At 61.5% G+C, this 114,101-nt stretch carries 108 protein-coding genes and 1 tRNA gene (1 of these 109 running past the window's edge); 51 read left to right on the top strand and 58 right to left on the bottom strand.

Annotated features, from left to right (window positions below; translation table 11 throughout):
- The 6 genes from ABNT42_RS08575 to ABNT42_RS08550 form a co-directional block, all read left to right on the top strand.
- Positions 1 to 602, top strand: partial view of an HDOD domain-containing protein gene (locus ABNT42_RS08575; protein ID WP_348696256.1) — the 3' portion only. Its footprint begins 265 nt before the window's first position; 602 of the gene's 867 nt are visible here — the last part of the coding sequence; its start codon lies beyond the left edge, outside the window; its stop codon occupies positions 600 to 602.
- A 3-nt stretch (positions 603 to 605) separates the two neighbouring features.
- A complete protein-coding gene (locus tag ABNT42_RS08570; RefSeq protein ID WP_348696255.1) occupies positions 606 to 1,826 on the top strand; it encodes a DUF2863 family protein in 1,221 nt (406 codons plus the stop codon).
- A 122-nt stretch (positions 1,827 to 1,948) separates the two neighbouring features.
- The gene (locus ABNT42_RS08565) at positions 1,949 to 3,136 is read left to right on the top strand and encodes a tetratricopeptide repeat protein (RefSeq protein ID WP_348696254.1); all 1,188 of its coding nucleotides are present in this window, start codon (positions 1,949 to 1,951) and stop codon (positions 3,134 to 3,136) included.
- A gap of 124 nt (positions 3,137 to 3,260) precedes the next feature.
- A complete protein-coding gene (locus tag ABNT42_RS08560) occupies positions 3,261 to 5,858 on the top strand; it encodes a quinoprotein amine dehydrogenase (RefSeq protein WP_348696253.1) in 2,598 nt (865 codons plus the stop codon).
- Positions 5,859 to 5,862: 4 nt separating this feature from the next.
- Entirely contained in the window at positions 5,863 to 6,555 is a 693-nt protein-coding gene (locus ABNT42_RS08555; protein ID WP_348696252.1) for a GNAT family N-acetyltransferase, read from the top strand.
- A 393-nt stretch (positions 6,556 to 6,948) separates the two neighbouring features.
- Complete coding sequence (locus tag ABNT42_RS08550; protein WP_348696251.1) at positions 6,949 to 7,248, top strand: addiction module antidote protein; 300 nt, start codon at positions 6,949 to 6,951, stop codon at positions 7,246 to 7,248.
- A 33-nt stretch (positions 7,249 to 7,281) separates the two neighbouring features.
- Here ABNT42_RS08550 and ABNT42_RS08545 read toward each other — a convergent pair whose 3' ends face one another.
- Positions 7,282 to 7,824: a DNA-deoxyinosine glycosylase gene (locus ABNT42_RS08545; protein ID WP_348696250.1), complete on the bottom strand. Its 543-nt coding sequence runs from the start codon at positions 7,822 to 7,824 to the stop codon at positions 7,282 to 7,284.
- A 99-nt stretch (positions 7,825 to 7,923) separates the two neighbouring features.
- On the opposite strand from ABNT42_RS08545, the gene ABNT42_RS08540 reads away from it, so the two are divergent.
- Positions 7,924 to 8,361: an Mpo1-like protein gene (locus tag ABNT42_RS08540; protein ID WP_348696493.1), complete on the top strand. Its 438-nt coding sequence runs from the start codon at positions 7,924 to 7,926 to the stop codon at positions 8,359 to 8,361.
- Here ABNT42_RS08540 and ABNT42_RS08535 read toward each other — a convergent pair.
- Entirely contained in the window at positions 8,358 to 8,495 is a 138-nt protein-coding gene (locus ABNT42_RS08535; protein WP_348696249.1) for a hypothetical protein, read from the bottom strand. The genes ABNT42_RS08540 and ABNT42_RS08535 overlap by 4 nt on opposite strands.
- 167 nt (positions 8,496 to 8,662) lie before the next feature.
- Between ABNT42_RS08535 and ABNT42_RS08530 the strand changes: the two genes are divergently transcribed.
- Both ABNT42_RS08530 and ABNT42_RS08525 read left to right on the top strand, forming a co-directional pair.
- Positions 8,663 to 9,577, top strand: a complete 915-nt coding sequence (locus tag ABNT42_RS08530; RefSeq protein WP_348696248.1) for an EamA family transporter — start codon at positions 8,663 to 8,665, stop codon at positions 9,575 to 9,577.
- Between the two features lie 3 nt (positions 9,578 to 9,580).
- A complete protein-coding gene (locus ABNT42_RS08525) occupies positions 9,581 to 10,072 on the top strand; it encodes a GNAT family N-acetyltransferase (protein ID WP_348696247.1) in 492 nt (163 codons plus the stop codon).
- Positions 10,073 to 10,087: 15 nt separating this feature from the next.
- On the opposite strand, the gene ABNT42_RS08520 is transcribed toward ABNT42_RS08525, so the two are convergent.
- The 8 genes from ABNT42_RS08520 to ABNT42_RS08485 form a co-directional block, all read right to left on the bottom strand.
- Positions 10,088 to 12,757, bottom strand: coding sequence for a zinc-dependent metalloprotease (locus tag ABNT42_RS08520; protein WP_348696246.1), 2,670 nt, complete (start codon positions 12,755 to 12,757; stop codon positions 10,088 to 10,090).
- Between the two features lie 83 nt (positions 12,758 to 12,840).
- Complete coding sequence (hutI, locus tag ABNT42_RS08515) at positions 12,841 to 14,064, bottom strand: imidazolonepropionase (protein ID WP_348696245.1); 1,224 nt, start codon at positions 14,062 to 14,064, stop codon at positions 12,841 to 12,843.
- Positions 14,065 to 14,076: 12 nt separating this feature from the next.
- Complete coding sequence (locus tag ABNT42_RS08510) at positions 14,077 to 14,652, bottom strand: HutD family protein (protein WP_348696244.1); 576 nt, start codon at positions 14,650 to 14,652, stop codon at positions 14,077 to 14,079.
- On the bottom strand, positions 14,649 to 16,034 hold the full coding sequence (locus tag ABNT42_RS08505; RefSeq protein WP_348696243.1) for a formimidoylglutamate deiminase: 1,386 nt from the start codon (positions 16,032 to 16,034) through the stop codon (positions 14,649 to 14,651). Before ABNT42_RS08505 ends, ABNT42_RS08510 begins: the two co-directional genes overlap by 4 nt.
- Before the next feature lie 11 nt (positions 16,035 to 16,045).
- Complete coding sequence (gene hutG / locus ABNT42_RS08500) at positions 16,046 to 16,834, bottom strand: N-formylglutamate deformylase (protein ID WP_348696242.1); 789 nt, start codon at positions 16,832 to 16,834, stop codon at positions 16,046 to 16,048.
- Between the two features lie 13 nt (positions 16,835 to 16,847).
- On the bottom strand, positions 16,848 to 18,401 hold the full coding sequence (gene hutH / locus ABNT42_RS08495) for a histidine ammonia-lyase (protein ID WP_348696241.1): 1,554 nt from the start codon (positions 18,399 to 18,401) through the stop codon (positions 16,848 to 16,850).
- A gap of 20 nt (positions 18,402 to 18,421) precedes the next feature.
- Positions 18,422 to 20,125: a urocanate hydratase gene (gene hutU / locus ABNT42_RS08490; RefSeq protein ID WP_348696240.1), complete on the bottom strand. Its 1,704-nt coding sequence runs from the start codon at positions 20,123 to 20,125 to the stop codon at positions 18,422 to 18,424.
- Between the two features lie 170 nt (positions 20,126 to 20,295).
- Positions 20,296 to 22,017 carry an amidohydrolase family protein gene (locus tag ABNT42_RS08485; protein ID WP_348696239.1) on the bottom strand — a complete coding sequence of 574 codons (1,722 nt, stop codon included), beginning with the start codon at positions 22,015 to 22,017 and terminating at the stop codon, positions 20,296 to 20,298.
- Positions 22,018 to 22,124: 107 nt separating this feature from the next.
- Between ABNT42_RS08485 and msbA the strand changes: the two genes are divergently transcribed.
- Positions 22,125 to 23,951, top strand: coding sequence for a lipid A export permease/ATP-binding protein MsbA (gene msbA, locus ABNT42_RS08480; protein ID WP_348696238.1), 1,827 nt, complete (start codon positions 22,125 to 22,127; stop codon positions 23,949 to 23,951).
- Here the strand turns inward: msbA and ABNT42_RS08475 are convergent.
- Positions 23,936 to 24,829: a 2OG-Fe(II) oxygenase gene (locus tag ABNT42_RS08475; protein WP_348696237.1), complete on the bottom strand. Its 894-nt coding sequence runs from the start codon at positions 24,827 to 24,829 to the stop codon at positions 23,936 to 23,938. The two genes, msbA and ABNT42_RS08475, sit on opposite strands and share 16 nt — an antisense overlap.
- Positions 24,826 to 25,905 carry a bifunctional DNA-binding transcriptional regulator/O6-methylguanine-DNA methyltransferase Ada gene (ada, locus tag ABNT42_RS08470; protein ID WP_348696236.1) on the bottom strand — a complete coding sequence of 360 codons (1,080 nt, stop codon included), beginning with the start codon at positions 25,903 to 25,905 and terminating at the stop codon, positions 24,826 to 24,828. Before ada ends, ABNT42_RS08475 begins: the two co-directional genes overlap by 4 nt.
- Positions 25,906 to 26,090: 185 nt before the next feature.
- On the opposite strand from ada, the gene hutC reads away from it, so the two are divergent.
- From hutC to ABNT42_RS08440, 6 genes are all read left to right on the top strand, one after another.
- The gene (gene hutC, locus ABNT42_RS08465) at positions 26,091 to 26,813 is read left to right on the top strand and encodes a histidine utilization repressor (protein WP_348696235.1); all 723 of its coding nucleotides are present in this window, start codon (positions 26,091 to 26,093) and stop codon (positions 26,811 to 26,813) included.
- Positions 26,814 to 26,825: 12 nt separating this feature from the next.
- Positions 26,826 to 28,517, top strand: coding sequence for an ABC transporter substrate-binding protein (locus ABNT42_RS08460; RefSeq protein ID WP_348696234.1), 1,692 nt, complete (start codon positions 26,826 to 26,828; stop codon positions 28,515 to 28,517).
- Between the two features lie 227 nt (positions 28,518 to 28,744).
- Positions 28,745 to 29,071, top strand: coding sequence for a thioredoxin TrxA (trxA, locus tag ABNT42_RS08455; protein ID WP_154375897.1), 327 nt, complete (start codon positions 28,745 to 28,747; stop codon positions 29,069 to 29,071).
- Positions 29,072 to 29,199: 128 nt separating this feature from the next.
- Positions 29,200 to 30,462 carry a transcription termination factor Rho gene (gene rho, locus ABNT42_RS08450; protein ID WP_155432799.1) on the top strand — a complete coding sequence of 421 codons (1,263 nt, stop codon included), beginning with the start codon at positions 29,200 to 29,202 and terminating at the stop codon, positions 30,460 to 30,462.
- 179 nt (positions 30,463 to 30,641) lie between these two features.
- The gene (locus ABNT42_RS08445; RefSeq protein WP_348696233.1) at positions 30,642 to 30,911 is read left to right on the top strand and encodes a type B 50S ribosomal protein L31; all 270 of its coding nucleotides are present in this window, start codon (positions 30,642 to 30,644) and stop codon (positions 30,909 to 30,911) included.
- Between the two features lie 103 nt (positions 30,912 to 31,014).
- Positions 31,015 to 32,739, top strand: coding sequence for a glycosyltransferase (locus tag ABNT42_RS08440; protein WP_348696232.1), 1,725 nt, complete (start codon positions 31,015 to 31,017; stop codon positions 32,737 to 32,739).
- Positions 32,740 to 32,768: 29 nt separating this feature from the next.
- On the opposite strand, the gene ABNT42_RS08435 is transcribed toward ABNT42_RS08440, so the two are convergent.
- Entirely contained in the window at positions 32,769 to 33,140 is a 372-nt protein-coding gene (locus ABNT42_RS08435) for a gel scht (RefSeq protein WP_348696231.1), read from the bottom strand.
- 427 nt (positions 33,141 to 33,567) lie between these two features.
- Between ABNT42_RS08435 and ABNT42_RS08430 the strand changes: the two genes are divergently transcribed.
- Positions 33,568 to 33,652, top strand: a tRNA-Leu gene (locus tag ABNT42_RS08430).
- 61 nt (positions 33,653 to 33,713) lie between these two features.
- Here the strand turns inward: ABNT42_RS08430 and ABNT42_RS08425 are convergent.
- The gene (locus ABNT42_RS08425; protein WP_348696230.1) at positions 33,714 to 34,277 is read right to left on the bottom strand and encodes a cytochrome b; all 564 of its coding nucleotides are present in this window, start codon (positions 34,275 to 34,277) and stop codon (positions 33,714 to 33,716) included.
- Between the two features lie 136 nt (positions 34,278 to 34,413).
- Between ABNT42_RS08425 and ABNT42_RS08420 the strand changes: the two genes are divergently transcribed.
- The 4 genes from ABNT42_RS08420 (at position 34,414) to ABNT42_RS08405 (ending at position 36,115) form a co-directional block, all read left to right on the top strand.
- Positions 34,414 to 34,701: a metalloregulator ArsR/SmtB family transcription factor gene (locus tag ABNT42_RS08420; protein ID WP_348696491.1), complete on the top strand. Its 288-nt coding sequence runs from the start codon at positions 34,414 to 34,416 to the stop codon at positions 34,699 to 34,701.
- A gap of 9 nt (positions 34,702 to 34,710) precedes the next feature.
- Positions 34,711 to 35,145, top strand: coding sequence for a YeeE/YedE family protein (locus tag ABNT42_RS08415; protein WP_348696229.1), 435 nt, complete (start codon positions 34,711 to 34,713; stop codon positions 35,143 to 35,145).
- A gap of 1 nt (position 35,146) precedes the next feature.
- Positions 35,147 to 35,575 (top strand): YeeE/YedE family protein, encoded by a 429-nt coding sequence (locus ABNT42_RS08410; RefSeq protein ID WP_348696228.1) that lies wholly within the window; start codon positions 35,147 to 35,149, stop codon positions 35,573 to 35,575.
- A gap of 99 nt (positions 35,576 to 35,674) precedes the next feature.
- Positions 35,675 to 36,115 (top strand): hypothetical protein, encoded by a 441-nt coding sequence (locus tag ABNT42_RS08405; RefSeq protein WP_348696227.1) that lies wholly within the window; start codon positions 35,675 to 35,677, stop codon positions 36,113 to 36,115.
- A gap of 30 nt (positions 36,116 to 36,145) precedes the next feature.
- Here the strand turns inward: ABNT42_RS08405 and ABNT42_RS08400 are convergent, their stop codons facing one another.
- From ABNT42_RS08400 to ABNT42_RS08355, 10 genes are all read right to left on the bottom strand, one after another.
- Entirely contained in the window at positions 36,146 to 37,369 is a 1,224-nt protein-coding gene (locus tag ABNT42_RS08400; RefSeq protein WP_348696226.1) for an ABC transporter permease, read from the bottom strand.
- Positions 37,370 to 37,374: 5 nt separating this feature from the next.
- Positions 37,375 to 38,115 (bottom strand): ABC transporter ATP-binding protein, encoded by a 741-nt coding sequence (locus tag ABNT42_RS08395; RefSeq protein ID WP_348696225.1) that lies wholly within the window; start codon positions 38,113 to 38,115, stop codon positions 37,375 to 37,377.
- Positions 38,112 to 39,401: an efflux RND transporter periplasmic adaptor subunit gene (locus ABNT42_RS08390; RefSeq protein WP_348696224.1), complete on the bottom strand. Its 1,290-nt coding sequence runs from the start codon at positions 39,399 to 39,401 to the stop codon at positions 38,112 to 38,114. Before ABNT42_RS08390 ends, ABNT42_RS08395 begins: the two co-directional genes overlap by 4 nt.
- An 84-nt stretch (positions 39,402 to 39,485) precedes the next feature.
- Positions 39,486 to 40,868 (bottom strand): HAMP domain-containing sensor histidine kinase, encoded by a 1,383-nt coding sequence (locus tag ABNT42_RS08385; RefSeq protein WP_348696223.1) that lies wholly within the window; start codon positions 40,866 to 40,868, stop codon positions 39,486 to 39,488.
- On the bottom strand, positions 40,861 to 41,562 hold the full coding sequence (locus ABNT42_RS08380; protein ID WP_348696222.1) for a response regulator transcription factor: 702 nt from the start codon (positions 41,560 to 41,562) through the stop codon (positions 40,861 to 40,863). The genes ABNT42_RS08385 and ABNT42_RS08380 overlap by 8 nt, the downstream gene beginning before the upstream one ends.
- Positions 41,563 to 41,608: 46 nt before the next feature.
- Positions 41,609 to 42,718 (bottom strand): glycosyltransferase family 4 protein, encoded by a 1,110-nt coding sequence (locus ABNT42_RS08375; protein WP_348696221.1) that lies wholly within the window; start codon positions 42,716 to 42,718, stop codon positions 41,609 to 41,611.
- A gap of 6 nt (positions 42,719 to 42,724) precedes the next feature.
- A complete protein-coding gene (locus ABNT42_RS08370) occupies positions 42,725 to 43,900 on the bottom strand; it encodes a glycosyltransferase family 1 protein (protein ID WP_348696220.1) in 1,176 nt (391 codons plus the stop codon).
- The gene (locus ABNT42_RS08365; RefSeq protein ID WP_348696219.1) at positions 43,897 to 44,799 is read right to left on the bottom strand and encodes a GDP-mannose 4,6-dehydratase; all 903 of its coding nucleotides are present in this window, start codon (positions 44,797 to 44,799) and stop codon (positions 43,897 to 43,899) included. Before ABNT42_RS08365 ends, ABNT42_RS08370 begins: the two co-directional genes overlap by 4 nt.
- 10 nt (positions 44,800 to 44,809) lie before the next feature.
- Positions 44,810 to 45,853, bottom strand: a complete 1,044-nt coding sequence (gmd, locus tag ABNT42_RS08360) for a GDP-mannose 4,6-dehydratase (protein ID WP_348696218.1) — start codon at positions 45,851 to 45,853, stop codon at positions 44,810 to 44,812.
- A gap of 205 nt (positions 45,854 to 46,058) precedes the next feature.
- Positions 46,059 to 48,377, bottom strand: a complete 2,319-nt coding sequence (locus tag ABNT42_RS08355; RefSeq protein WP_348696217.1) for an NADP-dependent malic enzyme — start codon at positions 48,375 to 48,377, stop codon at positions 46,059 to 46,061.
- A 307-nt stretch (positions 48,378 to 48,684) separates the two neighbouring features.
- On the opposite strand from ABNT42_RS08355, the gene thiL reads away from it, so the two are divergent.
- Entirely contained in the window at positions 48,685 to 49,653 is a 969-nt protein-coding gene (gene thiL, locus ABNT42_RS08350; protein ID WP_348696216.1) for a thiamine-phosphate kinase, read from the top strand.
- On the opposite strand, the gene ABNT42_RS08345 is transcribed toward thiL, so the two are convergent.
- Positions 49,638 to 51,779 carry an EAL domain-containing protein gene (locus ABNT42_RS08345; protein WP_348696215.1) on the bottom strand — a complete coding sequence of 714 codons (2,142 nt, stop codon included), beginning with the start codon at positions 51,777 to 51,779 and terminating at the stop codon, positions 49,638 to 49,640. The two genes, thiL and ABNT42_RS08345, sit on opposite strands and share 16 nt — an antisense overlap.
- 216 nt (positions 51,780 to 51,995) lie before the next feature.
- Between ABNT42_RS08345 and ABNT42_RS08340 the strand changes: the two genes are divergently transcribed.
- The 7 genes from ABNT42_RS08340 to ABNT42_RS08310 all read left to right on the top strand — a co-directional run bounded on the left by ABNT42_RS08340 (position 51,996) and on the right by ABNT42_RS08310 (position 57,204).
- The gene (locus ABNT42_RS08340) at positions 51,996 to 52,490 is read left to right on the top strand and encodes a CinA family protein (protein WP_348696214.1); all 495 of its coding nucleotides are present in this window, start codon (positions 51,996 to 51,998) and stop codon (positions 52,488 to 52,490) included.
- 119 nt (positions 52,491 to 52,609) lie between these two features.
- Positions 52,610 to 53,338: a hypothetical protein gene (locus ABNT42_RS08335; protein WP_155432780.1), complete on the top strand. Its 729-nt coding sequence runs from the start codon at positions 52,610 to 52,612 to the stop codon at positions 53,336 to 53,338.
- Positions 53,339 to 53,344: 6 nt separating this feature from the next.
- Positions 53,345 to 53,968, top strand: a complete 624-nt coding sequence (locus ABNT42_RS08330) for a hypothetical protein (protein WP_348696213.1) — start codon at positions 53,345 to 53,347, stop codon at positions 53,966 to 53,968.
- Positions 53,969 to 54,216: 248 nt separating this feature from the next.
- Positions 54,217 to 55,377, top strand: a complete 1,161-nt coding sequence (locus ABNT42_RS08325; RefSeq protein WP_348696212.1) for a hypothetical protein — start codon at positions 54,217 to 54,219, stop codon at positions 55,375 to 55,377.
- Between the two features lie 21 nt (positions 55,378 to 55,398).
- Positions 55,399 to 55,806 (top strand): hypothetical protein, encoded by a 408-nt coding sequence (locus ABNT42_RS08320; RefSeq protein ID WP_348696211.1) that lies wholly within the window; start codon positions 55,399 to 55,401, stop codon positions 55,804 to 55,806.
- 67 nt (positions 55,807 to 55,873) lie between these two features.
- Positions 55,874 to 56,200: a metalloregulator ArsR/SmtB family transcription factor gene (locus ABNT42_RS08315; protein WP_348696210.1), complete on the top strand. Its 327-nt coding sequence runs from the start codon at positions 55,874 to 55,876 to the stop codon at positions 56,198 to 56,200.
- Positions 56,197 to 57,204 (top strand): cation diffusion facilitator family transporter, encoded by a 1,008-nt coding sequence (locus tag ABNT42_RS08310; protein ID WP_348696209.1) that lies wholly within the window; start codon positions 56,197 to 56,199, stop codon positions 57,202 to 57,204. The genes ABNT42_RS08315 and ABNT42_RS08310 overlap by 4 nt, the downstream gene beginning before the upstream one ends.
- On the opposite strand, the gene cysK is transcribed toward ABNT42_RS08310, so the two are convergent.
- The 3 genes from cysK to tcdA form a co-directional block, all read right to left on the bottom strand.
- Complete coding sequence (cysK, locus tag ABNT42_RS08305) at positions 57,201 to 58,133, bottom strand: cysteine synthase A (RefSeq protein ID WP_348696208.1); 933 nt, start codon at positions 58,131 to 58,133, stop codon at positions 57,201 to 57,203. The genes ABNT42_RS08310 and cysK overlap by 4 nt on opposite strands.
- Before the next feature lie 68 nt (positions 58,134 to 58,201).
- The gene (locus tag ABNT42_RS08300) at positions 58,202 to 58,705 is read right to left on the bottom strand and encodes an FKBP-type peptidyl-prolyl cis-trans isomerase (protein WP_348696207.1); all 504 of its coding nucleotides are present in this window, start codon (positions 58,703 to 58,705) and stop codon (positions 58,202 to 58,204) included.
- Between the two features lie 88 nt (positions 58,706 to 58,793).
- Entirely contained in the window at positions 58,794 to 59,681 is an 888-nt protein-coding gene (tcdA, locus tag ABNT42_RS08295; protein WP_348696206.1) for a tRNA cyclic N6-threonylcarbamoyladenosine(37) synthase TcdA, read from the bottom strand.
- A gap of 73 nt (positions 59,682 to 59,754) precedes the next feature.
- On the opposite strand from tcdA, the gene pdxH reads away from it, so the two are divergent.
- Together pdxH and ABNT42_RS08285 are read left to right on the top strand one after the other, a co-directional pair.
- Positions 59,755 to 60,990 carry a pyridoxamine 5'-phosphate oxidase gene (pdxH, locus tag ABNT42_RS08290; RefSeq protein WP_348696205.1) on the top strand — a complete coding sequence of 412 codons (1,236 nt, stop codon included), beginning with the start codon at positions 59,755 to 59,757 and terminating at the stop codon, positions 60,988 to 60,990.
- A 151-nt stretch (positions 60,991 to 61,141) separates the two neighbouring features.
- Positions 61,142 to 62,320 (top strand): cyclopropane-fatty-acyl-phospholipid synthase family protein, encoded by a 1,179-nt coding sequence (locus ABNT42_RS08285; RefSeq protein WP_348696490.1) that lies wholly within the window; start codon positions 61,142 to 61,144, stop codon positions 62,318 to 62,320.
- On the opposite strand, the gene msrA is transcribed toward ABNT42_RS08285, so the two are convergent.
- The 3 genes from msrA to ABNT42_RS08270 form a co-directional block, all read right to left on the bottom strand.
- A complete protein-coding gene (msrA, locus tag ABNT42_RS08280; protein ID WP_348696204.1) occupies positions 62,313 to 62,834 on the bottom strand; it encodes a peptide-methionine (S)-S-oxide reductase MsrA in 522 nt (173 codons plus the stop codon). The genes ABNT42_RS08285 and msrA overlap by 8 nt on opposite strands.
- 112 nt (positions 62,835 to 62,946) lie before the next feature.
- Positions 62,947 to 63,378 (bottom strand): carboxymuconolactone decarboxylase family protein, encoded by a 432-nt coding sequence (locus ABNT42_RS08275; protein ID WP_348696203.1) that lies wholly within the window; start codon positions 63,376 to 63,378, stop codon positions 62,947 to 62,949.
- The gene (locus ABNT42_RS08270) at positions 63,314 to 63,742 is read right to left on the bottom strand and encodes a MerR family transcriptional regulator (protein WP_348696202.1); all 429 of its coding nucleotides are present in this window, start codon (positions 63,740 to 63,742) and stop codon (positions 63,314 to 63,316) included. Before ABNT42_RS08270 ends, ABNT42_RS08275 begins: the two co-directional genes overlap by 65 nt.
- A 142-nt stretch (positions 63,743 to 63,884) precedes the next feature.
- Here ABNT42_RS08270 and ABNT42_RS08265 point away from each other — a divergent pair, with 142 nt between their 5' ends.
- Positions 63,885 to 64,388 carry a flavin reductase family protein gene (locus ABNT42_RS08265; protein ID WP_348696201.1) on the top strand — a complete coding sequence of 168 codons (504 nt, stop codon included), beginning with the start codon at positions 63,885 to 63,887 and terminating at the stop codon, positions 64,386 to 64,388.
- An 89-nt stretch (positions 64,389 to 64,477) separates the two neighbouring features.
- Positions 64,478 to 65,662, top strand: a complete 1,185-nt coding sequence (locus ABNT42_RS08260; protein ID WP_348696200.1) for an acyl-CoA dehydrogenase — start codon at positions 64,478 to 64,480, stop codon at positions 65,660 to 65,662.
- Between the two features lie 114 nt (positions 65,663 to 65,776).
- Here ABNT42_RS08260 and ABNT42_RS08255 read toward each other — a convergent pair whose 3' ends face one another.
- From ABNT42_RS08255 to ABNT42_RS08200, 12 genes are all read right to left on the bottom strand, one after another.
- Positions 65,777 to 66,457: an OmpW family outer membrane protein gene (locus ABNT42_RS08255; protein ID WP_348696199.1), complete on the bottom strand. Its 681-nt coding sequence runs from the start codon at positions 66,455 to 66,457 to the stop codon at positions 65,777 to 65,779.
- A 72-nt stretch (positions 66,458 to 66,529) separates the two neighbouring features.
- Positions 66,530 to 67,906, bottom strand: a complete 1,377-nt coding sequence (locus ABNT42_RS08250) for an esterase (RefSeq protein WP_348696198.1) — start codon at positions 67,904 to 67,906, stop codon at positions 66,530 to 66,532.
- 184 nt (positions 67,907 to 68,090) lie between these two features.
- Positions 68,091 to 69,686: a lipase family protein gene (locus tag ABNT42_RS08245; protein ID WP_348696197.1), complete on the bottom strand. Its 1,596-nt coding sequence runs from the start codon at positions 69,684 to 69,686 to the stop codon at positions 68,091 to 68,093.
- Between the two features lie 143 nt (positions 69,687 to 69,829).
- Entirely contained in the window at positions 69,830 to 70,930 is a 1,101-nt protein-coding gene (locus tag ABNT42_RS08240; protein ID WP_348696196.1) for an L-threonylcarbamoyladenylate synthase, read from the bottom strand.
- Positions 70,927 to 72,141 (bottom strand): 5-(carboxyamino)imidazole ribonucleotide synthase, encoded by a 1,215-nt coding sequence (locus ABNT42_RS08235; protein WP_348696195.1) that lies wholly within the window; start codon positions 72,139 to 72,141, stop codon positions 70,927 to 70,929. The genes ABNT42_RS08240 and ABNT42_RS08235 overlap by 4 nt, the downstream gene beginning before the upstream one ends.
- A gap of 31 nt (positions 72,142 to 72,172) precedes the next feature.
- Positions 72,173 to 72,676: a 5-(carboxyamino)imidazole ribonucleotide mutase gene (gene purE, locus ABNT42_RS08230; RefSeq protein WP_348696194.1), complete on the bottom strand. Its 504-nt coding sequence runs from the start codon at positions 72,674 to 72,676 to the stop codon at positions 72,173 to 72,175.
- Position 72,677: 1 nt separating this feature from the next.
- On the bottom strand, positions 72,678 to 73,574 hold the full coding sequence (locus ABNT42_RS08225) for a phosphoribosylaminoimidazolesuccinocarboxamide synthase (RefSeq protein WP_348696193.1): 897 nt from the start codon (positions 73,572 to 73,574) through the stop codon (positions 72,678 to 72,680).
- Between the two features lie 118 nt (positions 73,575 to 73,692).
- The gene (fba, locus tag ABNT42_RS08220) at positions 73,693 to 74,757 is read right to left on the bottom strand and encodes a class II fructose-bisphosphate aldolase (protein ID WP_161033519.1); all 1,065 of its coding nucleotides are present in this window, start codon (positions 74,755 to 74,757) and stop codon (positions 73,693 to 73,695) included.
- 82 nt (positions 74,758 to 74,839) lie between these two features.
- Positions 74,840 to 76,288 (bottom strand): pyruvate kinase, encoded by a 1,449-nt coding sequence (gene pyk, locus ABNT42_RS08215; protein WP_155432757.1) that lies wholly within the window; start codon positions 76,286 to 76,288, stop codon positions 74,840 to 74,842.
- Positions 76,289 to 76,494: 206 nt separating this feature from the next.
- Positions 76,495 to 77,712: a phosphoglycerate kinase gene (locus ABNT42_RS08210; RefSeq protein WP_348696192.1), complete on the bottom strand. Its 1,218-nt coding sequence runs from the start codon at positions 77,710 to 77,712 to the stop codon at positions 76,495 to 76,497.
- Between the two features lie 68 nt (positions 77,713 to 77,780).
- Positions 77,781 to 78,110, bottom strand: a complete 330-nt coding sequence (locus ABNT42_RS08205) for an AzlD domain-containing protein (RefSeq protein WP_348696191.1) — start codon at positions 78,108 to 78,110, stop codon at positions 77,781 to 77,783.
- Positions 78,107 to 78,874: an AzlC family ABC transporter permease gene (locus ABNT42_RS08200; RefSeq protein WP_348696190.1), complete on the bottom strand. Its 768-nt coding sequence runs from the start codon at positions 78,872 to 78,874 to the stop codon at positions 78,107 to 78,109. The genes ABNT42_RS08205 and ABNT42_RS08200 overlap by 4 nt, the downstream gene beginning before the upstream one ends.
- Before the next feature lie 134 nt (positions 78,875 to 79,008).
- Here ABNT42_RS08200 and ABNT42_RS08195 point away from each other — a divergent pair, with 134 nt between their 5' ends.
- From ABNT42_RS08195 to ABNT42_RS08180, 4 genes are read left to right on the top strand one after another with little or no spacing between them, the layout of a single operon-like run.
- On the top strand, positions 79,009 to 79,203 hold the full coding sequence (locus ABNT42_RS08195; RefSeq protein WP_155432753.1) for a zinc-finger domain-containing protein: 195 nt from the start codon (positions 79,009 to 79,011) through the stop codon (positions 79,201 to 79,203).
- A 36-nt stretch (positions 79,204 to 79,239) separates the two neighbouring features.
- Complete coding sequence (locus ABNT42_RS08190; RefSeq protein WP_348696189.1) at positions 79,240 to 79,668, top strand: nuclear transport factor 2 family protein; 429 nt, start codon at positions 79,240 to 79,242, stop codon at positions 79,666 to 79,668.
- Between the two features lie 12 nt (positions 79,669 to 79,680).
- Positions 79,681 to 80,697, top strand: a complete 1,017-nt coding sequence (locus tag ABNT42_RS08185; RefSeq protein WP_348696188.1) for an alpha/beta hydrolase — start codon at positions 79,681 to 79,683, stop codon at positions 80,695 to 80,697.
- Entirely contained in the window at positions 80,690 to 81,283 is a 594-nt protein-coding gene (locus ABNT42_RS08180; protein ID WP_348696187.1) for a DUF2946 family protein, read from the top strand. The genes ABNT42_RS08185 and ABNT42_RS08180 overlap by 8 nt, the downstream gene beginning before the upstream one ends.
- On the opposite strand, the gene ABNT42_RS08175 is transcribed toward ABNT42_RS08180, so the two are convergent.
- A complete protein-coding gene (locus ABNT42_RS08175) occupies positions 81,249 to 82,778 on the bottom strand; it encodes a M48 family metalloprotease (RefSeq protein WP_348696488.1) in 1,530 nt (509 codons plus the stop codon). The genes ABNT42_RS08180 and ABNT42_RS08175 overlap by 35 nt on opposite strands.
- Positions 82,779 to 82,907: 129 nt before the next feature.
- Between ABNT42_RS08175 and moaC the strand changes: the two genes are divergently transcribed.
- Positions 82,908 to 83,426 (top strand): cyclic pyranopterin monophosphate synthase MoaC, encoded by a 519-nt coding sequence (gene moaC / locus ABNT42_RS08170; protein WP_348696186.1) that lies wholly within the window; start codon positions 82,908 to 82,910, stop codon positions 83,424 to 83,426.
- A 300-nt stretch (positions 83,427 to 83,726) separates the two neighbouring features.
- Positions 83,727 to 84,437, top strand: a complete 711-nt coding sequence (locus ABNT42_RS08165; RefSeq protein WP_348696185.1) for a flagellar brake protein — start codon at positions 83,727 to 83,729, stop codon at positions 84,435 to 84,437.
- A 62-nt stretch (positions 84,438 to 84,499) separates the two neighbouring features.
- Here ABNT42_RS08165 and ABNT42_RS08160 read toward each other — a convergent pair whose 3' ends face one another.
- The 6 genes from ABNT42_RS08160 to recA all read right to left on the bottom strand — a co-directional run bounded on the left by ABNT42_RS08160 (position 84,500) and on the right by recA (position 89,828).
- Positions 84,500 to 84,967 (bottom strand): pilin, encoded by a 468-nt coding sequence (locus ABNT42_RS08160; protein WP_348696184.1) that lies wholly within the window; start codon positions 84,965 to 84,967, stop codon positions 84,500 to 84,502.
- Positions 84,968 to 85,225: 258 nt separating this feature from the next.
- Positions 85,226 to 86,107 (bottom strand): succinate--CoA ligase subunit alpha, encoded by an 882-nt coding sequence (gene sucD / locus ABNT42_RS08155; RefSeq protein WP_155432748.1) that lies wholly within the window; start codon positions 86,105 to 86,107, stop codon positions 85,226 to 85,228.
- 13 nt (positions 86,108 to 86,120) lie between these two features.
- Positions 86,121 to 87,290 carry an ADP-forming succinate--CoA ligase subunit beta gene (gene sucC / locus ABNT42_RS08150; protein WP_348696183.1) on the bottom strand — a complete coding sequence of 390 codons (1,170 nt, stop codon included), beginning with the start codon at positions 87,288 to 87,290 and terminating at the stop codon, positions 86,121 to 86,123.
- 99 nt (positions 87,291 to 87,389) lie between these two features.
- The gene (locus ABNT42_RS08145) at positions 87,390 to 87,974 is read right to left on the bottom strand and encodes a DUF2889 domain-containing protein (RefSeq protein ID WP_348696182.1); all 585 of its coding nucleotides are present in this window, start codon (positions 87,972 to 87,974) and stop codon (positions 87,390 to 87,392) included.
- Between the two features lie 276 nt (positions 87,975 to 88,250).
- Positions 88,251 to 88,706 carry a recombination regulator RecX gene (gene recX / locus ABNT42_RS08140; protein WP_161033509.1) on the bottom strand — a complete coding sequence of 152 codons (456 nt, stop codon included), beginning with the start codon at positions 88,704 to 88,706 and terminating at the stop codon, positions 88,251 to 88,253.
- A gap of 27 nt (positions 88,707 to 88,733) precedes the next feature.
- Positions 88,734 to 89,828: a recombinase RecA gene (recA, locus tag ABNT42_RS08135; RefSeq protein WP_348696181.1), complete on the bottom strand. Its 1,095-nt coding sequence runs from the start codon at positions 89,826 to 89,828 to the stop codon at positions 88,734 to 88,736.
- Between the two features lie 164 nt (positions 89,829 to 89,992).
- Here recA and ABNT42_RS08130 point away from each other — a divergent pair, with 164 nt between their 5' ends.
- From ABNT42_RS08130 to ABNT42_RS08105, 6 genes are all read left to right on the top strand, one after another.
- On the top strand, positions 89,993 to 90,673 hold the full coding sequence (locus tag ABNT42_RS08130) for a response regulator transcription factor (RefSeq protein ID WP_161033508.1): 681 nt from the start codon (positions 89,993 to 89,995) through the stop codon (positions 90,671 to 90,673).
- Positions 90,674 to 90,705: 32 nt separating this feature from the next.
- Complete coding sequence (locus ABNT42_RS08125) at positions 90,706 to 92,196, top strand: sensor histidine kinase N-terminal domain-containing protein (RefSeq protein ID WP_348696486.1); 1,491 nt, start codon at positions 90,706 to 90,708, stop codon at positions 92,194 to 92,196.
- A 64-nt stretch (positions 92,197 to 92,260) separates the two neighbouring features.
- A complete protein-coding gene (locus ABNT42_RS08120; RefSeq protein ID WP_348696484.1) occupies positions 92,261 to 92,545 on the top strand; it encodes a DUF4212 domain-containing protein in 285 nt (94 codons plus the stop codon).
- The gene (locus ABNT42_RS08115; RefSeq protein WP_348696180.1) at positions 92,542 to 94,596 is read left to right on the top strand and encodes a sodium:solute symporter family protein; all 2,055 of its coding nucleotides are present in this window, start codon (positions 92,542 to 92,544) and stop codon (positions 94,594 to 94,596) included. The genes ABNT42_RS08120 and ABNT42_RS08115 overlap by 4 nt, the downstream gene beginning before the upstream one ends.
- Positions 94,597 to 94,693: 97 nt before the next feature.
- Positions 94,694 to 96,697 carry an alpha/beta fold hydrolase gene (locus ABNT42_RS08110; protein ID WP_348696179.1) on the top strand — a complete coding sequence of 668 codons (2,004 nt, stop codon included), beginning with the start codon at positions 94,694 to 94,696 and terminating at the stop codon, positions 96,695 to 96,697.
- A gap of 53 nt (positions 96,698 to 96,750) precedes the next feature.
- Positions 96,751 to 97,980, top strand: coding sequence for a 6-phosphofructokinase (locus tag ABNT42_RS08105; protein ID WP_348696178.1), 1,230 nt, complete (start codon positions 96,751 to 96,753; stop codon positions 97,978 to 97,980).
- A 181-nt stretch (positions 97,981 to 98,161) separates the two neighbouring features.
- Here the strand turns inward: ABNT42_RS08105 and purM are convergent, their stop codons facing one another.
- Positions 98,162 to 99,205, bottom strand: a complete 1,044-nt coding sequence (gene purM, locus ABNT42_RS08100; RefSeq protein ID WP_155432738.1) for a phosphoribosylformylglycinamidine cyclo-ligase — start codon at positions 99,203 to 99,205, stop codon at positions 98,162 to 98,164.
- Between the two features lie 162 nt (positions 99,206 to 99,367).
- Between purM and ABNT42_RS08095 the strand changes: the two genes are divergently transcribed.
- The 6 genes from ABNT42_RS08095 to panB all read left to right on the top strand — a co-directional run bounded on the left by ABNT42_RS08095 (position 99,368) and on the right by panB (position 104,746).
- On the top strand, positions 99,368 to 100,450 hold the full coding sequence (locus tag ABNT42_RS08095) for an AI-2E family transporter (RefSeq protein ID WP_348696177.1): 1,083 nt from the start codon (positions 99,368 to 99,370) through the stop codon (positions 100,448 to 100,450).
- A 48-nt stretch (positions 100,451 to 100,498) separates the two neighbouring features.
- Entirely contained in the window at positions 100,499 to 101,185 is a 687-nt protein-coding gene (hda, locus tag ABNT42_RS08090; RefSeq protein WP_348696176.1) for a DnaA regulatory inactivator Hda, read from the top strand.
- Positions 101,185 to 101,856, top strand: a complete 672-nt coding sequence (locus tag ABNT42_RS08085; protein WP_348696483.1) for an HAD family hydrolase — start codon at positions 101,185 to 101,187, stop codon at positions 101,854 to 101,856. The genes hda and ABNT42_RS08085 overlap by 1 nt, the downstream gene beginning before the upstream one ends.
- The gene (gene pcnB / locus ABNT42_RS08080) at positions 101,849 to 103,264 is read left to right on the top strand and encodes a polynucleotide adenylyltransferase PcnB (protein ID WP_348696175.1); all 1,416 of its coding nucleotides are present in this window, start codon (positions 101,849 to 101,851) and stop codon (positions 103,262 to 103,264) included. Before ABNT42_RS08085 ends, pcnB begins: the two co-directional genes overlap by 8 nt.
- A gap of 14 nt (positions 103,265 to 103,278) precedes the next feature.
- Complete coding sequence (folK, locus tag ABNT42_RS08075) at positions 103,279 to 103,794, top strand: 2-amino-4-hydroxy-6-hydroxymethyldihydropteridine diphosphokinase (protein WP_348696174.1); 516 nt, start codon at positions 103,279 to 103,281, stop codon at positions 103,792 to 103,794.
- Positions 103,795 to 103,894: 100 nt separating this feature from the next.
- The gene (panB, locus tag ABNT42_RS08070; RefSeq protein ID WP_348696173.1) at positions 103,895 to 104,746 is read left to right on the top strand and encodes a 3-methyl-2-oxobutanoate hydroxymethyltransferase; all 852 of its coding nucleotides are present in this window, start codon (positions 103,895 to 103,897) and stop codon (positions 104,744 to 104,746) included.
- A gap of 52 nt (positions 104,747 to 104,798) precedes the next feature.
- Here the strand turns inward: panB and ABNT42_RS08065 are convergent, their stop codons facing one another.
- From ABNT42_RS08065 to ABNT42_RS08035, 7 genes are read right to left on the bottom strand one after another with little or no spacing between them, the layout of a single operon-like run.
- Positions 104,799 to 106,160, bottom strand: coding sequence for an aspartate aminotransferase family protein (locus tag ABNT42_RS08065; RefSeq protein WP_348696172.1), 1,362 nt, complete (start codon positions 106,158 to 106,160; stop codon positions 104,799 to 104,801).
- A 10-nt stretch (positions 106,161 to 106,170) separates the two neighbouring features.
- On the bottom strand, positions 106,171 to 107,505 hold the full coding sequence (locus ABNT42_RS08060; RefSeq protein ID WP_348696171.1) for a glutamine synthetase family protein: 1,335 nt from the start codon (positions 107,503 to 107,505) through the stop codon (positions 106,171 to 106,173).
- Between the two features lie 29 nt (positions 107,506 to 107,534).
- Positions 107,535 to 108,833 carry an FAD-binding oxidoreductase gene (locus tag ABNT42_RS08055; RefSeq protein ID WP_348696170.1) on the bottom strand — a complete coding sequence of 433 codons (1,299 nt, stop codon included), beginning with the start codon at positions 108,831 to 108,833 and terminating at the stop codon, positions 107,535 to 107,537.
- A 1-nt stretch (position 108,834) separates the two neighbouring features.
- A complete protein-coding gene (glnT, locus tag ABNT42_RS08050) occupies positions 108,835 to 110,208 on the bottom strand; it encodes a type III glutamate--ammonia ligase (RefSeq protein ID WP_348696169.1) in 1,374 nt (457 codons plus the stop codon).
- A gap of 8 nt (positions 110,209 to 110,216) precedes the next feature.
- Positions 110,217 to 111,704 (bottom strand): aldehyde dehydrogenase, encoded by a 1,488-nt coding sequence (locus ABNT42_RS08045; protein ID WP_348696168.1) that lies wholly within the window; start codon positions 111,702 to 111,704, stop codon positions 110,217 to 110,219.
- A gap of 23 nt (positions 111,705 to 111,727) precedes the next feature.
- Positions 111,728 to 113,200 carry a DUF3138 family protein gene (locus ABNT42_RS08040; RefSeq protein ID WP_348696167.1) on the bottom strand — a complete coding sequence of 491 codons (1,473 nt, stop codon included), beginning with the start codon at positions 113,198 to 113,200 and terminating at the stop codon, positions 111,728 to 111,730.
- A 27-nt stretch (positions 113,201 to 113,227) separates the two neighbouring features.
- A complete protein-coding gene (locus ABNT42_RS08035) occupies positions 113,228 to 114,076 on the bottom strand; it encodes an ABC transporter permease subunit (protein WP_348696166.1) in 849 nt (282 codons plus the stop codon).
- Between the last annotated feature and the right edge of the window lie 25 nt (positions 114,077 to 114,101).

Genomic DNA, 114,101 nt, shown 5'->3' with positions numbered 1-114,101 from the left:
GCATCAGCCAGTGCGCGGCCCTGCTGACGGGCCTGCTGGCACGTCAGGCCATCGAAGGCAAGGAAGCCGACCTGAACGCCTTCTGGGAAATCTCGGCACGGCGTGCCCAGGCCGTGGTGTTCTGCTCGCGCAAACTGCGCATCGCCCCGCCCGACATCGCCCATACTTTCGGCCTGTTCTGCGATATCGGCGTGCCGCTGCTGATGAACCGCTTTGCCGACTACGCGCAGACTTATAACGAAGCCTGCGACGATCACATCAATCCCTTTACCCAGCTGGAAGACCAGCGCTACCAGACCAACCACGCGTCCATCGGCTGTCTGCTGGCGCGCAACTGGGGCCTGTCGCCCGATGTCAGCTGGGCCATCCTGCACCACCACGATTACAGCGTGCTGGAAGACCCTGCCACCGATGACGCGATCCGCTCGCTGGTCTCGCTGGCACTGCTGGCCGAACAGGGCATCCAGCGCTTCCACGGCCGCCGCATGTCCTACGAATGGGAAAAAGGCCGCGATTTCGCCTGCCGCCATCTGGGCCTGACGGAAGATGAAACGGCCGACCTGCTGGAAGAACTCAACGAAGCCCTGCATACCGAACGATAGACTATGGCAAAGAACAAGCGCCCCGTCCCGCGCAAATCGGCCAACGCGCCGGAACTCAAAGACGAACAGCAGACCACCGAACTGTGCGCCCTCGCGCTCGACCTGTCGGATGGTGAATTCAATAACGACATCGTGGCCGCCGCCACCCACGCCGAGCTGGCCCAGAAGAAGCTGGAATTCCAGCGCCTGCTGCGCAAGCTGCTCAACCAGAGCAAGGATGAAGTGCTGTATGGCGCGATCGAACTGGCACGCGACGAATCCGTCGACGGCTATCGCTACCTGCGCAACGCCATCGAAGAAGGCGCGGCCAGCGTACGCCTGCGCCATGCCGATGCGCCGGAAATGGAAATCGACGCCTTCGCCATCCCCGTATTCGTGCACAGTCAGGGCGGGCTGGATGCGGCGGCCGATTTTCAGGATAGCGCGGCGTATGATGCCGTGCTCGATAGCTTCACCGATGCCGGTCTGGAAAGCCCGCGCGCCCGCGTGGTGCTGGTCAGCCACGCCTACGACCTCAGCGAAATCGAAAAGATCACTTACGGCCAACTGCACAGCATGGTGCGCGAAGCCGAGCAATCACTGAACAACAAGAAGATCATGGCGGCACCGGCGCTGGAGCGCAGCATGGCGGCCGGCTGGGCGCCCAGCGCTTTCGGTGCCGACGATAGCGCAGTCGAACTGCGCTTCCTGCTGGGCTTTGCCCTCAAGCGCGCCGATGATCCATTCTACGCCGTGCCGGCCAAGGAAAAAGCCGCCGATGCCTATTTTGCCCAGCGCGCCGAGCGCTACCAGAAATGGACCGAGCAGTATGCCCCGATGGTGGCCCGCTGCCTGGGCCGTGGCCGCGGCAGCGACCCGGCACTGCGCCTGAACTTCCTGTATCAGGATCTGTTCTTCGGCGCGCGCACCACCGCGCAGGCCGAATACGCCATGCTGCAGATGCTGGCCACGCTGAATCAGGCCATGGACGGCCACGCGGCTGAGCAACTGCACGCCATCATCGCGCCGACCGATATCGACGATGACATGGTTCTGCGCGTGCAACTGCGTGCAGGCGACAGTGTGCTGGCCGAATGCGACCGGCCACTCGACCTGACGGCTGATCTGGAAATCGAAGTCGACGACGTGCGTGATGCACTGGCCAGTCTGGGGCTGAACCAGCTGTCGGTAGCGCTGCGTTTCGACGCCGACGGCCAGCCGCAGGAACTGCGCCCGCTCGCCTGAAGCAGCGTTTGACAGTGCCCGTACAGGCGAGGATACTTTCCTTCAGCGGAACCCGGTAGCCAAGTTTTAGTCTTAGCCTTACTGCGCTAGCCCATAGAGTCCCGCCGATACGGGAGACTGTCATGAGAGCTTGCACTATCCTGCTTTGCGCCGCCTTGCTGGGCGGCTGCGCCAGCACCACCCCGCTGGCCCAGTTGCCAGCGGCGCCGCAACTCTTCCACGACCAGCTATTTGCTGCGCCGGCCACACCGGTAGACACCGAGCATATCTTTGCCGTCAATACCGAGATGCGCGCCTACCTGCAGCGCGAAGTCAGCCACAACCTGCTGCACAAGGACGTGCGCCGTGTGCTATTCGAAGCGCTCTACCGCAAGGATAAGCTGCAGCTCGAATACGATGCCGCCATGACGCGCGATGCAGCAGAAACCTTTGCCGCCCGTTCCGGCAACTGCCTGTCGCTAGCCATCATGACAGCAGCACTGGCACGCGAACTCAATCTGAACGTACAGTTCCAGCAGGTGCAGGTGGATGAAAGCTGGAGCCGCACGGGCGACCTCTACTTCGCCAGCAACCACGTCAACCTCACACTAGGCCAGCAGCGCACGGATATCCGCAATGGCTTCGGGGTGGACCTCTCCAGCCCGCTGACGGTGGACTTCATCCCCATCACGGCCAAGGCGCGCGAAAACGCCAGGCCGCTCGATGAGAACACCATCATCGCCATGTACCTGAACAACCGCGGCGCCGAACTGCTGGCGCAGGGCCAGTACGATCAGGCTTACTGGCTAGTGCGCAAAGCCATCGAACAGGCGCCCGCCTTCCTGCATGCCTACAACACGCTGGCGGTGATCTACCAGCACCACGGCAACCTGCCCGAAGCGGAACGCACGCTGCGCTACGCCCTGCAGCAGCGGCCGGACAACGTGATCGTGCTATCGAATCTGGCGCAGGCGCTGGAAACCCAGCCGCAAGCGGAAAAACGGGCCGAAGCAGCACAGCTGCGCCAGAAACTGGCCGCGCTGGAACCGGAGCCACCGTTCTACTACTTCAATCTGGGGCAGGCCGCCATGCGCCTCGGCGACTTCCAGCGGGCGCGCGAACTGTTCAAGCGCGAACTGGCACGGGTGCCGGACTATCACGAATTCCACTTCTGGCTAGCACTGGCCGACTACCGGCTGGGCTATCTGCGCGAAGCGGACACGCACATGGTCAAGGCACTGGCCAACAGCACCACCCGCAGCGACCATGATCTGTACGCGGCCAAGCTGGACAAGCTGCGCGCTTATGAAGCGGCCACCCTGCAGAAATAGGCCGGACGGATTCAAAGGGCAGAACTGAGGCGGAACTCGCCCTCTGAGCCAGCTTGACACCCTGTTGCGGGTGAACAACAATTGTAGGCTGAGGCACGATACGTGCTGCCTACAAGGAATCCCCATGCTGCATCGCCGTTCCGTCGCGTCGACTTTCATCTATTCCAGTTGTGCCCTGCTGCTGGCTACCCTTGCAGCCTGCGGCGGCGGGGGTGGTGGCAGCACCGGTGGTGGTGGCAGCACGCCGGTGGTCAGCCCTGCGCTCACCTTCAATCCCGACACCGTGCGCGCCAGCGTGAATGCAGGCAAATCGCTGACACTGAATGTGATCGCGGCGGTGGCGCGGCCAGCCGAAGTGACGGGCACCGTATTTGCCAGCGTGGTCGATAGCAATGGCGTGCTGCAGCCGAACCCGCAGCTAGTACGCGATAGCGATAGCCAGTACCACGCCGTGCTGCAGACAGCACCGGGGCTGGCCGTGGGTACGTATAGCGGCAACTTCAGCGTGCGCCTGTGCCGCGATAGCGCCTGTGCCAGCCAGTTCCCCGGTTCACCCGTCAGCCTGCCCTACAGCCTGCAGATCGTCCCGGCCGACCAGCCGACCTTTAGCGCTACACCGGCCACCGCGCTGGCCGGCACCATCCATCTGGGCGGCGCTGCCGCTAGCCCGATCAACGTCAGCATCGTCGCTAGCAGCCGTAGCTGGAGCGTGGCCAGCGGTGCCAGCTGGCTCAAGCCGGCCGTCACCAGCGGCAGCGGCAGCGCCACGCTGGCCGTCAGCTTCGATGCCAGCGGCCTCGCCGTAGGCGAATACAGCACCACCATCATCATCAGTGCCAGCGATGGTCAGAGCGTCACCCTGCCTGCCACTCTGTCAGTCCAGCCTAGCGGTCTGATCAGCAACTCCAGCGGCCTGACGTTCAATGCCATCAATGGCGCACCGATACCGGCCCAGAACATCAGCATCGACACGGATGACAAAGCCACCGCCAACTGGAGCGCCAGCGCCAGCGTAGGCTGGCTCAGCGTCACGCCTAGCAGCGGTACCACGCCCGCCAGCATGGCGCTGTCGGTCGATCCGCGCGTGGGCACACTGGCCAGCGGCAGCTATAGCAACACCCTCAGCCTGTCCGCGCCGGGACTGAGCACACGCACCCTGCCCGTGACGCTCAACCTGACTGCCGCCACCCTGAGCGCCTCGGTCAATGCCGTCACGCTGGGCGGTACCTATGGCCGCGACTTCAGCAGCGCGCCGGCCGTCACGCTCAGCCTGAACACGCTGAGCAATAGCTGGCCATGGGTACTCGATGCACTGCCGGCATGGGCCAGCGCCAGCGCCACCAGCGGCACGGTCAGCCAGACGGGTAGCAAGCTCACTTTCAGTGCCGCGCCCAACAGCGCCAGCGTGGGCAGCAGTTCGCTCCTGCTCAACGCCACCGCCAGCGTGAATGGCGATCAGGTCAAGGCTGCCGTGCTGCTGACCATCAACAAGGACAAGCACACGCTGATCCCGTCCGAAACGGCGGTTGCCCTGAGCGGCTCGCCCGGCTGGTCGCGCCTGACGCGTACCATCACCGTCACTGACAACTTCGGCAACTTTGGCGGCATGAGCGCCAGCTCCAGCGAAAGCTGGCTAGCCGCCAACGTTACCAGCAACAAGATCGCACTGGTGGCCGACCCTAGTTCGCTGGCAGCCGACTCGCTGAATCTGGCCACCGTCACCATCACCCCGACCGATACGGACGCAGTAGCACCGGAAGAAATCCGCGTCGCCTTCTGGAAAGGCAGCCGCACACCGAGCAGCAATACCACCACCGTGCTGCCATATAGCAATGTGATCACCGACCCGATCCGCCCGTATGCCTATGTACACAACGGTAGCGCCTATATCGATGTCTACCACCTATATACGGGCCAGAAAGTGGCCAGCATTACCGGCCTCGCCAGCAGTCTGGGCGACATGACCACCAGCGCCAATGGCGACCTGCTGTATCTGCTGGACCTGAGCAACCGGGCCCTCGTCACTATCAACCTGAACACCCAGACGGTGACAGGCAATCTGGCGCTCAGTGCAGCGGACCGCAACACCCGCCTGAAGATACTGCGTCCGAACGGCGTCGAGATCCTGGCACTGAGTAATGGTGCGGCCTACCTGACCAGCAATAAAACCAAGCTCAGCCTGCCACTGAGCAGCGGCACGCTGGCGGTCAGCGGTGATGGCAAACGTCTGCTGCAGCAGAGCGAAGATAGTGGCACGGTACAGATCGCTACCTATAGCGTGGACTACGCGGCGCTCAACGGCGGCACCCTGTATCCCGCCAAAGTCACGGCCGCCAGCCACGCGGGCGCCGGCACGCAGGGACAGGATATCGCCGTCAGTCTGGATGGCACGCGCCTCTACAGCGCCAGCGCCACGCCTAAATCGTGCAGTATCCTGAATCCGGCGGATCTGGGCGTGCTAGCCTATCTGCCCGCCGGCGATGGCGCCCCCAACAATGTGGAAGTGGGCAGCGATGGCCGGCTCTACTGCGGCACGGCCGCCAATGGCGCGGTCAGCGATATCTGGCTATATAGCAGCAGCGGCACCCTGCTCAACCAGTTCAAGCTGACCAGCACAGGCAAGCAACTGGCGGCGCGCCAGATGGCCGTATCGGGCGATGGCCTGACCCTGATCGCCATCACGACGGACGGCACCACCACCATCGTGCCGGTCGGACCTTAAGCCCATGGCTTACGACCCCGTCGTACTTGATCATATTTTCTGGCAGGCGCTGACGGGGCCGCATGCCTGCTACGCCAGCGGCAGCGGTGGTGCGCGGCGCTATGTGGAAGGCTTCTCGCCCATCATCGCGTTTGCCGATCCCGCACAGCCCGACTTCGACGGTCTGCGCGAAGTCTGCAAGGCTGGTGAACATTTTTACTGCGATAGCTGGCAGGGGCCGGTGCCCGAGGGCTGGCAGATCGAAGTGGAATCATCCATGTTCCGCATGGTGTGGGCAGGCGAATGTCCGGCCACCGATACGGCGCCGCAGGCGATACGCCTGACAGCCGAACATGCGCCACAGGCGGTGGCGCTGGCACAGCTGTGCAAGCCGGGGCCGTTCGGCCTGCGCACCATCGAACTGGGCGAATACTGGGGCATCTTCGAGCATGACGAGCTGATCGCCATGGCCGGCGAGCGCCTGCGCGCACCGGGCCTGTGCGAAATCAGCGGCGTGTGCACTCACCCATCGGCACAGGGACGGGGACTGGCACCCGCGCTGATCCGCAAAGTATTGCGCCAGCAAATGCTGCGCGGCGACACGCCCTTCCTGCACGTGATGCACGACAATCCCGCCCACCAGCTCTACCTGCGCATGGGCTTCCGCGACTACCGCCAGACCGTGGTGCGCGTACTGGCCCGTACTACCACGAACTGAATCAGATCCGCTAACGCGGGCGCTCTTAATTACCCTGTCAGCCGCGGGAAAATTTACTCGTTTGACTGAGCGCAAACACTTCTACTCTTCGTATCCAGTTCCAAGCCATCCAACTTAGACTAGATCCGATATTCATGGAGATCATTCTTTCATCCGCCGGCTAGCTTACTCCGGAGCGCCGCGCAGTCCGATCTATGCACTTGCCGATATTCGCTTATAGGCTAATATGTATCACATACTGCACTACATTGACGCACAAGGCAGAGATCGGTATCAGGAATGGTTGGATAGGCTACGTGACCGCCAAGCTAAAGTCGCCATCATCCGGCGCGTGGCTCGGCTCGCCAGTGGTCTGAGCGGCGATACAGATGCTGCAGGACTGGAAAAGCAGAAATGGAAAAGCCTCACCGCTCTCATGATGAAGCAACTGCCGCCATGTTCCGTGCTGACCCAGCGCTGGCAGCAGACTACCTTAACGACGTGCTGGCTAGCGGCGACGAGGTTGACTTAATGCTCGCTCTACGTTCCTTGAGCGCGGCATTCGGTGGTGTGCAAGAGATTGCTCGAGTTGCCGAAGCTAATCCGAACACGATGTATCGCACCTTATCGGAGCATGGTAATCCATCAATTCGCACCCTACGTGCCATCTTAGCTGCCATGGGCTTACGTCTGGCAGTTCAACCGCTCGGGTAAGCCAGTCCGTTGCGCAGTTCCACCAGCAGCCAGTCAGGCCTGCCCCAGTTTCTGCCATTGCAGCAGCTTTTCGTTGTAAGGCAAAGTATAGGCAGGGCTGCTGGATGGCAGCTCAACGATACGGTAGTGTGCTGCGCGCTCGCCCAGTATCTTCAGGCCCAGCCGCGCTGCCGTACCGCCATTGAAGCCTATCGTGCGTATGGTGGGAAAGCGCGCCAGTAGCGCCAGCAGGTCGTTATCATCGCGCTGACGGATGGCGCTATCGAGGCTACCCGCACGCTGCGCTTCGGCCACCACATCCCACAGGCCAAAGCCGTGCGCCAGCAAAGTCTGCAGCCGCGCGGCATAGTCCAGCCCCACCAGATCCGTGGCCAGCACGGCCGACATCAGGCGCCAGAAGGCATTCTGGCGGTTACCGTAATACTGCGCTTTGGCCAGCGATTGCACGCCGGGCAGGCTGCCCAGTATCAGCACGCTGGTATGCGCGTCCACCACGGGCGGGAAGCAGCGCTGGCGTTGCCCGTCGCTTGCATCTACATCCACGGCCGTGCTGGCCGAATCAAGTGTGGTATCCATAGCCGGCATTCTACGCAAGCTGCGCCATAGCCGCAGACTGCGTGTAGAATTCATCGCACGATCGTACTAAAAAGTATGACGACTACCACGGAGACTGCCATGCCATCGACCCGCACCATCGACGTGCTGCTGGAGCAATACAGCGCCAGCCACTTGCATCCCACCAATGAATGGATACACATCGTCTGTGTGCCCACCATCGTATTTACCCTGCTGGGACTGCTGTGGGCAATGCACCCGCTGCTGGCCGCAGGGGTGGTGGTGGCCGCGCTGGCTTATTACTTCAAGCTGTCGCGCCCGTTTGCACTGGGGATGCTGCTGATGTCGGGCAGCATGCTGACCATTCTCGCGGTCTTGCCGCAAAACCAGATTCTGTCCGTTTGCCTAAGTGTGTTTGTGCTGGCGTGGATAGGCCAGTTCATCGGCCACAAGATCGAAGGTAAAAAACCTTCCTTCTTTGATGATCTGCGCTTTTTGCTGATTGGCCCGCTGTTCGTGCTGGGCTTCCTGTACCGCCGCTTGCGGCTGGCCTACTAGCGTAGACTGGCCAGCGCAAACAGGGTTTGCGCTGCACTGTGCACATCGTCGTCCGGCAGCATCAGCACCAGTGCGGTGCTGACTGCAACATAGCCCAGTAGGCCGACAACTTTGATCTGTAGCGCGGTACTCATGGCGCCCTCCTTCGATGATGTGTCATTCCATCATACTTGCATTTTCTACAAATTGCTCATTTTTTACGCAATGATACAAATTTAGGCTCAGTAGAGACATTTTCTGTTGCGTCGCAACAAAATTTATCCGCTAGGCAAGCACCGCCGCCCACCGCTATACTCGTCCGATGTCCTCTCCTATCCTGTTTCTGATTGCCTGCCTGATCTGGGGCTCCACCTTCTTTGCCATCACCCTGCAACTGGGCGAGGTTCCGCCAGCCGTCTCCGTGGTGTACCGTTTTGCCCTGTCGGCGGCCGTGCTGTTCGCCTGGTGTCTGGTGCGCGGCGACCGCCTGCGCATGCCATGGCGAGTGCAGCGCTGGATGCTGCTGCAAGGCTGCGCCACGTTCGGCATCAGCTATATCTGCACCTACACCTCGGAACAGTATCTGGTATCCGGTCTGGTAGCCGTGCTGTTCGCCCTGATGGTGTTCTGGAATCCCATTCTCAACCGCATGTTTTTCGGCACACCGCTAAGCTGGCGCACGTGGAGCGCCGGTGCCGTGGCAATTGCCGGTGTCAGCCTGCTGTTCTATCAGTCGATTGGTGACGCTTGGGCGGAAATCCGTTCGGGCGGCAACGGCCACTTCCTGCTGGGGCTGGTACTGGCGCTGACCGCCACCATCGCCAGTTCGGTCGGCAATGTGGTGGTCATCAAAGTGCGCGAACAGTCGCCCAATGTGCTGCTGACCATGGCGTGGTCCATGCTCTGGGGCAGCCTGCTGGTAGCGCTGTGGGTACTGGCCAGCGGTCAGTCGTTCCGCCTGCCCCATGGCCTGCCTTACTGGGGCGGCCTGCTATATCTGTCGCTATTCGGTTCGGTGATCGCGTTTGCCGCCTACTTCACCCTGATCCACCGCATCGGCTCGCACAAGGCCGTGTACATCGGCGTGGTAACGCCGGTGATCTCGGTACTGCTGTCGATCCAGCTAGAACACTACCGTCCCGGCCCGCTCGAATGGCTGGGCATGATCCTGTGTATTTCCAGCGTAGCCTGGGCCTTGAAATCCGATAGCCCCTCTCCATCCACCAGTACGGACTGAACTATGACCACTAGCAATCTGACTATCCGCCCGGCCACGCCGGCCGACGTTGAAGCCATCTTCGGCATGATCTACGAACTGGCCGTGTTCGAGAAACTCGAACACATGGTGGTGGCCACGCCCGCCATGCTGCACGATAGCCTGTTCTGCGCAAAGCCAGTATGTGAAGCCATCGTAGGCGAAACGGAAGGCGAAGTGGTGACCTTTGCCCTGTTCTTCCACAACTTCTCCACCTTCCTGTGCAAGAAAGGGCTGTATCTGGAAGACCTGTACGTCAAGCAGGCGCGCCGAGGCCATGGCTACGGCAAGCAGATGCTGGTGGCGCTGGCCAAGCTGGCGGTGGAACGCGATTGCGGCCGCTTCGAGTGGTCGGTGCTGGACTGGAATGCCAACGCCATCAAATTCTACGAGGGCATGGGCGCCGACCTGCTGCCCGACTGGCGCATCTGCCGCGTGACGGGCAATGCGCTGACTCATATGTCGTCCGGCAGCTAGGCCGCTATTGTGCTTTCAGGTGCCGCTGCGCAGCAGCGGCGCTTTCAGCGTCTGGCTCAGAGTTTCGTAAGCTTCGGCCAGATGGGCCTGCACTTCGCGGCTAGCTTTGCTGCCGTTAGAGCGCCCCTGCGCCGCACGCAGTTCACGCTGTAACTGCAGCGCATACTGGCGCTGCAGGCTGCGCGCATCGGCCAGCGTGGGGGTGGGATTGCGCAGCAGTCCCGCACACAGCCGCTTCAGATGTTCACGCTGCAGATTGCGCCGCGCCGGCGTAATCTCCTTGCCCGATTTGAGTTCGCTCCAGATGGCGCCCTGCAGGCTGCCATACAGTTCATCCAGACTCAGTACCTGCCGCTTGTCGGTAAGCTTCTCCTGCGAATCAATCAGGCGCGTGGCCACTGCATCCGCCATCAACTGATCCAGCGCTGCCGTCTGCAAAGCCAGCACGCGCGCGCCCACCGACACATCCGGCCGTGCCGTCATCTCGAACGGCTCGGGCGTCAAGCGGCTCACCAGTGCGGGCGAGAAATGCAGGCTGTCAGCCTTGAACAAGCTTCCCGTAATCAGCTGCAGCGCAGCGCGCTGGCGCGCTAGCGACACCGGCGTAAAAGCTGCCCGTCCGGTGCCGGCATGGTCATGCACATAGCTGACGCCACCGATGTATTTGACTGCCAGCGGCAGGGTGCGCGCATATTGCTGATAGCCGTTCTCGAAGCCGCGCCGCAGACTGTCGAAACTCTCGCCCGGTTTCAGCGTGCGCCGTTCCAGCCGGTCCCACAGTTCGCGCGACATGGCCAGCCGGCGCTGCACATAGGCCAGCGGATCGCTACCCAGATCATAGGAATTCACGGCAGGATCGGTATTGAAACCTCCCGCTTCCAGATCGGAACCAAAGGCCAGTTCCGGCTCACCCGAACGGGCCGCGATGCGTGCCAGCTCCTCTTTTTCCTGCGCCGCCTCGATAGGCTTGTAGGCGTATTCGATGGCCCAGTAATCGTACGGCCCCAGTGCCGACGGTACATACTCGCCCTGCGTTTCGCCCTTGAGCGCCAGATTGAACGGCGTGTAGTCCATGACCGAGCCGGCCATGCCATGCTTCCGGGTGAACTCCGCATCCTGCAACTGCTTCAGGCTATACACGGTGGAAGCGCGGAAGTTGTGGCGCAGGCCCAGCGTGTGGCCGATTTCATGCATCACCACGGCGCGCACATAGGCTTGCGCCAGCGCTTCCGCTTCGGGGCCGGCCATATCCGTTTCGCTGCGCGTGGACAGCAGGCCCATGGCAAATTCCAGTTCCGTCGTCACGCCATCCTGATACTGGCAACGGTCATCCGCCGCGGCCAACGCATCGCTGGCGATCTGGCGCCGTGCACCACGGGCAAACACATCGGAAACAGCAATGTCGGCATCGAGAATTTCGCCGCTGCGCGGATCCACCTGACGGGGGCCTAGCGAGAACCCCACATCGTTACCAAAGAACCAGCGCACCGAAGCGTGGCGCGCATCCAGGGTGTCGAAACGGTCGGTTTCGCTTTGCTGCTTGACCACGATGGCATCCTTGAAGCCGATACGCTCGAACGCCGCATTCCATGCCAGCACGCCCTGCTTCACCGACTCGCGGTACTTGTGCGGCACATTCGCATCGATCCAGTAGACGATGGGCTGTTTTGGCGCCGACAGTGGCAGCGCAGGGTCCAGCTTTTCTAAACGCCAGCGCTCCACCAGATGCACCGCCGTCGTCGGCGTCACATCGTCGGAAAAATCATGCGCGGTGCGCACGAAATGGCCGATGCGTTCATCGGCCGGCCGGCCCGCCATAGGCTGGGCGGGCAGTGGCATGAAGTTGTAATAGAAACCGAGGAACAGGCTACGCGCATCGGGCAGCGTGGTCGGCGGGGCATAGCCGCTCGCCTGCGCTGATGCCGCTGCGGCGGCCGTTGCCGGTGCTGCAGGCAGGCGCGGGACAAAGTAATGCGCCTGCACCTGCAGACCGGTCATGCTGTCATCCGAACGCACACTCTGGAAACTGCTGTTGCGCGCATCCACCGCATACGGCAGGCGGAAAGCCGTTTCCAGCCGCGTACCATACCCCGCCATGTCGCCGAACAGCAGGGTACTGGCGTCGATCAGTATGGCACCATTCTGCGCCTGCGGGCCGCTGATGACGGGCGCAATCGCCAGCAGGCTGTCCGAATAAGCCTGCGCCACCGCCAGTGCCTGCGGCGTACCGGCCTTGGCGCCATAGCGCGTATTCTTAGCGATAAGCTGCACCAGTGGTCCCACCCGGTGGAACACTACCACCTGACTCATGCCCATCTGGCCACCGTAGATGCCACGCTCGCCGATGCCGTTAGGCGTATTTACCGACATGAACATAGGGCGGTCGAACTGGTCGGGACGCAGTTCGATCCAGACTTTTTCCTCTTTCTGATACAGCCCCAGAAAACCCGCTACATGGGCGGCACCGCGCACAATCTCGGCAAAAGGACGCGCACCGGGTGGCGTAGGCAGAACGACCGGCGCAGCACTCGGCGTGGCGGGCGTCGTTGCAGCAACGGCAGGGGCTACCTGCACTTCCGGCACATGCGGCGCGGGCGCCGGTTGCGGATGAACGGGTTCCTGCGCCAGCGCAGTGGCGCTCAGCGTCAGCAAAACGGCCGCGCGGAGGGAATTCACGACAAACATGGGCTTCCTGTTACGTTAGAACGAGCATCGCATACTGTAACCGATCGCCCGTGCTATTCCGTAAAATTTGCCGAGGCTACCCTCTAAATCGGCGCGCCAGACAACACTTGGCGCAACACCCCGCGCTGCACCACGCCGCAGCAGGGGTTATGGCCGATAGCATACGACAGGTCGGCAGGACGGGCGATGCGCCACAGCGCGAAATCAGCCTGCTTGCCGACTTCCAGCGTGCCGATGCGATCCTGCCGCCCAAGCGCACGCGCGGCATGGCGGGTGCAGCCGGCCAGCGCTTCCAGCGGCGTCAGACGCCACAGGGTGCACACCATATTCATGGCCAGCAGCAGCGAGGTCATGGGCGAGGTGCCGGGATTGCAGTCCGTCGCCACAGCCATGGCCACACCGGCCTCGCGCAGTGCCGCCACCGGTGGCGGCGTGGTATCGCGCAGGAAGTAGTAGGCCCCGGGCAGTAGCACGGCTACCGTACCGGCAGCCGCCATGGCAGCGATGCCGCTGGCGCTCAGATGCTCAAGGTGGTCGGCCGACAGCCCCTGATAGCGCGCTACCAACGCTGCGCCGGCCTGATCGGACAGCTGCTCGGCATGCAGTTTGACGGGCAGGCCCAGTGCCTTGGCAGCCGCGAACACGCGCTCCGTCTGGGCCGGCGTAAAGCCTATGCGCTCGCAGAAGGCATCGACTGCATCGATCAGCCCTTCTGCGGCCAGCGGCGCCATCATGGCGCATACGGCATCGACGTAATCGTCGGCGCGGCCGGCAAACTCGGGCGGCACGGCATGGGCGCCAAGGAAGGTCGTCGCCACATCAACCGGCAGTTCGCGCCCGATGCGGCGCGCCACGCGCAGCATGGCCGCTTCGGAGACCTGCGTCAGGCCATAGCCGGATTTGATTTCCAGCGTCGTCACGCCTTCCGCCAGTAAGCTGCGCACGCGCGGCAGGCTGGCCTGCAGCAGTTCGTCCTCGCTGGCGGCACGGGTGGCGCGTACGGTGGACATGATGCCGCCACCGGCACGGGCAATATCCTCGTAAGTGGCGCCGTTCAGGCGCGCTTCGAATTCGTCGCTACGGTTGCCGGCGTGGACGATGTGGGTATGGCAGTCGATCAGGCCCGGCGTCAGCCAGCAGCCTGCGCCATCATGCACGCGCGCGGCCTGCCCGTCCGCCGGCAGTTGCTCCATAGGCCCCAGCCATGCGATGCGGCCATCCCTGACAGCGATTGCCCCATCCCGCACTTCGCCATAGCCATCGACCATGGTGGCCAGATGCACATTGGTAAACAACACATCCCACATCGTTACAGCTTCCTAGTGATTGATGATATCGACCACGAATACCGTGGCTTGCGCCGCGTCCATGTGCCAATCCTGCCCGTCTTCCAGCACCAGCAGGTCGTAGCGCACCATGGCGACGCGTTCGCACTCGCTGCTCACTGTCAGCCCTTCGCCATCGGCGAGGAACAGCAGCGTCGTGGCAGCGCGCCGCTTGAGTGGCTGGCTGCCACGCACCACCTGCAATTCCAGCCGGTGGCGGCAGGCGCCGCGCCGCGTCATCACGTTGAAATCCGTGGTCACATCGCCGGCCACGGTGGCATGCACGGCCGCGTCGCCATCGAATTCGATCACGGGATCGCTGGGACTGAGCACAAAACGTTCGTCGCCGAAGTCCAGCAATACACCATCGCCATCCACCAGCGCCAGCGTGCGGTCTATGCCGGCAAACACGGAGAACGGGCCGCTCTCGGAAATCGTCGCAAGGCTGATGCGCCAGTCGAAACTATCGAAGCCGGCACCGGCAGGCGACACCAGTATTTCGGTGGTACTGCCGCCACCGTTCTTCCATGGCGTGGGACGCAGGCTGGCATACTGGATAAGCTGGCTCATCGTAACTCCCGCAGTTCAGTCAAAGTCTGTTTGAAGCGCGCCGCGATCTCCTGCTGCGCCACGTGCTGGCCACGCTGCACCAGCCAGCGTCCGCCAACCATTACATCGCGCACCAGATTGTCGTTGCCGCTGAAGATAAAGCTGCCCAGCACTTCATCGAGCGCCAGCGCGTGCAGATTCGGATGATCCTCGTCCGGCACCACCAGATCGGCGCGACGCCCTACTTCCAGCGTGCCCACCGGGCGGCCACTGGCCTGTGCGCCGCCCTGCAGGGCACGCTGCCAGAGGAAGTCGCCCACGTTGCGCTCACTGTCCGATACTGCAATATTACGCCGTTGCTGCTGCAAACGCTGGCCATATTCGAGCCAGCGCAGTTCTTCCACGGCGCTTTGCGAAATATGCGAATCGCTGCCCACGCCGAAGCGCCCACCCAGCGACAGGAATTCTTCCAGCGGGAACAGGCCGTCGCCCAGATTGGCTTCCGTGGTGGGGCACAGGCCGGCCACGGCGCCACTGCGCGCCATGCTCTGCACTTCATCCTGCACCAGATGGGTGGCGTGGATCAGGCACCAGCGCTGATCGACCTCCACCTGATCATACAGATGCTGCACAGGACGGCGGCCGCACCAGTCCAGCGCCTGCTGTACTTCGGCCATCTGCTCGGCGATGTGGATATGAACGGGACGGCTGGCAGGCAAGGCCGCCAGCACGGTATTGATCTGCTGCGCCGTGGCAGCGCGCAGCGAATGGGGCGCCACCCCAACTTCCGTCTGGGCGTCGCGCAGCGGTTCCAGCGCTTCGATAATGCGCAGCACATCGGCGGCATCGGTGCGGAAGCGCTGCTGCTCGGGTTTCAAGGGGCTCTCGCCAAAACCGGAATAGCTGTACAACACGGGCAGCATGGTCATGCCTATGCCGGCCAGCCGCGCACCGGCAATCACGCGCTGCGCTGTTTCCGCTGGCTGCGCATACATGCTGCCGTCCGGTGCACGCTGCACATAGTGGAATTCGCACAGCGAAGTGTAGCCGTGACGCAGACATTCGACGAATAGCTGCGCCGCGATGGCTTCCATCTGTTCAGGCGTGATATTGCGGGCAAAGCGGTACATCAGTTCGCGCCACGTCCAGAAGCTGTCGCGCCCCGGCCCGGCTTTTTCCGTACGGCCGCCTAGCGCGCGCTGGAAGCTGTGCGAATGCAGATTGATCATGCCGGGCAGGACATAGCTCACCACGGACACCGAGCCGTCTGCCACGGCTGCAGCAGCGGCGGCATCGGGCGTAATCGCCGTGATGGTGCCCGCCGCATCCCATGCGATCAGCACATCGTTGCACCAGCCTTGCGGCAGTAGTGCGTGACGGGCAAACAGCTGATTGCGTTGCATACTCACCCCGCTCATGCGCGGCTCCAGTCAGCGGCCGCCTGCAGCATGGAGCGCAGCACGCCCTGTACCTGTGCGGCCAGATCGGCGCGGTAGCCATACGGCGCCTGTTCGTCCATATAAGTGGACTGGCACATCTCCAGCTGGATCGCGTGCACATTCGACGCCGGACGGCCATAGTGACGCGTGATATGGCCACCTTTGAAGCGGCCGTTCACGGCGATGCTGTAGTGTTCCTGCGCCAACGCCTGCGCTACCACCGCATCGGACAGACCCTGCGCGCAGCTTTTGCCATCGGCCGTGCCGAAATTCAGATCCGGCAGCTTGCCCTCGAAGAAGCGCGGCACAATGGAAGCGATGGAGTGGGCATCCCACAGCACCACGCGGCCATGCAGCGCCAGCAGCCTATCCAGTTCGCTGCGCAGTTGCGCATGGTAGGGCTGCCAGTAGGCGGCCAGACGGCGCTGCACTTCCGCCTGATCCGGCAGGCAGCCGTCGCGGTACAGCGGCTCGCGGTGGAAGGTATCGACGGGGCACAAGCCCGTGGTGTCCTGCCCCGGATACAGATTGCTGTCTTCCGGTGGCCGGTTCAGATCGATCACATAGCGCGACCAGCGCGCCGACAGTGTCGACGCCCCCATCTCGCCGAGGAATTCGTAGAGCTTGACCAGATGCCAGTCGGTGTCCTGACGGTCGGCACCGGCCGGCGTCATCTGCGCCGTGATCTCGTCGGGAATATCGGTGCCCACGTGCGGCATGGACACCAGCAAGGGTATGCTGCCTGCATTGAAACGGAAGTCCATGCCGCCTCCCCTGTTAGTGGCCCAGCGCTGCGAACAGCGATTTGCACGACGCACTCAGATCACCGCGCAACACCATGCCTTTGGCCGCTTCGATATCGGGTGCAAAGAATCGGTCAGCGTCGAAGAACGGCACGCGGCTACGCAGTTGCGCATGCACGTGCTCCAGTTGCGGCGAGGTCTTAAGCGGACGGTGGAAATCGATACCCTGTGCACCAGCCAGCAGTTCAATGCCGAGGATCACGGCGGTATTGTGGGCCATGTCGTCCAGACGGCGCGCCGCGTAGGTGGCCATGCTGACGTGGTCTTCCTGATTGGCCGACGTGGGGATGGTATCCACGCTGCCTGGGTGCGCCATCGATTTGTTTTCGGAGGCCAGCGCGGCCGCCGTCACGTGGGCAATCATGAATCCCGAATTCACACCCGGCTCGCGCACGAGGAATGGCGGCAGACCGGACAAGGTTGCATCAATCAGCAACGCGATACGGCGCTCGGAAATGCTGCCGATTTCGGCGATGGCCAGCGCCAGCGTATCGGCTGCAAACGCCACCGGCTCGGCATGGAAGTTACCACCCGAAACCACTACCGACAGCTCGCCATCCTTGAACAGCAGCGGATTGTCGGTCACGGCATTGGCTTCGATCAGCAGCGTGCGCGAAGCATTGGCGATGATGTCGTGGCAGGCGCCCATCACTTGCGGCTGGCAGCGCAGGCAGTACGGGTCCTGCACGCGTTCGTCGCCCACCAGATGGGAGGCGCGGATGGCGCTATTGCTGACCAGTTCGCGGTAGATGGCCGCAGCAGCGATCTGGCCCGGCTGGCCGCGCACTTCGTGCACGCGGGCGTCGAACGGCGAATCCGAACCTTTGGCCGCATCCAGCGACAGCGCACCCGTTACCATGCCTGCTTCCAGCAGACGCTCGGCCATGAACAGACCGTGCAGCGCCAGCGCGGTGGAAACCTGCGTGCCATTGATCAGCGCCAGACCTTCTTTGGCCGCCAGCACTACCGGCGCGATGTTAGCCGCTTTAAGCGCATCGATTGCCTGCATCAGCTGACCGTTCACGCGCACTTCGCCCACGCCCAGCATGGCCAGCGTCATGTGCGACAGTGGCGCCAGATCGCCCGAAGCGCCGACCGAACCCTTGGCCGGAATGGCCGGCATGATGCCGGCGTTGTACAGCGCGATCAGCGTATCGATGATCAGCGGGCGCACGCCGGAGAAGCCGCGCGCCAGACTGCCGATCTTCATCAGCATGATCAGGCGGCAGACAGCATCCGACATCAGCTCGCCCGTGCCCACCGAGTGCGACAGGATCAGGTTACGCTGCAGTTGTTCCAGCTTATCGTCCGGAATGCGGGTCTTGGCCAGCAGGCCAAAGCCGGTATTGATGCCATATGCCGCATCGCCTTTGGCGACGATGGCCTGCACGGCCGCCGCCGAAGCTTCGATGACAGGATAGGCTTCCGCCGCCAGCGACAGCGGGCCGGCAGCACGCCAGACGGCACGCAGTTCGTCGAGCGTCAGTGCGCCCGGTTTCAGAGTCAGAGCAGTTACAGTGTGAGTCATTTCGGTATCCGGTTCGGTTCTTAAGGAATCATCGGCAGGTTCAGGCCATTGCGCTTGGCGCAGGCGATAGCCGTCTCGTAGCCAGCGTCGGCATGGCGCATCACGCCCGTGCCGCTATCGTTGACCAGCACGCGCGCGAGGCGCTTGGCAGCAGCATCCGTGCCGTCGGCCACGATCACCACGCCGGAGTGCTGCGAATAGCCCATGCCCACGCCGCCACCATGGTGCAGCGACACCCACGTGGCGCCACCAGCAGTATTCAACAGCGCATTCAGCAGCGGCCAGTCGGACACGGCATCCGTGCCATCTTTCATGCTTTCCGTTTCACGGTTAGGGCTGGCCACGGAACCCGTGTCGAGGTGGTCGCGGCCGATCACCACCGGCGCCTTCAGTTCGCCGTTGCGCACCATTTCATTGAAAGCCAGACCGGCGATATGGCGCTCGCCCAGACCCAGCCAGCAGATCCGTGCCGGCAGCCCCTGGAAGGCGATGCGTTCGCGCGCCATGTCCAGCCAGCGGTGTACCTGCGCGTGGTGCGGGAACAGTTCCTTGATTTTGGCGTCAGTCTTGTAGATATCTTCCGGATCGCCGGACAGCGCCACCCAGCGGAACGGGCCACGGCCTTCGCAGAACTGCGGGCGGATATAGGCCGGAACAAAACCGGGGAAATCGAAGGCGTTCTGCACACCCTGATCGAACGCCACCTGACGGATGTTGTTACCGTAGTCGACCACCTTGGCGCCCAGCGTCTGGAAGTCCAGCATGGCCTGCACGTGCACGGCGCACGATGCAGCAGCCGCAGCTTTCAGTTCGGCGTGGCGGCTGGCGTCCTGCTGCGCAGCCTTCCACTGTTCCACCGTCCAGCCCTGCGGCAGATAGCCGTTGATCAGATCGTGGGCGGAAGTCTGGTCAGTCACCACATCCGGCACCAGCCCCTGCGCGCGGGCGCGGCGCACCAGTTCCGGCAGCACGTCGGCCGCATTGCCCAGCAGGCCGATGGAAATCGCATCGCCATTGGCTTTGTGCTGGCGCACCAGTTCCAGCGCCTCGTCGATATTCGCGGCCTGCTTGTCCAGATAACGGGTACGCAGACGGAAATCGATGCTGCTCTGCTGGCACTCGATATTCAGCGAAACGGCACCGGCCATGGTGGCAGCCAGCGGCTGTGCGCCACCCATGCCGCCCAGACCGGCGGTCAGAACCCAGCGGCCTTTCAGGTCGCCGCCGAAATGCTGGCGCCCTGCTTCGGCAAAGGTTTCGAAAGTGCCCTGCACGATGCCCTGCGTGCCGATGTAGATCCAGCTACCGGCCGTCATCTGGCCGTACATGAACAGGCCCTTGCGATCGAGTTCGTTGAAGTGTTCCCAGTTAGCCCATTTCGGCACCAGATTGGAATTGGCGATCAGCACGCGCGGCGCGTCTTCGTGGGTCTGGAATACGCCCACCGGTTTGCCCGACTGGATCAGCAAGGTCTGGTTATCTTCCAGTTCGCGCAGCGAAGCCAGAATCTGGTCGTAGCAGGCCCAGTTGCGGGCGGCGCGGCCTATGCCGCCATACACCACCAGATGTTTAGGATTTTCCGCCACTTCCGCGTCCAGATTATTCTGGATCATGCGGTAGGCCGCTTCGGCACCCCAGTTCTTGCAGGTGCGCTCGGCACCGCGCGGGGCGCGAATTTCGCGGCTGGCGTCAAAGCGTGGATCGCTGTCTAAATGGCTGGTCATGCTGGCTCCTGTTCGGTTGAGTGGGGGCTGGCAACTGCTGCATCCATACGCTCTGCACAAAAATCAGGCAGGTACAGACGAGCAAAACCAGCGCTTCGTCACAGCATAAGTTGTATATACAACCGAGTCAACCGATTTTTCAGGGTCAGGCCAGCCGCCTGCGCTGCGCCCTACTGGCGCTTGTACACGCGCTTACCACCCATCCACGTCTGCAGCACCTGCGTCTTGCCGATCTGCTCAGGCGGCACTTTGAACAGGTCGCGGTCGATCAGGATGAAATCGGCCCATTTGCCCGGTTCCAGCGAACCGATCACGCTTTCCTGATGGGCTGCATAGGCCGCATCGAGCGTAAAGCAGCGCAGCGCTTCGGTCAGCGTCATGGCCTGATTCTTATACCAGCCACCGGCCGGCTGGCCCGCATTGTTCTGCCGCGTCACGGCCGCATGCAGCCCCTCGAACGGGTTGGGCGACTCGACCGGGAAATCGGAACCGCAGGCGATGCGCGAACCCTGATCGAGGAAGGTGCGCCATGCATAGGCGCCCTTGATGCGCTCGGAACCCACACGCTGCTCGGCCATATTCTGGTCGGAGGTGGCATGGGTAGGCTGCATGGACGGGATCACGCCCAGCGTCTTGAAGCGGGGGATGTCCTCCGGCGTTACCACCTGCGCGTGCTCGATGCGGTGACGCAGACCCACCGCGTTATATTTAGGGATCAGCTGGGCATAGGCATCGAGTATCTGGCGGTTACCGGCATCGCCGATGGCATGCACATTCACCTGATAGCCGGCCTTCATGGCCTTGTTCATCTTGGCCAGCATTTCAGCCGGCGGGTAGAACAGCAGCCCCTTGGTCGAAGGCATATCCGAGTACGGCGCCAGCAGCGCCGCGCCGCGGCTACCCAGCGCCCCGTCGGAATACAGTTTGACGGATGCCAGCGCATACACGTCGTTGCCATAGGAATGCAGCGGGCCATCCTTGGCCAGTTCATCGAAGTCGGCCGCCGTATCGCCTATCATGCCGTAGACGCGCGTAGTCAGCTTGCCATGGTCGGCATAGTCGCGGTACAAATCATCCTGCGCCACCGTGATGCCCGCATCGTGAACGCTGGTCAGGCCCATTTTCGCCAGTATCGTCAGCGCGTTATCGAGCATTGCGCGTGCTTCGGCCGGCGTCGCCAGCGGCACCACTTTCTCCACCAGTTCCATCGCCGCATCCACCAGCACGCCGGTCGGCCTGCCGGCTGCGTCGCGCTCGATCTTGCCGCCTTTCGGGTCCGGTGTCTCGCGGCTCACACCCGCCATTTCCAGCGCCTTGGTATTCACCCAGATGGCATGGCCATCGACGCGGTGCAGCAGCACGGGGCGGTCATTGACCTGCGCATCCAGTTCGGCCGCCGTAGGGAAGCGCCCCAGTTTCCAGTTTTCCTGATTCCAGCCGCGCCCTATCACCCACGCTTTGCGCGGATGGGCCCGGGCGAATTCGGCCACCGTGCGTACCGCACCGCCCACCGAGGTGGCATTGAACAGTTCCACGCCGGCGGCGATCTCGCCCAGCCCGAACACATGGCCGTGCGCGTCGATCAGGCCCGGTAGCAGGGTTTTGCCTTGTGCATCGATGTGCTCCGCCTTGGGCAGCCGTGCCGCTGTATCCTTTTCGCTACCTACCGCCACGATTTTTCCCAGATCATCGAAGGCCAGCGAGGTAAAACGCTGCAGCGTGCCGTCGGCCGTCAGCGTATAGCCGTTGGCGCGGTCGATGATGGTGTCGGCCTGCGCCAGTGGCGCGACAGCGGCGAGTCCTGCCACCATGCCGGCAACCAGCAGGGTAATGGTACTAGCCTGACGAACGGCGCCCGCCAGAGGGGCGGGCGAGAAAACGGTAGTGCGCATCGATACTCTCCATTCCGGAACCTAGTACCAGAGTGTAGCGAAGTTTAGGCCGGGGTCAATCAAACTCTGGTTACAATGTCGGATTCGCCGCTCTCTCACCACAACCCGTGTCCAGCCGATTACTCTATTTACGTCTGCTCCAGCAATTCCGCCCCTATCTGTGGATCGCTGGCGTGACCCTGATCGCCGTCGCTCTGGCTGCCGCCGCCGACGTATTGCTGATCCGCCAGTTACAGAACGTGGTCGATGCGCTGGCCCCTAGCCACAGCCTGCTGCCAGCCCGCCCCGCCACCGGCCTGCTGGCCGAGATGCAGGCATGGCTGGGGCGCTTGCTGCCGCAAAATCCCGCCCACGCTACCCTGTGGGCCATACCCGCCGTGATACTGGCGCTGGCCATCATGCGCATGGTGTCCAGCTTTGCCGCCGAATATGGCGCCGCATGGCTGAGCAGCCGCGTGCAAGCCAATCTGCGCGAAGTCATGTTCGCCCGCATCATGCGCCTGCCGAACGGCTATTTCGACCAGTCCTCTACCGGCACAACTTTGTCGCGGGTAGCTTTCGATGCGGCGCAGGTGGCACAAGCCGTGATCACGGTGGTCAACGTGGCCATGCGCGACAGCGTGGCCACCATCGGTTATCTGACCACGCTGTTCATCATCGACTGGCAGCTGGCACTGTTCTGTCTTGGTTTGCTGCCGCTGGTAGCGGCCATCGTGACGTTTGCCGGCCGGCGCATGCGCCACCTGAGCAAGAGCGCGCAGGCCGCCATGGGCGAGCTGACCAATGTGCTGGATGAAAGCATCAGCGGCCAGCGCGTGGTGAAAATCTTCGGCGGCCAGCACTACGAACAGCAGCGTTTCGACAGCGTGGTGAAGCTGAACCGCCAACTGGCCGTCAAGCACGCAGCCACCTCGGCGCTCAACTCTGGCATCATCATGCTGCTGATCGGTATCACCCTGTCGTCGGTGATCTACTTTGCCCTGCTGCGCGCGCAGGCCGGTGCGCTCTCGCCCGGCGCGTTCGTGGCCTTCATGTCCTCGCTGATGGCGATGCAGTCGCCGATCAAAAACCTCACCAAGATCAACGAGCCTATGCAGCGCGGCATGGCGGCGGCCGAATCCGTGTTCGGTCTGATCGATACGGAAGCGGAAGCCGATCAGGGCACACGCCAGATCGAACGGGCCGCCGGCCATCTGCAACTGGATCAGGTCAGCTTCCGTTACGGCAGCGATGCCGATGCCAGACCCGCACTCGATGGCGTCACGCTCGATATCGCTGCCGGTGAAACGGTGGCACTGGTGGGCAGTTCCGGCAGTGGCAAAACCACGCTGGCCGGCCTGCTGCCGCGTTTCTACGATGTCAGCGGCGGCAGCATCCGGCTGGATGGCGTCGACCTGCGCGACTACACCATGGCGTCGCTGCGCAGCCAGATCGCGCTAGTCAGTCAGGATGTGGTGCTGTTCAATGACACGCTGGCAGCCAACATCGCCTATGGCGATCCGGCGCCGTCGCAGCAGCGCATCGAGGCGGCGGCACGGGCCGCCCATGCGCACGAATTCATCGCCCGCCAGCCCGAGGGCTATCAGACTTCGGTAGGGGAAAACGGGCTACGCCTGTCCGGCGGCCAGCGCCAGCGTCTGGCGATTGCCCGCGCGCTGTACAAGAATGCGCCCATCCTGATACTGGACGAAGCCACCAGCGCGCTGGATACGGAATCGGAACGGCTGGTGCAGGCGGCACTGGAAGTGCTGATGCAGGGCCGTACCACGGTGGTGATTGCGCACCGCCTGTCCACCATCGAGAATGCCGACCGCATCGTGGTGCTGGACGGCGGCCGCATCGCCGAAGTCGGCAGTCACGCCGAACTACTGGGCCACAACGGCATCTACGCCCGTTTGTACCAGACCCAGAAAAGCGTTCAGGTCGCGTCGTGAAAAATGATGCCTAGCGTGTGCCGGCAGCCGCTGCGCAGCCGGCTCACGCCATGCCGCATGTGCACGCGGTAGACTCCGCGCCCACCTTGTGCGGGACGCTGATCGACGGGGAAAATCACCAGATCACCGCGCTGCCACGGCACCACCTCCACCCGCGACTGCATACGGGGACGCTGCTCCGTCAGCACCAGCTCCCCGCCCGTAAAATCCCGCCCCGGCTCGCTCAGCAGAATCGCTGCCTGTAAGGGGAAGACATGTTCGCCATACAGATCCTGATGCAGACAGTTGTAGTCACCCGCCTGATATTGCAGCAGCAAAGGCGTAGGACGCTGCTGGCCTGCCGCATGGCAGCGCGCCAGAAACTCGGTATGCTCGGCCGGGAAGCGGCTATCCACGCCCAATAATTCATGCCAGCGATTGGCGATCTGCGCCAGCGGGCCATATAGCGACTGGCGCAACGCCACCACCATGGATGGCAGCGGATAGCGGAAATACTGGTATTCGCCGCTGCCGAAGCCGTGCTGCGCCATCACCACGCGGCTGCGGAACAGTTCCGGCTGGGCGTACTGTGCCGCCATGGCGCGGCACTCCTCGGCTGTCAGCATACCGGGCACAGTGGCATAGCCATGCGCCAGCAGCTCGTCTTCGATGGTCTGCCAGTCCAGCCCCGCCACGTGCACGGCAATGCCGGCCGCCGCCCCCACGCCACGCCGCGCCTGATTCTGCGCCTGATTCTGCGCCTGAGCTTGAGCCTGATTCTGCGCCGCCCCCTGCGCCTGCTCTTGTTGCGCCGCATCCGCCGCCACGCTCAAGGGGACCACCTTGCGCGGCGCACGTGGCGCGGCACCGGCGGCAAAATCCAGTTCGCCATTTTTCACTGCTGTGCCTCCCGTTCCAGTAACTGGGCTTTACGCTCCACACCCCAGCGGTAGCCGGAGATGCTGCCATCATTGCGCACCACGCGGTGACAAGGTATCGCCACCGCCAGCGCATTGGCGGCGCAGGCGCTGGCCACGGCACGGGCACCGCGCGGCAGCCCCACCCGCTGCGCCAGTTCGGCATAGCTGACGGTCTGCCCCGCCGGTATCTCGCGCAGCACCTGCCAGACGCGCTGCTGGAAAGCCGTGCCGCGCACATCGAGCGGCAAGTCCAGTCCCAGCGAGGGCTGCTCCACCATGCCCACCACGCGCGCTACCACCTGCTCGTAGTCCGCGTCGGCACCCAGCAATTCCGCGGCAGGGAAACGGTCCTGCAGATCGCGCAGCAGAAAATCGGCATCATCGTCGATCAGAATCGCGCAGATGCCCTGCTCTGTGCTGGCCACCAGTATCGCCCCCAGCGAACACTGGGCAATGGCAAAGCGGATCTGGCTGCCACGGCCACCGGCGCGGTAGGCACCGGGCGTCATGCCCAGCACGGCGGGCGACTGGGCGTAGAAGCGCCCGCTGGAATTGTAGCCCGCCGCGTACATGGCGTCGGTCACGCTGGCGGCAGCGCCCAGCTCCTGCTGCACCCGCCGCGCGCGCTGGGCGCTGGCATAGGCTTTGGGCGTGATGCCGGTAACGGCTTTGAACATGCGGTGGAAGTGGAAGCGCGACAGCCCCACGGCGGCGGCCAGTGCATCCAACTCGGGCGGGGTCTCCGCCTGCTCGATCAGGCGGCAGGCCTGCGCCACCAGCGCGGCCTGCCGTTCGGCCAGCGGCGGCTGGTCCGGCTTGCAGCGCATACAGGGGCGGAAGCCGGCTGCCTCCGCTTCCTCACGGCTGGCGTGGAAGGCCACATTCTGGCGCAAGGCGGGACGGGCAGCGCAGGACGGCCGGCAGTACACGCCCGTGCTGCGCACGGAATACCAGAAGATATCATCGGCCGCGCCGTCGCGCTGCTGCACGGCGGCCCAGCGCTCGGCCTCGCTCTGGTAGCCGGCGGCGCTGCGGTGCTTTGCTGTTTTGCCCATCTTGGACTCCTGCTTCGGATAAGGAAGGTCACCAGCTTATCCGGCGCCGCGCAGCGTCACACTCCGGCGCTTGCTTTTGAATTGTACGCTGCTGCCACAAAAATTCACAAAGATGCTCAACTGGCAAGCAGCCAATGCTAGAATTAAATGCAGCGCGCCAGTCCGGCGCCCCTCGGAGAAGCCGTTTGGAAGCCGTAGCACAGTCAGAAAACACCCCGATATTCCAGCGTATCAAGGACTATCTGCTTTCCCAGATCGCCAATGGCACATGGAAGGAAGGCGATGTCATCCCTTCCGAGCAGGCACTGGTCAAGCAGTTCGGCGTGTCGCGCATGACCGTCAACCGCGCCGTGCGCGAGCTCACCGCCGAACAGGTGCTGACCCGCAGACAGGGCTCCGGCACCTACGTGGCACAGCAGAAGGTGCAGGCCACGCTGGTGGAAATCCGCTCCATCGCCGACGAAATCCGTGCCCGTGGCCACGCCCACCGCAGCAGCCTGCAGCAGCTGGAACGGGGCAAGGCCAGCGAACTGCTGGCACGCCAGTTCGATCTGCCCGTCGGCCACCCGCTGTTCCATTCCGTCATCGTGCATTTCGAGAACGGCGTGCCGATACAGGTGGAAGACCGCTGGGCCAATCCCAAGCTGGCACCCGACTATATGGAACAGGATTACGCCAGCATCACACCGAATGAATACCTGATGCGCGCGGCGCCCCTGCAGGACGCCACCTATAGCATCGAAGCCCTGCCCGCCCCGCGCGATGTGGCCGACATGCTGGCCATTGATACCCGCCAGCCCTGTCTGGTGCTGCGCCGACAGACCCGCTCCAACGGTCAGGTGGCTTCGCTGGCCACCATGTGGCATCCGGGCCATCGTTACCAGTTTGCCGGCAGCGTCGGCTACTAGCAGAACCTGACCATGCGCCGCCATCTGCCCCTGCCATTGCGTCGCATTGCCATTCCCCTTAAGCGGGCGTACCTGAGCCTGCGCCTATTGCTGGCCATGCTGGCGGGACTGCTGCTAGCTGGCAGCGTCCATGCGGGCGACCCCGGCGAAACCGTCAACATCCAGCTCAAGTGGCGCCACCAGTTCCAGTTCGCCGGTTACTACGCGGCGCAGGATCAGGGCTACTACCGTGAAGCAGGGCTGGACGTGCGGCTGCTGGAAGCCCAGCCCGGCCAGGACAGCCTGCAAGCCGTGCTGCGCGGCGAAGCCCAGTATGGCATCGGCAATACCGCCCTGCTGGCAGCCCGTGCGCGCGGCCTGCCGGTGGTGGTACTGGCCTCGCTCTACCAGCACTCGGCCGCCGCCCTGCTGGTGCGGCGTGGCGTGGGCGGCAAGGCGCAGCTGGAACCGAATAGCCGCATCATGCTGGCGCCGAACAATGAAGAACTGGCCCTGTTCCTGCGCAAGCACGGCGTAGCGACCGAATCGCTGCTACCGGTCACCCACAATTTCAGCTACGACGATCTGCTCGATGGCCGCATCGATGCCATGTCCATCTACACCACCGAAGCCCCCTACATCCTCGAACACAGCAGCCTGGGCTACCAGATCCTCAGCCCCCGCGCGCAAGGTGACGACTTCTATGGCGACGTGCTGTACACCACCGAAAGCGAGCTGCGCAACCATCCCCAGCGCGCTGCCGCCGTGCGCGCGGCCACGCTGCGCGGCTGGGCCTACGCCATGCAGCATCCGGACCAGCTGGTCGACCTGATCCGCGCGCGCTACCCCCACCGCCACAGCCGCGAACACTTGCTATATGAAGCCCAGCACATCGTGCCCCTGCTGGCACAGGACAGCATAGAACTGGGCTACAGCGATCCCGTGCGCTGGCAAGCCATCGCCAGCAGCTATATCGCGCAAGGTATGCTGCCGGAAGACTTCAAACTCGATGGTTTCCTGTATCAGCCGGAAGCACAGCAGGGCTGGCGCCGTCACCTGCCATGGCTGCTGCCGCTGCTGGTGGTGCTGCTGATCGCCGCGCTGCTGTGGCGCCTGCGCCACCGCCTGCTGCCCGTCTACCGGCCAGCCCGTCAGAGCACGCTCGCCGCTACAGCACCTGATGCGGCCACTAGCGCAGCCACTAATGCAGCTACTAATGCAGCCACTAGCGCAACCGCCAGCACTGAAGCCGGCTGGGCGCGCACCAACAGCGTCCCCAGCCTGCAAACCGAAGCGGCCAGCCAGAGCACCCTGCCGGATGCCGGCAACGATGCCATGCTGCTGCTCACACCGGATGGCCAGATCCGCGCCGCCAACCAGTGTGCCCGGCAACTGCTGGCGCAGGCTGCGCCGCCGGCCGGACAGCTGTGCTGGCCCGCCCTGCGCGCCGACGGCAGCCCTTACGACGCCAGCAACCACCCGCTGCAACAGGCGCTAACCAGTGCCGCCCCCGTCATCGACACCCTGATCGGCCTGCCGACACCCGCCGGCTCCGTACTGTGGCTGCTGGCAAATATCGAGCCGGTGACCGATGAGCGCCGCGCCGTCAGCGCGCTGGCGCTCTGCCTGCGTCCGGCCACCGCACCAGCCAGCGCTCGCGGCACCGGCGCTGCGGCAGTCAGCAGCGCCCCGCACGGCGGGCAGCAAGTCGCCGCCGACCACTAGTCCGGCAAAAATTTCCGCCCCTGCGACAATTTGCCGCACATTTTTAAAAAATGGGTTATTATTTCTGCCATCCCCGCCTGCCGATCTTGTTGCCATCCCCTCTAGCACATTGAATTCGCGCATTTGGTCCCCATGTGCTGCCCACTAGGCAACCCTGATGACCTTGCAGACAACGTGGCATAATCCCCAGGCGTTATTCATCCCACAGAACCTCGATTGAGGAATATATGAGCGAAAATATCAAACACATTACCGATGCATCCTTCGAAGCCGACGTACTGAAGTCCGACCGCCCTGTGCTGGTAGATTTCTGGGCTGAATGGTGCGGCCCTTGCAAGAGCATTGCCCCGATTCTGGAAGAAGTGGCCAAGGAATACGACGGCAAACTGACCATCGCCAAACTGGACGTAGACTCCAATCAGGCTGTGCCTGCCAAATTCGGCATCCGTGGCATTCCTACCCTGATTCTGTTCAAAAACGGTGTGGCCGCTGCCCAGAAAGTTGGCGCAATGGCAAAAGGTCAGCTGACCTCTTTCATCGACAGCAATATCTAAGTAAAATATCTGCAGAGCCGCTGCGGCGGCCGCACGGACGACGTTGCGCTCGCAACGTCGCCTTCTAAACAACACCACGTCGTTCCCTCCCCTACCTTTACTTTCCCGTCACGGGACACTCAACAACTATGCATTTATCTGAATTAAAGGCCTTACACGTCTCGGCGCTGCTCGAGATGGCCATCGGTCTTGATATCGACAACGCCGCCCGGCTGCGCAAACAGGAGCTGATGTTCGCGATCCTGAAGAAGCGCGCCAAGGCGGGTGAACAGATCTTCGGCGACGGCGCTCTGGAAGTGCTGCCCGACGGTTTCGGTTTCCTCCGTTCGCCCGACGCCAGTTACATGGCGTCGACCGACGACATCTATATTTCGCCATCGCAAATCCGTCGCTTCAACCTGCACACGGGTGATTCGATCGAAGGTGAAGTACGTACCCCGAAAGACGGCGAACGCTACTTCGCACTGGTCAAGGTGGACAAGGTCAATGGCGAATCGCCGGAAGCATCGAAACACCGCATATTGTTCGAGAACCTGACGCCGCTGCACCCGAACGAGCCGCTGCGTCTGGAACGTGACATCAATGGTACGGAAAACATCACCGGCCGTATCGTCGACCTGATTTCACCGATCGGCAAAGGCCAGCGCGGCCTGCTGGTGGCCTCGCCGAAATCCGGTAAGTCCGTGATGCTGCAGCACATCGCCCACGCGATTACGGCCAACCACCCGGATGTGACCCTGATCGTGCTGCTGATCGACGAACGTCCGGAAGAAGTGACGGAAATGCAACGCTCGGTGCGCGGCGAAGTGGTCGCCTCCACCTTCGACGAACCGGCCACCCGCCACGTGCAGGTTGCCGAGATGGTGCTGGAAAAAGCCAAGCGTCTGGTCGAAATGAAAAAAGACGTGGTGATTCTGCTCGACTCCATCACCCGTCTGGCACGCGCCTACAACACCGTGATCCCGGCCTCCGGCAAGGTACTGACCGGTGGTGTGGACGCCAATGCACTGCAGCGTCCTAAGCGCTTCTTCGGCGCCGCCCGTAACATCGAAGAAGGCGGTTCGCTGACCATTATCGCTACTGCGCTGATCGAAACCGGTTCGCGTATGGATGACGTGATCTACGAAGAATTCAAGGGTACCGGCAATATGGAGGTACACCTGGAGCGCCGTCTGGCCGAGAAACGCGTGTATCCGGCTATCAACCTGAACAAATCGGGCACCCGCCGCGAAGAACTGCTGATCAAGCCTGACCAGCTGCAGAAGATCTGGATTCTGCGCAAGCTGCTGTACTCGATGGACGAGATCGAAGCGATGGAGTTCATCCTCGACAAGATGAAGGCCACCAAAAACAACGGTGAGTTCTTCGACATGATGAGACGCGGCGGCTAATCAGCCCCCCCATCATGCCCGTCGGGCCCTTGCCACCTAAACCGTGGCAAGGGCCCGATTTTCTTGTATAATACGCGACCGTATTATTTTTTAAATCAGGCAAGTGAGCGGCAATCGGGTCAAGAAGCAGTAGCGACCGACGAAGTGCTGTTTGGCTACCTACCTAACCGAGAGCAATTATGAAACCAGAAGGCCACCCAGAGTACCGCGAAGTTGTGTTCCACGACCTGTCGTGCGATTTCAAATTCGTTACCCGTTCGACCATCCAGACCCGTGAAACCATCGAGCACAATGGTCAAGAATACCCACTGGTAAAGATCGAGGTTTCGGCTGAATCGCACCCGTTCTACACCGGTAAGCACAAGATCGTCGACACCGCTGGTCGCGTGGAAAAATTCCGTCAGAAATTTGGTTCCGTTGGTTCCAAAACTGCCGTTGCAGCAGGCTAATCCAGCCGCCGCTTCAGAAAAAGCAGCCTCTGGCTGCTTTTTTTGTTTCTAGCCTCCGGCGTTTCCTTCATACTCGCATACTACTTCACTCGCATACTGATCAATGAAGCCCGTCCGTCTTCCTGCCGCCGCCACGCTGGCCCTGCCACGCTGGGCCCTGTTCGCCCTCGGCCTGCTCTACATTCTGCCCGGCCTGATCGGACGCGAACCATGGAAGAACGACGACGCTGCCAGCTTCGGCATCATGTGGACGATGGCCCATGGCAGCTGGCAGGACTGGCTGTGGCCGAATATCGCCGGCCTGTCCATGCCGGAAGAAGGCCCGCTGGCGTTCTGGCTGGGCGCACTGGGCATCAAACTGTTTGGCCCACTGCTGGGCGACGTGCTGGCGGCACGGGTCGCCACCGTCGGCATCTTCCTGCTGGGTGTGCTGTCACTGTGGTACGCCACCTTCAATCTGGGCCGGCGGCAAGATGCCCAGCCATTGCGGCTGGCTTTCGGCGGCCAGCCCGAACCAAACGACTTTGGCCGCACGCTGGCCGATGCCGCCGTACTGATCTATCTGGGCTGTCTGGGCCTGCTGCTGCACAGCCATGAAACCACCTCGGAAGCGCTGCAGGTCTCGCTGGTCACCCTGCTGCTGTACCGCACCGTGCGCTATGCGGAAGCGCCATCGCTGCGCAATGCCGCCCTGAGCGGGCTGGCGGTCGGCCTGCTGACCCTGACGCGCGGCTGGATTACCCCCGTCTTCCTCATGCTGGCCCTGTTTGCCTGCACCCGCTGGCTCGACCAGCCCGCCATCCGCGCCGTGCGCGATCTGGCTGTCACACTGGCCGTAGGTGCCGCCGTGGCGGCCCTGTGGCTGCTGCCGGCGCAACTACTGCAACCGTATGGCCAGCAACCGCTGCAGGCTTGGCTGGGCTGGAATCTGCTCCAGCTAGGCCTGCCGAGTATGTTGTCGGTCAAATTCTTCCTGCGTGTGGGCACCTGGTTCTACTGGCCGGCGTGGCCATTTGCCGGCTGGGCGGTGTGGGCCTGGCGGCGTCAGCGCCGCGCCCTGCACATCGTCGTGCCGCTGGCGTTTGTCACCATGGGCATGCTGCTGACTCTGTTCCATCCGCTGCCGGAACAAAGCCAGCTGCTAGTACTGCTGCCGCCGCTGGCCATCATGGCCGCCTTCGGCCTGCTGACCATGAAGCGGGGCGCGATTAACGCCATCGACTGGTTCTCCGTGATGGCGTTGACGCTGTGCGCCGCCATCATCTGGATCTTCTGGTTTGCCAAGCTGACGGGCTGGCCGCCGAAAGCCGCTAAGAACGCACTGAAACTGGTGCCCGGCTTCACGCCGGAACTGGGCTGGATCGCCCTGCTGGTGGCACTGGCGGCCACCGCTGGCTGGTTCGTGCTGGTGCACTGGCGCGTCTCGCGTCAGCCGGCAGTACTGTGGCGCGCCGTGGTACTGTCGTCGGGCGGCCTGATACTGATCTGGATTCTGCTGATGACGCTGTTCCTGCCGGACGTCAACTACTCCAAGAGCTATGCGGCCGTAGCGCGCCAGATTGCGGAAAAAGTACCGGCAGGCGGCGGCTGCATCGCCACCAATGTGGGTCCCGCCCAGCGCGCCTCGTTCGCCTACTACGGCGCGCTGCCGTTCGAAGGCATACAGCCGCAGCGCTGCGAGCTGCTGCTGTTACAGGACAGCATACGGGTGAAGGACGAGCATGAGATTCTGCCCCAGTACCGGGGCAAGCAATGGCAACTGCTGTGGGAAGGGCGGCGTGCGGCGGATCGCGAAGAACGCTTCCGCCTGTACCGCCGGGCAGACTAAGGGGGACGCTGGCGCGGGTTAGCAGTGTATTAGCGGCGCGCCAGCACCACGGCTTTGGCCGGTGCTTCGGCCATAGGCAGCAGCCCGAAATTAGCCACGGCCACGGTTTCATTATCGTCGCGGAACTCGAACTGGGTACCGGCATCGCTCTGGAAGCGATCTTTCGCCACCGGGAAAATTTCCACACGCGACCCCTTATCCACCTGCACATAGATACGCGTCAGATTGGTGGTGAACTTCATGGTCTGGCCATTACTGAGAGCAAACGACTGCTCCAGGTCATACAGTTCCTGCTGGTTCAAGTGATAGCTGGGGGCGGGTTTAACTTGCACCGTTACATCGGCGGCATGGGCGAGGCCCAGAGTGAGGGTGGCGGCTAAGGCGGCGATCAGAGTTTTCATGGTGTGCTCCATAGTAAGATAGGGGGGAAGTTCTAGCGCTACAGGAGTCACCGCTGGACTTGGTTTTCAGCGGTCGACGTAAGCACAATAGCAAGAAAAATCAGCCCTAACTGGCCTATGCGACGAGCCGCAGATAAACCGGCACCAACGGCAAACTAGCGCGATAAACCGCAAATCTCAGTGCAACCTCGAGGCCAAACTTCGGGGTCAGATCTGTCATTCGGACATGCAGCGCTCACCATTGAGAAAAGTCATAACCTCAAAAAGCTGAATTAGTCATTTCAGATAGATTTGTCGATCTGCTTAACTCTAGGGAATATGGTGCAGGTGCTGATCTGGCGCAAAAGTGCGCCATGGATGTCCGAATGACAGATCTGACCCCGAACTTGCAGCAATAGGGCAAATCAGTGATAATGACGCTCGCGTCGCCCGAGTGATGAAATTGGTAGACGTAGCGGACTCAAAATCCGCCGCCGCAAGGCGTGCCGGTTCAAGTCCGGCCTCGGGCACCAGAGATACAAAAAAAGCACTGACTCGTCAGTGCTTTTTTTATTGCCGTAATGCTAGTGCAGCCTAATCCCGCCCCGGCACCATGCGCTCGAATACGCCGTCCTTGTCGATGAAACGGTGCTTGAGGGCACCAGCGATGTGGGCACACACCAGTATTACCAGCAGCCACACCAGCGCTCCATGGATGTCGTAATAGGTTTCGGCCATGTCATGATTAGGCGCAGCCAGCCGTGGCAGAACATAGCCGAAGAACACCAGTCCCGACTTGCTGTGCGCCGCACCGGCTATGCCCGCCATCGGCAACGCTAGCATGCAGAGATACAGCCCCACCTGCACCATCTGCGCGGCACGTAACTGCCAGGCCGGCATTTGCGACGGCAGTTGCGGCACCGGATGGCCGCGGCGCCACCAGATACGCACCAGCACCAGCGCCAGCACGATCAGGCCTAGCGATTTATGCAGGATGAAATACGGCTTGGCTGGCGGGGTGTGTTCGATCTCCATCATGTACCAGCCCAACCCCGTCATGAACACCAGCAGCACGGCGCTAAGCCAGTGCAGCGCCAGCGCAAAACGGTCATAGTGCCAGCCTACGGTGGGCACTGCCTGTGGACGGAAAAGATTCATGTCATCCTCGTCATCGGATTGGTGGTTATTTGGCACTTGAATTTTATCGCACAAACACTATATTTTTCAATATAATATAAAACCACAAAATGAAGGATATGCCGTGCCCGATACTCTCACCCTGCCGCTAGATGCCATGCATGCCGCCGCCGAGCAAGCTTGCGGCCTGTTGCGCGTACTCTCCAATCCCGACCGGCTACTGCTGATGTGCCAGCTGTCGCAGGGCGAGCATTCCGTAGGAGAACTGGAAGCTCTGCTATCCATCCACCAGCCCACCCTGTCGCAGCAGCTGGGCGTGTTGCGTAGCAACGGGCTGGTGCACACGCGGCGCGACGGCAAGAACATCTATTACTCGGTGGCCAGCACGCAGGCGCTGGCCGTGATGCAAGTGCTGTATCAGCAATTCTGCCCCCAACCTGACTAGGATTAGAGCATGACCATCGATCTCAGCCATTTCACGCCCGGCCTGTCCCTCGCGGGCGGCCTGATCATCGGCATTGCCGCCAGCGTACTGATACTGTTCAATGGCCGTATCGCCGGCATCAGCGGCATACTGGGCGGACTACTCAGCTGGCCGCGCAATGACCGCCACTGGCGGCTGGCCTTTCTGGCCGGACTGATCGGTTCCCCCCTTGTGGCCAGCCTGATCGGCTACGCCACCGCACCGGAAATCCACGCCGACTGGGGCACGGTACTGGCGGCCGGCTTCATCGTCGGCCTCGGCACCCGCTACGCGGGCGGCTGCACCAGCGGCCACGGCGTGTGCGGCATGTCGCGCGGCGCCGTGCGCTCCATCGTTGCCACTCTGACCTTCATGGCCGCCGGCTTCATCACTGTGTATATCCAACGTCATCTGCTGGGAGCCTGATATGCTGGTACTGACTTCTCTGCTGGCCGGACTGCTGTTCGGCCTCGGCCTGATCATTTCGGGCATGGCCAACCCCGTCAAGGTACAGGGCTTTCTCGATCTGGCCGGTCACTGGGACCCTTCGCTGGCCCTGGTCATGGCCGGTGCTATCGGCATCGGCGGCATAACCTTCATGCTGGCACGGCGACGCCAGCTTTCCCTGCTGGGCCTGCCCATGCAACTGCCCGCCAATAACACCATCACGGCCCGTCTGGTGCTGGGCAGCGCCGCCTTCGGCATAGGCTGGGGCATGGCCGGTTTCTGCCCCGGTCCGGCACTGGTGGCCATGGGTGCCGGCTACCCCAAAGCAGCGGGTTTTGTGGCGGCCATGGTGGCGGGCATGGGCCTATTCGAACTGGCCGAACGGCGCTTGCGGTCCTCTTCCAGCTAAGACTTCCGTGTTGCAATCTAGTGCTAGAATAGTTTCCCCTGAGGAAAATATGTCATAATTCGCACTATCTTTTGTTTTGCACACGTTTGATTTACTGCCATGCCGCGCGACACGTCTTCTGACTCCTTAGCTTACTGGGATGAACGGGTAACAGCCAGTCGCTGGCTGATTGCCAAGACCGCCGCATGGGGCGCGCTGGCGGGATTTTTCGCCGTGCTGGGGCAAGGCTGGCTGGAAGATGCTCGTCCCCTGTTCCCCTTCATCCAGCAAAACTACGCCCTGTGGCAGACCGTCTACCTGCTGGCGCTGGTACTGGTATTCGTGCTGTGGGCTGTGGCCATGCAGCAGAAGATCACCATCCTGCACAACAGCAAAGTCGGCCGCGCCGCCCAGCAGCGCGTGGTGGATTTCAATGCCCGTCAGGCCCAGCGCAAACTGGAAGCCTTGCAGCGACGCGAACAGGCGCTGCGCGAACAGCAGGCACAAGCACAGGCCGCCAGCAAACCGCAGGAAGGCCGTAGCAGCAAGTTCGATTTCTGACGCTGGCGTGCCGGCACGCCAGCGTTGCCACTATTCGTAGCGCAGACAATCCACCGGCAGCAGGCGCGAAGCACGCCGCGCCGGATAGAACCCGAAGAACACCCCCACCAGACTGGAAAAGCCGCAGGCCACCACCACGGCCTGCAAGGTGATGAAGACATCGAACTTGCCAGTCGCCGTAATCGCTGCCGCCGCACCGCTGGCCAGCACAATGCCGAACAGGCCACCGACCAGACAGATCACCACGGCTTCCGTCAGAAACTGCCACAGCACATCGCGTGGCTTGGCGCCGATCGCCATGCGGATGCCGATTTCGCGGGTACGTTCGGTGACCGAAACCAGCATGATGTTCATGATACCGATCCCGCCCACGATCAGCGAAATGGCGCCGATCAGGCCTAGTAAGGCGGCCAGACCGGCGCTGATCTTCTGCGCCGTTTCCGCGAACGAGGCCAGATTATCGATGCGGAAGTCATCCGGCTGTTCGTACTTGATGTGGTGGCGGTCGCGCAGCGTCTCGTTGATATCCTGTATCGCATCCTGCAGGTTGCCGCCCGATTTACCCTGCGCCACCACATAATGCACATTGCCGGGGAATGGCAGGCGCACCAGATTCGCTGCTGCCGCCGTAATCGGCACCAGCACATAGTCGGCCAGATCGCCGCCATCGACCTGCTTGCCCTCGCCATACAGCACGCCCACCACCTGGAACGAGACATTCTCGATGCGGATGTATTTGCCCAGCGGGTCGGTCTTGTAGAAGAACTGGTCGGCGATTTTGTGGCCGATCACCACCATGCGTGCCGCCGCCCGCACATCGGCATCGCTGAACACATTGCCCTGATCGATTTTCCAGCCGCGGATCTTGAACATGGCCGTGGACACCCCGTGCACCGTCTTGGAAGCGTTCTCGTTGCCGACGGCCAGATTAAAGCCGCCCTGCAGCACAGGTGCAGCACCGGCCAGCGACGGCAACTGGTTGAGTGCGGCCGCATCGGCCATGGTCAGTGCCGGCGCTGCGCCTGTACGCATGCGCTGCTGCTGGGCGCGATCGCCGCCCGGTGAAATGAACAGCATATTCGTGCCTAGCTGTTCCAGTTCCTTGGCGATGAAGCGCTTCATGCTGTCGCCCACGGCCAGCAGCAGCACCACCGAGGTAATCCCGATGATGATACCCAGCATGGTCAGCAGGGTGCGCAGCCGGTTGGCCATCATGGAGCGGAAGGCTTCCACCACGATCTGTAAAGGATTCATATGATTTATACCGTTAGAGCTTCGTGGCTAGCTGCCAGCTGGCGCAAGCCTTCCGCAGCGGGGCCGTCATACAGCACGCGGCCATCCTTGAGGCGCATCAGGCGCTTGGCATAGGCAGCGATGTCCGGCTCGTGGGTCACCAGCAGGATGGTGATGCCGCGCTGTTCGTTGAGCTGCTGGAACGAGCGCATGATATCGATGCTGGTCTGGGTATCGAGGTTGCCGGTCGGCTCGTCGGCCAGTATCAGCGGCGGATCGCCCACCAGCGCACGGGCAATCGCCACGCGCTGCTGCTGGCCACCAGAGAGCTGGTTGGGCGTGCGTTTGGCATAGTCCTTCAGCCCCACCCGCTCCAGCTCCAGCAGCGCTTTGGCATGCGCCTTGGAGCGTGACACGCCCGCATAGATCAGCGGCAACGCTACATTCTCTGCCACGCTCATGCGCTTGATCAGGTTAAAACTCTGGAACACGAAGCCGATGGTGCGGTTGCGGATGGTGGCCAGTTCGGCACGCGACAGCGTCAGCGTATCCACACCGTCGAGCATATAGCTGCCGCCGCTAGCCTGATCGAGACAGCCGAAGATATTCATCAGGGTCGATTTACCGGAGCCGGACTGTCCCATCACGGCGACGAAATCGCCCCTTGGCACAGCCAGATCCACTCCGAACAGCACCTGCGTTTCAACGTTGCCCGAGTGGTAGCTTTTGGTGACCTGACGGATATCGATCAGCAGCGGCGCTGTCACAGCTCACCCGATTTCTCGTTGATGGTGCGGGTCACCACTTTATCGCCCTGTTTCAGGTCGCCACCCACCACTTCTGTATAGCGGAAGTTGGACAGGCCGATGCGGATATCCTTTGCCACCGGCTGGTTCTTGTCATCCAGCGTGTAGATCTTGAAAGTGCGCGCCAGTTCGCTCTTGCTGCGGAAAGCGGCATCGTCCTCCTGCGCCGCCACATTCTCGCTGGCCTTGCCGGCGGCTGCGGTAGCCGCTGCTGCAGCGTTGGCCGCAGCACTGGTGCTAGCACTAGCGCTAGCCGAAGCGCTAGCCGAAGCACTGGCCAGCGCTTTGGCCTGCTGCTTCTGCTTTTCGATCTCTTCGTCGCTCAGTCGGAAGCGCAGCGCTGCCGTTGGTATGCGCAGCACCTGCTGGCGATTCCCCACCAGCAGCCGCACCTGCGCCGTCATGCCGGGCTTGAGCAGCTCCTCGTTGTTATCCACGTCCAGCACCACATTGTAGGTCACCACGTTCTGCACCACGTTGGCGGCCAGCCGGAACTGGCGCATGCGTGCTTCGAATTCCTTGTCCGGATAGGCATCCACCACAAAGCGCGCCTGCTGGCCTTCTTTCAGCGCGCCCACATCGGCTTCCGACACACTGGTGTCGATCTGCATCTTGGTCAGGTCGCGCGCGATCTGGAACAGGGTCGGCGTGGTGAACGAAGCGGCCACCGTCTGGCCCAGATCCACCGTCCGCTTGATGATCACGCCGTCGATGGGCGAACGGATCACCGAGTTATTCAGATCGGCCTGCGCTCTTGCCAGCTGGGCCTGCGCCAGCTGCACATTGGCCTGCGCCACATCCACTTCGCGGCGCGACTGGTCCAGCGTCAGCGAAGACATAAAGCTTTGCGCCACCAGCGTCTGATTGCGCTGGAAGGTGGCCTGCGCCAGCCGCAGATTGGCCCGCGCCGACGCCAGTTGCGCTTCGCTCTGGGCGATCACGGCGTTGAAGATGGTGGGGTCCAGTTTCAGCAGCACCTGCCCCTTTTTTACATGGTCGTTGAAATCCGCTTTCAGTTCGCTCACCGTGCCCGACACCTGCGAGCCGATATTAATCAGCGCCACCGGATTGATGGTGCCGGTGGCCGTCACCGTCTGGGTAATGGTGCCACGGTCGACCGGCGCAGTGCGGAAGCGCGCTGGCTCGACGGCAGCAGGTTTGGAGCGGGCATACCAGGCCGACGTTGCGCCGGCCACGATCAGCAGGCCAACGGCCAGCACGATCTTTTTCTTGGTCAGAAAAGCCATCGTTGCATTTATCCCTGAGCGAGATCCGGCGAGATGCGGATCAACGCTAGCAGTATTCATGAATTTTGTTATAAATGCAATCTATCAGATAGCCTTGGTCGCCGGCAGTGGGAGCAGGATGCGCGCCACCAGTCCCGGCGCCCCATCCTCCAGCTGCAGCTCGCCGCCGTGCGACAGCGCCGTGGCCGAGACGATGGCCAGCCCCAGACCGTTGCCGGGCAGGTGGCGGCTGGCATCCACGCGGTAGAAGCGCTGCGTCACCTTGCCCAGTTCTGCAGCCGGTATGCCGGGCCCTGTATCGGCCACCACGATGGCGGCACGGCCCTGATACGCTTGCACGCCCAGTCGCACGGTGGCGCCCGCACCGGCATATTTGATGGCGTTATCGAGCAGGCTGGCCACCGCGCTGGCCAGCAGATTGCGGTCGCCATCCACCTGCAGCGCATCGTCCAGTTCCAGCGTCAGCGTTACGCCACGGTCCTCGGCACTGGCTTCATACATCTCGCCCATGTCGCGCGCAATCTGCGCCAGCGACAGCCGCTCGAACAAGCGGGTACGCACGCCCGATTCCGCTTCCGCAATCTGCAGCAGCCGTTCGAACAGGCGGATCAGGTCATCGATATGTTCGATCGCATCGTGCGCGGCGCCCGTCAGACGGGGCACGCTAGGTTCATGGCGCAGCGCTTCATCGAGCTTGCTGCGGATCCGCCCCAGCGGTGTACGCAAGTCGTGGGCAATCGCGTTGGAGACATGACGGATACCGTCCATCAGCCGTTCGATACGGTCCAGCATGCGGTTGATATCGCTGCCCAGCAGGGCAAATTCATCGTCGCCCGCCACCGGTATGCGCGAGCTCAGATCGCCCGCTTCGATCTGCGCGGCGGTGCGGCGGATCGCTCCCAGCCGCCGCTCCGTCATGCTGCGGAATAGCAGCGCGCCGCCCACCGTCAGCAGCAGCGAGACGGCAGCACCGGCCAGCACGGCATGCCAAATCACCTTGCGCACAGCTTCCTGTTCGGCCAGATCGCGCCCCACGATCAGCATGCCGCCCTGACGCAGCGGGCGCATCACCAGCCGTGCACGGGTAGGCAGACCGGCACGCAGCACGACCGAGCTGACGATCTGCTGGTTGTCATCTTCGCGTTCGGGCGAGAGCACCGGCCAGCTACTCAGGTTACCCACTTCGCCGTGGCCATCGGCGGCCACCAGTTCGAAGATTTCACGGTCACTGTCGATGCCGTCATCGAGCTGGCGCCGCACTTCGGCCAGCAGCACCTTGTGCGGCCGCCCCGTCGCACGCGCCATCACGCGGTCGGCCTGAGCGATCAGCCGGCTATCGTTCTCGCGTTCCAGCACGCCTACCGTGCCCCGATAGAACACCGCTGACACCAGCGCAATCGAGGCCGTGCCCAGCAGGCCATAACCGAGCACCAGCTTGACGGCAATCGAGGTGCGCAGCCTACTCAAGGGCGCTACCTGCTTCCGTGCCGTCCCCCATGCGATAGCCCACCCCGCGCAGGGTGTGGATCAGCATCACGGGGAAGTCCTTGTCCACTTTGGCGCGCAGCCGGCTGATCTGCACATCGATCACATTGGTCTGCGGGTCGAAGTGGTAATCCCACACGGATTCCAGCAGCATGGTGCGGGTCACCACCTGCCCCACATTGCGCATCAGGTATTCCAGCAGACGGTATTCGCGCGGCTGCAGGGCAATCACCTTATTGCCCCGCGTGACGCGCAATGTGCGCAGATCGAGCTTGAGATCAGCCACTTGCAGCTGGGCGCTATCGGCGCCCGGTGCGCTGCGCCGCTGCAGCGCTTCGACCCGCGCCAGCAGTTCGGAAAAGGCAAATGGTTTGGATAGATAGTCGTCGGCGCCGCCACGCAGGCCGCCCACGCGCGCTTCGATGGAATTGAGCGCGCTGACGATGATGACGGGAGTGCTCTTGCCCTGTGCGCGCATCTGCTCGACGATGGCCAGACCGTCGCGGCAGCCGGGCAGCATGCGGTCGAGGATGACGATATCCCATTCGCTGCCCAGCGCCAGCGCCTTGCCTTCGGCACCGCTGGCGCAGGCACTGGCGCTGTGGCCGGCGTCGCGCAAGCCCTTGCAGATGTAATTCGAGGTGTCGATCTCGTCTTCGATGACTAGGCAGCGCACGCGACTCTCCGGCTATTCTGGAATGGGGCTATTGAATGGCGCTATTCTACCCCGCCAGTTCGCGGTAAAGCTCGGCGTAGTTGCGCGCCATGGTCTCGGCAGTGAACAGTTCCCAGTAGCGCGCTTCGGCACGCCGGCCCATTTCCGCCGCGCGCTCAGGGTTGTCCCACAGCGTGCGCATGGCAGCACCGAGCGCCTGCGCGTCGTCCGGTGGCACTACCAGCCCCGTATCATTATCGATATTGATGTAGGTGGTGCCGGTACCGATCTCGCTGGAGATCATCGGCTTGCCATACATGGCGCCTTCCAGCAGCGAGATGCCGAATGCTTCCGAACGCAGGTGCGACGGGAACACCATGGCATAGCTGAGCTCCAGCAATGCCACCTTGTCTTCCTCTTCCAGCGCGCCCACAAACAGCACATGGGTCAGACCCAGCCGCGCGGCATGCTGCTTGAGTTCCTGTTCGATCGGGCCGGCACCGACGATCACCACTGGATAGTCGAGTTTGGCCATCGCGTCGAGCAGGATGTGCAGGCCTTTGTAGTAGCGCAGCACCCCCACGAACAGGAAGAAACGTTCGCCGCAGCGGGCGCGCCACTGCTGCCTGACGCTATCCGATGGACGCGGATAGATGCTCTTATCCAGCCCGTAGGTAATGGTGCGGGTCTTGTGCTGGAAGCGCTTGAGCACAGGCGAAGACGCCATGTAGTTAGGCGAGGTGGCGACGATCACATCGACATCGCGCAGGAACTGGCGCTTCAGCGGGCCATACACGCGCAGCAGATTTTTCTGCCGCACGATGTCGGAATGGTAGGTCACCAGACTGGGCTTCTTGATGCGCGCCATGAAGTGCGCCAGATCCATGAATGGCCACGGGAAGTGGTAGTGGATCACATCCGCTTCGCGCGCCAGCCGTGCCAGCTGGCGGATCGCGGCGAACGAAAAGCCGGTCGAGGCAATCTCGAACGCCAGCGGCATGCGGTGCACCGTATGGCCTTCGATTTCCATCTGGCGCGGACCGCTATCGCGGGTCAGCGTCAGCACTTCGTTATGGATGCCAAGGCGGCTGGTGCCTACGCAGAGCTGGCGGATCACCTGCTCGATGCCACCCCAGGTGTCGGGGTAGTAGGTCTTGTAAAAATGCAGTACGCGCATGGCAGATTATCGCTTAAGTACTTGCTGATACACGGCGACGGTGCGGCGTGCCGCCACATCCCAAGTCAGCTCCAGCGCACGCCGGCGGCCGGCGGCGATGCAGCGGTTGCGGATGGTGTCGTCGCGCACCAGCGTGGTCATAGCATTGCTGATCTCGCCCACACTGAGCGGATCAAATTCGAGTGCGGCGCCGTTCGCCACTTCCGGCAGCGAGGTGGTGCCGGAGCAGGCCACCGGCACGCCGCTGGCAAAGGCTTCCAGCAAAGGCAGACCGAAGCCTTCGTGCAGGGTGGGGAAAATGAACGCGCCAGCGCTGGCATACAGCTGCTGCAACTGGGCGTCGTCGGTCAGCTGATCGAGCCACACCACGTTCTCGCCACGCTGTTGCGCCGCCTTGATCTGCGCCACCAGTTCCTCGCTGCGCCAGCCCGGCGCACCGACGATCACCAGCTGGCGCGCCGAGCGCAGCACAGGCGGCAGCGCCAGATAGGCTTCCAGCAACCGGCCCACATTCTTGCGCGGCTGCAGCGTGCCCACCGTCAGGAAATAGCCCGCGCGCAGGCCATACTGCTGCAGCGTGGCGGCACAGGCTTCGGCGGCCGGTGCATCGAACCATTCGGCGCGTACGCCATGCGGCACCACGCTGATGCGCTGTTCATCGACGCCGAAGCATTCCACCAGTTCGCGGATCGAGAACTGCGAGCCGGTAATCACATGCTGCGCCTTGCGTGCAGCTTTGATCTGCAGCCAGTTCTTCAGCTTGCGCTGTTTGGCGCTACACCACTCGGGATGGGAAATCGGCAGGGCATCATGCAGGGTTGCCACCACGGGGCAATCCATGCGCACGATGCGGTAATCGGTCGCGTGGAAAATATCCAGCGGCGCGGCACCTCGGCCCAGTGCTGCCTGCGTGCTCAGATGTACCGACGACGGCAGCAGCAGATCGCCTAGCGTCGCCAGCGGGAAGGATAGCGGCAAAGCACGGCCTACCTTCAGGCGCGGCTTGTCACCGGGCGGTGCAAACGAAAACGGCAGCACTTCCACGCCCGCTGCAGGCAGATGCTGCAGCAGGGCGCGGCTATACACGCCTAGCCCGTCCAGGCGGCCGCCCGTCAGCGCCGGCTCTACCGTGGTGGTAGACAGACCTACGCGCAGGCCTGCAGTTTTCAGTGGGGCATTCACGCCGTGTACATCCAGCGCAGCGTGTCGGCCAGCGGCACCGGCTCCAGCGCGCCGATGGATGCGCTCAGGCGGGCATTGTCGCCCACCAGCCGCACCACTTCATTGGCGCGCACGAAGGCGGGATTGACCCGCACATGGATTTTATAACCGGCGATCTCGCCCATCATGTCCAGCACTTCGCCCAGCGACCAGCCCTGACCGGAACAGACATTGAAGGTCTGCCCCACCGGCGCGGCGGCCAGCAGGCGGCGGTAGCTGCGTGCCACCATGCGCACATCGGAAAAATCGCGCCACACGTGCAGGTTGCCCAGTTCGATTTCGCTGGCCTGACGGCGGAAGTGACCGACGATTTTCGGCAGCAGGAAGTTTTCCTGCTGGCCTACGCCGGTGTAATTGAAAGGTCGCACAAAGATCAGCGGCAGCTTGTCCTGCCACAGCCGCGCCATATATTCCATGGCCAGCTTGCTGACCGCATAGTCGTTGGCCGGCGCAGCCGGCACCGCTTCATCGATCACGCCCACCTCGGTATTACCGTAGATATTCGCGCTCGACGCCAGCAGCACGGCGGACGGCTTATGCGTCTGCGCAGCCAGCACTTCCAGCAGATTACGCGTACCCATCACGTTGACGCGGTAAATCTGCTCCACATCGCCATGGGCCACAAACGCGATGGCGGCCAGATGCACCACTACATCGGGCTGCACCTGCTGCACCACCTGCGCCAGTGCGGCACGGTCATTCAGATCAACGGCAAACTCGCCTTCGGCGGCAGTGCGCCCCGGAGTAATGGTGCCGTACACCTGATAGCCGGCGGCGCGCAACTCCTCGGCAACGTAGTATCCGGTAAAGCCGGACAGCCCCGTGATCAGGGCGCGCTTGCCGGCGCCTTCCAGCGTCATGGCCTGGTCCTTAGAAAGAGAAACCGGCGCGATTACGGCGCAGGTCAGCTTCCACCATCATCTGGCACAACTGTTCCAGCGTGGTTTCAGGCTTCCAGCCCAGTTCCTTGTGGGCTTTGGCCGGATCACCGATCAGCAGTTCCACTTCGGCCGGACGATAGAATTTCGGATTCACACGGACCAGCACTTTGCCAGTCTTCTTGCAGGTGCCGATCTCCTGTTCAGCCGCACCGCTCCACTCCAGCGCCACGTCGATAGCCTTGAACGCCATGCTGACGAAATCACGCACGGTTTCCGTGCGGTTGGTGGCCAGCACATAGGTGTCCGCATGGTCGGCCTGCAGAATGCGCCACATGCCTTCCACATATTCCTTGGCATAGCCCCAGTCGCGCTTGGCATCGAGGTTGCCCAGTTCCAGCACGTCGAGCTGGCCCAGATGGATCTTGGCCACCGAATCAGTGATCTTGCGGGTAACGAACTCGCGGCCACGCAGCGGCGATTCGTGGTTGAACAGAATGCCGGAGCTACCGAAGATGCCGTAAGACTCGCGGTAGTTCACCGTCATCCAGTGGGCATACAGCTTGGCCACACCGTAAGGGCTACGCGGGTAGAACGGGGTATCTTCCTTCTGCGGCACGGCCTGCACCTTGCCGAACATTTCCGACGTCGAAGCCTGATAGAAGCGGATCTGCGGATTGACGATACGGATCGCTTCCAGCAGATTCACTGCACCGATACCGGTGATTTCGGCAGTCGTCACCGGCTGCTCGAACGATACGCCGACGAAGCTCTGGGCCGCCAGATTGTAGATCTCGTCCGGCGCCGTGTTCTGCAGCAGACGGATGGAGGAGCCGAGGTCGGTCAGATCATATTCGACCAGCGACAGATGGGGATGGGACTGGATACCCAGTTCTTCGATACGCCAGAAATTGACGGAACTGGTGCGGCGATAAGTACCGTAGACCTGATAACCTTTTTCCAGCAGCAATTGCGCCAGATAAGCACCGTCCTGACCGGTAATGCCCGTAATCAGGGCTGTTTTTCTTTTATCCATGGTGAATCGAAATCCAAATCATCTGAGGCTGTATAGCCGACTATTGTAACAGACCACTTCCGCCACACTTCTCACCAAATATGTCATTACATTAGTTACAACTTGTTACCTGCGATGCATCAAATAACTAACAAAAAAGCAAAAAAGGCCGGTTCGTCACCGAACCGGCCCGTTCTTTGACTTCAGCGCAGCAACGCCAAAATCATCAGACTTTGCGCTGGGCTACCGCATCCACCACACACAGTGCCGTCATATTGACGATACGGCGTACCGTGGCCGATGGCGTCAGAATATGCACCGGCTTGGCGCAGCCGAGCAGGATAGGGCCGATGGCAATACCGTTGCCGGCCGCCGTTTTCACCAGGTTGTAGGCAATGTTGGCGGCGTCAATGTTCGGCATTACCAGCAGGTTAGCATCCCCCTTAAGTTCCGAGTGCGGCATGATGGCATTGCGCAGCTTGGAATCGAGCGCCGTATCGCCGTGCATTTCGCCATCCACTTCCAGCGTCGGATCGAGTTCCTTGACCAGTTGCAGGGCCGCACGCATCTTCTGCGCCGATTCGCTATTGGACGAACCGAAGTTGGAATGCGACAGCAGCGCAGCCCGTGGCGACAGGCCGAAACGGCGCATTTCCTCGGCGGCCATCACGGTAATTGCCGCCAGTTCCTTGGCGTTGGGGTTCTCGTTGACGTGGGTATCTACCATAACCAGCTGACGCTCAGGCATGATCAGCACGTTCATGGCCGCGTACACGCAGGCGCCTTCGCGCTTGCCCAGCACCTGATCGATGTAATGCAGATGCAGCTGGGTGGTGCCAAAGGTGCCGCAGATCATGCCGTCGGCATCGCCCTTCTTGATCATCATCGAGCCGATCAGGGTATGACGGCGGCGCATTTCCAGCTTGGCGTATTCCTGCGTCACGCCCTTGCGCGAAGTCAGTTCGTAATACGACTGCCAGTAATCACGATAGCGCTCGTCATGGTCGGGGTTGATGACATCGTAATCGATGCCCTGCTTCAGTCGCAGACCGAATTTGGCGATGCGGGCTTCCAGCACGGCCGGACGGCCCACCAGAATCGGACGCGCAAGTTTTTCATCGACGATCACCTGTACCGCGCGCAGCACGCGCTCTTCTTCGCCTTCGGCGTAGACGATGCGTTTCAGATCGCTCGGGGTCTTCTTGGCCAGCTGGAACAGCGGCTTCATGAAGGTACCGCTACGGTAGACGAACTGTTGCAGGCTGTCGGCATAGGCTTGCAGGTCCTTGATCGGACGCGTCGCCACGCCCGAATCTTCCGCTGCCTTGGCCACGGCTGGTGCGATCTTGATCAGCAGACGGGGATCGAATGGCATAGGAATCAGGTATTCCGGGCCGAACGACAGGTTGCTTACACCATAGGTGGTGGCGACGATGTCGGACTGTTCGGCGTGCGCCAGTTCGGCAATCGCGTGCACCACGGCGATTTCCATTTCACGCGTGATGGTGGTGGCGCCGCAATCGAGCGCACCACGGAAGATGTACGGGAAGCACAGCACGTTGTTGACCTGATTCGGATAGTCCGAACGGCCCGTGCAGATCACGGCGTCATCGCGCACGGCACGCACGTCTTCCGGCAGAATTTCCGGATTCGGGTTGGCCAGCGCCAGAATCAGCGGCTTGGCGGCCATGGCACGGACCATGTCCTGTTTCAGTACGCCACCAGCGGACAGACCGAGGAAGATGTCGGCATCGTGGATCACTTCACCAAGGCTGCGCGCCGACGTATCCTGCGCGAAGCGTTCCTTGTCCGGATCCATCAGTTCGGTACGGCCTTTGTAGACCACACCGGCCAGATCGGTGACGAAGATGTTTTCCAGCGGGAAGCCCAGATCGACGATCAGATCCAGACAGGCCAGTGCCGCCGCACCGGCACCGGATACCACCAGTTTGCAGTTCTTGATATCTTTGCCCACGTACTGGATGCCGTTCATGATGGCCGCGCCAACAATGATGGCCGTACCATGCTGGTCATCGTGGAAGACGGGGATCTTCATACGTTCGCGCAGCTGGCGTTCGATGTAGAAGCACTCCGGTGCCTTGATATCTTCCAGATTCACGCCGCCGAAAGTCGGTTCCAGCGAAGCGATGATGTCCACCAGTTTGTCCGGATCGGATTCGCTGATCTCGATGTCGAACACGTCGATACCGGCGAACTTCTTGAACAGCACGCCCTTACCTTCCATCACCGGCTTGGCGGCCAGCGGGCCGATATTGCCCAGACCCAGCACGGCAGTACCGTTGGTGATCACGGCCACCAGATTGCCGCGTGCCGTGTATTTGTAGGAATTGGCCGGATCGACCACGATTTCTTCGCAAGGCGCAGCCACGCCCGGCGAATAGGCCAGCGCCAGATCGCGCTGGTTAGTCAGTTGCTTGGTGGGCGTGACGCTAATCTTGCCCGGCGTGGGAATCTCGTGATACTCGAGCGCGGCCAGACGCAATTGCTGGCGGATCTCTTCTTTTTTCTCGGAGGACGAATCCATGCTGTGCTGCCTTCCTGTTTGTACTGTCGGAAAGCCATTGATTCTAACAGACCAATTCTTTCAATTAAGTAGGTATTTTCACCAACAGCTATGACGGTTATCAGCATTATTGATATGTGGAACACAGCAAAACCGAATTTTTGACGCTTTTAGCGGCATTAATCCTTCGTTCGCTTCAACATGTGCACTTTTCAGCAATGATCATAATTTCATATCGATCGATGAAATTTAATAGAAATTTCCAATGCCTATAACAGGTTAGCGCTACCTAGTGCAAACGGCAGCCAGCGCGGGCGTACAATACGCCATGCTTTCCGAATTCGACCTCATCCAGCAATACTTCCAGCGCCCCCGTCATCCCCAGCGCGCCACCCTCGGCATCGGTGATGATTGCGCCCTGCTCACCCCCACCACCGCCATGCAGACGGCAATTTCGTCGGACATGCTGGTGGAAGGCCGCCACTTCTTCGCCGGCGAAGATCCTTACCGGCTGGGCCACAAGAGTCTGGCCGTGAATCTGTCCGACCTGGCGGCCATGGGCGCACGCCCCGTCGGCTTCACGCTGGCACTGGCGCTGCCGGCCGCCGAACGTGACTGGCTGGATGGTTTTTCGCGCGGTCTGTTCGCGCTGGCCGATGCCTTCAACATCGAACTGATAGGCGGCGACACCACCAAAGGCCCACTCAATATCTGCATCACGGTATTCGGTGAAGTAGCACCGGGGCAGGCACTGCGCCGCAGCGCGGCAAAAGCCGGCGACGATATCTGGATTTCCGGCACCTTAGGCGATGCCCGTCTGGCACTGGCTGGCTACCGCAAGGAAGTGGTACTGGACGAGGCCAGCCTGCAGGCCGCGGCCGTACGCATGCACCTGCCCGTACCACGGGTAGAACTGGGCATGCTGCTGGCTCAGCAGGGGATCGCTCACGCCGCCATCGATATTTCCGATGGTCTCGTTGGCGATCTCGGACATATACTCAAACAGTCGGGCGTGGGCGCCACCCTGAATGTGGATGCCCTGCCAGCTGGTGCCATCCTCGCCACGCGCGACACGGCCTTGCGGCGCGCCTACACGGCGGCCGGTGGCGATGATTACGAGCTGTGCTTTACGGCCCCCGTCAGCGCCCGTGGCGCCATACTGGCCGCTGCAGCCAGCGTGGCCACGCCCGTGACCCATGTGGGCAGCATCGATGCCGCCAGCGGCCTGCGCCTGACCGATGCCAGCGGCGCCGCCCTGTCCTTGCAATTACAAGGCTTCGATCACTTCACGTCGTAAGCAGCGAGGCCACGCCCGGAACCGACCAGCGTGGCCATATCGGCCGCCGTTAAGGGCTGACTGAACAGAAAGCCCTGAATCTCGTCGCAATCGCTGTGACGCAGATAGTCGAGCTGATCATCCGTTTCCACCCCTTCCGCAATCACCCGCAGCTTGAGGCTGTGCGCCATATTGATGATGGCGCGGGCGATGGCGGCATCATTGGGATTGGTGGTGATATCGCGCACGAAAGCGATATCGATTTTCAGTTTATCGATAGGGAAACGCTGCAGATAAGCCAGCGAAGAATAGCCCGTACCGAAATCGTCGATCGCCACTTTCATGCCCAAGGCTTTGAGCTGGGCCAGCACGCCGATGGTGCGCTCGGAATTCGACATCAGCGCCGTTTCCGTCAGTTCCAGTTCCAGCAGTTCGGGCGGCACACCGTGCCGCTGCAGGGCGGATTGCACGATCTGCGCCAGATCGCATTCGACAAACTGGCGGCTGGCCACATTCACCGCCACCCGTACAGGGCCCACGCCATTGCGCAGCCACAGGCCGATCTGGCGGCAGGCCGCATCGATGATCCACGCGCCCACCCGCACGATCAGGCCCGTGTCTTCCAGCACGGAGACAAATTCGGCCGGATAGACCAGCCCGTAATCGGGCCGCTGCCAGCGCAGCAGCGCTTCCGCACCGGCCAGTTCGCCCGTATCGAGCTGCACCTTGGGCTGGTAGTACAGCAGCAGCTGTTCCTGTTCCAGTGCCCGGCGCAGCGCCAGTTCCAGATCCAGCCGGGCTGCCACCTGCGCATTCATGCCGGCCGTGTAGAAGCGGAAACCATCGCGGCCGGACTGGCGCGCCCGCTCCATGGCAATGTCGGCATACTGCACCAGCGCCTGTGCCTCGCTGGCATCGTCGGGATACATGGCGATACCGATGCTGGCACTCAGTTCGGCGCGGTGACCATCGAGTTCGAACGGACGGCGCAAGGCAGCACGCACATCGTGCACTGTCTGCACGGGATCGAGCTGCTCGCGCGGTGCACCGAGGATCAGGGCAAATTCATCACCGCCCATGCGCCCTACCGTGTCGCGCAGGCGCACGCACTGCATCAAACGGTTGGCAAACTGGCGCAGCAGCTCATCGCCATGCAGCGAACCCAGCGTATCGTTGACGCTCTTGAAACGATCCAGCGCGATGAACATCACCACGATGCACTGGTCCTGTTCGGGCGCCAGCGCCACGGCGTTTTCCAGCGTGCGGAAGAACAGCGTGCGGTTGGGCAGCCCCGTCAGGCTGTCGTAATGGGCCATGTGTTCCAGCTGTTCCGCTGCCAGCCGGCGTTCGCTGATATCGCGCGCCACGCCCAGTAGAACGTCAGGCTGGTCGGGCCGCTGCATCAACTGCCAGTTCAGCTCGACCGGCACAGCCACCAGGTCACTACGCATCAGCTCCAGTTCCTGTAGCATGGGCGGCGCCCCTTCAATAGCCAACTGCCCCGTCAGCGCGCGCAGTGCCACGGGCGAACCCAGCCCCAGCCGGCTGGCCGACTGGCCCAGCAGTTCGTCGCTGCGGTAGGCCAGCATGCGACAAGCACCTTGGTTCACATCCACCAGTTCGGCACTGGCCGCATCGAGCAGGAAGATGGCGTCGGCCGTGGCATCCATGGCGCTGCGGAAGCGCTGCAGTTCGGCCGTACGTTCGCGCACGGTCTGCTCCAGTCCCGCGTTATAGCGCTTTACTTCGCGGTGCAACAGGCGCACTTCCAGCAGGTTGCGGATGCGGGTCAGTACTTCCAGCGGATCGAAGGGTTTGCTGAGGAAATCGCGCGCGCCCATTTCCAGCGCACGGATCTTGTGGTCGGGCTGGGCCGTTACCACCAGCACGGGCAGCCATGCGTCCGCTTCCAGCGGCTTCAGGGCCGCCATCACATCGAAGCCGCTCATGTCCGGCATCTGCAGGTCGAGAATGATCAGGTCGTAGCGCTGGGCGGCGTGCCAGCCCGCCACCACACGGGGATCGGTGGTGGCACTGACGGCCTGATAGCCACTGGACTGCAACAGATACTGCAGCAGTTCCACGTTCACCGGCTGATCGTCGACGATCAGAATCCGGGCGTGATAGATGTCGTTCTGGCTGATCATGGCACCTCCAATGGGGCGTACCGGTTTACCGCTGCGTCGTAACGAAATTGGCACTCGAATTTAATTGGCAATATTATCACCTTGATCAATCTGTGGCGCACGCCAGTCGCTTCTGTTGAAAATAAATGTTGCGATTCAGGCAAAGCGGAACGGCCTCGCTGGCAAGGCGTACGAAGGCCATGTTACAGTGGGTTGTCGATCACGAAGGAGACAGCCATGCACTCGAATAATTGCGAACTTATCCTCGACCTCGCTACTCAGGTAGGTCAGGCCTTGCAGGCCCGCGGCCTGCTACTGGCCACGGCAGAATCGTGTACCGGCGGCGGAGTCGCCCAGGCCATCACGGAAATCGCCGGCTCCACCGGCTGGTTCGACTGCGGTTTCATCACCTACTCGAACGCGTCGAAAACGGAAATGCTGGATGTCTCGGCCGCCCTGATTGCCCAACTGGGCAGCGTGTCGGAAGAAGTGGCGGCCGCCATGGCCACGGGCGCACTGGGCAACAGCAATGCCCACGTGGCGCTGTCCACCACCGGCATTGCCGGCCCTACCGGCGCCGTACCGGGCAAACCGGTCGGCACCATCTGCTTCGGCTGGGCCAAAGGCGATCAGGTACACACGGAACGACTGGTATTTACGGGCGACCGTCAGTCGGTGCGCACCCAGACCGTGATCCACGCGCTACAGGGTTTGCTACGCTTCATTGCCTAAACGACAAACTAAACGCATCAGGCGCGTACTGGCGGTTGCCAGCACGCGCCAAAACCACTACTCTCGTTGCATTCGGGCGCGTCGGTGCGCGGGTTTCCAATGAATCAGGAGTAATTTCGATGCAAAACACGGTACATTTCATCCTTCAGGGCAAAGGCGGTATCGGCAAGACGCTGGTCTCCACCATCCTCGCGCAGTGGGTTGCCAGCAAAGATGAAACGCCTTTACGCTGCTATGACACGGACCAGGAAAACGCCACCTTCTCGCGCTACAAGGCCATGAACGTCAAGCATGTGCCGGTGATGACGGATAGCCGCACCATCGACCCGAAACGCTTCGATGCGCTGATGATCGACATCCTCGAAGAAGAAGGCAACTGCGTGATCGATAACGGCGCCAACACCTTCTCGCCCCTGATGGGCTATCTGATCGAAAACGATTGTTTCTCGCTGCTGGAAGAGTCCGGCCGCAAAGTTTATATCCATACCATCGTCGGCGGCGGCGATACCCTGCACGACACGGCCATGGGTTTTGTCTCCACCGCCAAATCGACCAAGGTGCCGCTGGTGCTGTGGGAAAACGAACACTTCGGTCTGCTGCAATCGGCAGCCGGCAAGCAGTTCACCGAATCGCAGACCTATGCCGACAATTCCTCCCGCGTCAAAGGCCGCGTGGTGCTGTCGGCGCGCAATGCCGACACCTTCGGCGCCGACATCAAGAAAATGAATACGGCGCGCCTGACCGCGGCCGAAGTCAAGGAAAGCGACAAGTTCAACCTGATGGAAAAGCAGCGCATCAAAGTGGTGTTCCGCGACCTGTTCGAACAACTCGATAAAGTGGAGTGGTAAGCCACCATGGATCAGCACAAGCTGCGTACTCTGGTGTTCGAAAAGACGGGCGTCAAGATCGATATCGATGATCCTGTTTTTGCGCTGGTGGCCCTCAACGAAGCCGTACTGGAAGATGCCGTGCAGCGCCATGTGGCGCTGATGGATAGCACCTCGCGCGAGCTAGTACGGCATGCCCGTGCGGCTGGCGGACTGGCCGCCGAATCGCCCACCGCGCGGCGCAAAGGCGCCGTGCTCGATGCCACCAACGAAGCGCTGGAACATGACGCAGCAGCGCAGGCGGCGCCCCATTCAGCTACTCAGCCAGCGTCCGGCCAACCGGCCAGCCACGCGCCGGCGCCAGCCAGTCCATCGAATGCCGTCGCGCCCACCAGCGCCAGCTTTGATGGACGGGAAAAACGACTGTTGCTGGCAGCGGCCGGTGTAGCCACGCTGAGTGCGCTGCTGGTACTGGCCGGACAGGCGCTATTCTTCAAACCGGTGGCACCGCCCGCCCCCATCGTGCAGCAGGCCAAGGAACTCACGCCAGCCCAGCTGCTGGCACTGGAACGCGCCGACAAGCTGGACAAAGCCATCCTCAAGCTCGATCCCAAGACCCGCGCCCAGCTGCTGGCCGAACTGCCCAAGTAAGCCTGCTGCGCTGCTGCTGCCCAACGCTCCCCGCGTGGCAGCAGCAACATCAAATTGCTCCCGCCCCTCCCGCCCGCAGCGACACGCTGGCCTGCCATCGATCTGTTGCATCAGGACAACGAATCATCCCCTTGAATTGCAAGAAGTAAGTCTGCCGTAGGAAAACTGGCCTATGTTGTAGACAGAACGGCTGAACGTGAACGATCTGCGTGTGGAGCCGGTTCTTCAACCGATACAGGGAGATTAATATGATAAAAAAAGCATCCTGCCACCCTCGTTCCATCACCAGCCTGCTGGCCGTACTGGGCAGCAGCATGGGTCTGCTGGCCGCGCCATTGGCGCAGGCCGACGACAGCGAATCGAATCTGAAGATCAGCGGCTTCCTGTCGCTGGTCGCGGGCCGCACTGCCGGCACCAGCCTGCCCGCCGACTATAACGGCCCGGCCAGCATCGATGGCCATGCTTGCCCGTGCTACACGGCAGACTGGGGTAATGCCGGCGTGTACACGGACAGCCTGTCGCTGCGGCCGGAATCGCGCGCCGGCGTCCAGCTCAAATATGTCATCTCGCCACAGTTCAATCTGGTGGGACAGGTGGTGGTGCGCGGCAGCGACACCAGCCCGAATCTGCAGTGGGCCTATGCCAGCTATGCGCCCTCCAAAAATTGGGAAATCCAGCTGGGCCGCAAGCGCATCCCGCTGTATTTCTATTCCGACTTCCAGGACATCGGCATGTCCTATCCTTGGGTAGGTGTACCACCAGAACTGTATGGCTGGGAAGCCACCAACTACAACGGTGCCAGCGTACGCTACCGCACGATGGTGGGCGACACCAATGTGGCCGTAGGTCTGTTCGGCGGCAAGGAAACTGTCAAGGATGCTCTGTACGACCGCCTGTTCTACAGCAGCAAAACCCGGGTGGAATGGAATAATCTGGTCGGTGCCGATCTGGAAATCAGCCAGGGTGCGCTGACCGCGCGCGCTGTCTATATGCAGACCGATGTACGTACCACCAATGCGCTGCAGGGGCTGGATGATAAAGCCAAGCTGCGTGCCTATGGTCTGGCCAACAATCTGGATCTGGACGCGTGGTTCGTGCTGACCGAAGTGACCCAGCTGACGCGCGATTTCGACAGCGGCTACAAGATCACGGCACCAGCCTACACCTTCGGTGCCGGCTACCACTACGGCGACTGGACGCCGTTCCTCAACTATGCCAGCTACAAGGAAAAGACCAGCAACAGCCTGATGTATGCACCGCAGAGCTATAAGCGCTGGTCGCTCACCTTGCGCTATGACCTCGGCATCCGCAGTGCCATCAAGGGCCAGATCGACCGCAACAAGGATGTGACCCGCAACTTCGGTGGCGATGTCACCGTCATGCGCCTGTCCTACGACCAGTTGTTCTGATTCCATGCATAGGAGCTCAACATGAAAAAGCTGTACACCCTGCTGGCCCTGTGTGGTGCCGTTACGCTTGCGCTGCCGGCCCGTGCCGAAATCGTCGTCATCACCAGCACAGCTAATCAGGCCTCGCGTATGTTCTCGGAACAGGCGGCCCAGTTCTTCCTCGGCCAATCCAACCAGTTCACCCCCATCGAACAGGGTAAAGACTCCCCCATCCGCAAGGAGTTCTACCAGAAGCTGTCGAATAAATCGGTGACACAAGTCGAGGCGGCCTGGGCCAAAATCGAGTTTGCCGGCAAGGGCACCGCCCCCAAGGCCTATCCTAGCGATGCGGCGGTGAAGAAGGCTGTGGCGTCCGACCCTAGCGCGATTGGCTATATCAACAAAGCCTCGGTGGATGAGACGGTCAAAGTGCTACTGACCTTGCCGTAAAACGATGCAGCCCGCGCGGCTGCATTTTTTCTGCTAACATGTGAACATCTATTCATTTGTTGGTATTATGAGCTGCCACCACGACGTTACGGTCTGCGATCCTGCCATCGCCCAACTGGCCGACCTGTTCCATCTGCTCGGTGATCCCACTCGCCTGCGCATCGTGCTGGCCTGTCTGGACGCGCCGATTGCCGTCAGCGGCATCGCCAGCACGCTCGAACTGAGCAGCTCGCTGGTCAGCCACCACCTGCGCCTGCTGCGCGCGGCCCGCATCGTCAAATCCGAACGGCAGGGCAAGCAGGTGTTCTATTCCGCCGCCGATGCCCACATCAGCGGTGTACTCAACGATATGCTGGAACACATCGCCGAACCGGCGAACGGGAGCGAGGCATGAGCCACCACCACGACCACTCTCATGATCATGACCACGAGCACGAACATGCACACGCCCACCAGCATGGCAGCAAGGGCTGCAGCCATGACCACGGGCACGGTCATCACCACCATCACGGCGATCCCAACACCATGGGGCGGGCATTCGCTATCGCTATTCTGCTGAACTCGGTATTTGTCGCCATCGAATTCGGCTACGGTTTTCTCGCCAACTCCACCGCGCTGATGGCCGATGCCGGCCACAACCTGTCCGACGTACTGGGCCTGATGCTGGCATGGGGCGCCGCCATCCTCGCCAAGCGCCTGCCGAACGGACGCTACACCTACGGCCTGCGCAGCAGTTCCATGCTGGCCGCGCTGTTCAATGCCATGCTGCTGATGGCCGCCTGTGGCGGGATTGCATGGGAAGCCGTGCAGCAACTGATCCACCCTGATCCGGTCGGCGGTCTGACGGTCTCGCTGGTAGCCGGTGTGGGCATCCTGATCAACGGCTTCTCGGCCTGGCTGTTTATGTCTGGCAGCAAGGATGACGTGAACATCCGCGGTGCCTATCTGCACATGGCGGCCGATGCCGCCATCTCGCTGGGCGTGCTGATCGCTGGTGTGGTGGTCATGTACACGGGCTGGAACTGGCTAGACCCGGTGGTCAGTATGCTGATCGTGGGCTTCATCGTGTACAGCACATGGGCGCTGCTGAAGCAGTCGCTACGCATGGTGATGGCGGCCGTACCCGACCATATCGACGGCGCGCAGATCGCCGACTTCCTGCGCGCCCAGCCGGGCGTGAGCGCGGTGCAGGATCTGCACATCTGGGCCATGAGCACCACGGAAACGGCGCTGACGGTACAACTGGTGACACCGCAAGGGCATCCCGGCGATGCGGCACTGGACACGATCAGCCGCCAGTTGCGCGAAGAGTATGCTATCCATCACAGTACGCTGCAGGTGCGGCTGGGCGCTGATGCCCCGGCCTGCAGCCTGCAGACGGCCAAACACGTAGTCTAGTCGGCCAGACCGGCGTACAGCGGCGTGCTCAGATAGCGCTCGCCGAAGGATGGAATGATGGTGACGATGATCTTGTCGGCATTTTCCGGACGACGTGCCACCTGTACCGCAGTCCACAGCGCGGCACCGGCCGAGATGCCCACCAGCAGACCTTCCTGACGGGCGGCCTGCTGCGCCGTCTCGAAGGCATCTTCGTTGCGCACGGTGACCACTTCATCGTACACGCCCGTATTCAGCACGGCCGGCACGAAACCGGCACCGATGCCCTGTATCGGGTGCGGTCCTTTGGTGCCCTGCGACAGCATGGGCGATGCGGCAGGCTCCACTGCCACGCAGCGGAAGCCCGGCTTGCGCTGCTTGAGCACTTCGCCCACGCCGGTAATGGTGCCACCCGTACCCACGCCAGCCACCAGAATATCCACCCGACCATCCGTATCGGCCCAGATCTCTTCTGCCGTGGTGCGACGGTGCACCTCCGGATTGGCGGGATTGTTGAACTGCTGGGGAATCAGATAACGGCTGTCGGCGGCCGCCAGCTGTTCAGCCTTGGCAATCGCGCCCAGCATGCCTTCGCTACCGGGCGTCAGCACCAGTTCGGCACCATAGGCGCGCAGCAGCATGCGGCGTTCGCGGCTCATGGTTTCCGGCATCACCAGCGTGCAGCGGTAGCCGCGCGCAGCGCACACCATGGCCAGCGCAATACCCGTATTGCCGCTAGTGGGTTCGAGAATAATGGTATCGGGACGGATCAGCCCTGCCGCCTCGGCCGCCTCGATCATGGCCAGACCGATACGGTCCTTGACGCTGTGGGCAGGGTTGAAGAATTCCAGCTTGGCCAGAATCTGGGCGGTGCTACCGACGTTGAGGCGGTTCAGGCGTACCAGCGGGGTACGGCCTATGAGTTCGGTAACGTTATTGGCAATTTTCATGGACAACTCCGGAGTGAGGGGATGTCAGCCAGTCTACACTGACTGTCCCCGCTCCGGTAGCGTCCAGCTTACTTCACATCGATCAGTTCGACGTCGAAGATCAGCGCCGAATTCGGCGGAATATTGCCGCCCGGCGCAGCGCGTGAACCATAGGCCAGTTCGGATGGAATGATCAGCGTGCGCTTGCCGCCCACGCGCATGCCCTGTATGCCCTGATCCCAGCCTTTGATCACGCGGCCGGCGCCCAGCATGAACTCCAGCGGCTCGCGGCCCACGGAAGAATCGAACAACTTGCCGTGCATATTCTTGGCCAGCGGGCGGTACAGCCAGCCCGAATAGTGCATGTACACGGTGCTGCCAGTAGTGGCTTCGCGCCCCGTGCCGACTTTGGTATCGGTCACGATCAGCTGTTCGGCGGCAGGGCCGGGCGTGGCCGAACCCACCACCAGCGGTGGTGGCGGCGGAACTTCGGCCGGTGCAACGGGTGCATTGGGTGCGCCAGGCGCTTGCGCCTGAGCGAAGCTGGTAGCCAGTGCACACAGCACGGCGGCAAAAATGGAACTACGCTGCATGATATCGTCTCTCTCTGGGTCTAGTGTTAGCAGGTCTGTCCCTGCCAGCGCGCACATGATAGCAAAACTGCCAGCCTGAGCACACTTTTCAGGCGGACAGTGCGCCCGTCGCCACGCTGGCCGCAGCGTCGGCCAGTGCCGCACCACCAGCCACCGCCTCATCTGTCTGAGCCTGCTGCGCCAGATGGCGTAGCGCGTGGCTGGCCGCCACCATGCCGAAGGTGGCCGTCACCACCATGGCAGAACCGAAACCGGCACAGTTCAGGCCCGTCACGCCGGCGCTGGCCGCGTCGTCGATGGCACAGGCTTCGGCCTGTTCCGGCATACGGATGCGCTCCATGGAAAACACCGCATCGACGTGGAATTTATGCTTCTCGCCACGCGGGTAGCCATATTTGTTGCGCAAGGTCTTGCGCACCATTTTCAGCAACGGTTCCTGCTCGGTGCGGGCCAGATCGCGGATGGCGATTTCGGTCGGGTCGGTCTTGCCACCGGCACTGCCGATGATCACCATGGGGATCTGCTGCTGGCGGCACCATGCAATCATGGCGGCCTTGTCCTTGACGCTGTCAGTTGCGTCGATCACGTAATCATAGCGGCCCTGCCCCAGCATGTCCGGCACGTTGTCCACCGTAACGAAGTCCTCGATCTGGTTGACCACGCAGAAAGGATTGATCTCGGCGATGCGCTCGGCCAGCGCAGTAATTTTGGCCTTGCCGACCGTGCTGCTAAGCGCCTGAATCTGGCGATTGATGTTAGATTCGGCAACATTATCCAGATCAATTAAGGTCAGCTGGCCGATCGCGCTGCGCGCCAGCGCTTCCACTGCCCACGAGCCCACGCCGCCCGTGCCGACCACGCAGACATGCGCCTCGCGGAAGCGTTGCAGTGCCGCCGCGCCATAGAGACGGGCGATGCCGCCGAAGCGGCGTTCGAAATCTATTTCCTCAAAGGAGGTAGGGTTATCAGCGTTCATCCCGTCATTTTAACGGACGCCGCCATAAAAAATATTCTAGAATGATTTTCTCACCTAGTCCGAGCCGCAAGCCATGAGCCACCATCTGTTCGATACCGCCCCCGATTTCAACCAGCCTATCGCCGTGCTCAAGCACTGCCATGACCGCATCCGCAAACAGCTGGAAACCCTGCAGAAACTGCTGGAGCACCTGCCCGTGCACGGCGCCGACGCCGATGCGCGCAAGGCCGCGCAGGCCGTGCAGAAGTATTTCAATCACGCCGCCGCACTGCACCACGAAGATGAAGAAGAAAACCTCATGCCCATGCTGCAGGCCACGGCGCGCGAGGCCGACGCCGTGCTGCTGGAGCAGATCATCCCCGGCATTCTGGCCGACCACGCCCAGATGGATCTGGCATGGCAGGAACTGAATGCCCAGCTGGAACAGATCGCACAAGGCCAGTCGGCCGAGCTCGACAATGCCGACGTCCAGCAATTCATCGAACGCTACACCAGCCACATGGCGGTGGAAGAGACCAATATCGCCCCCATGGCCAAACGCCTGTTCAGCCACGAACAGATGGAACAGCTGGGCAGCGCCATGCAGGCACGGCGCGGCATCAAGCCGGCTCTGCCGCAGAGTCAGGTGCCGGAGCAGCATCAAGTGCCCGTCAATAACACGGTGGCCAATGGCGTGGTGCTGGCCGACATCCGTCTCGACTATGGCCGTGCCAGCCTGACGGAAGACGATGTGCTGGACGATCCGATCGCCCAGTTCGGCAAATGGTTCGAGGAAGCCATGCACGCCAAGGTCAACGAGCCGAATGCCATGAGTCTGGCCACGGTGGATACGGAAGGCCGCCCCAGCTCGCGCATCGTGCTGATCAAGCAGTACGACCAGCGCGGCTTCACCTGGTACACCAACTATGACAGCCAGAAGGGCCAGCAATTGCGCGCCACCCCGCACGCCGCGCTGCTATTCTTCTGGAGCGAACTGGAACGGCAAGTACGTATCGAAGGTACGGTGACGAAAACTTCACGCGAAGAAAGCGACAAGTATTTCTACAGCCGTCCCGTGAAAAGCCAGATCGGCGCCATCGCCTCCAAGCAGAGCGAACCGATCGCCAATCGCGCGCAGATGGAAGCGAATTACGATGCCGTGGCGGCAGCCAGCGGCGACCAGCCCGTGCGGCCCGAGCACTGGGGCGGTTACCGCCTCGATCCGGTGCGTATCGAATTCTGGCAGGGTCGCCGTTCGCGCTTCCACGACCGCATTGTGTACTGCAAACAGGCCGATGGCAGCTGGACCCGGGAACGTCTGCAGCCCTGAGCGCAGCGCCCCGCCCCACAGAAGACCATCGTTCGCGGTGGTCTTTTTTTTTCGGAGGTGCTGCATGGGGAAACGTCTGACGCTCTATCCGGCGCTGCATTTCAGGCTGGGCGCGCGACTGGCGGCCCGCCTCGGCGCGTGGGGTAGCGCCATGCGCCAGCAGCTGGCACTGCCCCTGCGACTGGAACTGTGGGACGGCCAGCGCATCGATTTTTCCGCCCTGCCGCCGCGCGTCACCATCCGCTTGCCCAACATGAGCGCGGCCAGCTATCTGCTGCGTCCTTCGCTGTCCAGCCTTGGTCGTGCCTATGTGGAAGGCCGCATCGAAGTGCAAGGCGCAGCGCGCGACATGATAGCCATCGTCACGGCACTGGCGCGCAATACCCTCAGGGTGGAAGGCCGCTATGCGCGGGTGGTGCGCAACTGGCGCCATAGCAAGCAGGGCGATGCCGCCGCCATCGCCTACCACTACGATGTCTCCAACGAGTTCTATGCGACCTTCCTCGATCCCGAACTGGTGTATTCCTGCGCCTATTTCGAGCAAGGCCATGAAGATCTGGCCACGGCCCAGTTGCAGAAGCTCGACCACATCCTGCGCAAGATCGCCCTGCAGCCGCACCAGCACCTGCTCGATATCGGCTGCGGCTGGGGCGCGCTGGTCATCCGCGCGGCCCAGCGTTTTCAGGCCCGCTGCGTGGGTGTGACGCTATCGGAGCAGCAGTATGCGCTGGCGCGCCAGCGCGTGCGTGCGGCGGGGCTGGAGCATCTGGTGGAAATCCGCCTGCAGGACTACCGCGACGTGCAAGGCCAGTTCGACCGCATCACCAGTGTCGGCATGTTCGAGCATGTGGGAGTGCGCCATCTGCCCGACTATTTTGCTGCGGTGGCGCACCTGCTGGCCGATGATGGCATCGTCATGAACCATGGCATCACCAGCAGCGATCCGGCCAATGGCCAGTCACCGTATGGGGGCGGCGAATTCATCGAGCAATATGTGTTTCCGCAAGGCGAACTGGCGCACATCGGCCATGTGCTGAAATGCATGCAGCAAGGCCAGCTGGAAGTGTTCGACGTGGAAAACCTGCGCCGCCACTACGCCCGCACCTGCGCCCTGTGGAGTGACAACTACGAAGCGGCGGCTAGCCGCCTGAAAACGCTGGCCGGCGAAAAGCGCTACCGCATCTGGCAGGTATATCTGGCCGGTGCCAGCTATGCCTTCGAACAGGACTGGATCAGCCTGTACCAGATCGTGGCGCGCAAAGCCGGCCAGGCGGCCAGCACCCTGCCCTGGTCGCGCCGCTATATGTACACGGCGGCGGCGCCTACTTGAGCCGCGCCGCGTACAGGCTGCGCAGCTTGGCCACCTTGGGCGCTACCACGAAAGCGCAATAGCTTTGCAGCGGGTGCTGCTCGAAATAATGCTGGTGGTATTCCTCGGCGCGGAAATACGGCTGCGGCGCCGACAGTTCCGTCACGATGGGCGCATCCCAGACGCCCGCCATCTGGGCGATCACTTCGCGCGCCGTAGCTTCCTGCTCGGGCGACTGGTAATAGATCACCGAACGGTACTGGGTGCCCACATCGTTGCCCTGCCGGTTCAGCGTGGTCGGATCATGCAGGGTGAAAAAGATTTCCAGCAAATCGCGGTAGCTGATCACGGCCGGATCGAAACGCACCCTGACCACTTCCGCATGGCCCGTCTCGCCCGTGCAGACCTGCTCGTAGCTGGGGTTGGGCTGCGCCCCGCCCGTGTAACCGGACTCTACCTCGGCCACGCCACGCAGACGCTCGAACACCGCTTCCAGACACCAGAAGCACCCGCCCCCCAGAACGGCAGTTTCCATTTCACTTTGCAGATGAGTTTCCACGACTTTTCTCCTTGTACACGCCGGTGCGCAGAACAGTCCAGCGACGATCAGAGAAATATAGCAGAAATCACGCCGCAGCCTGCGGCCGCTAGGCCGGCGCCCCGCCCGTGGCAACTGGCGGGGCCGGCGCATATCGGGCAAACACTTCCTTGGCCGCGAACAGGCCGTTGAGGGCCGCAGGGAAACCTGCATAGACCGACATCTGCATCAGGATCTCGACGATTTCCTCGCGCTGCAGGCCCACATTCAGGCCCGCTTCGATATGCACTTTCAGCTGCGGCGCCGCATTGCCCATGGCCGTCAGCGCGGCGATAGTGGCAATTTCGCGTGCACGCAGGTCTAGCCCGGAACGCGAATAAATGTCGCCGAACGGATATTCGAACAGGTAGTTGGCGAAATCGGGCGCGATATCGGCTAGGGCATCGATCACGTTCTGGCCGGCGGCGCCGTCGATTTCAGCGAGTTTTTGCTGACCTCTTAGCCAGCGGTCGTTGCTGGCGGGTGGGCAGGGAGTGGTCATACTGGGGCATCCTTTGCAGAGTATGGGTGTAGCCAAGAATTTTCCGGTCCAGCATCTGCAGGCAATCCTGCAGTTGTGCCAGCCGGGCCTGTACCTGCAGGCGGTGCTCGCTCAACAATTGCAAACGCTGGGCCTCCGTCTGCGGCCCCGCCTCACGCAAGGCCGCATACTCCAGCATGGTCTGCAAGGGCATGCCGGAGGCTTTCAGCCGGCCGATAAACGCCAGCCACACCAGCACGCTATCGTCATAGCGGCGCTGGCCGCCCGCGTCGCGCTGCGCATAGGACAGCAAACCTATCTTCTCGTAATAACGCAGCGTGTGGGCCGTGAGACCACTACGCTGCGCCAGTTCGCCTATCTTCATTCCACCTCCATGCAGGGACCACGCAATACTGCGACTTAGAGTGCACTCTAAGTCAAGCGGGATTTTTCATCAGCAGGAAAATCGCCGCCTCCGGTGGACTGCCTTAATTTTTGGCATAATGTGGGAAAAACACAGGTTTTCCATGAATACAGTTTCCCCACGTGCCCCTGCCCCCAGTTTCGACACCCGCCATTTCCGTCAGGCGCTGGGTCAGTTCGCCACCGGCGTGACCGTGATTACCACGCGTCTGGCCGATGGTACTTTCCGCGGGCTCACGGCCAGTTCCTTCAATTCCGTCTCGCTGGAACCGCCGCTGGTGCTGTGGAGTCTGGCCAATAAAGCCAACAGCATGCCCATCTTTACGGGCAATTCGCACTATGTGATCAACGTGCTGGCGGCCGATCAGGCTCATCTGGCCACCCGTTTTGCCACCCGCGGCATCGATCCGTGGGAAGGCGTGGAGTACGAACTGTCGCGCACGGGACACCCCATCCTCAAAGGCGCTTCGGCCTGGTTCGAGTGCCATAACCGCAGCCGCTATCCGGAAGGCGACCATGTGATTTTCGTGGGTGAAGTGGAACTGTGCGAATTCTCGCCCTGCCCGCCCCTGATCTTCCACGGTGGCCAGTTCGGCAATCTGGGCTAAAAACGGAAATTGGTGTCGCCATTTGGAAAGCCGCCGCGTCATGGGCGGCATAGAATGCTTGCAGCATTCACCATAATGAGAGACCACACATGAGCCAAGCCCGTGCCCAGTTCCACTGGGATGATCCCCTGCTGCTGGACCAGCAACTGACCGAAGAAGAACGCATGGTGCGCGATGCCGCTGCGGCCTACTGTCAGGACAAGCTGGCCCCGCGCATCCTCGAAGCATTCCGCCACGAACAGATGGACACCTCCATCTTCCGCGAAATGGGTGAACTGGGCCTGCTGGGCCCGACCATTCCGGAACAGTACGGCGGTCCCGGCCTCAACTACGTGGCCTACGGTCTGATCGCGCGCGAAGTCGAGCGCGTCGATTCCGGTTACCGTTCGATGATGAGCGTGCAGTCGTCGCTGGTGATGGTGCCGATCTACGAGTTCGGTACGGAAGCCCAGAAACAGAAATACCTGCCCAAGCTGGCCACCGGTGAGTGGATAGGCTGCTTCGGCCTGACCGAGCCTAACCACGGTTCCGATCCCGGTTCGATGGTCACGCGTGCACGCAAAGTGCCCGGTGGTTATGCGCTGACGGGCGCCAAGATGTGGATCACTAACTCGCCAGTGGCCGACGTGTTCGTGGTCTGGGCCAAGGACGATGAAGGCGCGATCCGCGGCTTCGTGCTGGAAAAAGGCATGGACGGCCTGAGCGCTCCTGCCATCCACGGCAAGTTCGGCCTGCGCGCTTCCATCACGGGCGAAATCGTGATGGACAATGTGTTCGTACCAGAAGAAAACGCCTTCCCTGATGTGCGTGGTCTGAAAGGCCCGTTCACCTGCCTGAATTCGGCACGCTACGGCATCGCCTGGGGCGCACTGGGTGCGGCGGAAAGCTGCTGGCACACGGCCCGTCAATACGTGCTGGACCGTCACCAGTTCGGCCGCCCACTGGCCGCTAACCAGCTGATCCAGAAGAAACTGGCCGATATGCAGACGGAAATCACGCTGGGCCTGCAAGGCTGCTTGCAACTGGGCCGCATGAAAGATGCGGGCACGGCAGCCGTGGAAATCACTTCTATGATGAAGCGTAACTCCTGCGGCAAGTCGCTGGACGTGGCACGCATGGCGCGCGATATGCTGGGCGGCAACGGCATTTCCGACGAGTTCGGCATCATCCGTCACATGGTGAATCTGGAAGTGGTGAATACCTACGAAGGTACGCACGACATTCATGCGCTGATACTGGGCCGTGCCCAGACCGGCATTCAAGCCTTCCAGTAATACGGGCTGAAAAGGAAAAAGCGGCGCTGAATTCAGCGCCGCTTTTTTTTTATGCCTGCTTGAGATCTGTCAAACGTTCATGCCGGATGACCGAATGACAGATCTGACCCCGATTTAGAAGCCTTTGAAGTTGTAGCCTACGCTGACGCTGACTGCCAGCGGGTCGAGGCGGACATCTTGCGTCTGGCCCGTCGAGAAGGTGACTTTGGTCTTCAGCTTGGTCTTGATGACGGTGGCATCGAGGAACCATTTGTCGTTGATGCGCACCGTGCCGCCGATCTGGTAGCTCAGCGCCATCTTGTCGTTCAGCTTGAAGGTGGTGCCGGGACCGCCCGTGTTCAGCAGCGCCGTCATCTGGGCCGAACCAGTTTCCTTCTGGAACATGGCGTAGGTCAGACCGAGACCCACGTAAGGACGGAAGACGGCGTTGGCCGGCAGGAAGCGGTACTGTATGAACGCGGTCGGTGGCAGCACTTGCGAGGTGCCCAGCTTGCCCGTGCCTTCGATCGCACCGGCACCGATCAGGTCGTGCTCGTAAGGCAGACCCAGATCGATTTCAGCCGAAACGTTATCCGTCAGCATGTAGGCAATCGCGAAGCGCGGCTTGCTGTCCGTGCCCACGTCGGCCTTGGTGCCCGGCAGCGCCGGTGCCGAGACATCGCCCGAATCCACTTTCGGGGTGATCTTGTTAATGCCCAGCGTACCCAGCCAGGTACCGGCAGTCTGTTGTGCCGAGGCAGCCGTCGCCAGCGACATCGCGCCAGCCAGCGCCAGCAGTTTCAAGGTGTTCTTCATATCGTCTCCAGAATTTTTTGTGATGTAAGTCGGGCCGCTATCTGTCCCGGATAGCGGCCGGCGACGACTGAATTACAGCCAGCCTTTGACAACCATTTTCTCGGCCGTGTAGCGGGCCAGCAGCAGGTTGTTGAACGGGGTCGGGTGCACGTCATCGGCAAACGAGTAGTGGCTCACATCGCCAGCCTTCAGATTGCCACCGTTGCAGCCCAGCGCGCTACCCAGCGGGTTCTTGGCGGCGCTCAGGTCGCAAGCGGTTTCGTTCACCACGGTCAGGCCGTAAGGGCCGGGATTGGTCGCCTGATCATGGCTGACGGCGTACACGTCAACGATCAGCACTTTCGATTCCGCTGCCAGACCCGTGTTCAGCGCGCCATTGAAAGCCGCCACCATGGCATTGATCAGCGCACGGGTGGAAGCATCTTTGGACAGACCGGCCGGGGTGGTGGCCACGTCAGGCAGGTTGTTCACGGTGACGTAGTTGGCGCCGTTGGCGATCAGCTGGTTTTTCACCAGTGCCACCAGTTCGTTACCCGCTTGCGCCATGGCCGCTACCAGCTCAGGGCTGTGGGCCGCAGCGTAGTCGGCACCGGCTTTCGCACCGGCAGCGGTGGCATCGGCCGTCGCTTTCGTCACCATAGGGCCGTACACGGCAGGCGAAGCCACCGAGGAATTGCCCGGCTGCACAGCAGCAGTACCGATCGCTACCTGGGTGATGGAAGTCTGGGTGCTACCGGCGCGTGCCGCTTCCGTCTGGGCGGCCAGACCGATGGCCGCAGCAGCTGCCTGCGGATTGGTGGCACCGGCAGCCAGCTGGCCCACCAGACTGGTGACGTAAGCCGTGCCGCCAGCCGCCGTACCGGCTGCCGTAGCCGCAGCGCTCAGCGCCGACAGGTTGAACAGCACGTCATTACCACCGGCCATGACGAAGATCATTTCGTCGCCTTTGAATTTGCCGCCGACGATTTTGAGGTGGTTGGCAATCTGGGTGGCGACCGGGATGGTCAGCGCGCCCAGCGCACTACCAGTCAGTTTGTGGCCAGGGCCGACAGGATTGGTCACGCGCGAACCGCCCGTGGCGTAGCCGTAGCAGCCAGCGTGGGCCACTTGCGGTACCGAGAAACCTTTGCTGGCATCACCGTCCAGACCCGTCACCGCCGGGCATGGTGCTGGCAGGCCCAGCTGGGCGGCCATCAGTTCGGTCCAGTTTTTACCCGTCAGAGCAGGATTGGTGGCCGTGTTATCGCCATTGATGGTGAATTTGCCGCCCTTCAGAGCAACGACGGTGCCTACGGCGTAGGAGCCAACGTCGGACAGGCTGTCACCGAACGATACTTGTGCGCTGTACTGCTTCTTCAGAACTTGCGCGCCGGGCGTAGGGTCGGTGCCGCCGCAACCTGCCAGTATGGCCAGGGCTGCTGCCGCCAATGCTAATTTGGTATGACGCATGTTGTCTCCTAGAAAAATTCTTTTATGGTGTGATACGAACGGTTGTGCTATTCGCAACCTGATTAATATGCCAGCCTTAGCGGCCATTGTATAGAGATGCACTGTAAAAACGCGGCGTTTGTACCCAAAAAAGAACGCTTGCTCGCTGCTTTTTTTACAGCGAGCGTATGCTGCTAAGCACCATTCACCGTACTGGTGCAGCGTCGAAGAATTTGCGTGCTTCGCGCAGGCAGAACGGTGCTACCAGCCCGGCGTGATAACTATCCAGCACCACCTGATTGGCCTGTGCATTGGTGCCGCCTTGTTCCGTTACGGACAGCTTCAGCACCTGCTTGGCCAGCGCAAATTCCGTGCGCACGGTGCGGTAGTCTGCCAGCAGCGAGGAGTCATCCAGATCGAGCACACTCAACAGCCCTGTACCCATATTCTGCGCACGGAAATACGCCACCGCTGCGTCCGTATTCGCGAACGGCACCACGGGGTCCTGATTGCCGCCACACAGCAACAGCGGCACGGTGGGCGTGTAGTTGCGCAGATCGTTTTTCAGCAGCCATTTACGCAAGGTATGAGTCGGTGCACAGTTCAGCGGTGCATTATTGCTTGCGTTACACGGCTGGGCTTTGAGGTCGCTCAAATAGCTGTTGCGGTAGGCCGTCTGTAGCAAGTGGTCGGTGCCGAAGAATCGGCTATAGCCAGCCGCCTGCGGCAACGAGGCCAGATCGAACAGCACATCGTTCGGTAACTTACCCGCCGTGACCAGCGCGCCCAGACTCAGGCTGCCCGGCAGCAGCGTATCGATACCGCTGGCATATTTCGCTTCGTAGAGATCCGTCAGGCTGCTGTACAGGCCGGCACCGGCGCGCTGGCCTGCTGTGATCAGCATGGGCATGAAGCCGGTCGAACCGACGCTGGGGGCGCCGTTGAAGATAGTGTCGCCGAACTGCAGCAAGGCATACGGGCCGGACAGCGGAGCCGCCGCCGTGACATTGAATTCACCCGCATAATCGCGCTGCATGGCACGCTGGGTGGCCATGGCCACGAAGCCGCCTTGGGAGTAACCACTCACCATCAAGCGGCTGGACGGGGTGGCGCCGATGCTGGCAAACACGCTGCGGGCGGCACGCAGCGCATCGATCATATCGTTGGCCTGCTGGCTGGCATCGAGGTAGGGATGGTAGTCCAGCGAGGAGCCGGCATAACCGGCGTAATTGGGCGCCACCACGATATAGCCCTGGGCGGCAAACATGGCCGCCACGGTACGGGTTTCCGTGGCACTCAGATCGGCCATGTCATTGTTCTTCAGCACCGAGGTGCCGTGCGCGTACAGCAGCACGGGGCGACCGCCCTGACAGGCCGGATCCGTGCCGGATGGCACCATGATGGCGGTGCTGGCCTGCGTATCGGCTGCCTTGCCATCGAGCGTGTGGTAGCGCAGCGTATAAGTGGTGACGGCGCAGGTCGGCGTGCCCGTGACGGCGGCGCCATAGCTAACGCTGGCTTCCACCAGCGCCTTCATCTGCGCCGGTTGCACGGTGTTGACACTAAAGCCGCCCACGGCCGCCGGTACCAGACTGGCCGCACCGACCGGCTGGCCGCGCAACTGTGTCACGGGTGGCAGCGGCACCACGGGGCCGCCGGTCTGGCTAGCAGGACTACCGCCACCGCACGCGGTCAGCGTGCCTGCAATCGTGGCAGCCAGCGCCAGCACTACGCTGTGGCGGGTGCGCGACGGGGGAGCCGTCAGGGAAAAGAAAGAAGCAGAAGTGCAGCGCGTATCCATAGGCTAATCCTCGCAAGATGCGGGAGCCGCGCCCCCGCCAGAATGTCAGACGGCCGGGCAAACTGGGTGACCGGCAGCAATTGAATCTTAGCAGGAAAGCAAGCCCAGCGGACCATCCGGCCGCCGGACTCGGGCTAGGCAGTTCAGGCCAGCAGGCGCGCGATGACGCCAGCCGAACCGTGCACGGCACGGCGCAGACGGTCGTTCACGCCCAGCCACTGATCATCCTGTGGCGGGGTTTCCACCAGTATCAGATCGCAAGCGGTCTGATCCATGTCGCGCAGCGCGGCATACAGGCCATAGGCATACGCTGCGGCCGTCGCCGGCATGTGACGCTGGGCATGGCCGCAGGCTGGCAGGGTGTGGCTGATGACGGCCACCTGCACGCCGCGCGCCTGCAACTGGGCCAGCGTGGCCGGCAGTGCTGCCGCATCCAGCATGGTGACGGGAGTACGCGGTGCATAGTGCGATTCCAGCGTACCGGAAGCGCGGGGAGCGGCCTGATCGGGCGCAGCGGGCAGCATGCCGATCACGTCGGCAATCTGCTGCGCCGTAATATGGCCGGGACGCAGCAGCACGGGGCCGTGCGTGGCGAGGCGCGACAGATCGACGATGGTCGATTCGATACCGACGGCGCTGGAACCGCCTTCCAGCACCACGCTGAGCAGCGCGCCATCGCAGCTTTCGCCATCGGCGGCACCGCCCATCGGGCCATCGTCATGGGCATCCAGTCCGAACTCGTCGCGCACATGCTGCGCCGTGGTCGGGCTGACGCTGCCGAATTTATTGGCCGATGGTGCCGCCACCCCGCCCTTGCCGCCTTTGAATGCGCTCAGCAGAGCGATGGCGACGGGATGGGACGGGCAGCGTATGCCCACCGTGTCCTGACCGCCAGAGACGGCAGCGGGGATATGCACGGCACGTTTCATGATCAGCGTCAGCGGGCCGGGCCAGAAAGCCTGCACCAGCTGGCGCGCCTGTACGGGAATATCCGTGCACCAGTAATCAAGCTCCGCTTCAGGCGCCACGTGGACGATCACGGGATGATCGTTAGGCCGGCCCTTGGCCTGATAGATGCGCGCTACTGCGGCCGGATTCTCGGCGTCGGCGCCAAGGCCGTACACCGTCTCGGTCGGGAAAGCCACCAGCCCGCCCTGCTCCAGCACGGCGGCTGCGGTAGCAATGGCTGCAGCATCGGCAGCAGCGGCAGTTGATCCTGCTGCCTGTGTCAGACCAGACTTCACGCCGCGATACCTAGAATGGCGCAGGCAGCCTGCAACTGCTGCTGCGCTTGCTCCAGCGTAGGCGCGATAAACGTGAGGTGCCCCATCTTGCGGGCGCGGCGCGGATCGTCCTTGCCGTACAGGTGCAGGCAAGCGCCCGGCAGCGCCAGCACCTGATCCCACGCCGGTTCGCGCGGCGTATTGCTATCACCTTCAAACCACACGTCGCCGAGGATGTTGAGCATCACGGCGGGCGAATGCTGGCGCACATCGCCCAGTGGCAAACCAGCCATGGCACGCACCTGCTGGGCGAACTGGCTGGTGACGCAGGCGTCGATGGTGTAGTGGCCGCTGTTGTGCGGACGGGGCGCCATTTCATTGACCACCAGCGTGCCATCCGTCAGCACGAAGAACTCGATACACAGCACACCCACGTAACCCAGTTCGGCCACAATCGCCTGCGCTGCACGCTGGGCCTTCAGTGCACTTTCGGCCGACACGTTGGGGCCGGGCACGGTGGTGGTGAACAGGATGCCGTCGCGATGCACGTTTTCAGCGATCGGATACACCACCGATTCGCCATCGGCACCACGTGCCGTCAGTACCGACACTTCGTAGGCCAGTGGCAGCATTTTCTCCAGCAGACAGGTCACGCCGTTCATGCTGGCGAAAGCGGCGCGCACGTCGTCGCGCGTGCGTACGCGTACCTGACCTTTGCCGTCGTAACCCATGCGTACCGTTTTCAGGATGCCGGGCAGCAGATCGTCGCTGATGGCGTCGATATCGGCTGCACTAGCGATAGTCTTGTGTGGCGCCGGCAGCACGCCGGATTTCTCGGCGCAGTCAACGAAGAAGCGCTTTTCGGCGATGCGGTCCTGTGCCACCGACACGCCATGCGCATTCGGTGCTACAAACACTTGCTGTGCCAGCCGCGACAGAGAATCGGCCGGCACATTTTCAAACTCGGTCGTGACGGCAGCGCACTGCGCTGCCAGCGCATCCAGACCGGCCACATCGCTGTAGCCAGCCTCGATCAGACGTTGCGCTACCTGCCCCGCCGGACAGGCTGCCGCCGGTTCCAGCACGGCCACCTGATACCCCATGCTCTGGGCGGCCTGAGCGAACATGCGGCCCAGCTGGCCGCCGCCCATCACGCCCAGCCATGCAGGCGGGTTAGCGGCAGGCAGCACCGGCGTACGGGATTGTTGCGGGGAAGACGTCAAATTACTCATACCGTTTATATCGTTACGTTGTGTCGCCCAATTACAGGGGCAGAGTCATGGCCTCGGCAGCTGCCGTCTGGGTGGCGCGGAAGGCCAGCAGTTGCTGCGCCAGTGCTTCATCCGTCGCCGCCAGCAGCGCCACTGCCGTCAGCGCAGCATTGGCCGCACCGGCTTCGCCGATGGCGAAGGTCGATACCGGCACGCCTTTCGGCATCTGCACGATGGACAGCAGCGAATCTTCGCCACGCAGGTATTTGGACGGCACGGGCACGCCCAGTACCGGCACGATGGTCTTGGCCGCTACCATGCCCGGCAGGTGCGCTGCACCGCCGGCACCGGCGATGATGGCGCGCAGGCCGCGGCTACGGGCGTTTTCCGCGTAGGTGAACATCTGGTCCGGCATACGGTGGGCCGAGATCACCTGCGCTTCGAACGGCACGCCGAACTGCTTCAGAATGGCGACCGCGTGCTGCATCACGTCCCAGTCCGAGTTGGAACCCATGATCACGCCGACCAGCGGCGTGCTATTTGCATTCGCGCTCATCTCAGACCTTCAGCTTCTCGCCCGTCAGGCGTTCGATGGCTTCGAAATACTTGGCCTGGGTTTTTTCGATGACTTCCGCTGGCAGCGCTGGTGCCGGAGCGGTTTTGCCCCAGTCGGTCAGGGTTTCCAGATAGTCGCGCACGAACTGCTTGTCGAACGATGGAGGCGACATGTCCGGTGCGTAGGAATCGGCAGGCCAGAAGCGCGACGAATCGGCCGTCAGCACTTCGTCCATCAGGTGCATCACGCCGTTTTCATCGAGACCGAATTCGAACTTGGTGTCGGCGATGATGATGCCGCGGGTGGCGGCGTAGTCGGCAGCCGCCTTGTACAGGGCGATACTCACGTCGCGCATCTTGGCAGCCAGTTCGGCGCCGATGCGGCTTTCCATGTCTGCGAAGCTGATGTTCTCGTCGTGCTCGCCCAGATCGGCTTTGGCCGCAGGGGTGAACAGTGGCTCTGGCAGCTTCTCGGCCTGACGCAGACCAGCTGGCAGCTGGATGCCGCAGATGCTGCCGGTAGCCTGATAGTCTTTCCAGCCGGATCCGATGATGTAGCCACGTACCACAGCTTCCACCATGATCGGTTTCAGACGCTTGGCCACCACAGCGCGGCCTTTGACCTGCGCCACTTCGTCGGCAGCCACCACGGATTCCGGTGCTACGCCGGTCAGGTGGTTAGGCACGATGTGGCCGAGTTTTTCGAACCAGAAATCGCTCATCTGGTTCAGCACCATGCCCTTGCCGGGGATAGGCTCGTTCATGACAACGTCGAAAGCCGACAGGCGGTCAGTGGTAACGATGAGGATTTTGTCATCGCCGACAGCGTAGTTGTCGCGGACTTTGCCGTGGCCGAGCAGTGGCAGGGACTTGATGGAGGTCTGATAGAGGCTGTTCATAGCGGAGGGTGGTTTGACTAGCGGTATAGAAAAGCGAAAACCGGCGGGGTGAAAACGAGGCCGCCGGTCCAGTGTCGGGTTCATTCCTGGCGGAATAAACCCGTTCCAAAACAGAATTTTACTTCACAATCTGGGCCAGCTCGCCGGCCGTGTAGCGTTGTGCCATTTTTTCCAGTGCAACTGGCTTGATTTTGCCGGCCTGACCTTCGCAGCCGAAGGCCTGGAAACGGGCACGTACGATTTGCTCAGCAGCAGCACGGGCTGGCTTGAGGTAGTCGCGCGGGTCGAATTTCGACGGGTTCTGGAACAGGAACTGACGGATTGCCGCAGTCATGGCCAGACGGATGTCGGTATCGATGTTGATCTTGCGGACGCCGTGACGGATGCCTTCCTGAATTTCTTCTACAGGCACGCCATAGGTTTCCTTCATGTCACCGCCGAATTCGCGGATGATGGCCAGCAGTTCCTGCGGCACCGACGAGGAGCCGTGCATCACCAGGTGGGTGTTAGGAATGCGCGCGTGGATTTCCTTGATACGGTCGATGGCCAGAATGTCACCGGTAGGCTTGCGGGTGAACTTGTAGGCGCCGTGCGAGGTACCGATAGCGATGGCCAGCGCGTCGCACTGGGTACGCTGCACGAAGTCGGCAGCTTGTGCCACGTCGGTCAGCAGCTGTTCGCGCGTCATGGTGCCGTCGGCGCCGTGGCCGTCTTCCTTATCGCCCTTCATGGTTTCCAGCGAACCCAGTACACCCAGTTCGGCTTCCACCGTCACGCCGATAGCGTGCGAGAACTTCACGACTTCTTTCGATACTTCCACGTTGTATTCGTAGGAAGCGACCGATTTGCCGTCGGCTTCCAGCGAGCCGTCCATCATCACCGAAGTGAAGCCCGAGCGGATCGCGGCCTGGCACACGGCTGGCGACTGGCCGTGGTCCTGGTGCATAACGACAGGGATGTGCGGATAGGCTTCGACAGCAGCGTCGATCAGGTGGCGCAGGAAAGCTTCGCCAGCATATTTACGGGCGCCAGCGGACGCCTGCATGATCACCGGCGCGTTCAGCGCATCGGCTGCAGCCATGATGGCCTGCACTTGTTCCAGATTGTTGACGTTGAAAGCAGGGATGCCATAGCCGTTTTCAGCAGCATGGTCCAGCAGTTGACGCATGGATACGAGGGACATGGTAATACTCCAAACAATAAAAAAACCTGGTTGCCGGAGCCTACCCGCCCTCGTTCCGCGAGAGCGCTGCTACCGGACTTACTTAGTGAAACTCGCCGACCTTAACGATCTTCATGGCGTTGGTGCCGCCCACTTGCCCCATCGGCTCGCCCCAGGTAACAACAATCATGTCACCTTTCTTGACGATGCCGCGTTCGACCAGCAGGTCTTCCGCTTGCTTCAGCACCACGGCGCTTTCCGCCGTCTGCACCAGATTGTAGGCTTTGACGTTGCGGTACAGCGCAATCTTGCGCAGGGTACCTACACTCGGCGTCAACGCGTAAATCGGCGTATCAATATTGTGACGGCTCATCCACAGTGCCGTCGAACCGGATTCCGTCAGCGCCACAATCGCTTTCACCGCCAGATGGTGCGAGGTGAACAGCGCTGCATAGGCGATCGACTGGTCGATCCGGGTGAAGGTCGCGTTGAGGAAGTCGGCGTCGAGCTTGTTGTACTCGGACTGCTCGGCCTCTACGCAAATCGCGGCCATCATTTCTACAGTTTCAACTGGGTAACGACCGGAGGCGGTTTCCGCCGAGGTCATTACGGCATCCGTGCCATCCAGCACGGCATTGGCCACGTCCGATACTTCGGCACGGGTCGGCACGGCATTGAAGATCATCGACTCCATCATCTGGGTCGCCGTGATCGCCAGCTTGTTCGACTCGCGCGCCATACGGATCATGCGCTTCTGCAATGCCGGTACCGCGGCATTGCCTACTTCTACTGCCAGATCGCCCCGTGCCACCATGATGCCGTCGGAGGCGTCGAGAATTTCCTGCAGCACCGGAATGGCTTCGGCGCGCTCGATCTTGGCGATCATCTGCGGCTTGTGGCCAAACGGTTCGCCGGCGATATTTGCCAGCTGGCGCGCCATTTCCATATCGGTGGCGCTTTTCGGGAACGAGATCGCCAGATAGTCGCACTGGAAACTCATCGCCGTTTTAATGTCTTCCATGTCCTTGGCGGTCAGGGCCGGTGCCGTCAGGCCGCCACCCTGGCGATTGATGCCCTTGTTATTGGACAGCTCGCCGCCGATTTTCACGGTGGTAAAAATTTCATGGGCAACGACTTTGTCGACCGTCAGCACGATCAGACCGTCGTTGAGCAACAACTTGTCGCCCGCACGCAAGTCCTGCGGCAGTGCCTTGTAATCGAGGCCAACGCGCTCCTGATTACCGAGTTCGCCGTTTTCGCCCCACTTCGCGTCGAGGATGAATTTATCGCCGTTCGCGAGGTCAATCTTACCATTTTCAAACTTGCCAACGCGGATTTTCGGTCCCTGCATGTCGGCCATGATGGCCACTTCACGGCCCACTTCGGCCGCCGCTTCGCGTACCAGACGGGCGCGGTCGATGTGATCCTGCGCCTTACCGTGCGAGAAGTTCAGACGAACCACATCCACACCGGCCCGTATCATCTGTACCAGGACGTTGAAATCAGTGGAGGCTGGGCCTATCGTTGCGACAATTTTAGTACTACGGGACATAGTCATCCTTGGGCGTTAGGGCTAGCAAACACTCCCCGAAACAGGGGGAGCGGAACGGTGATGCAACAAGACTAAAATGTAGCAAAGCTACGAAATTTTAGTCATTCTCAAGCATAAATTGAATTTTACTGTCAATTTGCTACATCGCACGACCGTGCTTTTTACTAGCCCTACCCTTACGCCTACGGTTTTACTGCTTAGCTTACTTACTGCGCTGCGGCACGCTGGGTCAGAATCTCTACAGCCGGCAGGGTTTTGCCTTCGAGGAATTCGAGGAAGGCGCCGCCGCCCGTCGAGATGTAACCGACTTGCGCGCTGATATCGTATTTGGCAATCGCGGCCAGCGTATCGCCGCCACCGGCGATCGAGAAGGCCGGCGACTGGGCAATCGCCAGTGCCAGCGTCTTGGTGCCTTCGCCGAACTGATCGAACTCGAACACACCGACCGGGCCATTCCATACCACGGTACCGGCTTTGGCGATCTGGGCGGCCAGCGTGGCAGCCGTCTGCGGGCCGATATCCAGAATCATGTCGTCGTCCGCCACGTCGGCCACAGCTTTCACGGTAGCGGCAGCAGTCGGCGAGAATTCCTTGGCGCACACTACGTCGACAGGAATCGGCACTTGCGCGCCGCGCTTGGCCATCAGATCGATGATGGCGCGGGCTTCGTCCACCAGATCGTTCTCGACCAGCGATTTACCGATGTTCAGGCCGGAAGCCTTCATGAAGGTGTTGGCGATCCCGCCACCGACGATCAGATTGTCGACCTTGTCGGCCAGTGCCTTCAGGATCGACAGCTTGGACGACACTTTGGAACCGGCCACGATGGCCAGCAGCGGACGGGCTGGTGCGCCCAGCGCCTTGCCCAATGCATCGAGTTCTGCAGCCAGCAGCGGACCGGCGCAAGCGATAGGGGCGAATTTGGCGATGCCGTGGGTGGACGCTTCGGCGCGGTGGGCGGTACCGAAAGCGTCATTGACATAGATGTCGCACAGGGCGGCCATTTTCTGCGCCAGTTCGTCGCTGTTTTTCTTTTCGCCGCGGTTCACGCGCACGTTTTCCAGCAGTACCACCTGACCGGCCTGCAGGCCTTCCAGACCGGCGCCGTCCACCCAGTTCTGTTTCAGTTCAACAGGCTGGCCCAGCAGCTCGGCCAGACGGGCCGCCACCGGGGCCAGACTGTCTTCTGCTTTGAACTCGCCTTCGGTCGGACGGCCCAGATGGGAGGTCACCATCACTTTGGCGCCAGCGGCAGCGGCAGCGCGGATGGCCGGCACAGATGCGCGGATGCGGGTGTCTTCAGTAATGTTGCCGGCGTCATCTTGCGGCACGTTCAGGTCGGCGCGGATGAAAACGCGCTTGCCTTGCAGCGCATTCTGGGCGATGAGATCTTGCAGACGGATGAAGTTCAAAACAGCGGACATGGTTACCCAAAGGTCGAGTTGAAAAAGGTACGCTATTTTACCGCAAGCAGAGGCTTAAATTCCTGTTATTAAAATACATGCAGCAGGCGCAAAGCCGTGTAAAAGCCCATGCCAAATAGGATAGTTTGCAACATATTGCGCCGCAGCAAATAAAAGATCGTAGCAACGATACCGGCCAGCAGTTTGATGTTGCTCAAGTCCAACACCGGCGTACCATTTACCAGCATCAGATCGGGCGCCACGATGGCCGCCAGCGCACAGGCGGGCGCATAGCGCAGCATTTCCTGCACCCGTTTGGGAATATTGATGTGATGCCCCACCAGCCAGAACGAGCTGCGGGTAGCGGCCGTGGCGATAGCCAGCACGCCGATGGTGAGCCAGATTTCCCAGTCACTCATGGCCGGTCTCCGTAGGTCTGGCGCCATTTCTCGGCGACCTCTTCCACGGCCATCGCCGTCAGCATGCCCAGCAGCACCGCCAGCAGCAAGCCCAGCTTGTACGGCAGGCCCACGGCCAGCACTGCCACGGCACCGGCCACCAGTACGCCGCACAGAGCGGGACGGCCCACGATCAGCGGCACCATCACGCAGATGATGGCCAGCGTCCCGGCAAAGCCCAGCCCCCATTCGGCCGGCACGGCACTGCCGGCGAATATCCCGGCGATGGAGCCGATCTGCCACGCCGCCCAGTTGGGATAGGTCAGCCCCTTGAGGTAGGACAGCTTGCCCGGCTGCGGCGCCGGATCGGGGAACTTATGCAGGAATAGCGCCACCGTCATATCGCCGGCCACATAGCCGAGCGCTGCGCGTTTGCGCCACGGCAGCTGGGCAAAATGGGGCGCCAGCAGGGCCGAAAAGATCACGAAGCGCAGATTTACCGTCAGCGCCGACAGGAAGATTACCCAGATGGGCGCATGGCTGGCGATCAGCGGCAAGGCAGCAAGCTGGGCAGAACCAGCGAACACCAGCAAGGTCATACCCAGAGCCTGCACCACCGTCAGACCGCTTTTCACCATGGCGATGCCGACTACCAGCCCCCACGCGCCGATACCGAACAGGGTGGGCGTACCGACCTTCAGGCCTTCGCGCCACGCAGCTTCGTGGTGGGCGGAGACGATGCAGACAGGGGGATCGGAAGGGTGAGCGCTGCTAGGTTCGGTCATGGCGAGATCATGTAGCATTCCTGCCACAGCGCGCGGCGCAGCGGGACGGTAGAGGCGCTATTTTACCGATGATTTTTGCTCTATGCGCGAATCCGTTAAAATCGTGGTTTTCCTTAGTCCTCGGAGCATACGAAATGAGCACTGCCACCACCACCAACGCCGTCGAACTCGAAGGCAAGGACTTGCCAGCCCACTGCCCTAATCCGGCCATGCCACTGTGGTCATCCCACCCGCGCGTGTTCCTCGACTTCCAGCATGGCGAAGCCAAGTGCCCATACTGCGGCACGGCCTACCGCCTGAAGCCGGGCACCGTGGTCGGCCACCACTAAGCCGCCGCCATCAGCGTAACGCCCCACGGAGCGAGCATGCCCACCAAACGCGTCAAGCAACTCAATGGTAGTGCCGCCGAAACCGAGGTGGCGTTTTACGATGCCCTCAACCGCGCCGATCTCGACGCGCTGATGGCACTGTGGGCCGAAGACGACGAAATCGTCTGCATCCATCCGGGCGGCCCGCGCCTGATCGGCCACGCCGCTATCCGTGCTTCGTGGGCCGCCATCCTCGAACATGGCGGCCTGCACATCGTGCCCATCCAGCTGCACGAAACCCACAATCTGATGAGCTCCGTGCACACGGTGGTAGAAATCAGCAGTGTGGCCCAGCAGGACGATATCCATCTGCTGGCCAGCAATGTCTACGTCAAGACGCCGCGTGGCTGGCGCATTGTGCTGCACCACGTTTCCATCGCCCCCGGCCCGGTGCCGACCGAAGCGCGCAGCCAGATACTGCACTGACAGGATAGTGCCGTGAAGTATCCCGCGCCCGCATGGCTACCGAGCGGCCACCTGCAGACCATCTATCCGGCGCTATGCCTGCGCAAGCCGCCCGTGCACTACCGGCGCGAACGCTGGGATAGCCCTGACGGCGACTTCATTGATGTGGATTTTGTCGATGGCCAGCCGGGTCAGCCCATGGTGGTGCTATTCCACGGCCTCGAAGGCAGCTCCGACAGCCACTACGCACGCGCCCTGATGGCCGCCGTAGCAGCAAGGGGCTGGTCGGGCGCCGTGCCGCATTTCCGCGGCTGCTCGGGCGAACCTAACCGCGCACCGCGCTTCTACCATTCGGGCGATGCAACAGAAATCAACTGGATCATCCGCCGCCTGCATGCGCGCCACACGGCCACACCGCACCACCCCAGCACTGCTAGCGTGCACCCTGCCCGTCCAGCGTTCTACGCAGCCGGTGTTTCGCTGGGCGGCAATGCATTGCTGCGCTGGCTGGGCGAATCCGGCCAGCAGGCGGGTCTGGTGGATGCGGCCTGCGCCGTGTCGGCACCGCTCGATCTGGCACAAGGGGGCGCGGCCCTGTCCAGCGGCTTCAACATGCTGTACACGCGCATGTTCCTGCAAACCCTGAAACCCAAGTGCGTAGCCAAACTACAGCAGTACCCCGATCTATTCGATCTGCGAGCCCTGCATGCCGCGCGCGACCTGTATGATTTCGACAACGTTGTGACAGCCCCCCTGCATGGCTACCGCAACACGGAAGACTACTGGCACCGCGCCAGCGCCAAGCATGTGCTGGGCGAAATCCGCGTGCCCACGCTAGTCCTCAACGCCCGCAACGATCCCTTCCTGCCCGGCCAGCATCTGCCGCAGCAGGCGGCTACCTGTGTGCAACTGGAATACCCCGCGCAGGGCGGTCATGTAGGCTTTGCCGCGGGTCGCCTGCCCGGCAGCCTGCACTGGCTGCCGCAACGCCTGCTGCATTTCATGACGCAGGGCGCCGCACCTTTTACCGGACTCTCCCAACATGGATGACATCGTCAAACAGGCACTGGCCAAATGGCCCAACGTGCCGCACTGCTACGGCTGGCTATTACTCGATGCGCGCGGCCACTGGCGCATGCGCGACGAACGGGCCCAGCACCTGAACCTGCCCGGTGACAAGTTGCAGCACGCCGCCCTGTGCAGCTTCATCGCCCGCAACTACGGGGCCGATGCACGCGGCTGCTGGTATTTCCAGAACGGTCCGCAGCGCGTGTATGTCCAACTGGAAGCGGCGCCGTATATCGTGCGTACCGATCCCGTACAGGGCTGGCTGCTGCACACAGGCGTGCCGCTGGGCGCCATCGACGAAGTGCTGCTGACGGAACAGGGCGCGCTGCTATTGCGCAGCGCCGACGTACTGGCCCAGCTCGATGATCGCGACGTGGCCAGCGTGCTAGCCGAACTGCATAGCGGCTACAGCCCCGTCACGGATGAAGCTTTGATGGACTGGCTGGAAGGCCATAGCAGTGCCAGCCTGACGCTGCGTGGTCATCCCGTACAGCGGGTGCAGGCAGCCAGCCTGCCCGCCCGCTACGGCTATGTCAGCGTGCCGGCGCCGGCTGCAGATCCTTCTTGAACTTGTCGCCCATTTCTTCACGCCGGCGCGCCTGCAGTTCGCGCTCGCGCGCATCGATCACCGCCTGATCGTAAAAGGTGGCATCGGGCGCCTTGCGCGCATACGACAGCTGATCGAGCGCCGACAGCACACCGCCCTGCAGCACATACGATTCGGCCAGCGCAATATGCTGCAAGGCCTGCTTGCCCTGCTTGGCATAGGCTTGCGCTAGCAGATCATAGGCATTCGGATCATCACGGTACAGCTGCACCTGATCGCGCAGATATACCGCCGCCCGCTCCAGCTGACCGGCGGCGATCATCGCTTCGCCGTACTGGTGGGCGATGCCGCGCGATAGCGGATACACCAGATGGGCCGCTTCCGCATCGGCCAGCGCCTGCTGCTGCAGGGCCGCCTTGTCGGGCTGGGCCAGTTTGATCTCCAGTGCCGTACTGACGTAGATGATCTCCCCCTCCGGCGCCGCAGCCACGCCGAAGGTACCCGCTGCCGGCGGCTTGCGGATCGTCGCGTGCGACTTATCCAGCCACTCCTGCGCCAGCGCATAGTTCTCGCGCTTGAGTGCCACCATCGCTAGCCCATACTGGGCAGCGGCCACCTGCTGGCGGCCCGGCTGCTGCAACTGCAATTCAAAGAAAGTCTGGGTTTCAGCCAGCCCCTGCGTACTGGGGTCCTGTAGTACCCGTGCACGCGCCCGCACCAGATGAAAGTCCAGACTATCGAGCCGCTGACGGTAAGGCTGATCGCGGATACGCGCCTGAATATCGGCGATACGCTCAGTCGTGAGCGGGTGGCTCTGCAAGTAGGCCGGCACCCGGTCGCTATAGTTGCGGGTAGCGATCTGCATACGCTGGAAGAAGGCCACCATGCCGGAAGTATCGTAGCCGGCCGCGCCCATGATCTGGAAACCGATACGGTCAGCCTCGCGTTCGGCATCACGGCCAAAGTTCAGCTGACGCTGGATGGCCAGCCCCTGCCCGGCCGAAAACACCCCGATCGCGGCATCGCCGCCCGCCTTGGAGGCCAGCACGGCCAGTATCATGGCAGCCAGCGGAATCAGCGCATCCTGCTTCTGCTGGCCGATAGAACGGGCGATGTGGCGCTGGGCCACGTGGCCGATTTCATGCCCCAGCACGGAGGCCAGCTCCGATTCCGTCTGCGCTGCCAGCAGCAGCGCCGAGTGCACGGCGATAAAGCCACCGGGCAAGGCAAACGCATTCAGCTGGGGATCGCGCACGGCGAAGAAGTAGTAATCGAAATTCGCCTCGCCACGGGCATCGGGGCGGGCTGCCACCAGCGCATTACCGAAGTTATTCAGGTATTCGAGGATGGGCGCATCATCGAGGAAATCGTTATTGCGGCGGATATCGCGCATGATCTCCTCGCCCAGCCGACGTTCCATCAGAGGCGACAAATCCTGCCGCTCGGTATCGCCGAGCGCAGGCAGGTTGGGGATTTTGGCAGGCGCCAGCACATCCTGCGCCATTGCCAGCGGCATGGTCAGCAACAGCAGGGCAGCGGTCAGGCGCTGGCGCATAGAACGGGGTTTGGCATTCACGGTGATATGATACCCGCAACCGGGGCGGGCTTGCAGCCTGTCCCATGACGTAATCTGCCGAGCAATAATATGACCTCCACCGTAAGCCCCACCGAGCACGCCGCCACCAGCGAACACCTGACCCACTTCGACGCCAGCGGTCAGGCCCACATGGTGGACGTAGGCGCCAAGAGCAGCACCCACCGCATCGCCGTCGCGCGCGGCAGCATCCGCATGAAGCCGGAAACGCTGGCTATCATCACTAGCGGCACGGCCAAGAAGGGCGACGTACTGGGCATTGCCCGCATCGCCGCCATCATGGCCTCCAAGCGCACCAGCGACCTGATCCCTTTATGTCACCCGCTGGCCCTGACCCGCGTCGCCGTCGATTTCGTCACTGACGAAGCCAACGCCAGCGTGCACTGCACGGCGCAAGTCGAAACCCACGGCCAGACGGGGGTAGAAATGGAAGCCCTGACGGCAGTACAGATCGGCCTGCTAACAATTTACGACATGTGCAAAGCGGTCGACCGTGGCATGGTGATGAGCGACATCCGCGTGATGGAAAAGCACGGCGGCAAATCGGGCGACTGGAGCGCCACCAGCTAAAAACTTCGGGGTCAGATCTGTCATTCGGACATCGAACCAACACTATTGATATTTCTCATACTAGTTTGTTTTAGCTGTAGGTCGATTTCTTTCACAATCATGCATGTGCTGATTCGATTTACGAATCCTCTTTTGTGATAGATCAAAGGTGCGCTTCGCATGTCCGAATGACAGATCTGACCCCGAATTGGTTTATTGTCTGATTGTTACCTTTGGAACACACGTATATAATCTTTTCCACAGAGGTAATTTTTCCGCAGGCTGGCCGCTGCCGTCAGGCGCATACGTGAAAGAATTTGCATGAGCAGCAACCCTCCATCGAACGAAAGCAAAACCCAGGAGTACGAGTTCGAGCAGATGAACTTGCAGGTGGGCAGCCGCATCCAGTTCATCACCCATCGCACTATCAAACCCATCCAGCATTTCTCTACCCTGGTCGGCTGGGTGAAAGACGAGTATATGATCGTCAAGATTCCGTTCGAGAGCGGTGCGCCGATCGCTGTCAACGATGGCGATAAGCTGACCATACGCGTGTTTTCCGGGGTGAATGTGTGCTCGTTTTCGTGTGTGGTGCAGCGGGTCTTCCCGCGCCCTATGTTCTATGTGCACCTGTCCTTCCCCGTGTCGATACAGGGCACTAGTTTGCGTACGGCCATGCGCGTCAAGGTCGATATTCCCGCGCAGGTGACTTCCTCGGCCGGTACCAGCTCGGTCTTCCTCGTCAACCTCAGCGTGTCCGGCGCCCTGATCGAATCGCCCAAGCCGCTGGCCGATGACGGCGGCGAAGTGGGCCTGTCGTTCTACCTGATCGCCCAGCCCGGCAACCGTCAGGTGCGCATCAACCCGACTGCCACTATCCGCAACATCAATGTGGTCAAACCAACTAGCGGCGACCAGCCTGAAGTCTTCACCTATGGCGTGCAGTTCGTCGACCTCGACCCTATGCACCACACCATGCTGCAGAACCTGACCTACGAAGCATTGATCGCCGACCGCCAGAAAATCGTTTAAGCGGTGCCGTCAGGACGAAAAAAAACCGGCCGAGGCCGGTTTTTTTTCATGTCATCATGCGCTTATGGCGTGACGTTGTTTTTGGTCAGAGCATTTTTCGCCGTGTCGTTGGTCACGGTGGTGGTGACGTTCCACGTTACGTTGGCAGCACCTGCAGCAATGGTCGGGGTGAAGGTAGCAGTCAGGCCGTCGATGTCTTTACCCACGCCGGTCGAGAAGGTTTCTTCGATCACGCCATCTTTCACCGTAACCGATTTGACTTCTTTGGTTTCGGTGAAGGTTGGCACACCTTTCTGGCCGGCGTCGCAACCGGTCAGGTCGCCGCCGCCTTCCTGTGCGCACAGCGCCACAGCCGATTTGATCGAGTCGATCGCGCCTTGCGCATTGGCCATCTTGGCTTTGATGGTGTAGTCGCTGTAAGCAGGAATCGCTACAGCAGCCAGAATACCGATAATGGCGACAACGATCATCAGTTCGATCAGGGTGAAGCCGGCTTGTGCTTGTTTTTTCATCATGTGCATGGTTTTCATTTTTGACTCCAGGGTGTGTGTTGAACAAAAGTTGTTGCCTACACTTTCCTTAGAGCAAGCGGCGTGCCAGCCCATTTCAGCGCCGATTACGGCCTATTTCTGACGAATTCTGTCACTTCTAGCCCATCAGACTGCCGTTTTTTGTCACTTCATCGTAAAAAGTCAGTGCCGTTTTTTGCCAATGACAAATTTTGTCATTCGGAAATAAAAAAAGGGGAGCCTGAGCTCCCCTTGATTTCCATTAACGGAAAGCTGTGATTACAGCATGGCTTTCAGCAGACGGGCCATTTCCGATGGGTTCTTGGTTACTTTGATACCGCAAGCTTCCATGATTTCCAGTTTAGCTTGTGCGGTGTCAGCGCCACCCGAGATCAGCGCGCCGGCGTGGCCCATGCGCTTGCCCGGAGGAGCGGTAACGCCAGCGATGAAGCCGACGACTGGTTTTTTCATGTTGTCTTTGATCCAGTGAGCCGCGTTGGCTTCGTCTGGACCACCGATTTCACCGATCATGATCACGGCGTCGGTATCTGGATCGTCGTTGAACATCTTCATCACGTCGATGTGCTTCAGGCCGTTGATCGGGTCACCGCCGATACCAACTGCCGACGACTGGCCCAGACCCAGCGCGGTCAGCTGACCCACTGCTTCATAAGTCAGGGTACCCGAGCGCGATACCACGCCGATACGACCTTTCTTGTGGATGTGGCCAGGCATAATGCCGATCTTGATTTCGTCCGGGGTGATCAGACCTGGGCAGTTAGGGCCCAGCAGCAGGGTTTTCGAACCAGCTTTCACCATGCGGTCTTTCAGTGCCATCATGTCGCGGACTGGAATGCCTTCGGTAATGCAGATGGCCAGATCCATTTCAGCTTCGACGGCTTCCCAGATAGCGGCAGCTGCGCCTGCTGGTGGTACGTAGATTACCGACACGTTGGCGCCGGTTTCTTTTTTCGCTTCGGTAACGTTAGCGAAAATTGGAATGCCTTCGAAGTCTTCGCCGGCTTTCTTAGGGTTCACGCCTGCAACGAAGCAGTTTTTGCCGTTCGCGTAGTCGCGGCAGCCGCGGGTGTGGAATTGGCCGGTTTTACCGGTGATCCCTTGGGTAACAACTTTGGTGTCTTTATTGATCAGAATGGACATGTTGATTCCTTAATTAAGCTTGACCGGCAGCTGCGGCAACAACGCTCTTAGCTGCATCTTCCATGGTGTCGGCTGCGATGATAGGCAGACCGGAATCGGCCAGCATCTTCTTGCCCAGATCTTCGTTGGTGCCCTTCATGCGCACCACCAGCGGTACTTGCAGCGAAACGGCTTTGGAAGCGGTGATCACGCCTTCGGCGATCACGTCGCAACGCATAATGCCGCCGAAGATGTTCACCAGAATGGCTTTCAGGCCTGGGTTTTTCAGCATGATCTTGAAGGCTTCGGTAACTTTCTCAGCCGTAGCGCCACCGCCTACGTCCAGGAAGTTAGCTGGTTCGCCGCCGAACAGCTTGATGGTGTCCATGGTTGCCATGGCCAGACCAGCGCCGTTCACCAGGCAGCCGATGTTACCGTCGAGCGAGATGTAGGCCAGATCGAATTTCGAAGCTTCCACTTCGGCTGGATCTTCTTCGTCCAGATCGCGGTAAGCGACGATTTCTGGCTGACGGAACAGCGAGTTCGAATCGAAGTTGAACTTGGCGTCCAGAGCGATAACTTTGCCCGAACCGGTCAGGATCAGCGGGTTGATTTCGGCCAGCGATGCGTCGGTTTCCCAGTAGGCTTTGTACAGGCCTTTCAGGTTGGTCACGGCATCAGCGATCGAGCCTTCTGGTACGCCGATCTTGGCAGCGATACCAGCAGCTTCAGCGTCGGTCAGACCTGCCGATGGATCGATAGCGATCGAGTGGATCAGTTCTGGGTGCTTTTCAGCCACTTCTTCGATGTCCATACCGCCTTCGGACGAAGCCATCAGTACCACGCGCTGCGAGATACGGTCGGTCACCATCGAAACGTACAGTTCTTTCTTGATGTCGGCGCCTTCTTCGATCAGCAGACGACGTACTTTCTGGCCTTCTGGGCCGGTCTGGTGGGTTACCAGCTGCATGCCCATGATCTGGTCAGCGTATTCTTTCACCTGTTCCAGCGACTTGGCAACTTTAACGCCGCCGCCTTTACCACGGCCACCGGCGTGGATCTGTGCCTTCACAACCCAGACTGGGCCGCCCAAGGTTTCAGCAGCTTTGACTGCTTCTTCAACGGTCATGCACGGGATACCACGTGGAACCGTCACTCCGAATTTTCGGAGGATTTCTTTGCCTTGATACTCATGGATTTTCATGCTGGCTTCCCTTCTGATGCTGATGTGTAAAAATCGGTTGATATTACGAAAATACTGCGGAAATACTGCGATATAAGGTGTTTCTATAAGCAGAGATTGCTACGCGCTGCTCGGTGCTGCTTTGGCCACCCAGCGCGGGTAAAACTGCGCCACCGCCGCACCGTCGGTGCGCAGCGCGTGACATTTATCTAGTTGAAACGGCTTCTGACGAGGCGTGCCATGGTCTTCCGTAGCGGCATCATTGGTCGCCCAGACGTCGTTGGCGAAGGCCTGCACGGCGGCGGTCGGCAGTATCTGCGCCAGTTCCGTCAGATGGGTACAGCCGGCGGTGCCGGCCAGACGCTGTTTGAGTTCGTGCCGGAAGCCCTGCATCAGATTCAGGCCCACCAGTTGATCCTTGTAGGCGGGCGCGATGGTATCGCAATGACCGGGATACGGCACGGCATCGGACGCGGCTTCGGCATCGACGATGGTGAGCTGGCGATCTACGGTCAGGCGGAGATGAAGGTCATGCAGAGGAGACCCGGCAGCGCGTGGGCCCGAAGCCAGCACGGTGTCGATCTGTTTGATATCGGAGATGTGCGCGTCAAGATCCCATAGTCCATCCTCGCGTGCGTACGCTTGGACGACAATTGCGCGCGTGTGCCGTAGCGCACGTCGGTTAACTGGGGTTGACAGGGACATAGACCGATGCCGCTTTCGCGACAGAAATTTAGTAAGCAGCCATGTGCTGTAAAGCACGTATCCGCAGCTTCTACGGACACTTACCGCACCTGCGGCGCTGCAAAAACCATAAAAGTGTAGCACATAGAGGCGATTTGTTGCGCGCAAACATAAGTTTTTCCGCGCAAAATCTGCTATCTGAGGCTATTTTGATAAGAGATTCACAAAATGTATTTCTGCCATAGAAACATTGCATGATGCAATGCGGCAGAAATTCTGGCCTAGCTCAGAGGTCGATCACTCGTCGAACTGCTCGCTTCCTTTTAACGCTGTCTGGACGGCACGCTGGGAGAAGCCCCGCTGCAGTAAAAAGCGCATCTGTTTGTTGCGCTGCTGGGCATCTTCGGCCACGCTGCCGAACTTGCGCTGCCACACTTCCACGCAGCGCGCGGTTTCATCGCTGGCCAGCCCCTGTTTGAGCCGGTCCAGTTCTTCGCCACGGATGCCATGGCTTTGCAATTCTGCAACAATCCGCCCGTTACCGTAACGGGCCGAGCGACGGTGGATCAACGCTTCGGAAAAGCGCTCCTGCGACAGCCAGCGGTTTTGCTCGAGCAGATCGAGCAACGCTTCCACATCGTCGCCTTCTTGTGCATAGCGGGCCAGCTTGCGCCCCAGCTCGAGCCGGCTGTGTTCGCGCTGCGACAGCAGCCGCAGCGCGCGGGCTTTGAGACTGAGTTCGACGGTTGCCATGGCTGGCTCGCTATCCGGCGCTACTGATTAGGCAGCGTCGGCGCCTTTATCGACCGATTTCAGCTTCACCACGGTGTCGCCTTTGTCGCTGGCCAGCGGCGGCAAGACCCGCACGCCCAGCGATTCGCGCACCTTGTTCTCGATTTCCCATGCCAGTTCCGGACGTTCCTGCAGGAAGATACGGGCATTGTCCTTGCCCTGCCCCACGCGCTCGCCGTTGTAGCTATACCAGGAACCGGATTTCTCGACGATCTTGGCTTCCACGCCCAGATCAAGAATCTCGCCTTCGCGCGAAGTACCGGCGCCGTACAGAATATCGAAGTGGGCTTCCTTGAACGGTGGCGCGATCTTGTTTTTGACCACTTTCACCTTGGTTTCGTTACCGATCACTTCGTCACCCGATTTGATCGAGCCGGTACGGCGGATATCCAGACGCACGGATGCGTAGAACTTCAGCGCATTGCCGCCGGTGGTGGTTTCAGGGCTGCCGAACATCACACCGATCTTCATACGGATCTGGTTAATGAAGATCACCAGCGTGTTGGTGCGGTTGATCGAGCCGGTCAGCTTGCGCAGTGCCTGCGACATCAGGCGGGCCTGCAGACCCGGCAGCGCATCACCCATATCGCCTTCGATCTCGGCACGTGGCGTCAGCGCGGCCACGGAGTCCACTACCACCATGTCGACGGAGCCGGAACGTACCAGCGCATCGCAGATTTCCAGTGCCTGTTCGCCCGTATCCGGCTGCGAAATCAGCAGCTCGCTGAGGTTCACACCCAGTTTCTGGGCATACACCACGTCCAGTGCGTGTTCCGCATCGATAAACGCGCAAGTACCACCCAGTTTCTGCATCTCTGCAATGGTTTGCAGGGTCAGCGTGGTTTTACCGGACGATTCAGGACCGTAGATCTCGACTACACGGCCGCGTGGCAAACCGCCCACACCCAGCGCGATGTCCAGTCCCAGCGAACCGGTGGAGACAACCTGCACTTCTTCGATAGGCGTGCTGGAGTCCATACGCATGACGGAGCCCTTGCCGAATTGCTTTTCAATCTGAGCCAGCGCGGCGGCCAGTGCCTTGGCTTTCTCAGAGGCAGGTACTACAGCTTTTTTGTCGTCCATAATGTTCTCTCAGCGGGGTTGGTGGTTTGCTACAGTCGGTACTGTATAAAAAAACAGTGATCAATGCAAGCAGGATTTTTAAACAATTTTTGAGATTTCACAAAAACTCGCCTCTTGCCGCGAAATGCAACACAATACGGACTCGTACAGCCGGAGTGTTTTACATGCGTATTTTACTTGCCGAGGATGACAGCGTTCTGGCCGATGGCCTGACCCGCTCATTGCGCCAGTCGGGTTATGCCATCGATTGCGTAGGCAATGGTCAGGAAGCCGACACCGCCCTCGCTACTCAGGAATTCGATCTGCTGATACTGGATCTGGGACTGCCCAAGCTGTCCGGTCTGGAAGTGCTGCGCCGCCTGCGCGCACGCGAATCGCGTCTGCCCGTGCTGATTCTGACGGCGGCCGATTCGATCGAGCAGCGCGTCAACGGCCTCGATCTGGGCGCCGACGACTACATGGCCAAGCCGTTTGCCCTGTCCGAACTGGAAGCGCGCGTACGCGCCCTCACGCGCCGTGGTGCCGGCGGTGGCGGCACCATCGTCAAGCATGGCCCGCTCAGCTACGATCAGGTGGGCCGCAGCGCCTACATCAATGAGCAGATGCTGGATCTGTCGGCGCGCGAACTGGGCCTGCTGGAAATCCTGCTGGCGCGTAGCGGCCGTCTGGTCTCCAAAGAGCAGCTAGTCGATCACCTGTGCGAATGGGGCGAGGAAGTCAGCAATAACGCCATCGAAGTGTATGTGCACCGCCTGCGCAAGAAAATCGAAACGGGCGGTATCCGCATCGCCACCGTGCGCGGGCTAGGCTACTGCCTCGAGAAATTCGCGGAACCGGCCAAGTGACACAGGACTCCGCCGTGCAGCAGGAAGCTGCGCTGGAATACCAGCCGCCCGCGGCGGAGGCGGATGAAGGCATACAGCATTCGCTGTTCGGCGAAATTCTGGACTGGATGCTGGCGCCCCTGCTGCTGCTGTGGCCCATGAGTATCGCCATCACCTATCTGGTGGCCAAATCCATCGCCAACCAGCCGTTCGACCATGCGCTGGAAGATAGCGTCACCGTGCTAGCGCAGCAGGTGCGTGCGGTCGATGGCAAAGTGATCAAGGGGCTGCCCGGCTCGGCGCGCGACATTCTGCGTGCCGACGATATCGACAACGTCTACTTCCAGATTCAAGGCCCGCACGGCGAACATATCGACGGCGACCGCGATCTGCCACCGCCCGTCATCGACGAGGAAGAGCTGCCCACCAGCGCCAACGTCCACTTCCGCAACGACAGCATGCACGGCACGCCCGTGCGCATCGCCTACGCTTTTGTGCGGCTTGAGCACAAACCCGGCACCGAAGCGCCACTGGCACTGGTGCAGGTAGCCGAAACGCTGGAAAAGCGCGCCCAGCTGGCCAACGAAATTATCAAGGGCGTGATTCTGCCCCAGTTCATTATCCTGCCCATCGTGCTGGCACTGGTGTGGTTCGCGCTGGCACGGGGGCTGTCGCCGCTGGCCCAGTTACAGGAGCGCATCCGTGCGCGCGGTTCCGATGACCTGAGCCCGATCGCGCCGAATCAGGTGCCGGAAGAGATTTCGCCGCTGGTCAATTCGCTCAACGACATGCTGGCGCGACTGTCCTCCTCGATCGAGATGCAGAAGCGCTTCATTGCCGATGCGGCGCACCAGATGAAAACCCCGCTGGCCGGCATGCGTATGCAGTCCGAACTGGCGCTACGTCAGACCGACAGCACGGAAATCCACCGCTCGCTGGAACAGCTGGCCAAAAGTTCGGAGGCGGCCACCCGTCTGGTCAACCAGCTACTGGCACTGGCGCGCGCAGAAAACCAGCCGCAGGCCGGCACCAGCATGCAGTTACTGAGCCTGTCCGATCTGGCACGCAGCACGGTACAGGACTGGGTCTCGGCCTCGTTTGCGGCGCGCATCGACCTCGGTTACGAAGGCCCGGACGAGCCGCTGGAAATCGAAGGCAATCCCACCATGCTGCGCGAAATGCTGTCGAATCTGATCGACAATGCACTGCGCTATATTCCTGCTGGCGCCAGCGTTACCGTGCGCGTGCGTAGCGACCAACAGCACGCCATCCTCGAAGTGGAAGATACGGGGCCCGGTATCGCGCCGGCCGAGCGCCAGCGCGTATTCGAGCGCTTCTACCGCATCCTCGGCAACAAGGCCGAGGGCAGCGGTCTGGGGCTGGCCATCGTGCGCGAAATCGCCCACCAGCATGGCGTCGAAGTGGAAATCTATAACAATCCGCGCGCCACCCAGCCCAAGCTACCGGGCGCCCTGTTCCGGCTGGCCTTCCCGCTGCCACCCGAGCCGCCGATAGAAGAAAGCGAAGCACCGTATTATGGATAACGCCACGCCACCGCAGACCAGCGCAGCCCCGCAACCAGCGGCGCCGGCTGCAGTGCCGCCAGTAGTGCCGCCAATCACGCCGATCAGCCGCGCCGAACACTGGCAGCGCACCCGCCGCCTGTCGATACAGTTGCTGCTGCTATGGCTAGTCACGGGTTTTGGCGCCGCCTTCTTCGCGCGCGAACTGACCAACCTTAATCTGTTCGGCTGGCCACTATCGTTCTATCTGGCTGCGCAAGGTTCGTCGCTGGTGTATCTGGGCATACTGGCCTACTACGCATGGCGCATGCGGCGACTCGACAAGGCCGCGCGCGCGCCACGCCCTGCCAGCAAGGAGGCGCGTCCATGAAGGCCGCCCGCACTTTCCGCCAGCGCCTGCGCAGCTACTACCTGATGTTCACGGCCGGCTTTGCCGGTTTTCTGGTATCGCTGGCAGTGCTCGAACAGGAGGGCATGTCACGCATCTGGATAGGCTATCTGTTCATGTTCTGCACCATCGTGCTGTATGCCACGATCGGCGTGATCAGCCGCACCTCCAACGTGCTGGAATACTATGTAGCCGGCCGGCGCGTGCCGGCCGTGTTCAACGGCATGGCCACCGCAGCCGACTGGATCTCGGCCGCCAGCTTTATCAGTCTGGCCGGTGGCCTGTATCTGCGCGGCTTCGACGGACTGGCCTACATCATGGGCTGGACCGGCGGCTACTGTCTGGTGGCACTGCTGATCGCGCCCTATCTGCGCAAATTCAGCCAGTACACCATCCCCGATTTTCTGGCCGAGCGCTATGGCGGAGCCAGCAACCCCGAAAGCGGCGGCAACGTGGTGCGTCTGCTGGCGGTGGCCGCTACCATCATAGTCTCGTTCACCTATGTGGTAGCGCAGATCTACGCCGTGGGTCTGATTGCCTCGCGTTTCACGGGAGTGGATTTCTCGGTCGGCATCTTCCTTGGTCTGGCCAGTATTCTGGTGTGCTCCTTCCTCGGTGGCATGCGCGGCATTACGTGGACGCAGGTGGCGCAATACATCATCATCGTAGTGGCCTTCCTGATTCCCGCCATCTGGCTATCGGCCAAACATAGCGACAACCCCATTCCGCAACTGGCCTACGGCAAACTGCTACCCAAGCTGAGCGCACGCGAAGCCGTGCTGCAGGCCGACCCGCGCGAAGCGGAAGTACGTGCCATCTTCCGCCAGCGTGCCGAGGACTACGACAGCCGTCTGCGCGGCCTGCCCGCCTCGTGGGAAGCCGGTCGCATCGAGGTGCAGCACAAGCTGGACAAGGTCAAGCACCGTAACGCCTCGTTGCTGGAAATCCGCAGCGCCGAGCGGGCCCTGATCGCCTATCCCAAATCCGCCGAAGAAGCCGAGCGGGTATGGAGCGAAGCACGCACGCAGGCGCTGGCGCGGGCCGAACCGATCACCCCGCACGCCACCCCCTATCCGGGCGATCCGGCCACTTCCGATATCAAGCGCAACAACTTCCTCGCACTGGTGTTCTGCCTGATGCTGGGCACGGCAGCACTGCCGCACATCCTGATGCGCTCCTACACCACACCGAACGTGCACGAAGCCCGCACCTCGGTATTCTGGACCCTGTTCTTCATCCTGCTGATCTACCTGACTATCCCCGCGCTGGCCGTGCTGGTCAAATACGACATCTACAGCGCGCTGGTAGGCATCGATTACCACCACCTGCCCAACTGGGTATCCTACTGGGCCAATGTGGACAAGCTCAATCCCCTGTTCAGCATCAGCGACATCAACCACGATGGCATCGTGCAGCTGGCCGAAATCACCATCGATGCCGACGTGCTGGTACTGGCCACGCCGGAAATCGCCGGCCTGCCCTATGTCATTTCGGGGCTGGTAGCAGCAGGCGGTCTGGCGGCCGCCCTGTCTACCGCCGATGGTCTGCTGCTGGCAATTTCCAACGCCCTGTCGCACGACGTGTACTACAAAACGGTGGACCGCAGCGCCTCGACCCAGAAGCGCGTGACTATCTCCAAACTGCTGCTACTGGGCGTGGCGTTTGTGGCGGCCTACACGGCTTCGCAGAAACCCGGCGATATCCTGTCGCTGGTGGGCGCGGCCTTCTCGCTGGCCGCTTCCACCCTGTTCCCTGCGCTGGTACTGGGCGTATTCTGGAAACGCTGCACCACACAGGGCGCCGTGGCCGGCATGCTGACGGGCTTCGGCGTATGCGTCTACTACATGTTGCACACCAATCCCATTCTGGGTGGCAGCAGCGCAGCCCAGTGGTTCCACATCGCCCCGATTTCGGCCGGCATCTTCGGCGTGCCGGCCGGCATACTGAGCATGATCATCATCAGCCTGTGCACCCCAGCGCCCGGCGCCGCCACCGTGGCGCTGATCGATTACATCCGCGCACCGGAACAATAGTCAACAACAGCAATATAGATTTTTTTATAACTAAGTGTTATCGTGTTGGAGTTAGCTATTTAGTAACAATCTAAACTCCTACTCACGAAAGCCGACCATGCTATTGCACCCACTCCTGCGTCTGGCCGTCCTGCTGCTGCCGCTCTGCTGCGCCAGCGTGCAGGCGGGGGAACGCCCGTCGCTGCAAGATTTCTTTTCCAATCCGGAACTTAGCGATGCCGAGCTTTCGCCCAGCGGCAAATATCTGGCCGTGAAAATCGGCGCGGCCGGCAAGCGCGAACGGCTGGCCGTGATGGAACTCGCGACCCAGAAAATCACCGTGGTGGGTAATTTCACCGATGCCGATATCGGCGACTTCCAGTGGGTGAATGACCAGCGGCTGGCATTCACTGCCGCCGACAATGATCTGGCGCAGGGTAACACCCTGTATGCACCGGGCCTGTACGCCGTCAACCGCGATGGCACGGGCTTTCTGCAACTGGCCATGCGCGCTGGTTCACCGTTTATCACCGAAGGCTCCAATCTGCGCAGTCGGCGCGACCTGCTGCCGTGGCACACCTACCTGATGGGCCAGCACGGCGCCCAGAATAGCGATTATCTATACGTGCTGGACCACCATTACAGTGGCCGCGCGCAGCTCGATTACGTCAATCTATTACGCATCAATACCGTGACGGGGCGGCTGGCGGCCGAACGCATCAACAGCCCGGATAACACCATGCGCTGGCTGCTCGATTATCAGGGCGAGCCACGGCTGGTGCAGACGCTGGACAAGGACACCAGTGCCATCCACTACCTCGATCCCGCCACCAAAGTATGGCGCAAGCTGGCCGAGTTCAATGCCTACAGTGGCGGCGCGGGCGCGTTCACCCCGCTCAGCTTCGGCCCCGATGGGAGGCTGTACGTGATCAGCAACCACGGTAAAGACACCACGGCCGTGTACACCTTCGATGTCAACACGCTGACACTGTCGGACAAAGCCGTGGTGCGACTGGAAGGCTACGACTTCAGCGGCCGCCTGTTGATGAACCGCGAAAAGCTGATCGGTATCCGCTATCTGAACGACGCCTATGCGACCGAGTGGCTGGATGGCGACTACAAGGCCATGCAGGAAAAAATCGACGCCATGCTGCCCAACACCATCAACCTGCTAACCCCGCCGAGCCAGCCGGAATCGCCATGGCTGCTGGTGCGCGCTTATGCCGATATCTGGCCTAGCCGCACCATGCTGTACAACCGCGATACCAACAAGCTGGAACTGATAGGCGGCAGCCATCCCGCCATACAGCCGCAGCAGATGGCGCATACCACGCTGGTTCACTACAAGGCGCGCGATGGCATGACGATTCCGGCATGGCTGACCGTACCTACCGGCAGCGGCAAGAACCTGCCCATGGTGGTACTGGTACACGGCGGCCCTTATATACGGGGCAATAGCTGGCACTGGGATGCCGAAGCCCAGTTCCTCGCTTCGCGCGGCTACGTCGTGCTGCAGCCGGAATACCGTGGCAGCACGGGCTACGGGCGCACGCATTTCCGCGCCGGCTGGAAGCAATGGGGCCTGAAGATGCAGGACGATATTGCCGACGGCGCACGCTGGGCCATCGCCCGTGGTACGGCCGATGCGCAGCGCATCTGCATTGCCGGTGCCAGCTACGGCGGTTATGCCACCCTGATGGGACTGGTGAACGATCCCGATCTGTACCGCTGCGGCATCGAATGGGCCGGCGTAACCGACATCAACCTGATGCGCACCGGCCACTGGGCCTATGTCTCGGACATGTCGGAGAACTGGAAGCAGTACGGCATACCGCAACTGGTGGGCGATCCGGAAAAAGATGCGGAGCAGCTCAAAGCCACCTCGCCCATCTTGCAGGCGGCGCGCATCAAACAGCCGCTGCTGCTGGCGCACGGCGGCGCCGACTTGCGCGTGCCGCTGGTTCATGGCACGCGCTTCTATCAGGCCGTGAAGCAGACGAATCCCGATGTGGAGTGGATCGAATATCCCGACGAAGGCCACGGCTGGGCACTGCCGGCCACGCGCTACGATTTCTGGGGCCGCGTGGAGAAATTCCTCGACAAACATATCGGCAAGCACTGAAGTTCGCGCTATAGTCTGGGGACAGCTGGTTCAACGGATACGGAGGAGCAGGCATGTCTTCAGGCAAAATTCTAGTCGCACAGGGAGGCGGGCCGACCGCCGTGATCAATCAGTCCTTGGCAGGCGTGGTGCTGGAAGCGCGGCGCTTCCGCGATGTCAGTCTGGTGTATGGCGCGCTGCATGGCGTGCGCGGCATCATCAACGAAGATCTGGTCGATCTGACGCGCGAAACCAGCCACAATCTGGAACTGGTGGCGGCCACGCCCTCCTCGGCACTGGGGTCCACCCGCGACAAACCGGACGTGCCGTATTGCGTCGAAATCTTCAAGGTGCTGCAAGCGCACCAGATCGAACAGTTCTACTACATCGGCGGCAACGACTCGTCCGACACGGTGCGCATCGTCAGCGAACAGGCGCAGGCAGCGGGCTACCCGCTGCGCTGCATCCACATCCCCAAAACTATCGACAACGATCTGGTTGGCAATGACCACACGCCCGGTTTCCCTTCGGCCGCGCGCTTCGTCGCACAGGCCTTCGCCGGCGCCAATCTGGATAACGCATCCCTGCCCGGTGTATATGTGGGCGTCGTGATGGGCCGTCATGCCGGCTTTCTTACCGCCGCGTCTGCGCTGGGCAAAAAGTTTGCCGACGATGGGCCGCACCTGATCTACCTACCCGAGCGGGTATTCTCGCTCGAACGGTTCCTGCACGACGTCAAAGCCTGTTACGAGCGCTATGGCCGCTGCGTGATCGCCGTCTCGGAAGGCATCCACGACGCATCTGGCACACCGATAGCGAGCCTGCTAGCGAAAGATATCGAGCGCGACGCCCATGGCAATGTGCAGCTATCGGGCACGGGTGCGCTGGCCGATCTGCTGTGCGACGAGATCAAAGCCAAGCTGGGCATCAAACGGGTAAGGGGCGACACCTTCGGGTATCTGCAGCGTTCCTTCATAGGCTGCGTCTCCGATGTGGACCAGCGCGAGGCGCGCGAAGTCGGCGAAAAAGCCGTGCAGTTTGCCATGTGGGGCCAGCGCAATGGCTCGGTGGCCATCAAACGCACCGGCTTTTATTCAGTCGACTACGAACTGCTGCCGCTGGACGCAGTCGCGGGCAAGACCCGCACCATGGAGGACGAGTTCATCAGCGCCAGCGGCACCGACGTCACGGACGCCTTCCGCCTGTATCTGCGACCGCTACTAGGCTCCGGCATGCCAGACGCATTCCGCCTGCGCCCCGCCCCCGTCCCCAAACTTCGAGATCAACTTCGGGGTCAGATCTGACATTCGGACACTCGACGCGCACTTTTGATCAAACTCAAAACTCTGTGCGCGGAAATTCAACGCTCAACTGAAGAGTTGCGCCGGAAAATAACATTTCCGGCGCAACTTGCTGGGGTCAGGTATTGAGTATGCTCAATACTGTGTCACGGATGTCCGAATGACAGATCTGACCCCGAAGGGGTTACACCACGATGGTCTGGTGCTCGTCGCCCACGCGGGCGCGGATGCGGCCGATGGTGTAGACGGTTTCGCCAGCCGCTTCCAGCTGGGCTTTGGCAGCGGCAGCGTTTTCCTGCGATACGATCACGGTCATGCCGATGCCGCAGTTGAAGACGCGGTGCATTTCGGCGTCAGCCACACCACCATGCTGCTGCAGCCAGGTGAACAGCGGTGGCATGGTCCACGATTTGGCATCCAGTTCGGCCACCAGACCGTCCTGCAGTACGCGCGGGATGTTTTCTACCAGGCCGCCGCCGGTGATGTGCACCATGCCTTTGACTTCCATCGAAGCCATCAGCGCCAGCAGCGGTTTCACGTAGATGCGGGTAGGCTGCATCAGCACGTCGGCCAGTTTACGGCCGTGGAAGTCACCTTCCAGATCTGGCTTGGCCACTTCGATGATCTTGCGCACCAGCGAATAGCCGTTCGAGTGCACGCCCGACGAGGCCAGACCCAGTACCACGTCGCCCGGTACGATCTTGGTGCCGTCGATGATCTGCGATTTTTCTACTGCGCCCACGGCGAAACCGGCCAGGTCGTATTCACCGGCTGGGTACATGGAAGGCATTTCAGCGGTTTCGCCGCCGATCAGCGCGCAGCCAGCCTGTTCGCAACCCTGGGCGATGCCCTTGATCACGTCGGTGGCGGTAGCAACATCCAGCTTGCCGCAGGCGAAATAGTCGAGGAAGAACAGCGGCTCGGCGCCCTGTACCAGAATGTCATTGACGCTCATGGCCACCAGATCGATCCCCACGGTGTCGTGGCGATTCAGTTCGAACGCCAGTTTCAGTTTGGTGCCCACGCCGTCGGTACCGGAAACCAGCACTGGCTCCTTGTACTTTTTGCTAATTTCGAACATGGCGCCGAAACCACCCAAGCCGCCCATCACGCCTTCGCGCAGGGTGCGCTTGGCAAATGGCTTGATCGCTTCGACTAAAGCGTCACCTGCATCGATATCGACGCCGGCATCACGGTAAGACAGGGAAACATTAGAAGTTTGGCTCATGGTGTATTTCGCAGCGGAGGCGGTAAAATAGAAGGCGGCGACCTGTTTCGTAGCAAAATGGCACGAAAATGCGCAAAAAAGCAGCGCAACAAGCCGGTAAGACCGCTATTTTAGCAAAATGCCTAGCGCCACAGCCGTTTTTAACTATCTAAATCACACTCCATGCCATTTCCCCTCACGCTAGAGCAAAAGCAAACAGCATTCTGGCTCGCGGTCTGGGCGGCATTTTTCTTCCTGCTGGTGACGCTGGGCCCCATTCTGACGCCCTTCCTCGCCGCTGCCATTTTCGCTTATGCGCTCAATCCCGGCGTCGATGCGCTGCACCGGCTGCGCCTGCACCGCTGGCAACTGCCACGCGCACTGGCGGTGGTGCTGGTGATGCTGCTGTTTTTCGCCGCGCTGACGGCGCTGGTGCTGATCGTGGTGCCCGTGCTGCAAAAGGAGATCCCCCTGATGCAGGCGCAGATCCCCGCGTTTCTAGCCAAGATCAACGATCTGCTAGGCCCGCGCCTGCAGGAACTGGGCGTGAAAATCCGCCTCGATAGCACCGGCATAAAAAAACTGGTGTCGCAGCAGATGGCCACCAGCGGCGATGAAATCTGGAGCGCCGCACTGAATTCGGCCCGTACGGGCGGCACGGCGGTACTGGGCTGGCTGGCCACACTGGTGCTGATCCCCGTGGTGCTGTTCTACCTGCTGCTGGACTGGCACGCCATGCTGGCGCGCATCGCCGCCTGCGTGCCGCGCCGCTGGATAGGCGCTACCGTGGCCATGGCCGAGGAAGTCGATGCCCTACTGGCGCAATATCTGCGCGGCCAGCTGCTGGTGATGCTGGTACTGGCCGTGTACTACTCGGCGGCGCTGGGCATTGCCGGTTTCGAAGTGGCGCTACCAGTGGGGATTATCACCGGTCTGCTGGTGTTCATTCCTTACCTCGGTTTCGGTCTGGGGCTGGTACTGGCGCTGATATCGGCCGTGCTGCAGTTTAATGACCTCAGTGGCATGGTGGCCGTGGCCATCATCTACGGCGCCGGTCAGGTCATCGAAGGTTTCTTCCTCACGCCGCGTCTAGTGGGCGAGCGTATCGGCCTCAATCCGCTGGCCGTGATCTTTGCCCTGATGGCCTTCGGCCAGCTATTCGGCTTCGTCGGCGTGCTGCTGGCATTGCCCGCTTCGGCCATCCTGATGGTGGCCTTTAAACACCTGCGCAGCCACTATCTGCGTAGCAGCTTCTATAATGCGTAACGTGGAACAGAAAAACGTTATGCAAATGATCACATTCAGGCGGGCGCCATGAAGCAGCTGGTGCTCGATTTAGGCGCGGACCCGGTGCACAGCCTCAGTGCCTTCGAGGTAGGACAGAACGCCGAAGCGGTGGCGCTGCTGGGGCAGTTTGCCGACCGCAGCGCACGCGAGCATTTCGCCTACCTGTGGGGTAACGAGGGCGTGGGCAAGAGCCACCTGCTCAAGGCGCTGGCCAGCGCCGGCAGCGAGGCGGACCAGCTGCGCGCGCGCTATATCTCGCCGTTTTCGATCGAGTCCGAATTCGTCTATTCGCCCGAGGTCGACCTGTATCTGCTGGACGACTGCGAAAAACTCTCGCCGCTGGCGCAGATCGACGCTTTCGCCTTGTTCAACGAAATCCGCGCCAATTCTGCCTACATGGTGTGCAGCGGCGCGGTGGCACCAGCCGTGCTGCCCGTGCGTGAAGACCTGCGTACCCGCATGGGCTGGGGCCTGATCTATCAGGTGCACGGCCTGACCGATGACGAAAAGGCCGCTGCTCTCACAGCAGCAGCCAGTGCCCGTGGCTTGACCCTGTCGCCGGGCGTGATACCCTATTTGCTGTCGCACTTCCAGCGTGACATGCGGTCACTCTCGACCATGCTCGACTCGCTGGACCAGTATTCCCTACAAACCCAACGCCCGATCACCCTGCCCTTGTTGCGCGAGTGGTTGCAGGCGGAAGCCCAAGCATGATGAATCTCGCTTTATTTGACCTCGACCATACCCTGTTGCCTATCGACTCCGACTACGAGTGGGGCCAGTTCCTCGTGCGCATAGGCGCAGTCGATGCGGCCGAATTCGCCCGCCGTAACGATGCCTTCTTCGCCCAGTATCAGGCTGGTACGCTCGATCCGGTCGAATATCTGGAGTTCTCGCTCGGCACACTGGCCAGCTTCCCGCGCGAGCGCCTGGCCGCCATGCAGGAGCAATACATGAACGAAGTGATCCTGCCGGCGATCCGTCCGAGCGCACTGGCGCTGCTGCAGAAGCACCGCGATGCGGGCGATCTGGTGGCCATCGTCACGGCCACCAACCAGTTTGTCACCAGCCCTATCGCCAAGGCGCTCGGCGTGGAGCACCTGATCGCTGCCGTGCCGGAAACCGATAGCGAGGGCAAGCTGACGGGCAAGCTGCTCGGCACACCCACCCAGGGCGCGGGCAAAGTCACCCACACCAAAGCATGGCTGGCCAACATGGGCAAGCAGCTGGAAGACTTCGGTACGGTGCACTTCTACAGCGATTCGCATAACGACCTCCCGCTGATGTCCATCGTCAGCCATCCGGTCGCCACCAATCCGAACGCCAAACTCAAACAGCACGCCGCCGAACATGGCTGGCCACATATCGACCTATTCAATGATTAAGAAACTGATCCGCAAAATCCTCGGCACCAAGAGCAAGGCCGAACGCGATACCAGCGCCCCCGTGGTGCTGGGGCCGGACGCCCATGGTATCGATCCGCGTCTGCTGTCCAACAACGCCGTGCGCGTCACCAGCACGCTGCAGGAAGCCGGCTTCGAAGCCTTTGTGGTGGGCGGCGCCGTGCGCGACCTGCTACTGGGCGTGAAGCCGAAAGACTTCGACATCGCCACCAACGCCACGCCGGAGCAGGTGCGCAAGCTTTTCCGCCGCGCCTTCATCATCGGCAAGCGCTTCCAGATCGTGCACGTGATGTTCGGTCAGGATCTGCTGGAAGTGACCACCTTCCGTGGCACCAGCTCGGACAATGCACCGAAAGACGAACATGGCCGCGTGCTGCGCGATAACACCTTCGGCAGTCAGGCCGAAGATGCGGCACGGCGCGATTTCACCATCAACGCCATGTACTACAACCCGGCCAACCAGCAGGTGCTCGATTACCACGGCGGTATCGCCGACATCCGCGCCAAAACGCTGCGCATCATCGGCCAGCCGGAAACCCGCTACCGCGAAGACCCCGTGCGCATGCTGCGCGTGGTGCGTTTCGCCGCCAAACTGAAATTCGAGATCGAGCCGCATACGGGCGCACCGATCAAGGTGATGGCACCGCTGATTAACAACGTGCCAGCTGCGCGCATCTTCGACGAAATGCTCAAGCTGCTGATGAGCGGCCATGCGCTGGCCTGCCTGCAGCAACTGCGCACGCAGGGCCTGCACCACGGCCTGCTGCCGCTGCTGGACGTGGTACTGGAGCAGCCACTGGGCGCCAAGTTCGTCACGCTGGCACTGGATTCCACCGACGCCCGCATCCACGCTGGCAAGACCGCTTCGCCGGGCTTCCTGTTTGCGTCGCTACTGTGGCATCAGGTACTGGAAAAATGGGAAGCCTACCGCGCAGCGGGCGAGCAGACCATCCCTGCGCTGCATCTGGCCGCCGACGATGTGCTTGAATCGCAGACGGAAAAACTGGCCCTGCAACGCAAGATCGGTTCCGACATGCGCGACATCTGGGCCATGCAGCCGCGCTTCGAGCGTCGCGTCGGCAAAGCCCCGTACAAGCTGCTGGAACACCTGCGCTTCCGCGCCGGCTACGACTTCCTGCTGCTGCGCTGTGCTTCGGGTGAAATCGACGCAGAGATCGGCGAATGGTGGACCGCCTTCTACGAGGGCGACGAGGCCGAGCGCGAACAACTGATCACGGCCGCCAGCCAGCCGGCTGGCAGCGGCGGCGCCAAACGCAAACGCGGCCCCCGTCGCGGTGGCCGTAACCGTTCCGGCAAAGGTGGCGGCGAAGGTGGTGAAGGCGGCAGCAATGCTGGTGCTAACGATGCCAGCCACGGCGAGCACGATTAAGCTGCTGCAGCATCATGAGTATCCATAACATGGCCGAACAGGGCGGCCTGCCCTTCGCCATTGCCTACATCGGTATAGGCGCCAATCTGGGCGACGCGCGCGCGCAGGTGGAAGATGCCTTGCGCCGCCTGCAGGCCCTGTCCGGCTGCACGCTGATGGCCGCGTCCTCGCTATACCGCACCGCGCCCATCGATGCGGGTGGCGACGATTACATCAACGCCGTGGCCCGCATCAGCACCACGCTGGGCGCCGCCGAATTATTAAGCGCTCTGCACGGCATCGAACAGGCCCACGGCCGCGAGCGCCCATATCGCAACGCGCCGCGCACGCTGGACCTCGATCTGCTGCTGTACGCCGATGCCCGCATCGATACGCCCACACTGACGGTGCCGCACCCGCGTATTACCGAGCGGGCCTTTGTACTGGTGCCGCTGCTGGAACTGGCACCGGCCATCCATATTCCCGGTCTCGGCGCAGCACAGGATTACGCTGCGGCCGTAACCGATCAGCGCATAGACCAGATCACCTGATCTCTTGACTTTACAGCGCGCGATAGCAGTTAGGACTACACTATCGCGGTCAGCACATCTTTAAAGGATTACCATGTCTGCTTACCTGCAAGGAAACGAAATGGCTGCAAGCCAGAAGCCTGCTGCCAGCGCGACGCCTGCACCGGCCAAAACGGCGGCCGTCAAAGCGATCACCGGTCCGGCGCTGGCACAACTGCGTGCCAATGGCGAGAAGATCACCATGCTGACCTGCTACGACGCCAGCTTTGCCGCCCTGATGGATCGCTGCGGCGTCGAAGTGCTGCTGATCGGCGATTCGCTGGGCATGGTCTGCAATGGTCACAGCTCCACCCTGCCTGTCACGGTCGAGGAAGTGGCCTACCATACGGCAGCGGTAGCACGCGGCAGCAAATCTGCACTGGTGCTGGCCGATATGCCGTTCGGTAGCTATGCTACCCCGCAGGCGGCGTTCGACAATGCCGTAAAACTGATGCGCGCGGGCGCCCACATGGTCAAACTGGAAGGCGGCGCATGGCTGGCCGAAACGGTACGCTTCCTCACCGAACGTTCGGTTCCTGTCTGCGCCCACCTCGGCCTGACGCCGCAATCGGTGCACCAGCTGGGCGGCTACAAGGTACAGGGCAAAACGCTGGAAAGCGCCGACCTGCTGAAAGCCGACGCACTGGCGCTGCAGGCGGCCGGTGCCACGCTGCTGGTACTGGAAGCCATCCCTTCCGCACTGGGCAAGGAGACCACCGACCTGCTGGCCATTCCTACCATCGGCATCGGTGCCGGTCCGGATTGCTCCGGTCAGGTGCTGGTGATGCACGATCTGCTGGGCGTATTCCCCGGCCGCAAAGCGCGTTTCGTGAAAAACTTCATGGACGGCCAGACCAGCATCGATGCGGCCATCAGCGCCTACGTCAGCGCCGTCAAGGACGGCAGCTTCCCTGCGCTGGAACACTGCTTCTAAGCCGCCACTCTAAGGCACTGCTGTATGGGCGGCGTGCGTAAGCCGTCGCCTGCTACAGCAAGGCCTGCACACATTCCCCGAACGCCGCCACCAGCCGCTGCACGTCGTCCGCCGTCGTCGACGGGCACACCAGCAGCATGTTGTGGAACGGCGTAATCAGCAGCCCACGGTTAAGCAGATACAGGTGAATGATGTGTTCCAGTTCGCTATCAAGTATGGCCTGCGCCTGCGTGCCATTCACTGGCGGCACAGGACAGAACTGGAACTCCGTGCGCGCGCCCACCTGCGTCACACACCACGGCAGACCGTGTCGCGCAATCACGCCACGCAGGCCATCGGCTAACTGTGCCGCCAGCGCAAACATATAGTCATAGGCCGCAGGCGTCATCACCTGTTCCAGATTGGCGCGCATGGCGGCCATGGCAAACATGTTCGCGCTCAGCGTCGTGCCCACGCCGGAATGCCCTGCCGGTGCAGTTCGTTTAGCCTGCTCTACCCGTGCCGCCAGCGCCGCCGTCATGCCATACACGGCGCACGGTATGCCACCGCCGACCGGCTTGCCCACTACCAGCGCATCGGCCGCAATGCCATGCACACGCGCATAGCCACCGGGCCCGCTGCTGATGGTATGGGTTTCATCGATTACCAGCAGGCTGCCATGGCGGCGAATGATGTCCTGTGCCGCCTCCCAATAGCCGGGCTGCGGTAGCACCATGCCGATATTCGTCATCACGGGTTCGGCCAGTACGCAGGCCACATCACCCTTAGCCAGCGCAGCTTCCAGCGCCGCCAGATCGTTAAACTCCACCACCAGCGTCTGCTCGGTCAGCGTATAGACCTGTCCCAGCAGACTGTCGCGCTGGGTCGGCACGCCATCCACCAGATCGACAAACACATCGTCCACCGTGCCGTGATAGCAGCCGTTAAACACCAGTATCTTGCTGCGTCCCGTGGCCGCACGCAGCCAGCGCAGCACGAAGCGGTTGGCATCCGATGCAGACAGGGCAAATTGCCAGTACGGCAGTCCGAAGCGGCGTGCCAGTTCGGCAGCCACGGGCGCCGCATCTTCCGATGGCAGCATGGCCGTGTAGCCGCGTGCCGACTGGCGCGCAATCGCTTGCGCTACGGCCGGCGGCGCATGGCCGAACATGGCACCCGTATCGCCGAGACAGAAATCGGTGTACTCATGGCCGTCTGCATCGCGGAAGCGCGCGCCATTAGCTTCGGCCACAGTCAATGCAAACGGCGTTGACCAGTCGTTCATCCAGTGCATGGGCACACCGAACAGCATGTGCTGTCCGGCCTGCTGTGCCAGGCCTGCCGAGATGGGATTGCGCGCCACATAGCTGGCGCGTTCGCTGACGGCCAGCGCCTGCGCGCGCTGCCAGTTCAGACCTGTGCGGGGTGTGTGCATGGCGCTCTCCTCACACCAGCAGCATCAGATGTTCGCGTTCCCACGAACTGATCACGCGGCTGTAGGTAGCAAACTCCAGTTCCTTGACCTCGCAGAAAGCCTGTACGAACAGCTCGCCCAATATTTCGCTGAGCGGCTTGCACTCGCGCAGACGCATGATGGCGTCTTCCAGATTGCGCGGTAACTGGTCGTGCACATGCTCGGCACTGCCGTAGGTAGGATCGGACGGCTGCAAGCCTTCCAGCATGCCCAGATAGCCGCAGGCCAGCGTAGCCGCCATGGCCAGATACGGATTCACATCCACCCCGGGCACGCGGTTCTCCACGCGCCGGTTGCGCGGATTCGAGTTCGGCACACGGATGCCGCAGGTGCGGTTGTCATAGCCCCAGTGCACATTGGTCGGCGCCGACATGAAGCGCGACAGACGACGATAGGAATTTACATGCGGCGCCAGCAGCAAGGTAGCCGCCGAAGTATAGCGCTCCAGCCCCGCGATATAGTTGAAGAACAGCGGACTGGCTTCGCCCGTCTCCGTCGTGAAGATGTTGTTGCCATCCTTATCCAGCACGCTCTGGTGTATGTGCATGGCGCTGCCCGGTTCCGTCTCCATGGGCTTGGCCATGAAGGTGGCGAAGATGCCGTGACGTAGCGCCGTTTCGCGCACGGCACGCTTGAACAGGAACACGCGGTCAGCCAGTTCCAGCGCTTCGCCATGGGTAAAGTTGATTTCCATCTGCCCTGCACCGGCTTCGTGGATCAGTGTTTCCACGCCCAGATCATGCTGCTTGCAGAAGGTGGACAGTTCGAGGAAGAAGGGATCGAAATCATTCACCGCGTCGATAGAATACGACTGGCGGCCCGACTCCGGCTTGCCGCTGCGGCCCAGTGGTGGTGCCAGCGGTTCATGCGGGTTGCTGCTGCGCGCGACCAGATAGAATTCCATCTCGGGCGCCACCACAGGCTGCCAGCCGCGCGCCGCATACAGCGCCAGCACACGGCGCAGCACGGCCCGTGGCGACAGGCCGACGGGCGAGCCGTCAAAATTCTGGCAGTCGTGAATCACCAGCGCCACATTCTCGGCCGCCCACGGCACCTGCCGCAACGTGGCCAGATCAGGCTTGCAGATCATGTCGGGATCAGTCGCCCCTACATACGGCATGTTGTTAGGCTGTTCGCCATTCACCGTATTCAGCAACACGCTCTTGGGCAAACGCATTTCGCCTTCGCTCAGGAACAGGTCCTTGGGGAGTATTTTTCCGCGTGCGATGCCGGTCATGTCAGCTATCACACACTCTACTTCGTGAATATTACGTTCACGCAGAAAATCCATCATGACCTGCTCCATTTTACGTCTCCCGTCGTTACATCAATTAGTTACATCAAATCTTTAATCCTGTGATACAGCATGCCTAGTACGAGGGCCGGAGTGCGCAGCGCGGCGCCGCCGGGGAAGTTGTGGTGGCGCAGACGCGCCAGTAAATCAAAGCGGCTGGCCTGCCCTGCTATCGCCTGCGCAGCGAGCTGGCCAGCCATGCCTGTCAGCGCCAGTCCGTGGCCGGAGAAGCCCTGCAGGTAGTAGATATTCGGATCGAGCCGGCCAAAGTCAGGCCCGCGATTCATGGTGATGTCTACAAAGCCGCCCCACGCATACGGCACGGCCAGATCGGATAGCTGGGGGAACACCGCCAGCATGCGCTGGCGCATGGAGCCGGCCAGATTCAGCGGCGTCGCCCCGCTATAGCTCACGCGCCCACCGAACAGCATGCGGTGGTCAGCCGTGGGACGGAAGTAGTCGAGCACGAAATTGGTATCGCACACGGCAGCGCGGTGGCGTATCAGTTCTGCCGCCCGTTCCGGCGCCATCTGTTCGGTGGCGATGATGTAAGTCCCCACCGGCATGATGCGCGGTGCCAGTTCTGGTGCTACCGCTTTGCCATACTCATTCAGGTACACATTGCCGGCCATGACCACGAAGTCACAGGTCACGCTGCCCTGCTCCGTATGCACCACGGGGCGGTTGGCGCGGTGCACCTTGTGCACTGGCGAGTTCTCATAAATCTGCACACCGGCTGCACGCGCCGCCGCTGCTAGCCCCAGCGTATATTTAAGCGGATGCAGATGGCCGGACTGCGGGTCATACACACCCGAGTGAAAACGGTCGCTGGCAATCCAGTTGCCCACATCGGCCGGCGCAATCGGCTGCACGGCATAGCCATAGCGCTGCATCAGCTGCTCGCTATAGCCGGCCAGTTCGCGCGCCTTGCGCGCATTCACGGCCAGACTCATATAGCCGGGCACAAAGTCGCAATCAATCTGGTGGTCGGCAATCCGCTGGCGTACCAGTGCCAGCGCATCCACCGTCACCTGCCACGCTTCGCGCGCAGACGCCGCATCGAGTTGCGACTCGATGGCGTCATCACTGGCATAGCCGGCGATTAGCTGCCCGCCATTACGGCCCGATGCGCCCCAGCCTACCGTCTTGGCCTCCAGCAGCGCCACCGTAAAGCCGCGCTGACGCAGTTCCAGCGCGGCGGAAAGTCCCGCCAGACCGGCGCCCACCACGCAGACATCGGCGCGAATGGCACCTTTTAGCGATGCTTCAGGCGTGGGTCGGGAGACGCTAGCCTCGTAATAAGAGTTCTGCGTCAGGTGCACTTCTCTTTTCAGGAGCATGTCAGTATCGATCCAGATATCGGGCGGTTTCCCACGCACTCACGTGCTGGCAGTATTCCAGCCATTCCGCCTGCTTTAGCGAGGTAAATTCCTTGACCAGACTGGTGCCCAGCGCATCGGCCAGCACCGTATCAGCCTTGAGCGCAGCCACGGCTGCCCCCAGATTCTGCGGCAGCATCTGCAGCCCCAGTTCGGCGCGCTGTGCGGCCGACATTTCATACACATCAGCATTGACGGGCGCACTGGCCGGCAGATGGTTTTCGATCCCGTCGAGTCCTGCGGCAATCACACCGGCCAGCGCCAGATAGGGATTGGCCGAGCTATCAGGCAGACGCCATTCGATGCGCTGATACACCACCCGCGCCACCACCGTGCGGTTATTCTCGCCGTAGCCGATAAACGCTGGCGCCCAGCTTGTGCCGGACAGCGATTCGCCGCACATCAGACGCTTGTAGGAGTTCACCGTCGGCGCGCACAGTGCCGTCAGCGCTGGCGCGTGGCGCAGCAGCCCCGCCATGAACTGATAGGCCAGCGGCGACAGGCCCAGCCCATGCTCGCCCTGTTCCGCCTCGCCGGCGCCCAGTGCGAACAGGGGCTTGCCACTGGCGTCAGCCAGCGACAGGTGAAAATGCAGACCGCTACCGGGACGGTCGGCAAACGGCTTGGGCATCATGGAAAACAGCATGCCCTGTTCTTCCGCCAGATGATGTGCGGCCATCTTGAACAGCATGAAGTTATCGGCCGCCTTGAGCGCATCGGCGTAACGGTAGTTGACCTCGAACTGGCCGGTGGCATCTTCGTGATCGATCTGGAATACACCAAGTCCGCACTGATCCAAGCCGGTGCTAAGCTGATCGAGGAAGTCGCGCTTGCGCATCAGGCTCTTGCTATCGTACGAAGGCTTTTCCAGCGTATCGCCGGCCTCCGCATCGTAGCCCTTGGCGCCTTTCTCCAGCAGGAAAAATTCCGGCTCCAGACCGGCGTTCAGGGTCCAGCCATATTGCGCCAGCCGCGCTACCTGCTTGCGCAGCACCTGCCGCGGGCAGGCATCGAATGCTTCCCCCGCCACATAGCCATCCAGCGCCACCCGCGCATAGCCGGGCATCCACGGCATAGGCTGCAGTGTAGCCAGATCGGCACGGCCATAGTACTCGGAACGAGCGCCATTACGCGGCAGCCCAGTACCCCAGATCGACGGCCCCGAAAAGCCTGCACCGGGCGCAACGATATCGGACAGATAGGCCAGCGGTATCAGCTTGCCTTTGGCTGCGCCATGGATATCTGTGAACTGGGCGAAGACATATTTGATGCCTTGCGCGGCCAGCTCGCGCTGCTGCTCGGTGACGGAACGGGTAGTCGATGTGGTGCGATTCATGGGAACTCTCAGCCGATCTGTATCCAGGTGGTTTTCAGTTCGGTATATTTATCGAAGGCGTGCAGCGACTTGTCGCGGCCATTGCCGGACTGCTTGTAGCCGCCGAACGGTACGGTGATGTCGTCGCCGTCGTACTGGTTGACGTGTACCGTACCAGCACGCAGCGCACGCGCCGTCTGGATGGCTTTCGACAAATCGGCCGTCCACACGGCCGCCTGCAGGCCGTAGGAAGTGGCATTGGCCTGTTTGATAGCGTCCTGCAGATCAGTAAAGCTGAGCACCGACAGCACCGGGCCGAAGATTTCTTCTCTAGCGATTTTCATCTCGCTATTCACGCCGTCAAACAGGGTAGGCTCGACGAAGTAGCCGCCGCTGGCCGTACGCGACTGCTGGCCGCCCGACAGCAGACGGGCGCCATCGGCCTTGCCCGCTTCGATATAACCGAGCACCGTCTTCATCTGGGTCGCATCGACGATCGCGCCCATCACGGTCGCTTCATCGAGCGGATCGCCGGGCTGATAGCTAGGCATCATCGCCAGTGCCTTCTCGATGAACTGATCTTTGATAGAGGCTTCCACGAACAGGCGCGAAGGTGCATTGCAGCTTTCGCCCTGATTGAAATAGATCGAACCGATGGCCGCTGCCACGGCCGCATCCAGATCGGGACAGTCGGCGCAGACGATGTTGGCCGATTTCCCGCCCAGTTCCGTCCATGCCCGCTTCAGGTTGGACTGGCCAGCCATCTGCATGATCTGTTTGCCCACCTTGGTAGAACCGGTAAAGCCTATGCAATCCACATCCATGTGCAGCGCCAGCGCCGCACCGGCCTCGTGGCCATAACCGGGCAGCACATTGAATACGCCGGCAGGGATACCTGCTTCCAGCGCAATGTCTGCCAGCCGCAGCGCCGTCAGCGGCGATTTTTCCGAAGGCTTGAGCACCACGCTATTGCCTGCTGCCAGCGCCGGCGCGATCTTCCATGCCGCCATGATCATCGGGTAATTCCACGGCACGATGGCGGCTACCACGCCCACCGGCTCGCGCGTAATCAGCGCCAGACTACTATCAGCCGTCGGGGCGATTTCGTCATACACCTTGTCGATCGCTTCGCCATACCAGCGCAGACAGTTGGCAGTGGCGCCCACGTCCACGCTCTGGCTGTACTTGATGGGCTTACCCATATCCAGCGTTTCCAGCAGCGCCAGTTCGGCACCGTGCTGCTGCACCAGATCGGCAAATTTGATCAGCACGCGCTTGCGCTGTGCCGGCGATTTGCCAGCCCAGCGCCGGTCTTCGAATGCGGCGCGCGCCGCGGCGACGGCAACATCAACATCGGCAGCATCGCAGCGTGCCACCATACCCAGCTTGCGTCCATCTATCGGCGATAGATTTTCAAACTGCTGTCCGGCCACAGCCCATACCCGCTGGCCGCCGATTACGGCGCGGCCATCGATTGCCAGTTGTGCTGCACGCTCATGCCACGATGTTGCTGTCATCTTCGCCTCCACTACTCTCTTTTTTAGAAACTGACCACCGTCGAAACACCCAGCACGTGGTTGTCTTTGCGGTAGTTTTCATCAAACGTCTTGAATACATTGCCGGACGAACGGTCGTAGCGATATTCGCCCTTCAGATTCACACCGGGCATCAGCGCATAGTTCACGCCCAGCGACAGCGCGTAGCGGCGGGTGCCCTGCGTCGGATCGGAAACCACCCAGCTGCTGCCATCAAACATCATGCTGGAACCGAATCCGTTGCGGCCGTCCGGGCAATTGGCATCGGCACCGGTAGTGTCCTGACATACTCCGCCGAAGGTCGAACCGAATACGCCACCGCCATTGCCGCGATTGTTGATGTAGTCGAAGCGCGCAATGGTTTCGAAGCGTGGCGTGACCTTGTAAGCAGCCAGACCGGATAAGCCGAACCAGTGGGTGCCATTGCCGCTAAAGGCGTTGTACTCGGTAGCCTTCTGGCGGCCATACGAGAGCTGACCCTGCACGCTCCAGTCGCCACGGTTGAAGTAGCCATCCACCTCCATCAGGTCGAGGCGGCCAAACTGGTCATGATCATCAAAGCCGGCGTGGATGCCGGAGAAGCCGAAGCCATTAAATTCGCCGCGCGCGTAGTCAACCCGATAGAACAGGCCCGGAGTCTGACGCTTGCCCGTATCGATGCGCGAACGGTTCAGATTACCCATCATGACTTTGGTATCCCACGGGCCGTTGACGAACTCCATACCGGCACCCGTGTAGAAGTTAGCCGCGGAGAAGTCGAACAGCAGATTGTGGGTAATCAGCTTATTCTGGTTCGATGGAATCATCTCGTAACCCGTCCAGTCAGCCCACTGACCGGCGATGAGTCGCGTATTCAGGTCACCCAGCGGCACCACCAGCGTGGCTTCATGCACCAGATTGCCGAAGTTGTAGCCAGCGCCGGCGCTCTTACTTGGCATCATGCTGACTTTGACTTTGGTGCCACCTTCCAGTTCCTTCTCGAAGTTCAGCATGCCGCTGCCGAAGAAGGTGTTGTCGTAGCCGAAGGTCTCGGTCGAGCCGTTGACTGCGCTGTTATTGTTCAGGAAGACGAAGCTCGAGGTCTTCGCATTGCGGTTGTACATATAGGTCGGATCAACGTAGCCGGAAATCTTCACACCCTTGAAGCCATTGGCTTCGGTGGCGTCTTCCATGGCCTCGGTCTTGATACGGATGCGATTGAACTCGGCGGGATCGACGCCGTTATCGGCCGCCTGCGCTACCTTGGCGCTCACTTCGGCAGCCTGCGTGCTGGCCTGTGCCGCCTGAGAGCTGGCCTGCACTGCCTGCGTGCTAGCCTGCTGGGCCTGTGCGCCGGTCTTCTCGATCAGGGCTTCCAGCCGCTTGACCTGATTCTTCAGCGCTTCGAGTTCGGCCTTCAGTTCCTTGTTGGTCTGCGCGCCAGCAATGGCTGGGTAAGCAACGGCCAGAGCCAGTACGACTTTCTTCAGTATGTGCATAGCTACTCCTTATGATTGTTGTTAGCGTTACTCGTTATCTGCTTTGAAGGCAGCGGAAATCTGTTTCTGCCGCAGGCGCTCGGCACGCGCCATGTACAAACTCGAAGCAACCACACCGATGGAAACTACCAATATCGTTAATGCTGCGACGGCGTTCACACGCGGATCGAGGCCCAGACGGGCACGCGAGAAGATCACGATCGGCATGGTGGACGAGCCGGGGCCGGACAGGAAGGCCGACAGCACCACATCGTCGAGCGACAGGGTGAACGTCAGCAGCCATGCCGAACCGAGTGCCTGCGTAATGTTCGGCAGCGTGACGAGGAAGAACACCTGATGCGGCTTGCAGCCCAAATCCATGGCCGCTTCTTCCAGCGATTTGCTCATCTCCTGCAGACGCGATTGCACCACCACCGCCGCATAGGCCATGCCCAGCAGCGTGTGCCCCAGCCAGATGGTGGTGAGGCCGCGCTCAGGGAAGCCGAACAGCTTCTGTACCGACACCAGCATCAGCAGCAACGACAGACCGATAATCACTTCCGGCATCACCAGCGGTGCGCTGACCATGCCGGAGAACAGTGTGCGGCCATAGAAGCGCTGATAGCGGTTCAGCACAAAGGCTGCAAACGTACCCAGTACCACGGACGCGCAGGCGGTCAGTACGGCGATGCGGATCGACAGCCAGAAGCCGCCGATGATCTCCGTATCGTTCAGCAGTTCCGTGTACCAGCGCGTCGAGAAGCCGCTCCAGATCATGTCCTGACGCGAGCTGTTAAACGAGAATACGACCAGTACGATAATCGGCAGGTAAAGGAACAGATAGCCCATCGACAGCCAGCCGCGCCCGAACCAGCGCTGTAACCAGTTTCCACTCATTAGCGGGCCTCCTGTTCGGCTTTGT

It is taken from the genome of Duganella fentianensis (genome assembly GCF_964031615.1).
Lineage (GTDB): Bacteria > Pseudomonadota > Gammaproteobacteria > Burkholderiales > Burkholderiaceae_D > Rugamonas > Rugamonas fentianensis_A.
Note: the sequence above shows the minus strand (reverse complement) of the source record. Positions and strands in the feature narration are given on the sequence as shown.

Coding starts and splice junctions, on each gene's coding strand:
- fba (WP_161033519.1), bottom strand. CDS start 74,757: ATGTCCCTCGTATCCATGCGTCAACTGCTGGACCATGCTGCTGAAAAC.
- pdxH (WP_348696205.1), top strand. CDS start 59,755: ATGAGCCACCATCTGTTCGATACCGCCCCCGATTTCAACCAGCCTATC.
- ABNT42_RS08375 (WP_348696221.1), bottom strand. CDS start 42,718: ATGCGCGTACTGCATTTTTACAAGACCTACTACCCCGACACCTGGGGT.
- ABNT42_RS08085 (WP_348696483.1), top strand. CDS start 101,185: ATGAATCTCGCTTTATTTGACCTCGACCATACCCTGTTGCCTATCGAC.
- ABNT42_RS08530 (WP_348696248.1), top strand. CDS start 8,663: ATGTCCTCTCCTATCCTGTTTCTGATTGCCTGCCTGATCTGGGGCTCC.
- ABNT42_RS08520 (WP_348696246.1), bottom strand. CDS start 12,757: ATGTTTGTCGTGAATTCCCTCCGCGCGGCCGTTTTGCTGACGCTGAGC.
- folK (WP_348696174.1), top strand. CDS start 103,279: ATGAGTATCCATAACATGGCCGAACAGGGCGGCCTGCCCTTCGCCATT.
- ABNT42_RS08355 (WP_348696217.1), bottom strand. CDS start 48,377: ATGGATTCGTCCTCCGAGAAAAAAGAAGAGATCCGCCAGCAATTGCGT.
- ABNT42_RS08400 (WP_348696226.1), bottom strand. CDS start 37,369: ATGAATCCTTTACAGATCGTGGTGGAAGCCTTCCGCTCCATGATGGCC.
- rho (WP_155432799.1), top strand. CDS start 29,200: ATGCATTTATCTGAATTAAAGGCCTTACACGTCTCGGCGCTGCTCGAG.
- ABNT42_RS08545 (WP_348696250.1), bottom strand. CDS start 7,824: ATGGATACCACACTTGATTCGGCCAGCACGGCCGTGGATGTAGATGCA.
- ABNT42_RS08055 (WP_348696170.1), bottom strand. CDS start 108,833: ATGCTCCTGAAAAGAGAAGTGCACCTGACGCAGAACTCTTATTACGAG.
- sucC (WP_348696183.1), bottom strand. CDS start 87,290: ATGAAAATCCATGAGTATCAAGGCAAAGAAATCCTCCGAAAATTCGGA.
- ABNT42_RS08535 (WP_348696249.1), bottom strand. CDS start 8,495: ATGAGTACCGCGCTACAGATCAAAGTTGTCGGCCTACTGGGCTATGTT.
- ABNT42_RS08420 (WP_348696491.1), top strand. CDS start 34,414: ATGCATGCCGCCGCCGAGCAAGCTTGCGGCCTGTTGCGCGTACTCTCC.
- ABNT42_RS08565 (WP_348696254.1), top strand. CDS start 1,949: ATGAGAGCTTGCACTATCCTGCTTTGCGCCGCCTTGCTGGGCGGCTGC.
- ABNT42_RS08390 (WP_348696224.1), bottom strand. CDS start 39,401: ATGGCTTTTCTGACCAAGAAAAAGATCGTGCTGGCCGTTGGCCTGCTG.
- ABNT42_RS08260 (WP_348696200.1), top strand. CDS start 64,478: ATGAGCCAAGCCCGTGCCCAGTTCCACTGGGATGATCCCCTGCTGCTG.
- ABNT42_RS08250 (WP_348696198.1), bottom strand. CDS start 67,906: ATGCGTCATACCAAATTAGCATTGGCGGCAGCAGCCCTGGCCATACTG.
- ABNT42_RS08440 (WP_348696232.1), top strand. CDS start 31,015: ATGAAGCCCGTCCGTCTTCCTGCCGCCGCCACGCTGGCCCTGCCACGC.
- ABNT42_RS08325 (WP_348696212.1), top strand. CDS start 54,217: ATGATAAAAAAAGCATCCTGCCACCCTCGTTCCATCACCAGCCTGCTG.
- ABNT42_RS08165 (WP_348696185.1), top strand. CDS start 83,727: ATGAGCAGCAACCCTCCATCGAACGAAAGCAAAACCCAGGAGTACGAG.
- panB (WP_348696173.1), top strand. CDS start 103,895: ATGGCTGCAAGCCAGAAGCCTGCTGCCAGCGCGACGCCTGCACCGGCC.
- hutG (WP_348696242.1), bottom strand. CDS start 16,834: ATGGACTTCCGTTTCAATGCAGGCAGCATACCCTTGCTGGTGTCCATG.
- ABNT42_RS08195 (WP_155432753.1), top strand. CDS start 79,009: ATGAGCACTGCCACCACCACCAACGCCGTCGAACTCGAAGGCAAGGAC.
- ABNT42_RS08200 (WP_348696190.1), bottom strand. CDS start 78,874: ATGACCGAACCTAGCAGCGCTCACCCTTCCGATCCCCCTGTCTGCATC.
- tcdA (WP_348696206.1), bottom strand. CDS start 59,681: ATGAACGCTGATAACCCTACCTCCTTTGAGGAAATAGATTTCGAACGC.
- recX (WP_161033509.1), bottom strand. CDS start 88,706: ATGGCAACCGTCGAACTCAGTCTCAAAGCCCGCGCGCTGCGGCTGCTG.
- ABNT42_RS08065 (WP_348696172.1), bottom strand. CDS start 106,160: ATGCACACACCCCGCACAGGTCTGAACTGGCAGCGCGCGCAGGCGCTG.
- hda (WP_348696176.1), top strand. CDS start 100,499: ATGAAGCAGCTGGTGCTCGATTTAGGCGCGGACCCGGTGCACAGCCTC.
- ABNT42_RS08570 (WP_348696255.1), top strand. CDS start 606: ATGGCAAAGAACAAGCGCCCCGTCCCGCGCAAATCGGCCAACGCGCCG.
- pcnB (WP_348696175.1), top strand. CDS start 101,849: ATGATTAAGAAACTGATCCGCAAAATCCTCGGCACCAAGAGCAAGGCC.
- ABNT42_RS08160 (WP_348696184.1), bottom strand. CDS start 84,967: ATGAAAACCATGCACATGATGAAAAAACAAGCACAAGCCGGCTTCACC.
- pyk (WP_155432757.1), bottom strand. CDS start 76,288: ATGTCCCGTAGTACTAAAATTGTCGCAACGATAGGCCCAGCCTCCACT.
- purM (WP_155432738.1), bottom strand. CDS start 99,205: ATGAGCCAAACTTCTAATGTTTCCCTGTCTTACCGTGATGCCGGCGTC.
- ABNT42_RS08415 (WP_348696229.1), top strand. CDS start 34,711: ATGACCATCGATCTCAGCCATTTCACGCCCGGCCTGTCCCTCGCGGGC.
- ABNT42_RS08225 (WP_348696193.1), bottom strand. CDS start 73,574: ATGAACAGCCTCTATCAGACCTCCATCAAGTCCCTGCCACTGCTCGGC.
- ABNT42_RS08245 (WP_348696197.1), bottom strand. CDS start 69,686: ATGGATACGCGCTGCACTTCTGCTTCTTTCTTTTCCCTGACGGCTCCC.
- ABNT42_RS08180 (WP_348696187.1), top strand. CDS start 80,690: ATGGATGACATCGTCAAACAGGCACTGGCCAAATGGCCCAACGTGCCG.
- ABNT42_RS08525 (WP_348696247.1), top strand. CDS start 9,581: ATGACCACTAGCAATCTGACTATCCGCCCGGCCACGCCGGCCGACGTT.
- ABNT42_RS08510 (WP_348696244.1), bottom strand. CDS start 14,652: ATGAGCCAGCTTATCCAGTATGCCAGCCTGCGTCCCACGCCATGGAAG.
- ABNT42_RS08115 (WP_348696180.1), top strand. CDS start 92,542: ATGAAGGCCGCCCGCACTTTCCGCCAGCGCCTGCGCAGCTACTACCTG.
- ABNT42_RS08105 (WP_348696178.1), top strand. CDS start 96,751: ATGTCTTCAGGCAAAATTCTAGTCGCACAGGGAGGCGGGCCGACCGCC.
- hutH (WP_348696241.1), bottom strand. CDS start 18,401: ATGACTCACACTGTAACTGCTCTGACTCTGAAACCGGGCGCACTGACG.
- ABNT42_RS08405 (WP_348696227.1), top strand. CDS start 35,675: ATGCCGCGCGACACGTCTTCTGACTCCTTAGCTTACTGGGATGAACGG.
- trxA (WP_154375897.1), top strand. CDS start 28,745: ATGAGCGAAAATATCAAACACATTACCGATGCATCCTTCGAAGCCGAC.
- recA (WP_348696181.1), bottom strand. CDS start 89,828: ATGGACGACAAAAAAGCTGTAGTACCTGCCTCTGAGAAAGCCAAGGCA.
- moaC (WP_348696186.1), top strand. CDS start 82,908: ATGACCTCCACCGTAAGCCCCACCGAGCACGCCGCCACCAGCGAACAC.
- ABNT42_RS08460 (WP_348696234.1), top strand. CDS start 26,826: ATGCGCCGCCATCTGCCCCTGCCATTGCGTCGCATTGCCATTCCCCTT.
- sucD (WP_155432748.1), bottom strand. CDS start 86,107: ATGTCCATTCTGATCAATAAAGACACCAAAGTTGTTACCCAAGGGATC.
- ABNT42_RS08175 (WP_348696488.1), bottom strand. CDS start 82,778: ATGCCGCTGGCAATGGCGCAGGATGTGCTGGCGCCTGCCAAAATCCCC.
- ABNT42_RS08285 (WP_348696490.1), top strand. CDS start 61,142: ATGCGCCAGCAGCTGGCACTGCCCCTGCGACTGGAACTGTGGGACGGC.
- ABNT42_RS08235 (WP_348696195.1), bottom strand. CDS start 72,141: ATGAGTAATTTGACGTCTTCCCCGCAACAATCCCGTACGCCGGTGCTG.
- ABNT42_RS08145 (WP_348696182.1), bottom strand. CDS start 87,974: ATGTCCCTGTCAACCCCAGTTAACCGACGTGCGCTACGGCACACGCGC.
- ABNT42_RS08345 (WP_348696215.1), bottom strand. CDS start 51,779: ATGATCAGCCAGAACGACATCTATCACGCCCGGATTCTGATCGTCGAC.
- ABNT42_RS08270 (WP_348696202.1), bottom strand. CDS start 63,742: ATGAAGATAGGCGAACTGGCGCAGCGTAGTGGTCTCACGGCCCACACG.
- ABNT42_RS08060 (WP_348696171.1), bottom strand. CDS start 107,505: ATGGAGCAGGTCATGATGGATTTTCTGCGTGAACGTAATATTCACGAA.
- ABNT42_RS08540 (WP_348696493.1), top strand. CDS start 7,924: ATGCCATCGACCCGCACCATCGACGTGCTGCTGGAGCAATACAGCGCC.
- ABNT42_RS08365 (WP_348696219.1), bottom strand. CDS start 44,799: ATGACGCTGGAAGGCGCCGGCAAGCGCGCCCTGATCACGGGGCTGTCC.
- msrA (WP_348696204.1), bottom strand. CDS start 62,834: ATGGAAACTGCCGTTCTGGGGGGCGGGTGCTTCTGGTGTCTGGAAGCG.
- ABNT42_RS08255 (WP_348696199.1), bottom strand. CDS start 66,457: ATGAAGAACACCTTGAAACTGCTGGCGCTGGCTGGCGCGATGTCGCTG.
- ABNT42_RS08265 (WP_348696201.1), top strand. CDS start 63,885: ATGAATACAGTTTCCCCACGTGCCCCTGCCCCCAGTTTCGACACCCGC.
- cysK (WP_348696208.1), bottom strand. CDS start 58,133: ATGAAAATTGCCAATAACGTTACCGAACTCATAGGCCGTACCCCGCTG.
- ABNT42_RS08425 (WP_348696230.1), bottom strand. CDS start 34,277: ATGAATCTTTTCCGTCCACAGGCAGTGCCCACCGTAGGCTGGCACTAT.
- ABNT42_RS08335 (WP_155432780.1), top strand. CDS start 52,610: ATGCAAAACACGGTACATTTCATCCTTCAGGGCAAAGGCGGTATCGGC.
- ABNT42_RS08435 (WP_348696231.1), bottom strand. CDS start 33,140: ATGAAAACTCTGATCGCCGCCTTAGCCGCCACCCTCACTCTGGGCCTC.
- ada (WP_348696236.1), bottom strand. CDS start 25,905: ATGGGCAAAACAGCAAAGCACCGCAGCGCCGCCGGCTACCAGAGCGAG.
- ABNT42_RS08210 (WP_348696192.1), bottom strand. CDS start 77,712: ATGTCCGCTGTTTTGAACTTCATCCGTCTGCAAGATCTCATCGCCCAG.
- purE (WP_348696194.1), bottom strand. CDS start 72,676: ATGAGCGCGAATGCAAATAGCACGCCGCTGGTCGGCGTGATCATGGGT.
- ABNT42_RS08315 (WP_348696210.1), top strand. CDS start 55,874: ATGAGCTGCCACCACGACGTTACGGTCTGCGATCCTGCCATCGCCCAA.
- thiL (WP_348696216.1), top strand. CDS start 48,685: ATGCTTTCCGAATTCGACCTCATCCAGCAATACTTCCAGCGCCCCCGT.
- ABNT42_RS08035 (WP_348696166.1), bottom strand. CDS start 114,076: ATGAGTGGAAACTGGTTACAGCGCTGGTTCGGGCGCGGCTGGCTGTCG.
- ABNT42_RS08560 (WP_348696253.1), top strand. CDS start 3,261: ATGCTGCATCGCCGTTCCGTCGCGTCGACTTTCATCTATTCCAGTTGT.
- ABNT42_RS08445 (WP_348696233.1), top strand. CDS start 30,642: ATGAAACCAGAAGGCCACCCAGAGTACCGCGAAGTTGTGTTCCACGAC.
- ABNT42_RS08505 (WP_348696243.1), bottom strand. CDS start 16,034: ATGCAACGCAATCAGCTGTTTGCCCGTCACGCACTACTGCCGCAAGGC.
- ABNT42_RS08095 (WP_348696177.1), top strand. CDS start 99,368: ATGCCATTTCCCCTCACGCTAGAGCAAAAGCAAACAGCATTCTGGCTC.
- ABNT42_RS08555 (WP_348696252.1), top strand. CDS start 5,863: ATGGCTTACGACCCCGTCGTACTTGATCATATTTTCTGGCAGGCGCTG.
- ABNT42_RS08485 (WP_348696239.1), bottom strand. CDS start 22,017: ATGCGCACTACCGTTTTCTCGCCCGCCCCTCTGGCGGGCGCCGTTCGT.
- ABNT42_RS08130 (WP_161033508.1), top strand. CDS start 89,993: ATGCGTATTTTACTTGCCGAGGATGACAGCGTTCTGGCCGATGGCCTG.
- ABNT42_RS08410 (WP_348696228.1), top strand. CDS start 35,147: ATGCTGGTACTGACTTCTCTGCTGGCCGGACTGCTGTTCGGCCTCGGC.
- ABNT42_RS08190 (WP_348696189.1), top strand. CDS start 79,240: ATGCCCACCAAACGCGTCAAGCAACTCAATGGTAGTGCCGCCGAAACC.
- ABNT42_RS08110 (WP_348696179.1), top strand. CDS start 94,694: ATGCTATTGCACCCACTCCTGCGTCTGGCCGTCCTGCTGCTGCCGCTC.
- ABNT42_RS08045 (WP_348696168.1), bottom strand. CDS start 111,704: ATGACAGCAACATCGTGGCATGAGCGTGCAGCACAACTGGCAATCGAT.
- hutI (WP_348696245.1), bottom strand. CDS start 14,064: ATGTGGGATGTGTTGTTTACCAATGTGCATCTGGCCACCATGGTCGAT.
- ABNT42_RS08320 (WP_348696211.1), top strand. CDS start 55,399: ATGAAAAAGCTGTACACCCTGCTGGCCCTGTGTGGTGCCGTTACGCTT.
- ABNT42_RS08205 (WP_348696191.1), bottom strand. CDS start 78,110: ATGAGTGACTGGGAAATCTGGCTCACCATCGGCGTGCTGGCTATCGCC.
- ABNT42_RS08300 (WP_348696207.1), bottom strand. CDS start 58,705: ATGCAGCGTAGTTCCATTTTTGCCGCCGTGCTGTGTGCACTGGCTACC.
- ABNT42_RS08330 (WP_348696213.1), top strand. CDS start 53,345: ATGGATCAGCACAAGCTGCGTACTCTGGTGTTCGAAAAGACGGGCGTC.
- gmd (WP_348696218.1), bottom strand. CDS start 45,853: ATGGATAAAAGAAAAACAGCCCTGATTACGGGCATTACCGGTCAGGAC.
- ABNT42_RS08040 (WP_348696167.1), bottom strand. CDS start 113,200: ATGCACATACTGAAGAAAGTCGTACTGGCTCTGGCCGTTGCTTACCCA.
- ABNT42_RS08310 (WP_348696209.1), top strand. CDS start 56,197: ATGAGCCACCACCACGACCACTCTCATGATCATGACCACGAGCACGAA.
- ABNT42_RS08275 (WP_348696203.1), bottom strand. CDS start 63,378: ATGACCACTCCCTGCCCACCCGCCAGCAACGACCGCTGGCTAAGAGGT.
- hutU (WP_348696240.1), bottom strand. CDS start 20,125: ATGACCAGCCATTTAGACAGCGATCCACGCTTTGACGCCAGCCGCGAA.
- ABNT42_RS08550 (WP_348696251.1), top strand. CDS start 6,949: ATGGAAAAGCCTCACCGCTCTCATGATGAAGCAACTGCCGCCATGTTC.
- glnT (WP_348696169.1), bottom strand. CDS start 110,208: ATGAATCGCACCACATCGACTACCCGTTCCGTCACCGAGCAGCAGCGC.
- ABNT42_RS08340 (WP_348696214.1), top strand. CDS start 51,996: ATGCACTCGAATAATTGCGAACTTATCCTCGACCTCGCTACTCAGGTA.